Origin of the sequence: Pseudomonas sp. G5001 (assembly GCF_013385475.1) — a bacterium.
GTDB lineage: Bacteria > Pseudomonadota > Gammaproteobacteria > Pseudomonadales > Pseudomonadaceae > Aquipseudomonas.
Map to the genome: position 1 here is coordinate 1 of NZ_JACAPZ010000009.1, position 115087 is coordinate 115087.

At 61.2% G+C, this 115087-nt stretch carries 105 protein-coding genes (1 of these 105 cut by a window edge); 29 read left to right on the forward strand and 76 right to left on the reverse strand.

Annotated elements, in window-relative coordinates; genetic code table 11:
- Positions 1-132 precede the first annotated feature (132 nt).
- Genes sixA through HX805_RS08140 form a run of 3 tightly spaced genes read right to left on the reverse strand, consistent with a single transcriptional unit; the run spans position 133 to position 1962 of the window.
- Entirely contained in the window at positions 133-582 is a 450-nt protein-coding gene (gene sixA, locus HX805_RS08130) for a phosphohistidine phosphatase SixA (protein ID WP_177116747.1), read from the reverse strand.
- Entirely contained in the window at positions 579-926 is a 348-nt protein-coding gene (locus HX805_RS08135) for a DUF4389 domain-containing protein (protein WP_003210547.1), read from the reverse strand. The genes sixA and HX805_RS08135 overlap by 4 nt, the downstream gene beginning before the upstream one ends.
- Positions 927-936: 10 nt before the next feature.
- Positions 937-1962: an NAD(P)H-dependent glycerol-3-phosphate dehydrogenase gene (locus HX805_RS08140; RefSeq protein ID WP_003210548.1), complete on the reverse strand. Its 1026-nt coding sequence runs from the start codon at positions 1960-1962 to the stop codon at positions 937-939.
- A gap of 195 nt (positions 1963-2157) precedes the next feature.
- On the opposite strand from HX805_RS08140, the gene HX805_RS08145 reads away from it, so the two are divergent.
- From HX805_RS08145 to fabB, 5 genes are all read left to right on the forward strand, one after another.
- Entirely contained in the window at positions 2158-4290 is a 2133-nt protein-coding gene (locus HX805_RS08145) for a TonB-dependent siderophore receptor (RefSeq protein ID WP_085984626.1), read from the forward strand.
- Positions 4291-4310: 20 nt separating this feature from the next.
- Positions 4311-5222: an ABC transporter substrate-binding protein gene (locus tag HX805_RS08150; protein WP_052024261.1), complete on the forward strand. Its 912-nt coding sequence runs from the start codon at positions 4311-4313 to the stop codon at positions 5220-5222.
- Positions 5219-7120 carry an ATP-binding protein gene (locus tag HX805_RS08155; protein ID WP_008430252.1) on the forward strand — a complete coding sequence of 634 codons (1902 nt, stop codon included), beginning with the start codon at positions 5219-5221 and terminating at the stop codon, positions 7118-7120. The genes HX805_RS08150 and HX805_RS08155 overlap by 4 nt, the downstream gene beginning before the upstream one ends.
- A 248-nt stretch (positions 7121-7368) precedes the next feature.
- Positions 7369-7884, forward strand: coding sequence for a 3-hydroxyacyl-[acyl-carrier-protein] dehydratase FabA (gene fabA / locus HX805_RS08160; RefSeq protein ID WP_003210552.1), 516 nt, complete (start codon positions 7369-7371; stop codon positions 7882-7884).
- Positions 7885-7895: 11 nt separating this feature from the next.
- Entirely contained in the window at positions 7896-9116 is a 1221-nt protein-coding gene (gene fabB / locus HX805_RS08165; protein ID WP_003210553.1) for a beta-ketoacyl-ACP synthase I, read from the forward strand.
- Between the two features lie 506 nt (positions 9117-9622).
- Here the strand turns inward: fabB and HX805_RS08175 are convergent.
- Both HX805_RS08175 and HX805_RS08180 read right to left on the reverse strand, forming a co-directional pair.
- Positions 9623-11248, reverse strand: coding sequence for a methyl-accepting chemotaxis protein (locus HX805_RS08175; protein WP_003210555.1), 1626 nt, complete (start codon positions 11246-11248; stop codon positions 9623-9625).
- A gap of 148 nt (positions 11249-11396) precedes the next feature.
- Positions 11397-12401: an amidohydrolase family protein gene (locus HX805_RS08180; RefSeq protein ID WP_008434016.1), complete on the reverse strand. Its 1005-nt coding sequence runs from the start codon at positions 12399-12401 to the stop codon at positions 11397-11399.
- Between the two features lie 140 nt (positions 12402-12541).
- On the opposite strand from HX805_RS08180, the gene HX805_RS08185 reads away from it, so the two are divergent.
- Together HX805_RS08185 and HX805_RS08190 are read left to right on the forward strand one after the other, a co-directional pair.
- Positions 12542-12958, forward strand: coding sequence for an OsmC family protein (locus HX805_RS08185; protein ID WP_003210558.1), 417 nt, complete (start codon positions 12542-12544; stop codon positions 12956-12958).
- Positions 12959-13022: 64 nt separating this feature from the next.
- On the forward strand, positions 13023-13895 hold the full coding sequence (locus HX805_RS08190) for a pirin family protein (RefSeq protein WP_102369648.1): 873 nt from the start codon (positions 13023-13025) through the stop codon (positions 13893-13895).
- 135 nt (positions 13896-14030) lie between these two features.
- Here HX805_RS08190 and HX805_RS08195 read toward each other — a convergent pair whose 3' ends face one another.
- The 4 genes from HX805_RS08195 to HX805_RS08210 form a co-directional block, all read right to left on the reverse strand.
- Positions 14031-14759 carry a dienelactone hydrolase family protein gene (locus HX805_RS08195; protein WP_087694452.1) on the reverse strand — a complete coding sequence of 243 codons (729 nt, stop codon included), beginning with the start codon at positions 14757-14759 and terminating at the stop codon, positions 14031-14033.
- A 66-nt stretch (positions 14760-14825) separates the two neighbouring features.
- Complete coding sequence (htpG, locus tag HX805_RS08200; protein WP_003210561.1) at positions 14826-16730, reverse strand: molecular chaperone HtpG; 1905 nt, start codon at positions 16728-16730, stop codon at positions 14826-14828.
- A gap of 89 nt (positions 16731-16819) precedes the next feature.
- Positions 16820-17272 carry a PaaI family thioesterase gene (locus HX805_RS08205; protein ID WP_087694453.1) on the reverse strand — a complete coding sequence of 151 codons (453 nt, stop codon included), beginning with the start codon at positions 17270-17272 and terminating at the stop codon, positions 16820-16822.
- On the reverse strand, positions 17269-17745 hold the full coding sequence (locus tag HX805_RS08210; RefSeq protein ID WP_003210563.1) for a PaaI family thioesterase: 477 nt from the start codon (positions 17743-17745) through the stop codon (positions 17269-17271). The genes HX805_RS08205 and HX805_RS08210 overlap by 4 nt, the downstream gene beginning before the upstream one ends.
- A gap of 157 nt (positions 17746-17902) precedes the next feature.
- Here HX805_RS08210 and HX805_RS08215 point away from each other — a divergent pair, with 157 nt between their 5' ends.
- The gene (locus HX805_RS08215) at positions 17903-18145 is read left to right on the forward strand and encodes a hypothetical protein (RefSeq protein ID WP_003210564.1); all 243 of its coding nucleotides are present in this window, start codon (positions 17903-17905) and stop codon (positions 18143-18145) included.
- Between the two features lie 149 nt (positions 18146-18294).
- Here HX805_RS08215 and brnQ read toward each other — a convergent pair whose 3' ends face one another.
- The 10 genes from brnQ to sdhC all read right to left on the reverse strand — a co-directional run bounded on the left by brnQ (position 18295) and on the right by sdhC (position 31422).
- Positions 18295-19608, reverse strand: a complete 1314-nt coding sequence (gene brnQ, locus HX805_RS08220) for a branched-chain amino acid transport system II carrier protein (protein WP_177116748.1) — start codon at positions 19606-19608, stop codon at positions 18295-18297.
- 417 nt (positions 19609-20025) lie between these two features.
- Entirely contained in the window at positions 20026-20907 is an 882-nt protein-coding gene (gene sucD, locus HX805_RS08225; protein ID WP_003210566.1) for a succinate--CoA ligase subunit alpha, read from the reverse strand.
- Positions 20907-22073: an ADP-forming succinate--CoA ligase subunit beta gene (gene sucC, locus HX805_RS08230; RefSeq protein ID WP_003210567.1), complete on the reverse strand. Its 1167-nt coding sequence runs from the start codon at positions 22071-22073 to the stop codon at positions 20907-20909. The genes sucD and sucC overlap by 1 nt, the downstream gene beginning before the upstream one ends.
- A gap of 214 nt (positions 22074-22287) precedes the next feature.
- The gene (gene lpdA / locus HX805_RS08235) at positions 22288-23724 is read right to left on the reverse strand and encodes a dihydrolipoyl dehydrogenase (RefSeq protein ID WP_003210568.1); all 1437 of its coding nucleotides are present in this window, start codon (positions 23722-23724) and stop codon (positions 22288-22290) included.
- Positions 23725-23819: 95 nt separating this feature from the next.
- The gene (gene odhB / locus HX805_RS08240) at positions 23820-25052 is read right to left on the reverse strand and encodes a 2-oxoglutarate dehydrogenase complex dihydrolipoyllysine-residue succinyltransferase (RefSeq protein WP_008434003.1); all 1233 of its coding nucleotides are present in this window, start codon (positions 25050-25052) and stop codon (positions 23820-23822) included.
- A 44-nt stretch (positions 25053-25096) separates the two neighbouring features.
- Positions 25097-27928: a 2-oxoglutarate dehydrogenase E1 component gene (locus tag HX805_RS08245; protein ID WP_003210570.1), complete on the reverse strand. Its 2832-nt coding sequence runs from the start codon at positions 27926-27928 to the stop codon at positions 25097-25099.
- Between the two features lie 262 nt (positions 27929-28190).
- The gene (locus HX805_RS08250; RefSeq protein WP_003210571.1) at positions 28191-28895 is read right to left on the reverse strand and encodes a succinate dehydrogenase iron-sulfur subunit; all 705 of its coding nucleotides are present in this window, start codon (positions 28893-28895) and stop codon (positions 28191-28193) included.
- 11 nt (positions 28896-28906) lie between these two features.
- Positions 28907-30682, reverse strand: coding sequence for a succinate dehydrogenase flavoprotein subunit (sdhA, locus tag HX805_RS08255; protein WP_003210572.1), 1776 nt, complete (start codon positions 30680-30682; stop codon positions 28907-28909).
- Positions 30683-30685: 3 nt separating this feature from the next.
- Entirely contained in the window at positions 30686-31054 is a 369-nt protein-coding gene (gene sdhD / locus HX805_RS08260; protein WP_003210573.1) for a succinate dehydrogenase, hydrophobic membrane anchor protein, read from the reverse strand.
- Complete coding sequence (sdhC, locus tag HX805_RS08265) at positions 31048-31422, reverse strand: succinate dehydrogenase, cytochrome b556 subunit (RefSeq protein ID WP_008433998.1); 375 nt, start codon at positions 31420-31422, stop codon at positions 31048-31050. Before sdhC ends, sdhD begins: the two co-directional genes overlap by 7 nt.
- Positions 31423-31785: 363 nt before the next feature.
- Here sdhC and gltA point away from each other — a divergent pair, with 363 nt between their 5' ends.
- Positions 31786-33075 carry a citrate synthase gene (gene gltA, locus HX805_RS08270; RefSeq protein ID WP_003210575.1) on the forward strand — a complete coding sequence of 430 codons (1290 nt, stop codon included), beginning with the start codon at positions 31786-31788 and terminating at the stop codon, positions 33073-33075.
- 162 nt (positions 33076-33237) lie between these two features.
- Here the strand turns inward: gltA and HX805_RS08275 are convergent, their stop codons facing one another.
- The 3 genes from HX805_RS08275 to HX805_RS08285 all read right to left on the reverse strand — a co-directional run bounded on the left by HX805_RS08275 (position 33238) and on the right by HX805_RS08285 (position 36296).
- Complete coding sequence (locus tag HX805_RS08275; protein WP_003210576.1) at positions 33238-34896, reverse strand: cation acetate symporter; 1659 nt, start codon at positions 34894-34896, stop codon at positions 33238-33240.
- Entirely contained in the window at positions 34893-35204 is a 312-nt protein-coding gene (locus tag HX805_RS08280) for a DUF485 domain-containing protein (protein ID WP_003210577.1), read from the reverse strand. The genes HX805_RS08275 and HX805_RS08280 overlap by 4 nt, the downstream gene beginning before the upstream one ends.
- Positions 35205-35444: 240 nt before the next feature.
- Complete coding sequence (locus tag HX805_RS08285) at positions 35445-36296, reverse strand: glycine betaine ABC transporter substrate-binding protein (protein ID WP_008433997.1); 852 nt, start codon at positions 36294-36296, stop codon at positions 35445-35447.
- A gap of 330 nt (positions 36297-36626) precedes the next feature.
- On the opposite strand from HX805_RS08285, the gene HX805_RS08290 reads away from it, so the two are divergent.
- On the forward strand, positions 36627-38180 hold the full coding sequence (locus tag HX805_RS08290) for a glycosyl hydrolase family 17 protein (RefSeq protein WP_177116749.1): 1554 nt from the start codon (positions 36627-36629) through the stop codon (positions 38178-38180).
- Positions 38181-38278: 98 nt separating this feature from the next.
- Here HX805_RS08290 and HX805_RS08295 read toward each other — a convergent pair whose 3' ends face one another.
- Positions 38279-38647 (reverse strand): hypothetical protein, encoded by a 369-nt coding sequence (locus HX805_RS08295; protein WP_003210580.1) that lies wholly within the window; start codon positions 38645-38647, stop codon positions 38279-38281.
- 236 nt (positions 38648-38883) lie between these two features.
- Here HX805_RS08295 and HX805_RS08300 point away from each other — a divergent pair, with 236 nt between their 5' ends.
- Complete coding sequence (locus tag HX805_RS08300) at positions 38884-40182, forward strand: hypothetical protein (protein ID WP_003210581.1); 1299 nt, start codon at positions 38884-38886, stop codon at positions 40180-40182.
- Entirely contained in the window at positions 40175-40963 is a 789-nt protein-coding gene (locus tag HX805_RS08305) for a VacJ family lipoprotein (protein WP_003210582.1), read from the forward strand. Before HX805_RS08300 ends, HX805_RS08305 begins: the two co-directional genes overlap by 8 nt.
- Before the next feature lie 30 nt (positions 40964-40993).
- On the opposite strand, the gene HX805_RS08310 is transcribed toward HX805_RS08305, so the two are convergent.
- From HX805_RS08310 to HX805_RS08340, 7 genes are all read right to left on the reverse strand, one after another.
- Positions 40994-42985 carry an FUSC family protein gene (locus HX805_RS08310; RefSeq protein ID WP_177116750.1) on the reverse strand — a complete coding sequence of 664 codons (1992 nt, stop codon included), beginning with the start codon at positions 42983-42985 and terminating at the stop codon, positions 40994-40996.
- A gap of 71 nt (positions 42986-43056) precedes the next feature.
- Complete coding sequence (locus tag HX805_RS08315; protein WP_134327091.1) at positions 43057-44040, reverse strand: GlxA family transcriptional regulator; 984 nt, start codon at positions 44038-44040, stop codon at positions 43057-43059.
- 34 nt (positions 44041-44074) lie between these two features.
- Positions 44075-44980 carry a DUF808 domain-containing protein gene (locus HX805_RS08320; RefSeq protein WP_177008362.1) on the reverse strand — a complete coding sequence of 302 codons (906 nt, stop codon included), beginning with the start codon at positions 44978-44980 and terminating at the stop codon, positions 44075-44077.
- A gap of 67 nt (positions 44981-45047) precedes the next feature.
- Positions 45048-46469, reverse strand: a complete 1422-nt coding sequence (locus HX805_RS08325) for an efflux transporter outer membrane subunit (RefSeq protein WP_177116751.1) — start codon at positions 46467-46469, stop codon at positions 45048-45050.
- Positions 46466-49591: an efflux RND transporter permease subunit gene (locus HX805_RS08330; protein ID WP_177116829.1), complete on the reverse strand. Its 3126-nt coding sequence runs from the start codon at positions 49589-49591 to the stop codon at positions 46466-46468. The genes HX805_RS08325 and HX805_RS08330 overlap by 4 nt, the downstream gene beginning before the upstream one ends.
- 5 nt (positions 49592-49596) lie before the next feature.
- Positions 49597-52659, reverse strand: a complete 3063-nt coding sequence (locus HX805_RS08335; protein ID WP_003210588.1) for an efflux RND transporter permease subunit — start codon at positions 52657-52659, stop codon at positions 49597-49599.
- 13 nt (positions 52660-52672) lie between these two features.
- Positions 52673-53800 (reverse strand): efflux RND transporter periplasmic adaptor subunit, encoded by a 1128-nt coding sequence (locus HX805_RS08340; protein ID WP_102606152.1) that lies wholly within the window; start codon positions 53798-53800, stop codon positions 52673-52675.
- 241 nt (positions 53801-54041) lie between these two features.
- Between HX805_RS08340 and HX805_RS08345 the strand changes: the two genes are divergently transcribed.
- Both HX805_RS08345 and HX805_RS08350 read left to right on the forward strand, forming a co-directional pair.
- Complete coding sequence (locus HX805_RS08345; RefSeq protein ID WP_003210590.1) at positions 54042-54647, forward strand: TetR/AcrR family transcriptional regulator; 606 nt, start codon at positions 54042-54044, stop codon at positions 54645-54647.
- A 211-nt stretch (positions 54648-54858) separates the two neighbouring features.
- Positions 54859-55317, forward strand: a complete 459-nt coding sequence (locus HX805_RS08350) for a transposase (protein WP_177116752.1) — start codon at positions 54859-54861, stop codon at positions 55315-55317.
- A gap of 126 nt (positions 55318-55443) precedes the next feature.
- Here HX805_RS08350 and HX805_RS08355 read toward each other — a convergent pair whose 3' ends face one another.
- On the reverse strand, positions 55444-55884 hold the full coding sequence (locus HX805_RS08355; RefSeq protein WP_003210592.1) for a heme-binding protein: 441 nt from the start codon (positions 55882-55884) through the stop codon (positions 55444-55446).
- 267 nt (positions 55885-56151) lie between these two features.
- Here HX805_RS08355 and gcl point away from each other — a divergent pair, with 267 nt between their 5' ends.
- From gcl to HX805_RS08395, 8 genes are all read left to right on the forward strand, one after another.
- Positions 56152-57927 (forward strand): glyoxylate carboligase, encoded by a 1776-nt coding sequence (gene gcl, locus HX805_RS08360; protein ID WP_003210593.1) that lies wholly within the window; start codon positions 56152-56154, stop codon positions 57925-57927.
- A 10-nt stretch (positions 57928-57937) separates the two neighbouring features.
- On the forward strand, positions 57938-58720 hold the full coding sequence (gene hyi, locus HX805_RS08365) for a hydroxypyruvate isomerase (RefSeq protein WP_008432625.1): 783 nt from the start codon (positions 57938-57940) through the stop codon (positions 58718-58720).
- 176 nt (positions 58721-58896) lie between these two features.
- Positions 58897-59787: a 2-hydroxy-3-oxopropionate reductase gene (locus HX805_RS08370; RefSeq protein WP_003210595.1), complete on the forward strand. Its 891-nt coding sequence runs from the start codon at positions 58897-58899 to the stop codon at positions 59785-59787.
- A gap of 178 nt (positions 59788-59965) precedes the next feature.
- Positions 59966-61261: a glycerate kinase gene (locus HX805_RS08375; protein WP_177116753.1), complete on the forward strand. Its 1296-nt coding sequence runs from the start codon at positions 59966-59968 to the stop codon at positions 61259-61261.
- Complete coding sequence (gene pyk / locus HX805_RS08380; RefSeq protein ID WP_177116754.1) at positions 61251-62666, forward strand: pyruvate kinase; 1416 nt, start codon at positions 61251-61253, stop codon at positions 62664-62666. Before HX805_RS08375 ends, pyk begins: the two co-directional genes overlap by 11 nt.
- Before the next feature lie 129 nt (positions 62667-62795).
- Positions 62796-63671: an urea transporter gene (locus HX805_RS08385; protein WP_177116755.1), complete on the forward strand. Its 876-nt coding sequence runs from the start codon at positions 62796-62798 to the stop codon at positions 63669-63671.
- Between the two features lie 31 nt (positions 63672-63702).
- Positions 63703-64527 (forward strand): ion transporter, encoded by an 825-nt coding sequence (locus tag HX805_RS08390; RefSeq protein WP_177008368.1) that lies wholly within the window; start codon positions 63703-63705, stop codon positions 64525-64527.
- Between the two features lie 106 nt (positions 64528-64633).
- Entirely contained in the window at positions 64634-65638 is a 1005-nt protein-coding gene (locus HX805_RS08395; protein WP_177116756.1) for a sulfate ABC transporter substrate-binding protein, read from the forward strand.
- Positions 65639-65802: 164 nt separating this feature from the next.
- Here HX805_RS08395 and HX805_RS08400 read toward each other — a convergent pair whose 3' ends face one another.
- Positions 65803-66417, reverse strand: coding sequence for a DUF5666 domain-containing protein (locus tag HX805_RS08400; RefSeq protein WP_177116757.1), 615 nt, complete (start codon positions 66415-66417; stop codon positions 65803-65805).
- Between the two features lie 178 nt (positions 66418-66595).
- Between HX805_RS08400 and HX805_RS08405 the strand changes: the two genes are divergently transcribed.
- Positions 66596-67792: an MFS transporter gene (locus HX805_RS08405; RefSeq protein ID WP_032899318.1), complete on the forward strand. Its 1197-nt coding sequence runs from the start codon at positions 66596-66598 to the stop codon at positions 67790-67792.
- Positions 67793-67949: 157 nt separating this feature from the next.
- Here the strand turns inward: HX805_RS08405 and HX805_RS08410 are convergent, their stop codons facing one another.
- The 15 genes from HX805_RS08410 to phnC form a co-directional block, all read right to left on the reverse strand.
- On the reverse strand, positions 67950-69989 hold the full coding sequence (locus tag HX805_RS08410; RefSeq protein ID WP_177116758.1) for a M10 family metallopeptidase C-terminal domain-containing protein: 2040 nt from the start codon (positions 69987-69989) through the stop codon (positions 67950-67952).
- A 389-nt stretch (positions 69990-70378) separates the two neighbouring features.
- Positions 70379-71875, reverse strand: coding sequence for a M10 family metallopeptidase C-terminal domain-containing protein (locus HX805_RS08415; RefSeq protein WP_177008370.1), 1497 nt, complete (start codon positions 71873-71875; stop codon positions 70379-70381).
- A 348-nt stretch (positions 71876-72223) separates the two neighbouring features.
- Positions 72224-72973, reverse strand: a complete 750-nt coding sequence (gene phnP / locus HX805_RS08420; protein ID WP_177116759.1) for a phosphonate metabolism protein PhnP — start codon at positions 72971-72973, stop codon at positions 72224-72226.
- A complete protein-coding gene (gene phnN, locus HX805_RS08425; protein WP_003210611.1) occupies positions 72964-73527 on the reverse strand; it encodes a phosphonate metabolism protein/1,5-bisphosphokinase (PRPP-forming) PhnN in 564 nt (187 codons plus the stop codon). Before phnN ends, phnP begins: the two co-directional genes overlap by 10 nt.
- Positions 73527-74675: an alpha-D-ribose 1-methylphosphonate 5-triphosphate diphosphatase gene (locus HX805_RS08430; RefSeq protein WP_177116760.1), complete on the reverse strand. Its 1149-nt coding sequence runs from the start codon at positions 74673-74675 to the stop codon at positions 73527-73529. Before HX805_RS08430 ends, phnN begins: the two co-directional genes overlap by 1 nt.
- Positions 74665-75384, reverse strand: coding sequence for a phosphonate C-P lyase system protein PhnL (phnL, locus tag HX805_RS08435; RefSeq protein WP_177019620.1), 720 nt, complete (start codon positions 75382-75384; stop codon positions 74665-74667). The genes HX805_RS08430 and phnL overlap by 11 nt, the downstream gene beginning before the upstream one ends.
- On the reverse strand, positions 75384-76193 hold the full coding sequence (phnK, locus tag HX805_RS08440) for a phosphonate C-P lyase system protein PhnK (RefSeq protein WP_085984643.1): 810 nt from the start codon (positions 76191-76193) through the stop codon (positions 75384-75386). Before phnK ends, phnL begins: the two co-directional genes overlap by 1 nt.
- The gene (locus tag HX805_RS08445; RefSeq protein ID WP_008434764.1) at positions 76154-77020 is read right to left on the reverse strand and encodes an alpha-D-ribose 1-methylphosphonate 5-phosphate C-P-lyase PhnJ; all 867 of its coding nucleotides are present in this window, start codon (positions 77018-77020) and stop codon (positions 76154-76156) included. Before HX805_RS08445 ends, phnK begins: the two co-directional genes overlap by 40 nt.
- Positions 77013-78089, reverse strand: coding sequence for a carbon-phosphorus lyase complex subunit PhnI (locus HX805_RS08450; protein ID WP_134327103.1), 1077 nt, complete (start codon positions 78087-78089; stop codon positions 77013-77015). Before HX805_RS08450 ends, HX805_RS08445 begins: the two co-directional genes overlap by 8 nt.
- Positions 78089-78679: a phosphonate C-P lyase system protein PhnH gene (gene phnH / locus HX805_RS08455; RefSeq protein ID WP_063028147.1), complete on the reverse strand. Its 591-nt coding sequence runs from the start codon at positions 78677-78679 to the stop codon at positions 78089-78091. Before phnH ends, HX805_RS08450 begins: the two co-directional genes overlap by 1 nt.
- A complete protein-coding gene (gene phnG / locus HX805_RS08460; protein ID WP_003210619.1) occupies positions 78679-79116 on the reverse strand; it encodes a phosphonate C-P lyase system protein PhnG in 438 nt (145 codons plus the stop codon). The genes phnH and phnG overlap by 1 nt, the downstream gene beginning before the upstream one ends.
- 11 nt (positions 79117-79127) lie before the next feature.
- Complete coding sequence (gene phnF / locus HX805_RS08465; protein ID WP_023659262.1) at positions 79128-79832, reverse strand: phosphonate metabolism transcriptional regulator PhnF; 705 nt, start codon at positions 79830-79832, stop codon at positions 79128-79130.
- Between the two features lie 35 nt (positions 79833-79867).
- Positions 79868-80650, reverse strand: coding sequence for a phosphonate ABC transporter, permease protein PhnE (gene phnE, locus HX805_RS08470; protein ID WP_033897602.1), 783 nt, complete (start codon positions 80648-80650; stop codon positions 79868-79870).
- A gap of 148 nt (positions 80651-80798) precedes the next feature.
- Positions 80799-81800 (reverse strand): phosphonate ABC transporter substrate-binding protein, encoded by a 1002-nt coding sequence (phnD, locus tag HX805_RS08475; protein WP_003210622.1) that lies wholly within the window; start codon positions 81798-81800, stop codon positions 80799-80801.
- Between the two features lie 32 nt (positions 81801-81832).
- On the reverse strand, positions 81833-82666 hold the full coding sequence (gene phnC, locus HX805_RS08480; RefSeq protein ID WP_003210623.1) for a phosphonate ABC transporter ATP-binding protein: 834 nt from the start codon (positions 82664-82666) through the stop codon (positions 81833-81835).
- Between the two features lie 394 nt (positions 82667-83060).
- Between phnC and HX805_RS08485 the strand changes: the two genes are divergently transcribed.
- Together HX805_RS08485 and HX805_RS08490 are read left to right on the forward strand one after the other, a co-directional pair.
- Positions 83061-83483 (forward strand): NUDIX domain-containing protein, encoded by a 423-nt coding sequence (locus tag HX805_RS08485; RefSeq protein ID WP_177049318.1) that lies wholly within the window; start codon positions 83061-83063, stop codon positions 83481-83483.
- Positions 83484-83781: 298 nt separating this feature from the next.
- Positions 83782-84135 (forward strand): DUF6124 family protein, encoded by a 354-nt coding sequence (locus tag HX805_RS08490; protein ID WP_087694315.1) that lies wholly within the window; start codon positions 83782-83784, stop codon positions 84133-84135.
- A gap of 158 nt (positions 84136-84293) precedes the next feature.
- Here HX805_RS08490 and HX805_RS08495 read toward each other — a convergent pair whose 3' ends face one another.
- On the reverse strand, positions 84294-85190 hold the full coding sequence (locus tag HX805_RS08495; protein ID WP_177116761.1) for a LysR family transcriptional regulator: 897 nt from the start codon (positions 85188-85190) through the stop codon (positions 84294-84296).
- 135 nt (positions 85191-85325) lie between these two features.
- Here HX805_RS08495 and HX805_RS08500 point away from each other — a divergent pair, with 135 nt between their 5' ends.
- Positions 85326-86525 (forward strand): MFS transporter, encoded by a 1200-nt coding sequence (locus HX805_RS08500; protein ID WP_102370293.1) that lies wholly within the window; start codon positions 85326-85328, stop codon positions 86523-86525.
- A 185-nt stretch (positions 86526-86710) separates the two neighbouring features.
- Here HX805_RS08500 and HX805_RS08505 read toward each other — a convergent pair whose 3' ends face one another.
- The 10 genes from HX805_RS08505 to ccmA form a co-directional block, all read right to left on the reverse strand.
- Positions 86711-87115: a hypothetical protein gene (locus tag HX805_RS08505; RefSeq protein ID WP_003210627.1), complete on the reverse strand. Its 405-nt coding sequence runs from the start codon at positions 87113-87115 to the stop codon at positions 86711-86713.
- Positions 87116-87130: 15 nt separating this feature from the next.
- Positions 87131-88324: a c-type cytochrome biogenesis protein CcmI gene (ccmI, locus tag HX805_RS08510; protein WP_177116762.1), complete on the reverse strand. Its 1194-nt coding sequence runs from the start codon at positions 88322-88324 to the stop codon at positions 87131-87133.
- Positions 88317-88790 (reverse strand): cytochrome c-type biogenesis protein, encoded by a 474-nt coding sequence (locus HX805_RS08515; RefSeq protein ID WP_003210629.1) that lies wholly within the window; start codon positions 88788-88790, stop codon positions 88317-88319. Before HX805_RS08515 ends, ccmI begins: the two co-directional genes overlap by 8 nt.
- On the reverse strand, positions 88787-89323 hold the full coding sequence (locus tag HX805_RS08520) for a DsbE family thiol:disulfide interchange protein (protein ID WP_008434782.1): 537 nt from the start codon (positions 89321-89323) through the stop codon (positions 88787-88789). The genes HX805_RS08515 and HX805_RS08520 overlap by 4 nt, the downstream gene beginning before the upstream one ends.
- Positions 89320-91308, reverse strand: coding sequence for a heme lyase CcmF/NrfE family subunit (locus HX805_RS08525; protein ID WP_177116763.1), 1989 nt, complete (start codon positions 91306-91308; stop codon positions 89320-89322). Before HX805_RS08525 ends, HX805_RS08520 begins: the two co-directional genes overlap by 4 nt.
- 3 nt (positions 91309-91311) lie before the next feature.
- Positions 91312-91767: a cytochrome c maturation protein CcmE gene (gene ccmE / locus HX805_RS08530; protein ID WP_008434786.1), complete on the reverse strand. Its 456-nt coding sequence runs from the start codon at positions 91765-91767 to the stop codon at positions 91312-91314.
- A complete protein-coding gene (gene ccmD, locus HX805_RS08535; RefSeq protein ID WP_008434788.1) occupies positions 91764-91940 on the reverse strand; it encodes a heme exporter protein CcmD in 177 nt (58 codons plus the stop codon). Before ccmD ends, ccmE begins: the two co-directional genes overlap by 4 nt.
- Positions 91937-92692, reverse strand: a complete 756-nt coding sequence (locus HX805_RS08540; protein ID WP_003210634.1) for a heme ABC transporter permease — start codon at positions 92690-92692, stop codon at positions 91937-91939. Before HX805_RS08540 ends, ccmD begins: the two co-directional genes overlap by 4 nt.
- 85 nt (positions 92693-92777) lie before the next feature.
- Positions 92778-93446: a heme exporter protein CcmB gene (ccmB, locus tag HX805_RS08545; protein ID WP_003210635.1), complete on the reverse strand. Its 669-nt coding sequence runs from the start codon at positions 93444-93446 to the stop codon at positions 92778-92780.
- Positions 93443-94024 (reverse strand): cytochrome c biogenesis heme-transporting ATPase CcmA, encoded by a 582-nt coding sequence (ccmA, locus tag HX805_RS08550; RefSeq protein WP_003210636.1) that lies wholly within the window; start codon positions 94022-94024, stop codon positions 93443-93445. Before ccmA ends, ccmB begins: the two co-directional genes overlap by 4 nt.
- A gap of 252 nt (positions 94025-94276) precedes the next feature.
- Here ccmA and HX805_RS08555 point away from each other — a divergent pair, with 252 nt between their 5' ends.
- From HX805_RS08555 to HX805_RS08565, 3 genes are all read left to right on the forward strand, one after another.
- Positions 94277-95860 carry a flagellar hook-length control protein FliK gene (locus HX805_RS08555; protein WP_177116764.1) on the forward strand — a complete coding sequence of 528 codons (1584 nt, stop codon included), beginning with the start codon at positions 94277-94279 and terminating at the stop codon, positions 95858-95860.
- Entirely contained in the window at positions 95857-96186 is a 330-nt protein-coding gene (locus tag HX805_RS08560) for an EscU/YscU/HrcU family type III secretion system export apparatus switch protein (RefSeq protein ID WP_003210638.1), read from the forward strand. The genes HX805_RS08555 and HX805_RS08560 overlap by 4 nt, the downstream gene beginning before the upstream one ends.
- Before the next feature lie 227 nt (positions 96187-96413).
- A complete protein-coding gene (locus HX805_RS08565; RefSeq protein ID WP_102604690.1) occupies positions 96414-97577 on the forward strand; it encodes a hypothetical protein in 1164 nt (387 codons plus the stop codon).
- Between the two features lie 33 nt (positions 97578-97610).
- On the opposite strand, the gene HX805_RS08570 is transcribed toward HX805_RS08565, so the two are convergent.
- From HX805_RS08570 to fliP, 18 genes are all read right to left on the reverse strand, one after another.
- Positions 97611-98006, reverse strand: coding sequence for a DUF2802 domain-containing protein (locus HX805_RS08570; protein ID WP_008434800.1), 396 nt, complete (start codon positions 98004-98006; stop codon positions 97611-97613).
- Positions 98007-98492, reverse strand: a complete 486-nt coding sequence (locus tag HX805_RS08575) for a chemotaxis protein CheW (RefSeq protein ID WP_003210641.1) — start codon at positions 98490-98492, stop codon at positions 98007-98009.
- Positions 98493-98565: 73 nt separating this feature from the next.
- Positions 98566-99369, reverse strand: a complete 804-nt coding sequence (locus HX805_RS08580; protein ID WP_003210642.1) for a CheW domain-containing protein — start codon at positions 99367-99369, stop codon at positions 98566-98568.
- Positions 99370-99520: 151 nt separating this feature from the next.
- On the reverse strand, positions 99521-100309 hold the full coding sequence (locus tag HX805_RS08585; protein ID WP_003210643.1) for a ParA family protein: 789 nt from the start codon (positions 100307-100309) through the stop codon (positions 99521-99523).
- Between the two features lie 51 nt (positions 100310-100360).
- The gene (gene motD, locus HX805_RS08590) at positions 100361-101248 is read right to left on the reverse strand and encodes a flagellar motor protein MotD (RefSeq protein WP_003210644.1); all 888 of its coding nucleotides are present in this window, start codon (positions 101246-101248) and stop codon (positions 100361-100363) included.
- 15 nt (positions 101249-101263) lie between these two features.
- A complete protein-coding gene (locus HX805_RS08595) occupies positions 101264-102004 on the reverse strand; it encodes a flagellar motor protein (protein WP_003210645.1) in 741 nt (246 codons plus the stop codon).
- On the reverse strand, positions 102004-103125 hold the full coding sequence (locus HX805_RS08600) for a chemotaxis response regulator protein-glutamate methylesterase (RefSeq protein WP_008434810.1): 1122 nt from the start codon (positions 103123-103125) through the stop codon (positions 102004-102006). The genes HX805_RS08595 and HX805_RS08600 overlap by 1 nt, the downstream gene beginning before the upstream one ends.
- A gap of 49 nt (positions 103126-103174) precedes the next feature.
- Positions 103175-105385: a chemotaxis protein CheA gene (locus HX805_RS08605; protein WP_177116765.1), complete on the reverse strand. Its 2211-nt coding sequence runs from the start codon at positions 105383-105385 to the stop codon at positions 103175-103177.
- Positions 105386-105396: 11 nt separating this feature from the next.
- Positions 105397-106185, reverse strand: coding sequence for a protein phosphatase CheZ (locus tag HX805_RS08610; protein ID WP_003214538.1), 789 nt, complete (start codon positions 106183-106185; stop codon positions 105397-105399).
- A gap of 18 nt (positions 106186-106203) precedes the next feature.
- Entirely contained in the window at positions 106204-106578 is a 375-nt protein-coding gene (locus HX805_RS08615; RefSeq protein ID WP_005790040.1) for a chemotaxis response regulator CheY, read from the reverse strand.
- A 170-nt stretch (positions 106579-106748) separates the two neighbouring features.
- A complete protein-coding gene (fliA, locus tag HX805_RS08620) occupies positions 106749-107489 on the reverse strand; it encodes an RNA polymerase sigma factor FliA (RefSeq protein WP_008434817.1) in 741 nt (246 codons plus the stop codon).
- Positions 107486-108319, reverse strand: coding sequence for a flagellar synthesis regulator FleN (gene fleN / locus HX805_RS08625; RefSeq protein WP_003192912.1), 834 nt, complete (start codon positions 108317-108319; stop codon positions 107486-107488). Before fleN ends, fliA begins: the two co-directional genes overlap by 4 nt.
- Positions 108320-108439: 120 nt before the next feature.
- Positions 108440-109756, reverse strand: a complete 1317-nt coding sequence (flhF, locus tag HX805_RS08630; RefSeq protein WP_003214543.1) for a flagellar biosynthesis protein FlhF — start codon at positions 109754-109756, stop codon at positions 108440-108442.
- 11 nt (positions 109757-109767) lie between these two features.
- The gene (gene flhA / locus HX805_RS08635; RefSeq protein WP_023659255.1) at positions 109768-111882 is read right to left on the reverse strand and encodes a flagellar biosynthesis protein FlhA; all 2115 of its coding nucleotides are present in this window, start codon (positions 111880-111882) and stop codon (positions 109768-109770) included.
- Positions 111883-112372: 490 nt separating this feature from the next.
- Positions 112373-113509, reverse strand: a complete 1137-nt coding sequence (flhB, locus tag HX805_RS08640; protein WP_008430191.1) for a flagellar biosynthesis protein FlhB — start codon at positions 113507-113509, stop codon at positions 112373-112375.
- Between the two features lie 3 nt (positions 113510-113512).
- Positions 113513-114289, reverse strand: coding sequence for a flagellar biosynthetic protein FliR (gene fliR / locus HX805_RS08645; protein ID WP_003214551.1), 777 nt, complete (start codon positions 114287-114289; stop codon positions 113513-113515).
- Between the two features lie 13 nt (positions 114290-114302).
- Complete coding sequence (gene fliQ, locus HX805_RS08650) at positions 114303-114572, reverse strand: flagellar biosynthesis protein FliQ (RefSeq protein ID WP_003214552.1); 270 nt, start codon at positions 114570-114572, stop codon at positions 114303-114305.
- 3 nt (positions 114573-114575) lie between these two features.
- A protein-coding gene (gene fliP, locus HX805_RS08655) for a flagellar type III secretion system pore protein FliP (protein WP_003214554.1) crosses the window boundary here: on the reverse strand, positions 114576-115087 show its 3' portion. 232 nt of this gene lie beyond the right edge of the window; only the last 512 of its 744 coding nucleotides appear in the window; the start codon falls outside the window, past its right edge — the gene reads right to left on this strand; the stop codon is at positions 114576-114578.

A 115087-nucleotide genomic window follows, 5' to 3' on the forward strand; every position in this document is an offset into this window, starting at 1 on the left:
GCGAGGCACCGAGTGGTGGGGCAAAGCGTTTTTTGGTTACTTTTTTAGGCGTTTGTAAAAAAGTGACCCGCTGTAAGAGCGGAACCATAAGCAGCCGTTACCGCAGCAACGGATATGTACCCAAAACCAACATTAAGGATTCCGAACACTCAAAAGACTCATCAACCCCGCTAACGGAAAGTCCCCTTCCAACTCCGCCAGACCCGCCGTACTCATAGGCTGCGGCTGCCGAAAATGCCCATGCTGCAAATAACTGATCAGCCCCCCCACAAACGGCTGATGACTAACCAGCAACACATCATCGTCATTGTCGAGATGCTTGAGCACCTCCAACGGATTACTCTCCGGCGTCAACCAAGGCACAGTGCGGACATCCGGCTCAAACCCCAACGCCTCCCGCACCAACTGCGCCGTCTGCTGCGCCCGCACATACGGACTGGCAATGATCGCCCGAATCGGCTGCCCGATCAGATGCGCCGCACTGCGCAACACCTCATCGCGCCCATGGGCCGTCAAATTACGCTCGGCATCCGTACGCGCATGCCCCTCGGCCTCACCGTGACGCAACACCCACACCTTCATAGCTTGGGTTCCTCATCACGCGCCGGATGCGGTGCAGGCGGCACACTGTGGGCAGCCTCACCTTCCGGTGCACGGGGCGTCGGCCAATCTGCAAACGGCCAAGGCTTCTGATCACTGTGAAAACTGCCAAACCGCCCAATCTGCGCCAAAAACTGACTCAGGCTGTCACCAAAATTCATCAGCCCCAGGTTCGGCGCCCCATACACCAGGCGATAAACCAGTTGCACCACCACCAGCGCGCCCAGCAGAAACTGCGCCACTTGCCACACCAGGGCAAACACCAGCATCCACAGCACACGCAGGCCAATGGATTCGTACTTGGGAGCTGCTTTCGGATCGTTCATGACGCGTTCCTCAGTTGAAACCACTGGTGGAAATAAAGTCGACATCGGTTTTAGGCTCGGCGCGCATCAGCAACTCGATGACCTGGTTCAAGGTGCGCCCTTCAAACAGGATCGCGTGCAACCCGGCAACCAGCGGCATATACACCCCGACCTCCTGAGACTTGGCCTTCAGCACCTTCAGGGTGTTGACGCCTTCCGCCACTTCGCCCAAACGCGTCACGGCGTCTTCCAGGCTCAAGCCCTGGCCAAGGGCAAAACCGACCTGATAGTTGCGGCTTTTCGGTGACGAGCAGGTGACGATCAGGTCGCCCACACCCGCCAGGCCAAGGAAGGTCATCGGGTTGGCGCCCTGATTGACCGCAAACCGGGTCATCTCGGCCAGGGCGCGAGTGATCAGCATGCTCTTGGTGTTTTCACCCATGCCCAGCGCAACCGCCATGCCGGCGATGATCGCGTAGACGTTCTTCAACGCCCCGCCCAGCTCGACGCCGAAACGGTCGGCACTGGCGTACACGCGGAAGGTGCGACCGTGCAGCACCTCCTGCACCCGCTCGCAGAGTTCTTCGTCTTCACTGGCGATCACCGTGGCAGTCAGCGCGTGCTCAGCCACTTCCCGCGCCAGGTTCGGCCCGGACAACACGCCAATCCGCGCTTCGGGGGCGATTTCTTCAAGGATCTCGCTCATCAACTTGAAGGTGTGCGCCTCAATGCCCTTGGTCAGGCTCACCAGCAGCTTGCCCGCCAGCCGCTCGGCATGGGGTGCAAGCACCGAACGCAAAGCGCTGGAGGGCAGCGCGACGAAGCACAGGTCGCACTCGTCCAGCGTCGCCTGTAAATCAGTCACCGGCTCCACGGCCGGCAGAATCTTGATGCCTTTAAGGTAACGGGGGTTTTCCCGGTTGACCCGAATGGCTTCGGCTTGCTCGGGGTCACGCATCCATTGGCGCACCCGGTGACCATTTTCAGCCAGCAGATTAGCCACGGCGGTACCAAAACTTCCGCCTCCCAGGACCGCAATAGGGCGCTGTTCAGTCATATGCAATCCGTTAATCCATAGCAGTGGCGATGGCCGCATTATACGGAGCGACCCGCCTGCGGCCAGCCCCCGCGTCAATTCAAACGCTTGTCGGAAAATGCGACATTTGTGCGAAGTAATTACAGGGCCGACGACTGGCAAAAGGCCCCACCTCAGTTAACATGGGCGGCTATCCGTAATTATCAAGGCCGTGCCGTGTATTTGGGCCCTCCTCCTCGCTCATCCCTTCTGCTGACGTTGTTGTGCATGCCGTGGTGCAGTGTGCCGGTGCTGGCTGACGACCTGTTCCTCGACAGCCAGCCGCTGCCGCAGGTGCTGACCGCCACCCGGCTCAAGCAATCGGCCGCCGCCGTGCCCGGCAGCATGACGGTGATCGACAGCGAGCTGATCAAGGCCAGCGGCGCACGGGATATCCCCGAACTGCTGCGGCTGGTGCCCGGGATGATGGTCGGCTACACCACCGGCAACCAGGCCGCCGTGAATTACCACGGCACCCAGGCGGGCGATGCGCGGCGCATGCAGGTGTTGATCGATGGGCGCTCGGTGTACCGCGCGGGCCTGGCCACGGTGGACTGGAGCGATATTCCGGTAGCCCTGGAAGACATCGACCGCATCGAGGTCTTCCGCGGCCCCAATACCGTCAGCTACGGCGCCAACGCGCTGATGGCCGTCGTCAACATCCTCACCCGCTCGCCGGCCAACAGCCATGGCACGCGGATGAAACTCACCCAGGGCGGCCGAGGGATCAACGACTGGTACGCCAGCCAGGGCATGGGCTGGGACACCGGCGATTTGCGCCTGTCACTCTCCGGTCAACAGGACGATGGCTTTGACAGCGACCGCGTGGGCGCTGACCGCCGCGACGGGCGCCGCCTGAACCGCTTCAGCCTGGCCGTGAGCCAGACCCTGAATGCGCAACAAAGCATCGACTGGCAACTGGACGCCAAGGAAGGCACCAACCAGCGCCCTTACACCTACCAACCAGTGTTCGACGGGATTACCGAAGGCGGTAACAATTCCGACGTCAGCGCCAAGGACTATGCCGGTTCCCTGCGCTGGAACTTCGATTTCAACCCCGATCACAGCCTGTATATCCAGGGTTCGGCCCAGCAGTGGGATCGCCGGCAGATCTGGCGCGCGTGCGATGCCAAGGTCTCGTTCAGCCCGGAACTGACGCAGCTGTGGCAGCTCAACCCCAACTATGCCGAGCGACTGGCCCGGCACATGAACAACTTCAACCCAGGCAACCTCCCACCCGGCAGCGCCGCCGAGCAGGCACTGGCCCGCCAGGTGCTCCAGCAATGGGGAGACGGCGGCAAGGACCCGGTCTGCGGCAACATCGACCAAAGCACCAAGGAAAGCCGCTACGACCTGGAGCTGCAAGACACCCTCAGCCTGTCCGACAGCCTGCGCCTGGTCAGCGGCATGAACTACCGCTACGACCGCGCCGACTCCGACACCTACTTCAACGGCACCCTGGACGACACCACCTGGCGCCTGTTCGGCCACCTGGAATGGCGGGCCAGCGAACACTGGCTGCTGCAGGGCGGCGCGATGTACGAAGACACTCACCTGAGCGGCAACTCGCTGACGCCACGGGTGGCCGTCAACTACCTGATCAACCCGCGCCACGGCCTGCGCGCGGTGTACTCCGAAGCCATTCGCTCCCCGGACATGTTCGAGAACAACGTCAACTGGAGCTACCGCGTCACCAACCTCAGCTCGCCGGCCTACGGCCAGAACTCCGGCCAATACTTCGTGGTGACCCGCGGCCCGGGCAACCTCGACAAAGAGCTGATGCGCTCCCGGGAGCTGGGCTACAACGGCTTTTTTGCCGACATCGGGCTGAACGTCGACGTGAAGCTGTTCTACGACGAAATCAGCGAAATGGTCAGCGAGCCGCTGCGCAACAACCAGTACATCGCCAGCAACTCGAACAGCTCGCGCTTTACCGGCACCGAAACCCAGCTCGACTGGCACATGAGCACCGCCGACCGGCTGCGCGTCACCTATGCTTATGTGGATGCCAGCGCCACCAACCCCCTGGACAGGCAGCAGACCGCGCGCAACAGCGGCTCGGCCGGCTGGATGCGGGAATGGGGCCATGGCTGGTCCAGCGCGGTGTTCTACTATGGCGACGATGCGCTCAACCAGTATCGCTTCGAACGGGTCGACCTGCGGGTGGCCAAGCGCATTGCCTTGGGCAAAGCCAACGTGGAGCTGGCCGGCATGTTGCAACAACGCCTCGACAATCAGCCCACCACCTGGCCCGACAACAACTATGACCAACGCCACGTGCTCTACTTCAGTGCGGAGTTAGAGTTCTAGTGGACAGCGACTCGTCACGGATGACCCTGCCCTTTACCGCCCGGCTCTGGCGGTGCTGTGTGTTGCTTGGGGTTTTACTGTTCGGCGCACCGACATGGGCAGCGGATATCCTGCTGACCGCCGACGAAGACGGCCCGGGCGTACAAACATTCGTCCAGGCCCTGGCCCTGCAGCGTCCCGAAGACAGCGTGAAGTTCACCCCGCTCAAGGACCTGCCCGCCCCCGCAAACTTGCCGACCAGCACCCGCCTGATCCTGCTGGACCTGCCCAGCCTTGACTGGCGCCTGCAAGACGCCCAGGGCCCACCGACCCTGGTGCTGCGCATCAGCCGCCTGCAAGCGCGCCAGCGCCTGGGTGCCACGTTGCCTGCGAAGATCAGCCTGCTGTGGAGCGACCCACCGCTGGACCGACAACTGCGCCTGATCACCGGCATCCTGCCTCAGGCCCGGCGCATCGGCGTGCTCTATGGCATCGACAGCGAGTTCCTGCTGCGCGAGCTGCGCCAGTACGCCGCGCCCATGGGCCTGGAGATCGTGCCCCAGCTTTGGGAAAACATTAATGACAGTCGCCCGCTGCAAAGCCTGTTCAAGAACAGCGACGTCTTGCTGGGGCTGGATGATCCCCAGCTGTACAACCCGAAAACCGCGAAAAACCTGCTGCTCAGCAGCTACGCCAGGCAATTGCCACTGGTCGGGCCCAACGCCGGGTTCGTCAAGGCCGGCAGCCTGGCCAGCACCTACAGCGATCAGACCGACTGGCTGGATGTGCTCGACCGCCTGCTGGATCATGCGCCGGCCAGTTGGCCGCGCTCGCTGTACCCGGAACGTTTCAAAGTCGTAGGCAACCCGCAGGTTGCGCGCTCACTGGGGATCGAACAGGTGGACGAAACCAACGTCGCCGCCCGCCTGGCCGAAGGAGAAAAACGCCCATGACATTTCGTCGCCGTTGGGACATCAACACCCGGACCCAGCTCATTACCCTGGGCCCGGCACTCCTGCTGACGCTGCTGTTGATCAGCTTCTTCACCTTCGTGCGGATCCAGGACCTGCGCCAGGAACTGGACCACACCGGCCAGTTGATCGCCAACCAACTGGCGCCGGCCACCGAATACGGGGTGATTTCCGGCAACAACGACGTGCTTGAAAGCCTGTTGCGGGCCACCCTCGCCACGCCGCACGTGCGCTTCCTGGAGATTCAGGACAGCGCAGAAAATATCCTGGTGTATGTCGAGCAACCGTCGGAGAAGCACGATCGCTCGCTGTCGGTGAAAGTCTTCCAGGCGCCGATTCGCCTGCAACATATCCAGCTGGGCAATGACTTCTTCCAGGACAGTACTGCCGAGCCCAAGGCCCCGCGCGCGGACTACCTGGGGCGAGTGATTGTCGGCATGTCCAACGATGCGTTCAGCCAGCGCCAGCAGGAAATCCTGTTCAAGGCCGGGATTCTCGCGCTGTTCGCCCTGCTGTTTACGTTCCTGCTGGCCCGGCGCCTGGCGGCCAGCCTGTCGCAACCGATCAGCGCCATGGGCAATGCGGTCAAGGCGATCCAGCAGGGCGATTACCAGACGCCGCTGCCCATCGTGGATGACTCGGAGCTGGGCGACCTGTCGCGCCACATCAATAACCTCGCCGATGGCTTGAACCAGGCCAGTCGTGAACAGCACCAGGCCATGGCCCAGTTGATCCAGACCCGCGAAGAAGCCGAGCGGGCGAACAATGCCAAGTCGGACTTCCTGGCAATGATGAGCCATGAATTGCGCACGCCGATGAACGGGGTGCTGGGCATGCTGCAACTGCTGGAAACCACCGACATGACGGAGGAACAGACCGAATACGCGGCGCTGGCCTCGGAGTCCACCGAACACCTGCTGAAGGTGATCAACGACATCCTCGACTTCTCGCGCATCGAGCGCGCGGCCCTGGAGCTTGAGCACATTCCGTTCGACCTGGTGGAGCTGATCGGCAGTTGCGCCCAGGCCTTCCAGCACGCCGCCCAACAACGCGGGCTGGCGCTCGAAGTGCCGATCCCCCAGGGCCTGGGCTCGCTGCAGGTACAGGGCGACCCGACCCGCATCCGGCAGATTTTGGTGAACCTGATCGGCAATGCCCTGAAGTTCACCGAGCAGGGCACCGTCACCGTCGAACCCCACTGGCAGACCCTGGACCATGAATTGCTGTGGTTCACCTGCACCGTGCGCGATAGCGGGATTGGCATCTCCGCCGAGCGCCTGGAACTGATGTTCGATGCGTTCCAGCAAGCCGACAGTTCCATTTCAAGACGTTACGGCGGCACCGGACTGGGACTGCCTATCGCACGCACCCTGGCCGAACGCATGGGCGGCACCCTGCGCGCCCAGAGCGAAGAAGGCCACGGCTCGGTGTTCACCCTGGAAATCCCGCTGGCGATCTACCAGCAGAGCTTGCCGGTGCTCGCGCCGAATACCGAAGGCAATGGCCGTGCGGGCGAAGGGCGCAACGTGTTGCTGGTGGAAGACAACCCGGTCAATCGCACGGTGGTCGAAGCCATGCTGCGCAGCCTGGGGTTCGAGGTGAGCATCGCCACCGACGGCGCCGAAGCGATTCGCAGCGCCGAGAGCCTGATTTTTACCGCAATCCTGATGGACTGCCGACTGCCGGGCATCGATGGCTACGAGGCTACCCGGCAGATTCGCCAGTTGCCCGGTTGCGCCGAGCTGCCAATCATTGCCCTCACGGCCAATGCCTTGCAGGGCGATCGCGAAGCCTGCCTGGCAGCTGGAATGAACGATTACCTGGCAAAGCCGTTCAAACGCACGGATTTGCAGCAAATCCTGCAGAGATGGGTGCAGTAACACGGTGCCATCAGCCAACTGCGACTGGCGTGAAAGACGAAAGTGCGGCAGTCTTAGGCACCCGAACGGGCCCGTAAACCGGCCCGGTTTATAATTTCAGTGCACAAGTGTACATTCATGACCTTGACGCTGTGACTTTCACTACAACGCAATAGTCTATGTGTAGGCTGCCGATATGAGGCATGAACGCTTCAGTCGGCCGGGAAGATTTGCCCTGCCCTGCCGCATGGGATTATTGAGGAGCTCGCATGACCAAACAAAACGCCTTTACTCGGGAAGACCTGCTGCGCTGCAGTCGCGGTGAGCTGTTCGGCCCAGGTAACGCGCAACTGCCCGCCCCGAACATGCTGATGGTGGATCGCATCACCCATATCAGCGAAGAGGGTGGCAAGTACGGCAAAGGTGAATTGGTCGCCGAGCTGGATATCACCCCTGACCTGTGGTTTTTCGCCTGCCATTTCGAAGGCGATCCGGTGATGCCGGGCTGCCTGGGCCTTGACGCCATGTGGCAGTTGGTCGGTTTCTACCTGGGCTGGCAAGGCCTGCCGGGCCGCGGTCGCGCCCTGGGTTCGGGCGAAGTGAAGTTCTTTGGCCAGGTCTTGCCGACCGCCAAGAAAGTCACTTACAACATTCAAATCAAGCGCGTCCTCAAGGGCAAGCTGAACCTGGCCATTGCCGATGGTTCGGTGACTGTCGACGGTCGCGAGATTTATACTGCCGAAGGCCTTCGGGTCGGCGTATTCACTTCCACTGACAACTTTTAAGGGTTATCCGCATGCGCCGCGTCGTTATCACTGGTCTGGGCATTGTTTCGTGCCTGGGCAATGACAAAGAGACCGTCTCCGCTAACCTGCGTGCAAGTCGCCCTGGCATCCGCTTCAACCCGGAATATGCCGAAATGGGTCTGCGTAGCCAGGTTTCCGGCTCCATCGACCTGCCCCTCGAAGAGCTGATTGATCGCAAGATCTATCGCTTCGTCGGCCACGCAGCCGCTTACGCCTACCTGGCCATGAAGGACGCGATCACCGATTCCGGCCTGAGCGAAGACCAGGTGTCCAACGTACGCACCGGCCTGATCGCCGGTTCCGGTGGCGCGTCGACCTTGAACCAGATGGAAGCGCTGGACATCCTGCGCGAGAAAGGCGTCAAGCGCGTTGGCCCGTACCGCGTCACGCGGACCATGGGCAGCACCGTTTCCGCCTGCCTGGCCACGCCGTTCAAGATCAAGGGCGTGAACTACTCGATCTCCTCCGCTTGCGCCACCAGTGCTCACTGCATCGGTACCGCTGTAGAGCAGATCCAGTTGGGCAAGCAGGACATCGTGTTTGCCGGCGGCGGTGAAGAAGAACATTGGAGCCAGTCGTTCCTGTTCGACGCCATGGGCGCCCTGTCGACCCAGTACAACGAAACCCCGGACAAAGCCTCCCGCGCCTATGACAAGAACCGTGATGGCTTCGTCATTGCCGGCGGTGGCGGCATGGTGGTGGTCGAGGAGCTGGAACACGCCCTGGCCCGTGGTGCGAAGATCTACGCGGAAATCGTCGGCTACGGCGCGACGTCCGACGGCTACGACATGGTTGCGCCAAGCGGCGAAGGCGCCATCCGCTGCATGCAGATGGCCATGTCCACCGTTGATACCCCGATCGACTACCTGAACACCCACGGTACTTCGACTCCGGTCGGCGACTCCAAGGAAATGGAAGGCGTGCGTGCGGTATTCGGCGACAAGGCTCCGGCGATCAGCTCTACCAAGAGCCTGTCGGGTCACTCCCTGGGCGCCGCTGGCGTTCACGAAGCGATCTACTGCCTGCTGATGATGGAAGGCAACTTCATGGCAGGTTCTGCCAACATCGAGGAACTGGACCCGGACGTGGCTGACATGCCTATCCTGACCAAGACTCGTGAAGATGCGACCATCAATACAGTGATGAGCAACAGCTTCGGCTTCGGTGGCACTAACGCCACCCTGGTGCTGAAACGCTGGCAGGGTAAGTAAGCTCTCGCAGCTTGATCGCCTGAAAACGCCCCGACTGGTTCGGGGCGTTTTTTTACCCGTTTACCGCGCTTACAGTGGCTCACTTTTGAAAGCCGGAATGCGTGCCCAGTCAAAAGTAAGCAAAACGCTCTTGCCCGATCACTCGGCACCTCGCTCAGGCTTGAGTGTTTAGAAGCAAAATCAAAAGCTAAAACGGGCACGGTCCAATGTGGGAGCGGGCTTGCTCGCGAAGGTCGTTAACGATGACGCTGGCATCCTGATTCAACGCGGCGTTCTCAGGTTTTCGCCGGCAAGCCGGCTCCGACAGAAAAGCGGTTCTGCTTTTGCTTCTAACACTCAGGTCGGCTTCCAGGCCGCCGTGCTCTTGCTTTTGATCTTAGGCGCCCCGCCGACAGGCGGGGCAGAGCGCTTTGGTTACTTTGCCGCTTTTTTGCAAAGTGACTCGCTGTAAGAGCGAAACCATAAGCCGCCGTGACCGCAGCAACGGATATGCCCCCCCCAACAACCTAAACCGAAAACCGAGCCACCATCGTGTTGAGATCCACCGCCAACCGCGACAACTCCTGGCTCGCCGCACTGGTCTGGTTCGCCCCCGCCGACGTCTGCTGTGCCAAATCGCGAATATTCATCAAATTGCGATCCACCTCCCGCGCCACCGCCGCCTGTTCTTCCGAGGCACTGGCAATCACCAGGTTGCGCTCGTTGATCAGGGTAAACGCCGAAGCAATCTCCTCCAGCGCCGTCCCCGCAGACTTGGCGATATCCAACGTTGACCGCGCCCGAGTATTGCTCTGCTGCATGGAGCTGACAGCCTGATCAGTCCCCTGCTGAATCCCACTGATCATCTGCTCGATTTCCTGGGTCGACTGCTGCGTACGATGGGCCAAGGCCCGCACCTCATCCGCCACCACCGCAAACCCACGCCCGGCATCCCCGGCCCGCGCCGCTTCGATGGCGGCATTCAGCGCCAGCAAATTGGTCTGCTCGGCAATCGAACGAATCACATCCAGCACCTTGCTGATGCCATACACCTTCTGCGCCAGGTCCTCCACCTGAGTCGCATTGGCCGTCACATCATCCGCCAGGGACTCAATCGACAACACCGTCTGATGCACCTGCTCGCGCCCGTGCTGAGCGATACGATCCGACTCCCGCGATGCCTGGGACGTAGCCACCGCGTTGCTCGCCACCTCCTCCACCGCCGCCGTCATCTGGTTCACCGCAGTAGCCGCCTGCTCGATTTCCTGACTCTGCTGATGCAACCCACGGGTGGCATCTTCGGTCACGCAACTAAGCTCTTCGGAAGCCGACGCCAACTGGCTGGACGAATCGGAAATACGCCGAATGGTTTCCCGCAGGCTCTCCTGCATGCTTTTCAGCGCCTGCTGCAAACGCGCCGGCTCATCCTGGCCGCTGACAGTAATCACCCCGGTCAGATCGCCACTGGCCACACCCTGGGCGACTTTCAAAGACTGGGATAACGGCAGCACAATACTGCGGGTCAGCAACAATGCCAGGCCGATGGTGATCAGCGCCGTCACGGCAATCATGCCAACCACCCAACTGCGCGATTGCGTGAACACACTTTGCGCCAGGCTCGCCGCCTGATTGGCACTGACCTTGTTCAACGTCACCAGCTCACGCAGGGTACCGGCCAGTTCGTCGGCCAACTGGTTCATCTCGCCGTTGACCACCTTGATCGCGTCTTCCAACTGATTCGCCCGGGAAAACGCCATCACCTGTTCCTGGCGCTGCAGGTAACGCTCTTCCTCGGTTTTAAAGCGATCGAACAGCACCCGCTCTTCAGGCAGCACGATCAAACCTTCATAGAGGGACTGAGCCTTGTGCAGGCCGCTTTTCAGCTCGGTGATTTTCTGCTCATTCTGCGTGATCGCCTGCGGGTCGCGGTTAAGCAGCAGCCGCAACGTCAGGGCCCGCACCCGCAGCAGGTCCTGATTCATCTCGCCCACCGCCATCACGCTGGGCAGCCAGTTGTTTTCCACCTGGTCAGACTGCTGGCGCATATTGCCCATCTGCAACAAGGCGAACCCGCCCAGGGCAAACACCATCAGCGCCAGCAAACCAAACCCCAGGCCGGCGCGAGGGGCGATATTCAGACTTCTGATATTCATGCTCGGAATCCTTCCAAAAGCGCTGCATCCACCTGCAGCGGGCTCTTGAAAGGTATCGGCGAGTTGAGACGTTTGCCTAAGACGAAAACGCGATATCAAAACGCCTTATGATCGCCCCGCCCCGGCTGTAGCGATTCAGCTAAACCCATCACCTGGGCTTGGGCAGAATCGCCAGGAAATTGTCCCGCGCGACCTTTCTGGCCACATCCTCAGGCAACGCATCGAGGAACGGGTCAAAGCTGCGCATTTCCTTACCGAGCTTGTTGAAGCGTCCTACTACGTCTGAGCCAAGCATGAAGCGATCCGGGAAGCGCTCCACCAGCTTTACCCACTCAGGGCGTGCCTTTCCCGCCTCATCCAGCAAGTAAGGCGTGAGCACGCTCCAGGACAGGTCGACGTACAGGTTCGGGTAAGCCTCCAGCATGCGCGCCAGGGTCGGCAGCAAAAAATCCATCTGCGTCTGGTGCCGATGGATCTCCATGCTGCTGCCCGCATGGGCCCAGATAAACCGGGTGTGCGGGTGATTACGCAGCGGCTCTTCCATTTCCGCCAGGTACAACGGATTTTTCTCACGCTTGGAGGTGATGTTGGAATGCACCATCACCGGCAGATCATTCTCCGCGGCCAGGTGATAGATGCGGGTCATCGCCTCGTTGTTGGCCCTTGGGGTGTCGCCGGAGGTCAGCGCGGTCAGGTCGTCGTGACGGGTGAAGACTTCGCCGATGCCTTGCCAGAGCCCAGGATTGAGGTCGAGCATGCGCTGGATATGGGATGCGGCATTTTTATCGTTGGGATTGAAACCACTGAGGAACGGATGAAAGCGCTGACGTTGCTCCGGGCTCAATTTATTGACCGCATCGGCGACGAACACGTCGGTGGCGCTGTACCAATAGGCGTCGGCGTCGTCCCCGGCGTAATAGCGCGGCCGCTTGGGTTCGTCCTCATGCCATTTCTTGGCCACCGGTATGCCGGAAATCATCACATGCTCGATGCGATTATCGGCCATGGCCTTGAGTAATTTATCCATGCCCGCCGACTCCTGGAAGAAATCGACGTAATGCAGGTGTGCATCGCTGTAGGCATAGTCGCGAGCCTGCACCGCAAGGCTTGCGGCGGTCAGCAACAGGGCAATACTCAGGCGGGTCCGGCGCACGGGGGTATCTCAAACAAGGGCTAATGCCGGTAGACCTCGGACCGCGCCTGCGGGTTCAGCGGTAAACAACGGGGAACACCAACGTGCCAGCATGCTCTATAACTGCATGAGCTTCTTCCTGCCACCCTGTGAGGTTTGCCATGCCTGTTACCGTGAACACGCTGAACGCCGAAAACTTCCGCCACAGCGTCAATATCAATAACCACGAGCTGTTTACCGACCTGCCCAAGAGCCTGGGCGGTGACGATTCGGCGCCCTCCCCCCACGATTACTTCGACGCCGCACTGGCGTCCTGCAAGGCCCTGACCGTCAAGCTCTATGCGCAGAAAAAAGACATACCGCTGACCGGCGTGACCGTGGAAGTCACCCATGACAGCACCGAAGAGCAAAAGGGCAAATACAAGCTCAACGTCAAACTGACCCTCAAGGGCGTACTCACTGACGAGCAGCGCGACGAGCTGCACCGCGTGGCGGATCGCTGCCCGGTGCACAAGCTGATGACCACGGCCGAAGTTACCATTGAGACCCGGCTCTCCGAAGGCGCCTTCAGCCAGTAGCGGCAACCTCCCGTCGAGCGGGTTATGCTCAGTACCATCAGACCCGCTCAGACTGGGAAGCACCATGACCACCGTGACCGTGATTCGCCCGCGCGCCGAAGATGTGGAAGGCCAACCGATCCTGCGCCCACTGCCCTCCAGGCAATGCCGCAGCGTCGGGCCTTTCGTGTTTTTCGACCATATGCTGCAAACCCGTTATGCCCCGGGTACCGGCATGAACATTCGCCAACACCCGCACATCGGCCTGTCTACCCTGACCTACCTGTTTGAAGGCGAACTCCTGCACAAGGACAGCCTCGGCTCCGATCAGGTGGTCAAGGCCGGGGACGTCAGCTGGATGACAGCCGGCAGTGCCATTGCCCACGTTGAACGCAGCCCCGAGGCGTTGAAGGCCAGTGGTTTCAGCCTGCACGGGTTGCAAGTGTGGCTGGCCTCCCCCAAGGAACATGAACAAGGGCCTGGGCATTACAGCCATCATCCAGCCGCCAGCTTGCCGGTGAGCGATAACCTCGGCGTGCAGATTCGCCTGATTGCCGGCAATGGCTTTTGCCTCGAATCGCCGGTGCCGGTGTTGTCGCCCACCTTGTATGCCGAGGTGCGGATGCAGACGGCTACCACCCTGCTGATCCCGGATGAGCATGAAGAACGGGCGGTGTATGTGCTGGAGGGTGAGGCGCAGTTGGATGGCGAAGCGCTGGAGGTGCATAGCCTGGTGGTGTTGCCGGCAGGCGCAAGCATGGGGCTGTTTGCCGAGACTGATTGCCACCTGGTGGTGTTCGGCGGCGCGGCGCTGGATGGGCCACGGCGGATTAACTGGAATTTTGTCGCGAGTGATCCGGCGTTGATCGAGCAGGCTCGGCAGCGTTGGGCGGCTGGGGATTGGCCGACAGTGCCGGGGGAAAGTGAGCGGATCGAGTTGCCTCTAGGCAAGGCTTAAGCGCTTTATTGCCTGTGAAACAGCCTTCGCGAGCAAGCCCGCTCCCACATTTCGACCGCGTTCCTTCAGGATGTACACGGTTAAAATGTGGGAGCGGGCTTGCTCGCGAAGGGGCCAGCTCAGGCAACCGAACTATCAGCCCTTGAACACTTCATCCAGCAAGTTATGCATCGACTGAAAGGCCCGCGCAGCGGTCTTCGCGTCATACATCATCTTGCCCGGCACATTCGCGTGCGGGTCGGTAAACGAGTGCACCGCACCGCCGTAGCTCAGCAATTGCCAATCCACACCGGCGGCGTTCATTTCGTCTTCAAACGCCGGCAGTTGCTCCTTCGGCACCAACGGGTCGGAAGCACCGTGCAACACCAGCACGGAACCCTTGATGTTTTTTGCATCGGCCGGGTTCGGCGTGTCGAGGCTGCCGTGGAACGAAACGGCAGCTTTCAACGTTGCACCTGTACGTGCCAGCTCCAGGGAGCAGCAACCACCGAAGCAGAAACCAAAGGTCGCCAGCTTCGAGGTATCCACCGCCGCTTCAGTCTGGGTTTTCAGGTGATCAAGCGCGACCTGCATGCGCTTGTTCAACAGCGGCCGGTCATTCTTCAACGGCATCATCGCCGCACCCGCTTCATCGCCGTTCGAAGGGCGGACGGTTTGCCCGTACAGGTCGGCAAGCAGCACCACGTAGCCCTTGCTGGCCACGCTCTTGGCGATCTCTTCAGCGCCGGCACTGACACCCATCCAGTTCGGCGCCATCAACAACCCTGGCAGCGGGCCCTTATGACTGGCATCAAATGCCAGGCGGCTTTCATAAGACTGGCCATCAATCTGATAGACCACGGAACGCACGGTGATTTGGCTCATCATTTACTCCAGGTGAAAGGCTCCAGAACGAAAAAACCCGCCGAAGCGGGTTTTTCTACAACGGTGTTAAACCGACAGTTCAACCAACAGCTTGTTCAGTCGGCGCACATAAGCGGCCGGGTCTTTCAGGCTGTCGCCGGCAGCCAGGGCTGCCTGGTCGAAGAGGATGTGCGACAGGTCGCCAAACCGCTCTTCGCTCTGCTCGCCGTCGAGTTTCTCGATCAGCGGGTGAGCCGGGTTGAATTCGAAGATCGGCTTGGAATCCGGAACCTTCTGACCGCTGGCTTCCAGGATCTGACGCATCTGCATGCCCAGGTCCTGCTCGCCGATGGCCAGGATCGCCGGGGAATCGGTCAGACGGTGGGAAACCCGCACTTCGCTGACGGCATCGCCCAAGGCGGTCTTGATTCGCTCAACCAGACCCTCTTTGGACTTGGCCACTTCTTCAGCGGCTTTCTTGTCTTCTTCGGAATCCAGGTTGCCCAGGTCCAGGTCGCCGCGGGCGACGTCAACAAAGCTCTTGCCGTCGAAGTCGCTGAGGTAGCTCATCAGCCACTCGTCGATGCGGTCGGTCAGCAGCAGCACTTCGATGCCTTTCTTGCGGAAGACTTCCAGGTGCGGGCTGTTCTTGACCTGAGCGTAGGTTTCACCGGTCAGGTAGTAGATCTTGTCCTGACCTTCCTTGGCGCGAGCCAGGTATTCAGCCAGGGAAACGTTCTGCTCGCCGTCGTCACCGTTGGTCGATGCGAAACGCAGCAGGCCGGCGATTTTTTCCTTGTTGGCGAAATCTTCTGCCGGGCCTTCTTTCATGACCTGGCCGAAGTTTTTCCAGAAGCCCTTGTATTGCTCAGGCTCGTTTTTCGCCAGCTTTTCCAGCATGTCGAGGACACGCTTGGTCAGCGCCGACTTCATCGAGTCGATGATCGGGTCTTTCTGCAGGATTTCCCGCGACACGTTCAGCGACAGGTCGTTGGAGTCAACAACGCCCTTGATAAAGCGCAGGTACAACGGCAGGAACGATTCCGCCTGGTCCATCACGAACACGCGCTGCACGTACAGCTTCAGGCCTTTCGGTGCTTCACGCTGGTACAGGTCGAACGGAGCACGGGCCGGTACGTAGAGCAGCGAGCTGTATTCCAGCTTGCCTTCGACCTTGTTGTGGCTCCAGCTCAGCGGGTTTTCGTAATCGTGGGCAATGTGCTTGTAGAACTCCTGGTATTCCTCGTCCTTGACTTCGGTACGAGGACGGGTCCACAGGGCGCTCGCGCGGTTGACCACTTCCCATTCCTGGGCTGGGGCTTCTTCGCCTTCGGCTGCCGCTTGTTCTTTCGGCAACTCGATCGGCAACGCGATGTGGTCGGAGTACTTCTTGATGATATTGCGCAGACGCCAGCCATCGGCGAACTCGTCTTCACCGGACTTCAGGTGCAGGACGATGCGGGTACCACGGTCAGCCTTGTCGACAGTGGCGATTTCAAATTCGCCCTCGCCCTTGGAAGACCAATGCACGCCTTCGCTGGCGGCAAGGCCGGCACGGCGGCTGAATACTTCAACCTTGTCGGCAACGATGAAGGCCGAGTAGAAGCCCACGCCGAACTGGCCGATCAGGTGCGAATCTTTCTTCTGGTCGCCCGACAGGTTCTTCATGAAATCAGCGGTGCCGGATTTGGCGATGGTCCCCAGGTGGGTGATCGCATCGTCACGGCTCATGCCGATACCGTTGTCTTCGAGGGTGACGGTTTTCGCGTCCTTGTCGAAGCTCACACGGATTTTCAGTTCCGCGCCACCTTCCAGCAACTCAGGCTTGGACAGGGCTTCGAAACGTAATTTGTCGACAGCGTCAGAGGCGTTCGAGATCAATTCGCGAAGGAAAATTTCCTTGTTGGAATACAGCGAATGGATCATGAGGTGCAGCAGTTGCTTCACCTCGGTCTGGAAGCCCAGGGTTTCCTTTTGAGTTTCCACACTCATGGTCATCAAACTCCAATTGGATGGCAGTGGCCGCGCCCTTGAGGGTTGGCGGCGGGTTGTCATCAAAGTTGGGGGCTAAGACCAGGATTTCAAGGGCGAGCCGGTTCCTCAATCTTGAAATGCGCACGGGCGGTGGCAATCGGTTCGGCCTGGGTACTTTGCCATGCGGTGATCGCCACATTGGCCACCCGCCGGCCCTGGCGCCACACCTGGCATTTGGCGTAGGTGTCGCGAAACTGGCCGGCGCGCAGGTAATCCAGGGAGAAATCGATGATCTTGGGAACACCAGGCGCACCGGTGAAAACCAGCAAATGCAAGGCTGCGGACAGCTCCATGAAGCCCGCGATCACCCCGCCGTGGATCGCCGGCAATATCGGGTTACCAATGTTGTCCTTGTTGGCCGGCATGCGGAACAGCAATTCATCCCCCAGGCGCGTGCATTCGATACCGATCAGCCTGGCGTAGGGAATCAGGTTGAGCAGCGCCTCATAGTTGCCCCGTTCGTGGGCTTGCTGCAGACGGGTTTTGAACTGATGTTTCATGCCTGTTCTCCCTTGATTGCATTGCCCAGGCCCTGGCTGCCCTTGAGGCGCTTGCCCATGCGCATGAACGTGCCCACCACGTGGGCAATCGGTTGCTGCGGATCGTCCTGGTAGGCGAAGCCGCGGGTGAAGATCACGTCGGTGGTCACCCGGTAGCACTGGGCAAAGCCGAATACCGGTTTATGGGGCTCGGCCGGGTGCATGTAGTCGATGCGCAGGTCCAGGGTCGGGCAAACCTCGAACTCCGGCAGTACGCACAAGGTAGCCATGCCACAGGCGGTGTCCATCAAGGATGTGATGGCGCCGCCGTGGATCACGCCGGTCTGCGGGTCACCGACGATATGCGGAGCATAGGGCAGCACCAGCGTCATGCCGTCCTCACTGGCGGCGTGCACCTGGATGCCCAGCACCTGGCAGTGGCGCAAGGCTGAAACAAAGCGCGTGGCACGGGATAAAAGAGGATTTTCGGTCATTCGTTAAAGACTCTTATTAGTGTGGAGCCGGCGGAGTAGACAACCTTGCTGAAAGTTCCCTAGGGAAAAGCCTTATATATCTGTGAGATTTAAGGAACTAAGCGTTGGGCATAGGCTCGAAAGGCCAGTAGATATCTTCAATAAGGAGAAACACCCCATGCGCAAGACTTTAGCTATTTCCATGATGCTGGCTGCTGCCCTCGGCCTCGCTGCCTGCGACAAAAAATCCGAAGACAAAGCCCAAGACGCCGCAGCCCACTCTGAGCAAGCTCAAAAAGACATGGCGAAAGCACAGGATAAAGTGAACGACGCTGCGAAAGAAAACGCCGATGCTGCCAAAGCTCAGGCTGAATCGAACGAAGCTGCAGCGAAAGAAGCAACACCTGCAACCGGTTCTTGAGTCTGACGACTTGAACACTGTGACTTGAAAAGTCATGTTGCAAAAGAAAGCCCGCTTAATAGCGGGCTTTACTTTGTCCGGTGCTTTTAACCCGGCCGGGCAGCTCGAAACTTCGAACTAAACCTCGGCACAAGTTAGTGGCTAAACGTTTAAGCCATCGCTTCACTGCGTTTGCCCAGCAGGCGGTCAATCACCACCGCAACCACCAGCGTCATCACCGAAGGCACCAGCCACGCCAGGCCCTGCTCGCTCAGCGGCAGGTGAGCCAGTTGCGATGGCATCCAGTCAGCCAGGCCCGCGCCCTTCAGCGCGTCAATGCAACCGAAGATGAACGACACCAGCATCACCGGGCCAACGATCCGGCCCTGCTCCTGCCAGAAGTCCTTACAGAAGCTCAGGGCCACCAGCACGATGCACGGCGGGTAGATGGCGGTCAGCACCGGGATCGAGAACGCGATCAGCTTGGTCAGGCCCAGGTTGGACACAACCAGCGAGAATACCGCCAGGATCACCACCAGGGTCTTATAGGACAGCGGCAGTACGCGGCTGAAGTACTCGGCGCAGGCGCAGGTCAGGCCCACCGCGGTTACCAGGCACGCCAGGGAAATCAGCACGGCGAGGAAGCCGCTGCCCAGGGAGCCGAAGGTGTGCTGGACGTAGGCGTGCAGCACGGCGGCGCCGTTGGCGGCACCGGCCGCCACTTCGTGGCTGCCTGAACCGAGGCGGAACAGGCTGATGTACACCAGCGCCAGGCCCACACCGGCAATCAGCCCGGCGATGATCGCGTAGCGGGTGATCAGCTTCGGCGACTCGACGCCACGGGAGCGGATCGCGTTGACGATCACAATGCCGAATACCAGCGCGCCGAGGGTATCCATGGTCAGGTAACCATTGATAAAGCCCTGGGAGAACGGTGCGGCCACGTACTCAGGGGTGGCAACACCCACATCGCCGGCCGGCAAGGCAAAGGCAGCAATGCCCAAGACGGCCAGGGCGATGATCTTCAACGGTGCCAGGAAACGACCAACCGTATCCAGCAGACGGCCCGGGTACAGGGAGATGAAGAACACCAACAGGAAGTACACCGAGCTGTAGAGGAACAGCGCCAGCGGGCTTTCACCGGTCAGCGGCGCCAGGCCCACTTCAAAGGAAACGGTGGCGGTTCGCGGGGTGGCGAACAACGGGCCGACAGCCAGGTAGGCCGCCGCTGCCAGCAAGCCACCGGCAATCTTGCCGATCGGACTGCTCAACGCGTCCATGCCACCACCGACCTTGGCCAGGGCGATAACGGTGATCACCGGCAAACCGACCGCGGTGATCAGGAAGCCCAGCGCCGCCATCCAGACATGAGGCCCGGACTGTAAACCGACGATTGGCGGGAAGATGATGTTGCCGGCGCCCACGAACAGGGCAAAAGTCATAAAGCCCAACGCCAGGATGTCCTGGCTTTTCAACACTTTCATTTGAGGAAATACCACACTACTGAATCGGAATTTAGAGAGGGCTTCCCTATGGATGAGGGAAATACTGCCGGTCCGGATGGGGACCGACCGGTCTGGCGCGAGGCTTCCTTTTGGGATGCGTACGCATAAAGAGGCGGCTAGCCTAACGAATTTGCGGGTCAAACGCACTGTTGCGGGGCGAACTGTCCGATAAGCGACATTTTTATGTCGCGTTTTTATATCTAAATTTTGAAATGCGATCGAATGTGGGAGCGGGCTTGCTCGCGAAAGCGGTGTATCAGCCACTCATGAGCTGACTGACACACCGCTTTCGCGAGCAAGCCCGCTCCCACATGTTGATCTCCACCAACCTTCAGAATGCACAAAGGCCACCCGAAGGTGGCCTTTGTGGGGTGAAGCGTCAGTTAAGCGCGAGGCTTACTTGACAGCCCAACCGGTCAGCTCGGACAAAGCCTTGCCGATGTCTGCCAGCGAACGCACGGTTTTAACGCCTGCGTCTTCCAGGGCAGCAAACTTCTCGTCTGCAGTACCCTTGCCGCCAGAGATGATTGCGCCCGCATGGCCCATGCGCTTGCCAGCAGGGGCAGTCACACCAGCGATGTAGGAAACAACCGGCTTGGTCACGTGTGCCTTGATGTAGGCAGCCGCTTCTTCTTCAGCCGAACCGCCGATCTCACCGATCATTACGATCGCTTCGGTCTTCGGGTCTTCCTGGAACAGCTTCAGGATGTCGATGAAGTTCGAGCCTGGGATCGGGTCACCGCCGATGCCGACGCAAGTCGACTGACCGAAACCGGCGTCAGTAGTCTGCTTGACAGCTTCGTAGGTCAGGGTGCCGGAACGGGAAACGATACCGACTTTACCTGGCAAGTGAATGTGACCTGGCATGATGCCGATCTTGCATTCGCCTGGAGTGATCACGCCTGGGCAGTTAGGGCCGATCAGGACTACGCCCAGCTCGTCGCACTTAACTTTAGCGTCCAGCATGTCCAGGGTAGGAATGCCTTCGGTGATGCAAACGATCAGCTTGATGCCGCCGAATGCTGCTTCCAGGATGGAGTCCTTGCAGAAAGGAGCTGGAACGTAGATCACGCTGGCGGTGGCGCCAGTGGCAGCTACAGCATCTTTCACGGTGTTGAACACTGGCAGGCCCAGGTGCTCGGTGCCGCCTTTACCAGGAGTAACGCCACCCACCATCTTGGTGCCGTATTCGATGGCTTGCTGGGTGTGGAAACTACCTTGGGAACCGGTAATACCCTGGCAGATAACCTTGGTGTCTTTATTGATCAGGACGCTCATTATTTGCCCTCCGCAGCTTTGACAACTTGTTGAGCAGCGTCGGTCAGGCTGGTAGCAGCGATGATGTTCAAACCGCTTTCTGCCAGTACTTTAGCGCCCAGTTCAGCGTTGTTACCTTCAAGGCGCACAACAACCGGGATTTTAACGCCGACTTCTTTCACTGCACCGATGATGCCTTCGGCAATCATGTCGCAACGAACGATGCCGCCGAAGATGTTGACCAGTACTGCAGCGACGTTGGAGTCGGACAGGATGATCTTGAACGCTTCGGTAACGCGTTCTTTGGTGGCACCGCCGCCTACGTCGAGGAAGTTGGCTGGTTTGCCGCCATGCAGGTTGACGATGTCCATGGTACCCATGGCCAGGCCAGCACCGTTGACCATGCAACCGATGTTACCTTCCAGGGCTACGTAGTTCAGTTCGAACTTGGCAGCGTGCGCTTCGCGCGGATCGTCTTGCGACGGATCGTGGAAAGTCTTCAGCTTAGGCTGACGGTACATGGCGTTGGCGTCGATGTTGATCTTGGCATCGAGGCAATGCAGATCGCCGTCAGCCTTGATCACCAGCGGGTTCACTTCCAGCAGGGCCAGATCGTGATCCTGGAACAGTTTGGCCAGACCTACGAAGATCTTGGCGAACTGGGCAACTTGCTTGCCTTCCAGACCCAACTGGAATGCCAGCTCGCGACCCTGGAATGGCTGAGCGCCAACCAGTGGATCGATAGTGGCTTTCAGAATTTTTTCTGGGGTTTCTTCAGCGATCTTCTCAATGTCCACGCCACCTTCGGTGGAGGCCATGAACACGATGCGACGGCTCGAACGGTCAACGACAGCGCCCAGGTACAGCTCTTTAGCGATATCAGTGCACGATTCAACCAGGATCTTGGTGACTGGCTGGCCATTGGCATCAGTCTGGTAAGTCACCAGACGCTTGCCCAGCCACTGCTGAGCGAAGGCTTTGGCGTCTTCTTTGCTGCGAACCAGCTTAACGCCGCCCGCTTTACCGCGACCACCAGCGTGGACCTGGGCTTTGACAACCCACTCGGTGCCGCCGATTTTGTCGCAAGCTTCTGCTGCTGCTTCCGGGGTGTCTACTGCGTAACCCTTGGATACTGGCAGGCCGTATTCAGCGAACAGCTGCTTACCCTGATACTCGTGAAGATTCATGCTTATTACCGTCTTCGTTAGGTACTGCGCATTCGGCGCTGCGCTCTTTATTGAGTGCCGCGCCACCTGTGACTGCTGCTTGCACAGTCAAACCACCAAAGGCCTGAACCCTGGGTGGTGAAACTGCGCAAGACTGCGTCCAGCGGATATTCCGCGGTGAGTCTTGCGCACAAGGCTCACGACGGGCAACCGCCGTGGTTTCTTATTATCTCGCTTAGCGCTTCTTCTTGTTGGCGATGTGGATGGCATGGCCATTCACTGCCAACGCGGCTTCGTGCAGCGCTTCGGACAGGGTCGGATGGGAGAAAACCATCATGCCGATGTCTTCGGCGCTGGTGCCGAATTCCATACCGATTGCGCCTTGCTGAACCAGTTCTGCTGCGCCTGGGCCGATCACATGGACGCCCAATACGCGGTCAGTCTTGGCATCAGCGATGACTTTGACAAAACCACCGGTGTCGTTGGCTGCCATGGCACGGCCAGAAGCGGCAAACGGGAAGGTGCCGACGTTAACTTCAACGCCTTCAGCTTTCAACTGCTGTTCGTTCTTGCCGACCCATGCAATTTCCGGGTGGGTGTAGATAACAGACGGGATCAGGTCGTAGTTCATCTGGGTCTTGTGACCCTTGATGCGCTCGACAACCATGATGCCTTCTTCGGAAGCCTTGTGCGCCAGCATCATGCCGCGAACCACGTCGCCAATGGCGTAGACGCCCGGCACGGTGGTAGCGCAGTGATCGTCAACGTGGATGAAACCACGCTCGTCGATGTTCACGCCGCTGTCGGAAGCCAGCAGATCAGTGGTCACCGGACGGCGACCAACGGCTACGATCAGCTTGTCGAAAGTGATGGTCTGTTCGCCATCCTTGTCGGTGTAGGTCACGACAACTTCTTCGCCGTTAACCTTGGAACCGGTAACACGAGCGCCCAGCTTGATGTCCAGACCTTGTTTGGTCAGGGTTTTCAGCGCTTCTTTGGACACTGCGGTGTCGGCAGCCAGCAGGAACGTGTCCAGGGCTTCCAGCACGGTCACTTCGGAACCCAGGCGGGACCAGACCGAACCCAGTTCCAGGCCGATCACGCCAGCGCCGATCACGCCCAGACGTTTTGGAACCGCCTGGAATTCCAGGGCGCCGGTCGAATCAACGATCACGTTCTGGTCAACCGGAGCCGGTGGAATGTCGATTGGACGCGAACCTGGAGCCAGGATCACGTTCTCGGCTTCGATGATTTCGGTCGAACCGTCAGGCTTGGTGATTTCAACTTTCTTGCCGGCCAGCAGTTTGCCGTGGCCTTGCAGGGAAGTAACGCCGTTGGCCTTGAACAGGGTAGCAACGCCGGAAGTCAGGCCTTTAACGATGTTGGCCTTGCGGCCGACCATCGCTGGCACGTCCATGGTCACGCCAGCGTGGTTGATGCCGTGGATGGCAAAACCGTCTTGCGCTTCGTGGAATTTCCAGGAGCTGTCCAGCAGCGCCTTGGAAGGAATGCAGCCAACGTTCAGGCAAGTACCGCCCAGCGCCAGTTTGCCTTCCTTGTCGGTGTATTTTTCGATGCAAGCAGTCGAGAGGCCCAGTTGTGCGGCCTTGATGGCGGCAACGTAGCCGCCAGGGCCTGCGCCAATCACTACAACGTCAAATTTCTGCGACATGAAAAAAAATCCTCTTTAGCTAAAAGCTTCAAGCCGTGAGCCGCACTCCGGCCTGCCTCGCGGCAGACCGGGTGGTACGGCGCACCGCCGCTTTATCAGATATCCAGCAGCAGACGAGCCGGGTCTTCCAGCAGGTTCTTGATGGTCACCAGGAAAGTCACGGCTTCTTTACCATCGATCAGGCGGTGATCGTACGACAGCGCCAGGTACATCATCGGGCGGATAACCACTTGGCCGTTGATCGCCATAGGACGCTGCAGAATGTTGTGCATGCCCAGGATCGCAGCTTGTGGCGGGTTGACGATCGGAGTCGACATCATCGAACCGAAAGTACCACCGTTGGTGATGGTGAAGGTACCACCGGTCATCTCGTCGATGGTCAGTTTGCCGTCACGGGCCTTCTTGCCGAAGTTGGCGATGCCGCCTTCGATTTCAGCCAGGCTCATCAGCTCGGCGTTACGCAGAACCGGTACCACCAGGCCACGGTCGCTGGAGACGGCAACGCCGACGTCAGCATAACCGTGGTAAACGATGTCGCCGCCGTCGATGGAAGCGTTGACTGCCGGGAAGCGTTTCAGCGCTTCGGTGGCCGCTTTCACGAAGAACGACATGAAGCCCAGGCGTACGCCGTTGTGGGACTTCTCGAACAGGTCCTTGTACTTCGAACGCAGGGCCATGACTTCGGTCATGTCGACTTCGTTGAACGTGGTCAGCATCGCCATGTTCGACTGTGCTTCAACCAGGCGCTTGGCCACGGTGGCACGCACGCGGGTCATCGGTACGCGCTTCTCGGTGCGGTCGCCAGCGGCGAACACAGGAGCAGCGGCAGCCGGGGCGGCAGCCTTGGCAGGCGCAGCAGCTGGAGCGTTTTTCTTGGCTTCAACGGCGGCAACCACGTCTTCCTTGGTCACACGGCCATCTTTGCCGGTGCCCTTGATGGACGCCAGGTTGATACCGTTTTCGTCAGCCAGCTGACGCGCAGCCGGTGCAGCGATTGGATCTTCGCCACCCGCAGCCGGTGCAGCAGCTGGAGCTGCGGCAGCAGCCGGTGCAGCAGCGGCGGCAGGAGCAGGAGCAGCGGCAGCAGCACCGCCCTCTTCGATCGAGCCCAGTACCTGGTTCGACAGGACGGTAGCGCCTTCTTCGGCAACGATTGCGCCCAGCACGCCGTCAGCTTCAGCCAACACTTCGAGCACGACCTTGTCGGTTTCGATGTCGACGATCAGGTCGTCACGCTTGACGGCCTCGCCTGGTTTCTTGTGCCAGGTGGCAACGGTGCCATCGGCAACCGATTCCGGGAATGACGGGGCTTTGATTTCGATAGCCATTATCTGTGGGTCCTTAAAATTCGGTTTCAGTCAGCGCGAAGGCGTTAAACAGTGAAAGCATCTTGCAGCAGTTTTTCCTGCTGCTCGGCGTGCATCGACGCATAACCACACGCAGGTGCAGCAGAAGCATCACGACCGGCGTACTCCAGGCCCAGTGCCTGTTTGTGATTGCCGATGCTGCGACGCAGATGATGCTGGCTGCTGTACCACGCGCCCTGGTTCATCGGTTCTTCCTGACACCACACCACATTGGTGAGGTTGGTGTAAGGCGCGATGGCCTCCATCAGGTCGTCTTCCGGGAACGGGTAAAGCTGCTCGATCCGCACGATGGCGATGTCTTCGCGGCCTTCGGCACGGCGTTTTTCCAGCAAATCGTAGTAAACCTTGCCGCTGCACAGGATCAGGCGAGTTACCTTGGCCGCGTCCAGGGTGTCGATTTCTGAAATAACGGTCTGGAACGAACCATCCGCCAGATCTTCCAGGGTCGAGATGGCCAATTTATGACGCAGCAGCGATTTCGGCGTCAGCACTACCAGCGGCTTGCGCAGCGGGCGGATCACCTGGCGACGCAGCAAGTGGTAGATCTGGGCCGGGGTAGTCGGCACGCACACCTGGATGTTGTGCTCGGCGCACAATTGCAGGTAACGCTCCAGACGGGCCGAGGAGTGCTCCGGACCCTGACCTTCATAACCGTGTGGCAGCAGCATGGTCAGACCGCACAGACGGCCCCACTTGTGCTCGCCGCTGGTGATGAACTGGTCGATAACCACCTGGGCACCGTTGGCGAAGTCGCCGAACTGGGCTTCCCAGATCACCAGCGCCTGAGGCGTGGTGGTCGAGTAACCGTATTCGAACGCCAGTACGGCTTCTTCGGACAGGAACGAATCGTACAGGTCGAAACGTGGCTGGCCTTCGTACAGGTTCTGCAACGGGATGTAGGTGCCCGCGTCTTTCTGGTTGTGCAACACAGCGTGACGGTGCGAGAACGTACCGCGGCCGATGTCCTGGCCGGTCATGCGGATCGGGTGACCTTCGAACGCCAGGGTCGCGTACGCCATGGTTTCAGCGTAACCCCAGTTGATCGGCAGGCCGCCGGCTTGCATCTTCTGACGGTCTTCGTAGATCTTCGCAACCTGGCGCTGTACGACGAAACCGTCTGGGATTTCCAGCAGCTTGGCCGACAGTTCCTGCAGGGTCTTCAGATCGAACGAGGTGTCGTGACGCGCCGTCCAGGCGTGGCCCAGGTACGGACGCCAGTCAACGAACAGCTCTTTGTTCGGCTCCTTGACCAGGCTTTTCACGACATGCAGGCCGTTGTCCAGCGCGTTGCGGTATTCATCGATCTTCGCCTGAACACGTGCATCGTCCACCACGCCGGCCTTGATCAGGCTATCGGCATACAGCTCACGGGTGGTGCGCTGCTTGGTGATTTGCTGGTACATCAACGGTTGGGTGCCGCTAGGCTCATCCGCTTCGTTGTGACCGCGACGACGGTAGCAGACCAGGTCGATGACCACGTCACGCTTGAACTGCATGCGGTAATCGATGGCCAACTGGGTCACGAACAACACGGCTTCCGGATCATCACCATTCACATGGAGGATCGGCGCCTGGATCATCTTGGCAACGTCGGTCGCGTACTCGGTAGAGCGCGCGTCCAGCGGGTTGCTGATGGTGAAGCCCACCTGGTTGTTGATGACGATGTGAACCGTACCGCCAGTCTTGAAGCCGCGAGTCTGCGACATCTGGAAGGTTTCCAGGACCACGCCCTGACCGGCGAATGCCGCGTCACCGTGGATGGAAATCGGCAGGACCTTCTCACCGGTGGAATCGTTGCGACGATCCTGGCGCGCACGTACCGACCCCTCGACCACTGGAGAAACGATTTCCAGGTGGGATGGGTTGAACGCCATGGCCAGGTGAACTTCACCGCCGGTGGTCATTACGTTGGACGAGAAGCCCTGGTGATATTTAACGTCACCGGAACCCAGCTCGACCTTCTTCTTGCCTTCGAACTCGTCGAACAGCTCGCGCGGGTTCTTGCCGAAGGTGTTGACCAGCACGTTCAAACGACCACGGTGGGCCATGCCGATCACGATTTCCTTGGTGCCGTAGGAACCGGAACGCTGGATCAGCTCGTCGAGCATCGGGATCAGGCTTTCGCCGCCTTCCAGGCCGAAACGCTTGGTGCCCGGGTATTTGGTGCCCAGGTATTTTTCCAGGCCTTCCGCTGCAGTGACGCGCTCAAGCAAGTGGCTCTTGACGTCCGCAGACAGCACCGGGCGACCACGCACGCCTTCAAGGCGGTGCTGGAACCAGTGGCGCTGCTCGGAATCAGTGATGTGCGTAAATTCGGCACCGATGGTGCGGCAATATGTCTGCTGCAACGCTTCGTGAATTTCGCGTAGGCTCGCTTCCTCTTTGCCGATGAACAGGTCGCCGGCACGGAAGGTCGTATCAAGATCGGCATTGGTCAAGCCGTAATGATTGATCGACAGGTCTGCAGGTGCAGGACGCTGCCACAGCCCCAGCGGGTCAAGCTGGGCTGCCTGGTGGCCACGCATACGGTAGGCCTGGATCAGTCGCAGTACTTCAACTTGCTTCTTCTCGTGCTCACTGCTCACGCTTGCGGCAGAAACCGGCTGGGCGCGGCGCTGGTTCTTTGCCAGCAGCACGAACTGATCGCGAATTGTTGCGTGCGATACATCGGTGGCAGCGTTGCCGTCTGAAGACAACGTCTGAAATTTGGTGCGCCATTCTTCTGGCACAGCGTTAGGGTCGTGCAGGTAGAGCTCATAAAGCTCTTCCACATAGGCAGCGTTACCACCTGAAAGATAGCCGCTGTTCCACATGCGCTGCATCACGCTTTCTTGCATGCTTGGTCACCCTCGATTTGGGGACACCACCGGCGAAAACACCGAGTTTGCTTGCAAAAGGCCAAGTGCAGCGACCAAAACAAGCCACTTAGGATCACGCTGATAGTTCGGGTACCAACCCGAATGCCCCTGCTTGTCTCATTTCTTCAAAATAAGAGCCGCGTCTTTGTAAGTCGCTGCTCAAGTTAAAACTACGGCGCCGGTTGAAGCCTGCGCCGTAGCATCTACGGGCACAACGGTCCTGCTTTTACTACAACGTCGGTTACACGCCGCTTTGCAGCAGCATGCTACGTACGTGACCAATGGCCTTAGTCGGGTTCAGGCCTTTGGGACATACGTTGACGCAGTTCATGATCCCGCGGCAGCGGAATACGCTGAACGGGTCATCCAGCGAAGCCAGACGCTCGGCAGTCTTGGTGTCACGGCTGTCTGCCAGGAAGCGGTACGCTTGCAGCAGGGCAGCTGGGCCCAGGAACTTGTCGGGGTTCCACCAGAAGGACGGGCAGGAAGTCGAGCAGCAAGCGCACAGGATGCACTCGTACAGACCGTCCAGCTTCTCGCGTTCTTCCGGAGTCTGCAGACGCTCGATGGCCGGAGCCGGCGTGTCGTTCTGCAGGAATGGCTTAACCTTCTCGTATTGCTTGTAGAAGATGCTCATATCGACGACCAGGTCACGGATAACCGGCAAACCTGGCAGCGGACGAACAACCAACTTGTTGCCTTTCACCACGGAAGACAGCGGCGTGATGCACGCCAGGCCGTTCTTGCCGTTGATGTTCATGCCGTCGGAGCCGCAGACACCCTCACGGCAAGAGCGACGATAGGAGAAACCTTCGTCCTGCTCTTTAACCAGGGCCAGCACGTCCAGCACCATCAGGTCCTTACCACCGGTATCGACCTGGAATTCCTGCATGAACGGCGCAGCGTCCTGATCAGGGTTGTAGCGATAAACACTGACTTTCAACATGGCAGCCACCCTTAGTAAGTCCGAATCTTCGGTTCAAACGTCGGAACCGTCTTCGGCGAGAAGTTCACGGCACGCTTGGTTACGCGCTTGTCACCCGGGAAGTACAGGGTGTGGCACAACCAGTTTTCGTCGTCGCGGTCTTCATAGTCTTCACGAGCGTGAGCACCACGGGATTCTTTACGAACCTCGGCGGCGATCGCAGTCGCTTCAGCCACTTCCAGCAGGTTTTGCAGCTCAAGGGCTTCGATTCGAGCGGTGTTGAACGCCTGGCTCTTGTCGTTGATCTTGACGTTGGCGATGCGCGTACGCAGGTCAGCCAGCTGGGCGATACCTTTCTGCATGTATTCGCCGGTACGGAACACACCGAAGTAGTTCTGCATGCAGCTTTGCAGCTCTTTGCGCAGGGAGGCGACGTCTTCGCCATCGGTACGCGAGTTCAGGCCATCCAGACGTGCCAGGGCAGCGTCGATGTCGGACTGGCGTGGACGCGCGTAATCAACGCCTTCCTTCAGGGTCTGTTCCAGGAACAGGCCGGCGGCGCGACCGAATACCACCAGGTCGAGCAGCGAGTTGCCGCCCAGGCGGTTGGCACCGTGAACCGATACGCACGCCACTTCACCTACCGCGAACAGACCAGGGATGATCTGGTCAACGCCGTCGGCGTCCTGGGTGATCGCCTGGCCATGAATGTTGGTGGCAACGCCGCCCATCATATAGTGGCAAGTTGGAACAACCGGGATCGGCGCAACAGCCGGGTCTACGTGGGCAAAGGTCTTGGACAGCTCCATGATGCCTGGCAGACGGCTGTGCAGCACTTCTTCACCGAGGTGATCGAGCTTCAGCATCACGTGGTCGCCATCGGGACCACAGCCGTTACCGGCGATGATCTCTTTAACCATGGAACGGGCTACAACGTCACGACCGGCAAGGTCTTTGGCGTTCGGAGCATAACGCTCCATGAAGCGCTCGCCGTTCTTGTTGATCAGGTAACCACCTTCACCACGGCAACCTTCTGTAACCAGTACACCGGCGCCGGCGATGCCGGTCGGGTGGAACTGCCACATTTCGATGTCTTGTACCGGAACGCCTGCACGCAGGGCCATGCCGATACCGTCACCGGTGTTGATCAGGGCGTTGGTAGTCGAAGAGTAGATACGGCCTGCACCGCCGGTCGCCAATACGGTGGCGTTAGCCCGCACGTACGAGGTTTCGCCGGTTTCGATGCAGATAACGATCATGCCTACAAAGGCACCGTCTTCGTTCTTCACCAGGTCGACGCCGTAGTATTCGTTGAGGAATACGGTGCCGGCCTTCAGGTTGGCCTGGTACAGGGTGTGCAACAGCGCGTGACCGGTACGGTCGGCTGCGGCACAGGTACGAGCGGCCTGGCCACCCTTACCGAAGTCTTTCGACTGACCGCCGAACGGACGCTGGTAGATGCGACCCTGTTCGGTACGGGAGAACGGCAGACCCATGTGTTCCAGCTCGAAGACCGCTTCCGGGCCTACGGAGCACATGTATTCGATAGCGTCCTGGTCACCGATATAGTCGGAACCCTTGACGGTATCGTACATGTGCCAGCGCCAGTCATCGTTTGGATCGGCGGAGGCGATGGCGCACGTGATGCCACCCTGGGCCGAAACGGTGTGGGAACGGGTCGGGAACACCTTGGTGATCACGGCAGTCTTGTGACCGCCCTGGGCCAGTTGCAGCGCAGCGCGCATGCCGGCACCGCCGCCGCCAATGATGATGGCGTCGAATGAAAGCGTATTAACTGTGTTAGCCATGAATCAGATACCCCAAAGAATCTGCACACCCCAGACGAAGTAAGCGAACATCGCGACGCCGCATACTGCCTGGAAGAGAAACCGTACTGCTGTCGCGGACTTGCCCAGCGCCATCGGCGTCAGGTAGTCGGTCGCGATGGTCCACATGCCAACCCAGGCGTGAGCGCCCAGGGCTACAAGGGCCAGCAGACTGAAGATGCGCATCCCGTTGTGAGCGAACAGGCCGTGCCATTGGGCGTAGCCAATGCCAGGGTTCGCCGCGAGGTACCCGATCAGGAAGATGAAATAAGCCGCGAGAACAACCGCAGACACACGTTGCGCCATCCAGTCATAGAGGCCCGAACGCGACAGGTTCGTAACGCTGGTTACCATATCCAAACTCCCGCCAGAACGATCAGCACCACGGAAATGGCGATGACGATTTTCGAGCCCAGCTTGCCGCCTTCCAGCGTCTCACCGATACCCATGTCCATGATCAAGTGGCGAATACCGGCCACAAGGTGATAAAGCAGAGCGGACAGGAGGCCCCAGGCGACGAATTTGGCCAGCGGACTGGTCAAGCATGCCTTCACCTCGGCGTACCCTTCTTCCGAACCCAGGGATTTGCTCAATGCATAAAGCATGATGCCCAGGCCAAGAAACAGGATGATGCCGGATACACGGTGCAGGAACGACGTTACGCCGGTGATGGGGAGTTTGATGGTCCTTAGGTCTAGGTTTACAGGTCGTTGGCTATTCACGGCTTTTTTTCACACTGAAGAGCCCCTAACAATCAGGGCAAAGTTGTTGGGGAGTGCACTGGTCAGGTAACCACCACCCAGGGAGTGCGACCCCCATCAAAACGGGCCCAAAAGCCCCTGGCGGTCGGAGGCCGAGTATAGACAGTTAGGCAACTAATGACAACGCGCACTCCTCACCCTAATAGCGCATTGCGCTGGCGGCATAAAAGGCGTAAACGGCAGGTAATTTCGAGGAAAAAGTACGGTTAAAGCCTTCTGGAGCAAGACTTTAGGCAAATTGACATCTGAATTTATCTCACTATAGTGGTGCGGGCCCTGCGTGGGGGGTCTGTCTGATGATTTGAAGCATAAATAGGAGGCCACATGGCTGACAAAAAAGCGCAGTTGATCATCGAGGGCGCAGCCCCCGTCGAGCTGCCCATTTTAACCGGCACCGTTGGTCCCGATGTTATCGACGTACGGGGCCTGACGGCCACGGGCCGTTTTACATTCGACCCAGGCTTCATGTCGACCGCCTCATGCGAGTCGAAGATCACCTATATCGACGGTGATAACGGTATCTTGCTGCACCGCGGCTACCCGATCGAACAGCTTGCTGAACAGTCGGACTACCTGGAAACCTGCTACCTGCTGCTTAATGGCGAATTGCCAACAGCTGAGCAAAAGGCCCAGTTTGTCAGCACCGTGAAGAACCACACCATGGTTCACGAGCAGTTGAAGACCTTCTTCAACGGCTTCCGTCGCGACGCCCACCCGATGGCCGTCATGTGCGGCGTAGTCGGCGCCCTGTCGGCCTTCTATCACGACTCCCTGGACATCAATAACCCGCAGCATCGCGAAATCTCCGCGATCCGCCTGGTTGCCAAGATGCCGACCCTGGCCGCAATGGTTTACAAGTACTCCATGGGCCAACCCATGATGTACCCGCGCAACGACCTGACGTACGCGGAAAACTTCCTGCACATGATGTTCAACACCCCGTGCGAGATCAAACCGATCAGCCCGGTGCTGGCCGCCGCGATGGACAAGATCTTCATCCTCCACGCCGACCACGAACAGAACGCCTCGACGTCTACCGTGCGCCTGGCGGGCTCCTCGGGTGCCAACCCGTTCGCCTGTATCGCCGCCGGTATCGCCGCACTGTGGGGCCCTGCCCACGGCGGTGCGAACGAAGCCGTATTGACCATGCTCGATGAAATCGGCGATGTCTCGAACATCGACAAGTTCATCGCCAAGGCCAAGGACAAGAACGATCCGTTCAAGTTGATGGGCTTCGGTCACCGGGTCTACAAGAACCGCGACCCGCGCGCCACCGTAATGAAGAAGACCTGCGACGAAGTGTTGAAGGAACTGGGCATCAAGAACGATCCGCAACTCGAACTGGCCATGCGCCTGGAAGAGATCGCCCTGACCGACCCGTACTTCATCGAGCGCTCGCTGTACCCGAACGTCGACTTCTACTCGGGGATCATCCTCAAGGCGATCGGCATTCCAACCAGCATGTTCACCGTGATCTTCGCCCTGGCGCGGACCGTGGGCTGGATCTCCCACTGGAAAGAAATGCTCTCCAGCCCGTACAAGATTGGCCGTCCGCGCCAGCTGTACACCGGCTACGAGTCGCGTGACATCACCAAGCTGGAAGACCGCAAGTAAGCTGATCGCTACTTGGCTACACCGAAAACGGCCTCCCTTGATAGAGAGGCCGTTTTTATTTGTGCCGGATTTGAGAAACAGTTTTGTCGTATCTGTTACCAATAAAGGCAAAAAAAAGCCCCGATCTCACGACCGGGGCATTTTTTTGTAACTGTTACAGGCTTAGTGGCTAACCGCCCCACTCGCCCCCAGGCCAGTCTGCGAACGCACAAACTGCGGGAAGTACAGCGCACGTTCCTTCTCTGCCGCCGCCGACTTGTCGGTGATGGAGAAGAACCAGATGCCGATGAACGCAATGATCATCGAGAACAGCGCCGGGTACTCGTAAGGGAAGATCGCCTTCTCATGGTGCAGGATCGAGACCCAGATGGTCGGGCCGAGGATCATCAGGCCAACGGCACTGATCAAGCCCAGCCAGCCACCAATCATCGCACCGCGGGTAGTGAGGTTTTTCCAGTACATGGAAAGCAGCAGCACCGGGAAGTTACAGCTGGCCGCAATGGAGAACGCCAGGCCAACCATGAACGCGATGTTCTGGCTTTCAAACAGGATGCCCAAGCCAATCGCCAGCACTGCCAGGGCGATGGTGGTGATCTTCGATACGCGAATCTCATCCTTCTCGTTGGCCTTGCCTTTCTTGATCACGCTGGCGTACAGGTCATGGGACACCGCCGAAGCACCCGCGAGGGTCAAACCGGCAACCACTGCCAGGATGGTGGCAAACGCCACGGCCGAGATGAAGCCCAGGAAGATACTGCCGCCCACCGCGTTGGCCAGGTGCACCGCCGCCATGTTGTTACCGCCGAGCAAGGCACCTGCAGCATCCTTGAACGCCGGGTTGGTGCTGACCAGCAGGATCGCGCCGAAGCCGATGATGAAGGTCAGGATATAGAAGTAGCCGATGAAGCCAGTGGCATACAGCACGCTCTTGCGAGCTTCCTTCGCGTCACTCACGGTGAAGAAGCGCATCAGGATGTGCGGCAGGCCGGCGGTACCGAACATCAGTGCCAGGCCGAGGGAGAACGCCGAAATCGGGTCTTTCACCAGGCCGCCCGGGCTCATGATCGCTTCACCTTTAGGGTGAACCTTGATCGCCTCGGCAAACAGCATGTTGAAGTCGAAGTTGACGTGTTTCATCACCATCAGCGCCATGAACGAGGCACCGGACAGCAGCAGCACTGCCTTGATGATCTGTACCCAGGTGGTCGCCAGCATGCCGCCGAACAACACATAGAGGCACATCAGGATGCCCACCAGGATCACCGCAACGTGGTAATCCAGGCCGAACAGCAGCTGGATCAGCTTGCCCGCGCCTACCATCTGCGCGATCAGGTAGAACGCCACCACCACCAAAGAGCCACAGGCCGACAGGCTGCGGATCTGGGTTTGCCCCAGGCGATAGGACGCCACGTCGGCAAAGGTGTATTTGCCCAGGTTACGCAGGCGCTCGGCGATCAGGAACAGAATGATCGGCCAGCCCACCAGGAAGCCGATGGAGTAGATCAGGCCGTCGTAGCCGGAGGTGAACACCAGCGCGGAAATCCCCAGGAAGGAGGCTGCCGACATGTAGTCACCGGCAATCGCCAGACCGTTCTGGAACCCGGTGATCTTGCCGCCGGCCGCATAGTAGTCGGCCGCCGACTTGTTGCGCTTGGACGCCCAGTAGGTGATGCACAAGGTCGCGCCGACGAAGGCCACGAACATCAGGATCGCTGCGATATTCAGCGGTTGTTTATGCACTTCGCCGGTGAGTGCATCGGCCGCCCAAACGGCAGGTGCAAAGGCCGAAGCGCCGAGTACAGCCAATAGACGACGGATCATTGCGCAGCCTCCTTGAGAATCGCATTGTTCAAGTCGTCGAATTCGCCGTTGGCGCGTCGTACATAGATGCCGGTGAGGACGAAGGCCGACACAATCAGCCCGACCCCGATCGGGATCCCCCACGTAATGGACGAACCGGGGCTGATCTTGGCCCCCAGTATTTGCGGCCCATAGGCAATCAGAAGAATGAAAGCGGAGTAAAGCCCAAGCATGATTGCCGAGAGAATCCAGGCGAATCTTTCCCTTTTACTAACCAGCTCCTTGAAACGCGGGCTGTTTTGAATCGAGAGGTAAATGCTGTCGTTCATTGTTTTTATCCTCGCAGCACAGCTTTTTATTATTGGAACATATCCACTGTATGCGGCTGAGGAACAGGTTCCAGACGACCTTAGTAGTAGAAGGAGTGTAGCGAGGGTTTACGGGTGTGCAGAAACAATTGTAGGAGCGAGCTTGCTCGCGAAAAACGTCAACGGTAACGCGTTCATTCTGGATGATCGCGGTGCCCTTGCGTTCTTCGCGAGCAAGCTCGCTCCTACAGTTTTAACGCCTTATTTAGCGGTCCACTCGGCGACGCGCTCAGGGTGCTTGGCCACCCAGTCCTTGGCCGCCGCTTCAGGCTTGGCGCCCTCCTGGATCGCCAGCATGACTTCGCCGATTTCATCCTTGGAGGCCCACTGGAATTTCTTCAGGAACGCCACGACTTCCGGGGCTTTCTTTTCCAGGCCTTTGCTGCCGATGCTGTTGACGGTCTCAGCAGCACCATAAATTCCTTTTGGGTCGTCCAGGAAACGCAGTTTCCACTTGGCGAACATCCAGTGTGGCACCCAGCCGGTGACCGCAATGGATTCCTGTTTGTCTTCGGCACGGGTCAACTCGGCGATCATCGCCGCGCCCGAGCTGGCTTGCAGCTTGTAGTCCAGGCCATAGGCCTTGATTGCTTCGTCGGTCTTGAGCATCACACCTGAACCGGCGTCGATACCCACGATCTTGTTCTTGAAGGTGGTGTCGGTCTTGAGGTCTTCGATGGATTTGGCTTTCACGTACTCAGGCACGATCAGGCCGATCTTGGCGTCCTTGAAGTTGGGGCCGTAGTCGACCACCTTGTCCTTGTTCTTGGCCCAGTATTCACCGTGGGTCACCGGCAACCAGGCGGAGAGCATGGCGTCGAGTTTGCCGGTGGCCACGCCTTGCCACATGATCCCGGTGGCGACCGCTTGCAGTTTCACGTCATAACCGAGCTTTTGCTTGATCACTTCTGCCGCCACGTGGGTGGTGGCGACACTGTCCGACCAGCCATCCACATAGCCGATGCTCAGGGTTTTGCTGTCGGCGCTGGCCAGTGTGGAGCTCATCGCAACTACCAGAGTGGCAGCTGCGCCCAAGAGTCGTCGCATCTTCATAGTGCTTCCCCGAAAGTGCTGCGCCCGGCGGATGCCGAGCGACGTCAACCTGTTGTTATGTGGTGCACCGCGCCCCCTTCACGCGCATCGATCACGTGGGTGCCTCATCAGTGGAGGGCTGACACTTCGATCATCAACCTGCTGCCACAAGCGACCTGCTCTGACTGCGACCTCAGGTAAGCAAGAAACGACATCACATCGCCAGCAGGATGATTTGTAGGACATTCACCGACGATCCCGCCCGAACTTTGCATGTCAAAATTATGCGGCCCCACTGGGACGGCTCAAATCCGGGTAAGATGCGCGCCTTTGCCCCCAGACGGCCTGATCATGCCCGCGACTGCACGTTTCCCGCTCCTGCCCTATTTATTTGCCCTGATCCTCGGTGTGCTGGCCCTCGGCGGCTATTGGTACGGCCTTGGCCAACCGGTGGTGCTGCCGGACGTGGCCAGCGCCAGCCACAAGCTGCAATGTGCGTCCTACACGCCCTTCGACAAAGACCAGTCGCCGTTCGACCAGCCGTTCAAACTGCGCCCCGAGCGCATGGACGCCGACCTGGCGTTGCTGGCCACCCGTTTCGAATGCATTCGCACCTACTCCCAGACCGGCCTTGAAGACTTGCCGGCACTGGCGCGCAAACACGGCCTGAAGCTGATGAGCGGCGCATGGGTCAGCAGTGATCCGGTGGCCACCGCCAAGGAAGTCGAGGCACTGATCGCTTCGGCCAATGCCAACCCCGACGTCGTCACCTCGGTGATCGTCGGCAACGAAACCCTGCTGCGCAAGGAAGTTACTGCCGCGCAGTTGGTCAAGTTGATCCATCACGTCAAGGACCATATCAAGCAACCGGTCACCTACGCCGATGTGTGGGAGTTCTGGCTGCAACACCCGGAAATCGCCCCGGCCGTGGACTTCCTGACCATCCACCTGCTGCCGTACTGGGAAGATGACCCCTCGGGCATCGACCAGGCGCTCAAGCACGTGGGCGATGTGCGCCAGACCTTCGGCAACAAGTTCGCCCCCAAGGACGTGATGATCGGCGAGACCGGCTGGCCGAGCGAAGGCCGCCAGCGGGAAACGGCGGTGCCGAGCCGGGTCAACGAAGCGAAATTCATGCGCGGGTTCGTGGCCATGGCCGAAGCCAATGGCTGGCACTACAACCTGATCGAAGCCTTTGACCAGCCGTGGAAACGCGCCAGTGAAGGGGCGGTGGGGGGTTACTGGGGCCTGTTTGATGCGGATCGCCAGGACAAGGGCGTGCTCGCCGGCCCGGTGACCAATGTGCCGTACTGGCCGCTGTGGCTGGGGGTTGGCGGGATCATCCTGCTGGGCACGCTGCTGCTGGGTGGCCGCGTGCGCACGACCCGGGCTGCGTTGTTGTTGCCATTGCTGGGCGCCGTGGCGGCCTGCTCGATCGGCACCTGGGCCGAGTTGAACCGGGTCACCGCGCGCTTCACGGATGAGTGGGTGTGGGCTGGATTGCTGGTGGCCTTGAACCTTGCGGTACTGGCTCACGCCGCCCTGGCGTTGAGTGCGCGAGAAGGTTGGCGCGAACGCGCCTTCAACTGGCTGGAGCAGCGCGCTGGCTGGCTGGTGGCAATCGCCGGGTTTGCCGGTGCGGTCATGATGCTGGCGCTGGTATTTGACCCGCGTTACCGCAGCTTCCCGAGTGCCGCGCTGGTGCTGCCGGCGCTGGTGTACCTGGTGCGTCCGGTGAGCGGACTGCGGCGGGAGATTGCATTGCTGGCGTTCATCATCGGTGCCGGTATTGCGCCGCAGTTGTTCCGTGAAGGGTTGATGAACCAGCAGGCGTGGGGTTGGGCGGTGGTGAGCCTGCTCATGGTCCTAGCATTGTGGCGTTGCTTGCGGGTGCGCAAGGCTTAAGACCGCTTTCGCGAGCAAGCCCGCTCCCACACTCGACCGCATTCCAAGGGATGTACTCGGTCAAATGTGGGAGCGGGCTTGCTCGCGAAGAGGCCCTGTCAGGCAACGCGAGGCTTACGGACCAACCGCAACCCCGCAATCACCACCGCAAACACCGCAAAGGTCGTGTTGTACAACGCCAACGCCGGAAACCCGAACACCAGCGCCAACACCGCCAAACCCCACCCGGCCCGGCCCGGCACGAAAAACGCCAGCACCGCCGTGACCAGCGCCGCCCAGCCCAGCACCTTGAAGTGAATCATCAACCCCAGGTTGGAACGCACCTGGCATTCCCAGCGGCTGGCTTCGTCAGCGCAAATGCCCACCCAACGGCCATCCTCCATGAATCCGTAACGCGCGCCATAACTGGCGGCCAGCCAAAGCGGCAGGGCAATAAGCAACAGGATCAGCGGAAAACGGCGGGACATGGGGCACTCCGATAGGCGAAAACGGCGCCCAGCTTAATCCCCCGGTGGCCGTTGGCAAGTTTTGCAAACAGATAAGTGTTCATTAAGGCGTGCCAAAGTGTATCGTCTCGCTACTATTACCCCGATTCCGACGTTTTTTCCGACTTTTAGTGCCGAAGGCTGGCACTTCGGCAGCAACGCGGTGGTCATAGCCTGCGAACTCCACTTCAGCACGTTTTCCTCTTAGGGATTTAGTCATGCTCCGTTCCTTGCGCTGTGCGGCCCTGTTGGGCAGCCTTTTTCTGAGTGCGTCAGCACTGGCGGTCGATATCGACCAGGCCAGCTATGGCTACCCTTTGACCAACCCGTTTGAAGCGACCATCGCCACTACCCCGCCGAACCTGCGGCCGGAACTGCCATCGGACGATCAAATCAATCAGTCCGACTACACCCTGACGATGCGTCCCGAGCGCGAGTTCAGCCTGCCTGACAACTTCTGGGCGGTGAAGAAACTCACCTACCGCATCGCCAAGCAGGACCGTGCCGCACCGCTGATATTCCTGATCGCCGGCACCGGCGCACGCTTTGACAGCACCATCAACGAATACCTGAAAAAGCTCTACTACAAGGCCGGCTACCACGTCGTCCAGCTGTCGTCCCCCACCAGCTTCGACTTCATCGCCGCCGCCTCGCGCTTCGCCACTCCCGGCATCAGCCAGGAAGACGCCGAAGACATGTACCGCGTGATGCAGGCCGTACGCGCGCAAAACCCGACGCTGCCCGTGACCGACTTCTACCTCACCGGCTACAGCCTCGGCGCCCTCGACGCAGCCTTTGTCAGCAAGCTGGACGAAACCCGTCGCAGCTTCAACTTCAAGAAAGTCCTGCTGCTGAACCCGCCGGTCAACCTCTATACCTCGATCACCAACCTCGACAAGCTGGTGCAGACCGAGGTCAAGGGCATCAACAACAGCACCACCTTCTATGAGCTGGTGTTGAACAAACTGACCCGCTACTTCCAGCAAAAGGGCTACATCGACCTCAACGATGCCCTGCTGTACGACTTCCAGAACTCCAAGGAACACCTGACCAACGAACAAATGGCGATGCTGATCGGCACTTCGTTCCGCTTCTCGGCGGCCGACATTGCCTTCACCTCGGACCTGATCAACCGCCGCGGCCTGATCATCCCGCCCAAGTACCCGATCAGCGAAGGCACCAGCCTCACCCCATTCCTCAAGCGTGCGCTGCAGTGCGACTTCGACTGCTACCTCACCGAACAGGTGATCCCGATGTGGCGCGCCCGTTCCGACGGTGGCAGCCTGTTGCAACTGGTTGACCAGGTCAGCCTGTATGCCCTCAAGGACTACCTGCACGACAGCCCGAAAATCGCCGTCATGCACAACGCCGACGACGTGATCCTGGGCCCGGGCGACCTTGGCTTCCTGCGTAAAACCTTCGGCGATCGCTTGACCGTCTACCCCCTGGGCGGCCATTGCGGCAACCTCAATTACCGCGTCAACGCCGACGCCATGCTGGAGTTCTTCCGTGGCTAAATATCTTCTGCTGCTCGCTGCTCTGATGTGCGCGGGCGTGGCCAATGCCGACAACAGCAAGGCCCACACGCCAACCGTAGTGGACTCCGACGGCTTCAAGGAGCCCCTGAGCCACCTCAAGTTCAACCCTGGCCTGGACCAGCGTGAGTTCGAGCGCTCGTCGGTCAACGCGCTGAATGTCTACGACCCGCTGGAGTCGTGGAACCGCCGGGTCTACCACTTCAACTACCGCTTCGACCAGTGGGTGTTCCTGCCGGTGGTGGACGGTTACCGCTATGTCACCCCGAGCTTCCTGCGTACCGGCGTCAGCAACTTCTTCAACAACCTCGGGGATGTACCCAACCTGCTGAACAGCCTGCTGCAGCTCAAGGGCCATCGTTCCCTGGAAACCACCGGGCGCCTGCTGCTCAATACCACCATCGGCATCGCCGGCCTGTGGGACCCGGCTACCGCCATGGGCCTGCCGCGCCAGAGCGAAGACTTCGGCCAGACCCTGGGCTTCTACGGTGTACCGGGCGGCGCCTACCTGGTGCTGCCGCTGTTTGGTCCGTCGAACCTGCGGGATACCACCGGCCTGCTGGTGGACTACGGCGCCGAGACCGAGATCAACTTCCTGAACGTGTCCAAGGTCAGCGAAAACCACCCGGAAATCTGGGCCCTGCGCGCCGTCGACAAGCGCTACCAGACCAGCTTCCGCTACGGCCAGATGAACTCGCCGTTCGAGTATGAAAAGGTGCGCTACGTGTACACCGAGGCGCGCAAGTTGCAGATCGCCGAGTAATGCCCCGTGTAGGCGCTGGCTTGCCAGCGCCTACATCCCCCGCCGACACCACTTACGCCACGTAAACCGCAGTTGCAGCACGGCCGCCCTGGCCATTTCCCGATCCTGCTCCGCCAATCCCGAAGGCTGTTCAAGCGCTTCAAGCATCGCAACGCTGGCCGCATCCATCAGCAACTCATTCGCCACGCTCGGTCCACCCTCCTCCAACACCGACTCCAATGCCCGCAAATAGCGATCGCGCTCAATCGCCAACGCACCCCGGCTGTCCGCCAGGCAGGCGCGCAACTCCAGCAACTCATCCCCCAGGTCCAGCCCCAGCAATCCGTTATCCCAGTGGACACGGCGATCGGCAGGCAAGGTTTCGCTGTAGCGCGACAGGCGAATCAGCCGGTCCGCCATGCGCCCGCCAAACCAGCTTTCAGCCTGCTCCAGGGGGCGGGAAGTCAATTGCGCCAGGTCGAACAGCGACGCCTTGAACATCCGCCGATAGTGATGCTCGCCGGGATTGAGTTGGATCAGCCGAAACACCACCACGGCAATCCCGACACCCACCAACGTCGCGATGGCCTTGTTGAGGAACGCGGCGAAGTCATAGGTCATCACATTGCTGGGCCCGACGTTGTTGACGAAAAAGATGCAGAACGCCGAGGCCGTGGCCGCCAGCTTGAGGCGGCTCATGCACAATGAGGCGAAAAACAGCGGCACTCCCAACGCCAGGCATAACAAGGGAAAGCCATCGAAGCCGGGCAACAGCACGAAGCACACAAAACCGGCCACCGGGATCGACAGCGCTATGCCCTTGAGGAAGTTAAGGCTGGAAGCCGACGGGTTTTCCCGCGCTGCAAACAGGCTCAACACCACGCCACAAATCGATACCGCGCCCAAACCCGAAGGCCATGCCGTAAAGATCCAGAACGCCGCGACCGCCAGAAACGCCAACGCACTGCGCAGCCCGCCAAGCACCCCCTGCTCGATATCCCGGTGCCAGGACATCGCCCCCGGTGCGCCGGGCGGCACCCTGCCCTGCTCGACCGCCGACAGCGTCAATGCACCCAGCTCAATCAAGCGCAACACCTGCGCCAGTTGCACCAGGCAAAAGTGCGCCTCCTGGCCAAGATGCGGATCCTGCAACGCCAGGCCAAGCCGTTGTGACAACCCGGGCAGCTCATCAAGGCGCTCCTGCTGCAACGCCAAAGCCACCGCTTCAATCAGTGGCCCGACCGCCGCCGTTTCATCGAGCATCATCCGCTGGCGCGCCACGCCCCGCGCCGCCCGCAGCAGGCTAAGCAGATCACGGCTGAGCACCCGCAAGGCCTGGGAGCGGCGCCGGCCCTTGGGCCCTTCAAACCAGGCATGGTCGCGCTGGCTGTCCACCGCCACCAGGCGGCTCAATGCTTCGAGCAAGCCTTTACGCTGGTCGGTACCCAACAGCTCCGAAGCGGCAGCCCGCACCCCGGCCTGCCAGGCGGCGCGCGCCTGAACCGCCAGCACCTGCTCGACCCGGCGCGGCCACAGAATCGTACTGGCGATGGAGGCACAAAGAATCCCCAGGCTGATCTCCTGGCAGCGCGCCACCGCCTCATCGAACACTCCCAGCGGTGCCGCCGTAGCGGGCAGCGCAATAATCGCCGTGGTGTAACCCGCCAGCACAAACCCATAGGACGCATGATTGCGCAGCAAGGATGCCCCCGTGGTGCAGAACGCCAGCCACAGCGCCATGCACAGCAGGAACAGCAGCGGCGCCTGGCCAAATACACCGATCATCGCGATGGAAACCATGGCCCCGACAAACGTACCCACCAGCCGATAGGCGCCTTTGGCCAGGACCATGCCGCTGGTGGACTGGCCCACGATAAATACGGTGGTCAGGGCCCATTGCGGTTGCTGCAAGTCAAAACAGAAGGCCAGGTACAACGCGACCCCGCCGGCGATCATGTTGCGCAAGGCAAACAGCAGATCGCTACGGGACGGGGTCAACGTCGCCTGCCAGAAATCAGGGAGCTGGAAGGTGGAGGATTTCATTAAACCCACATATAGATAGCAAGCTAATGATTAGCATCGTATCTATATTTGTGGCGAATGCCAATCTCAGGCTATTTGACCAGGCGCTTTTCCTTGGATGGCCTGTAGCCAAAGTAGGCGCTGTAGCACTTGCTGAAATGGCTCGGCGAGACAAACCCGCAAGCCACCAGCACATCCACCTGGGACAGCTCGGTGTGTTGCAGCAGCCGACGGGCCTCGGTGATGCGCAGTTCCAGGTAATAACGCTGGGGCGTGGTGCCAAGCTGCTCCTTGAACAAACGCTCCAACTGGCGTCGGGAACGGCCCGCATAAACGGCCAGTTGCTCAAGCTCCAGAGGCTCTTCGAGGTTGGCGTCCATCAGGTTGACCACCTCGCGCAGGGGTGCGCTCAAGCACACGTTTTCCGTGGGTTTCACCCGCCGGTAGCGCGACTCCTCAAACGCCAGGATGTCCTCGATCCCCTCCACCAGCGCTTTGCCGTACAGCCCCTTGATCCAGTCCAGCGCCATATGAAACGCCCCGGACGGGCTCGATGCCGTCAGCCGGTCGCGATCAATCACATAGGGTTCGCTGCTGACCTGCGTCGCCTTGCAGAAATCAGCGAGGGCCGGGCGATGTTCCGGGTGCACGGCGCAGCGGTAGCCGCCCAGCAATCCCGCACGCCCCAGGAACCACGCACCATTCCACAAACCGGCCAGGCTCACACCCTGCTCCGAGGCGCTTTTCAGCAGGTGGATAAACTCCTCCGCAGCCTTCAGTTCAGTGCGATAGCCACCGCATATCACCAACAGGTCCAACTCTTTAAGCACCGAAGACTCAAGCCGCGCATCGGGCCGGATCACCAGCCCCAGGTCACTGATCACCTCGCCTTCCCGCAAGCCGAAGGTCGAGGTAGAAAAAGAAGCGGGCCGCAGCAGGTTGGCGGTGATCAGTGTATCCAGCGCCTGGGTAAACGCCGGCAGCGAAAAATGTTCGAGCAACACAAATCCCGCACGCACCGTCTGACGGGCCTCGCCGGGATTTTCATTCAGGTAGCGGAGGTTTTTGCCTTTCATGCCCCCGCTGAATTGCCGTCGCTCGATCAAATGCCTATGCCCTCACACGCTTCCAGAGGTTACCCACCACGCTGACCACCGCCAACACCACGGCCCCGGCAATGATCCCCGCCACGGCATTGAGCAACGTCGGCATCAACCACGCCAGGCCGCCAGTACTCTGGCTCACGGTCTCGATCCAGTGATGCACCACCGGCACACCATGGGTCAGGATGCCACCGCCGACCATGAACATCGCCGCCGTACCGATCACCGACAGGCTTTTCATCATGTACGGCGCCGCCCGCAGGATCGCCCCGCCAATGCTGCGCGCCGCCTGGCCGGGCTTCTGGGTGAGCCACAGGCCCAGGTCGTCGAGCTTGACGATACCCGCCACCAGGCCGTAGACACCGATGGTCATGACGATGGCGATACCCGACAACACGATCACTTGCTGCATCAGCGGTGCATCGGCCACGGTACCGAGGGTGATGGCGATGATTTCGGCGGAGAGGATGAAGTCGGTACGGATCGCGCCCTTGATCTTGTCCTTCTCGAAGGCCACCAGGTCCGTGGCCGGATCCGCCACGGCTTCCACCAGGTGCGCCTGCTCTTCGGTGCGTTTGTGGAAGAAGCTATGGGCGAGTTTTTCGAAACCTTCAAAACACAGGTAAGCGCCGCCCAGCATCAACAACGGCGTGACCGCCCACGGCGCAAATGCGCTGATCAGCAACGCAGCCGGCACCAAAATCAGCTTGTTGACGAACGAGCCCTTGGCCACCGCCCACACCACCGGAATTTCCCGCTCGGCGCGCACCCCGGAGACTTGCTGGGCATTCAGCGCCAGGTCGTCCCCCAGCACGCCGGCGGTTTTCTTCGCGGCCATCTTGGTCATCAACGCCACATCGTCGAGCACCGCAGCGATGTCGTCGATCAATACCAGCAAACTGCTTCCTGCCATGGCTCAGGCTTCCCGTGATTCAAAGTGCGCCGAGAATAACGCGGCGCACACCGGGTTAGCGAGCCGTTCAGTGCTGAGGGGTTTGCCAACCACCGCCCAGGCTCTGGATCAGCGCCACACTGCCCTGGCTGAGCTGGCCCTGGGTGTCGCGAAGATTCTGCTCGGCTTGCAGCAACACCAGTTGCTGGGTCAGCACGGCCTCCTGGCTCACGGTGCCGGCGCGCAACTGTGCTTCCTGGCTGCCGAACAGTTGCTGATTACGCTGGTACACCTGCTGGAACGCATCGGCCTGGGTTTGCAGGTGGTTGATTGCCGACAGGTTGTCTTCAACGTTCTGCAAGGCGCTGAGCACGGTGCCCTTGTAGGTCGCGGCGATCTGGTCATAGCTGGCCTCGGCCTGCTTGACCGCCGCTTCGCGGGCGCCGCCATCGAACAGGGTTTCCGCCAGCGCCGGGCCCAACGTCCAGATGCGATTGGGCAGGGAGAACAACCCGCCCAACGCACTGCCGCGGTAACCGGCCTCGGCAGTAAGATCCAGGGTTGGGAAGAATGCGGCTTCAGCCACGCCGATTTTCGCGTTGGCCGCCGCTGCCGAGCGCTCCGCCGCCACCACATCGGGACGCCGTTGCAGCAGGGTAGACGGCAAGGTCAACGGTGGCCGCGGGACCACGAAGCTGTAGTCATTGCGCACCGCCACGCTGAATTCACTCGGCGCCACGCCCACCAGCACAGCCAGCGCGTGTTCGTATTGCTCGCGGTCGCGCAGGGAGGTCTGCAAGTCGGCAATCGAGGTGGTCAACTGGTCCTGAGCCACCAGCAACTGGTCGTTGGTGGCGACGCCCTGGGTGAACTGCACCTGGATCATGTCCAGCAGTTGCTGGTTGATCTTCTGTTGTTGCTGCAACAGGCGCACGTCGATGTCCATCTGCCGCAGGGCGAGGTAGTTACTCGCCACGCTGGAACTGATGGACAGCCGCACCCCGGCCAGCAACGCATCCGATTGCTGGGCCGTCGCCTGGCTGGACTCTATCCCGCGCCGCACCAGGCCCCACAGGTCCGGCTCCCAACTGGCGGTCAAGGTTGCGCTGACGCTGTTCGCGACGCCGCCCGTCGTGGTGCCGGTAGTCGACGTACCGCTGCCGCTGCCCGCCGTTCCCCGCGAACCCGACAACCCCACGCCCACCGTCGGCCACAAACCGGCCCGGCTGGACGCCACCTGCGCCTGAGCCAAACGGTACGCGGCCTCCGCCGCGATGATCGACTGGTTGGCCTTGGCCGAGCGCGCCACCAAATCGTTCAGTACCGGATCCTGATAAGCCAGCCACCACTGACTGTCCATCGCCCCTTGGGGGTTAGCCGCCGCGCGCTGCCACTGCGCGCCTTCCTTGAACGACTGCGGCAGCTCCATGGCGGGCTTCTGGTAATCGGGCCCGACCATGCAGCCGCCGAGCAGCAGGCTGATGCAAAGCACGCTGTATTTCACGTTCATAACCTTGCTTCCTTACGCCGACCCAGGCGCTGTGACGCCCGGTCGAGCCACAGGTAGATCACCGGGGTGGTGTACAGCGTCAGCACCTGGCTGAACAGCAGGCCACCAATAATCGAAATCCCCAACGGCCGGCGCAACTCAGAGCCATAACCGGTGCCGAGCACCAGCGGCAGCGCGCCAAGGATCGCCGCCAGGGTCGTCATCATGATCGGCCGGAAACGGATCAGGCACGCTCGGCGAATCGCTTCCTTGGCCGTGAGGCCGAACTCCCGCCGCTCGGTGATCGCGAAGTCGATCATCATGATCGCGTTTTTCTTCACGATACCAATCAACAGAATCACCCCCACCAGCGCAATGATCGACAGCTCGGTGCCGGTCAGCAGCAAGGCGATCAACGCACCGACGCCGGCCGAGGGCAGGGTCGAAAGAATGGTCAGCGGGTGCGTCAGGTTTTCGTAGAGGATGCCCAGCACGATATACACGCACAGCAACGCAGCGACGATCAGCAGTGGCTCACTGGCCACCGACGACTGGAACACCTGGGCCGTACCGGCAAACTGGCCGACCACACTGGCGGGCATGCGCAGTTGCTTCACCGCATCGTCCACCATCGCCGTGGCCTGGCCGATGGACGTGCCGGGCGCTAGGTTGAACGAGACTGTCACCGCCGGGAACGTGCCCTGGTGACTGATGGAAATTGCGGTGCGCGCCACCGTGTTATCCGCCAGTGCCGAGAGTGGCACCAGGGTCTGCCCGGTGGTCAGGTTGGGCGCCGCCGTGGTGCCCTTGGTGGTCGTGGCCTGGGTGCCCGTCGGCACATAAATGCCCTTGAGCGCGGAAGGGTCGGTCCAGTATTCCGGCGCGATTTCCATCACCACGTGGTACTGGTTGGCCGCGCGATACAGGGTCGCGACCTGGCGCTGGCCAAAGGCGTCGTACAGCGTCTGGTCGACCGCCGAGACACTCACCCCGAGGCGCGCCGCCGTGTCCCGGTTGATTTGCACATTGGCCAGCAAGCTGTTGTCTTGCTGGTCGGTATTGAGGTCGGTGAGTTGCGGCAATTTGCGCAGCACCGCCACCACCTTGGGCACCCATTCGTCCAGCGACTCCTGGTCATCGGCGGTCAGGGTGTATTGGTATTGCGCGCCACTTTGCCGGCCACCCACGGTGATGTCCTGGGCCGACTGCAAATACAGCTTGGTGCCCGGCAAGTCGCCGAGGCTGCGGCGGATCTGGCCGATGATTTCGGTGGCGTTGTCCTTGCGCTCGCCCAGGGGCTTGAGCAATACAAACATCTGCGCGCTGTTGACCGCCCCGCCGCCCCCTCCGCCACCGCCGACAAACCCGGCGACGGTTTCGACGTTCGGGTTTTTCATCACCTTGCGGTTGATCTCGGTGAAGTCCTTCTGCATCGCCCCATAGGAAATGCTCTGGTTCGCCAGGATGCTGCCCTGCAAGCGCCCGGTGTCTTCCTGGGGGAAAAAACCCTTGGGCACCAGCACGTACAACACGCCGGCGAGCACGATCACCAACACCGTCACAAAACCCATCAGCACCGTATGGTCGATCACCCAACCGAGGGTGCGATCGTAGAAGCGGTGAAAGCGCGAGTCCGGGTGTTCATTGCCTTCATGAATCGCTTTCGGCGCGCGCAGCAGCACGCTGGCGAGCATCGGTGTAACCGTCAGCGAGATCAGCATCGAGATCACGATGGCCACCGACAACGATACCGAAAACTCGCGGAACAGCCGCCCGACAATCCCGCCCATCAGCAGCAGCGGAATAAACACCGCCACCAGCGACACGCTGATGGTCAGTACCGTGAAGCCGACTTCCTGGGCACCGGCCAGCGCCGCTTCCACCCGGGTCTTGCCGCGCTCCAGGTGGCGCATGATGTTTTCCACCACCACAATCGCATCGTCCACCACAAAGCCGGTGGAAATCGTCAGCGCCATGAGTGACAGGTTGTTCAGGCTGTAGCCGAGGAAGTACATCGCGCCGAAGGTGCCGAGCAGCGACAGCGGCACCACAATCGCCGGCACCAGGGTGCTGCGCCAGTCGCGGAAGAAGCCGAAGGTCACCAGGGTCACCAGCAGGATCGACACCAGCAACGTGATCTCGACGTCATGCAACGAGGCGCGAATGGTGGTGGTGCGGTCCATCAGCAGGTTGAGCTTGATCGTCGCCGGAATCGAGCTTTGCAGGAACGGCAGCGAGGCTTTCACCGCGTCCACCGTTTCGATCACGTTGGCGCCCGGCTGCTTGAACACCACCAGCAATACTGCCGGCTTACCGTTGGACAGGCCGAAGTTGCGCAGGTCCTGCACGTCTTCGCGCACGTAGCCCAGGTCGGCGATATGGATCAGGTCGCCGTTGTGGGCCTTGACCACCAGCGGCCCGTAGTCCTTTTCATCGAGCAACTGGTCATTCGCCGCAATGCCGTAGTTGCGATCACCGATGGCCACGTTGCCCTTGGGCAAGTTGACGTTGGAGGCGTTGATCACCTGGCGCACCTGCTCCAGGCTCACGCCGTACTGGTTGAGCCGGTCGGGGTTCAATTCCACCCGCACCGCCGGCAGCGCGCCGCCGCCCACCGTCACGTCACCGACCCCGGTAGTCTGCAACAACATCTGCTCCAGCAGGGTCGAGGCCACGTCATACATCTGCCCCGGCGTGGCGCTGTCGGAGGTCAGGCTGATGATCAGAATCGGCGAATCCGCCGGGTTGACCTTGCGGTACGTCGGGTTGCCGGACAGGTCGCTGGGCAGGTTGCTGCGGGCGGCATTGATCGCCGCCTGCACATCCCGCGCGGCGCCGTCGATGTCGCGATTCAGGTCGAACTGCAAAATGATCCGCGCCGAGCCCAAGCTGCTGGATGAGGTCATCTGCGTGACCCCGGCGATCTGCCCGAACTGGCGCTCCAGGGGCGTGGCCACTGAACTGGCGACGGTGGTCGGATCGGCGCCGGGCAACGAGGCGCTGACGCTGATGGTCGGGAAATCCACCTCCGGCAACGGCGCCACCGGCAACAGCATGAAGGCCAGCGCGCCAAACAGCGCGAGGCCGGCCGCCATCAAGGTGGTTGCAATCGGGCGGCGAACAAACGGCGCGCTGAGGTTCATTGCCATCAGACCGCTTCAGCCGGGCGGCGGCTGAAGCGCTGCCCCAGGCCGTGCATGGCGAGGAAGATCACCGGCGTAGAGAACAGCGTCAGCAACTGGCTCAACAAAAGACCGCCGATAATCGCGATGCCCAGCGGGTGACGCAGCTCCGAACCAATCCCCGTACCGAGCGCCAGCGGCACCGCGCCGAACAGCGACGCCATGCTGGTCATCAGGATCGGCCGGAACCGCAACTCTGCCGCCTGGCGGATCGCGGCCGTGGGGCTCAGGCCGCCCTCGCGTAATAACTCCAGGGCAAAGTCGACCATCATGATGCCGTTTTTCATCACGATGCCGATCAGCAACACAATGCCAATCAAACCGATAATGTCGAACTGCGTGCCGGTCACCAGCAGTGCCAGCAAGGCCCCGAGCGCTGCCGAGAGCAGCGTCGAAAGGATCGTCACCGGGTGCACGAAGCTCTCGTACAGAATCCCCAGCATCAGGTACACCACCACAATCGCCGCCACCACCAGGAATACCTGGTTGGACAGCGACTGTTCGAACGTCGCCGCCGCGCCTTCCAGGTTGGCCTGCACCGACAGCGGCAAGCCGACCTTGGCCTCGATGTCCTTGAGCCGCGTCACTGCCGTGCCAAGGGTCTGGCCCGGAGCAAGGTTGAACGACACGTCGGCATACGGAAACTGACCCAGGCGGTTGATGGTCACGGGCGTACGCACCACCTGCATGGTCGCCATGCTCGACAGCGGCGCCACACCGCCACCGGGAATGTCCACGTACAACCCGGTGAGCAGGTCCGGCAAGTTGCGCGGCGGATGGTCGGTGGCGATCACCACGTGGTACTGGTTGAGCTGGGTGTAGATCGTCGAGACCTGGCGCTGGCCGAAGGCGTCATACAGCACATCGTCGATCGCCTGGGGCGTGATACCAAGGCGCGAGGCGGTGGCGCGGTCAAAGGTCAGCTGGATCTGATTGCCGAATTGCATCGCCTGGCTTTGCACGTCGGTGAACATCGGGTCTTGCTTGATCGCCGCCAGCAGCTTGTTCGTCCACGTTTCCAGTTCGTCCGGATCGGTGGCTTGCAGGCCCAGGCGGTAGCTGGTGGTGGACACCGTGGCGTCGAGGGTCAGGTCCTGTACCGAGTGCAGGTACAGGCGGATCCCGGCGTCGTCGGCGTTGGCATCGGAGAGCCGGCGGATCACCTCGGTGGCACTGTCACGCTCGCCGCGCGGCTTGAGGTTGATCAGCAGGTTGCCCTGGTTGATGGTCGGGTTGGTCTGGTCGATACCCACAAAGGACGACAAGCTTTGCACCGCCGGGTCCTTGAGGATTCGCGCGGCCAGGCGCTGTTGCTCGGTCTGCATCTGCTGGAACGAAACCGTCGGCGCCGCCTGGGAAATACCCTGGATCAGCCCGGTGTCCTGGTCGGGGAAAAAGCCCTTCGGCATGATCACCAGAATCATCAGGGTCAGCGCGGCGGTGAGCGCTATCGAGATCAGGGTCAAGGTGCGGTGCGCCAACACCCAGTCAAGGCCACGCACGTAGTGGGTGTTGATGCGGTCGAAGAAATCCGCGCGGCGTTCCTGGTGCTTATTCTTGAGCATCCGCGCGCACATCATCGGCGTGAGGGTCAGGGAGATGAACGCCGAGATAACGATGGTCACGGCCACGGTCATGGCGAATTCGCGGAACAGCCGGCCGACCACATCGCCCATGAACAGCAGCGGGATCATCACTGCAATCAGCGCAATCGACAGCGAAATAATCGTGAAGCCGATTTGCTCCGAACCCTTGAGCGCCGCCTCCAGCGGCGAGTCGCCCGCCTCGATATAGCGTGTGATGTTTTCGATCATCACGATGGCGTCGTCCACCACGAACCCGATGGCGATAGTCAGCGCCATCAGTGTCAGGTTGTTCAGGGAGAAGCCCAGCGCATAGGCCACCGCCAGGGTGCCCACCAGCGTCAGCGGCACGGTGACTGCCGGAATAACCGTCGCCGCAACGTCGCGCAGGAAAATGAAAATCACGATCACCACCAGCAGCACCGCCACCGCCAGTTCGTACTGCACATCGGTGACCGAGGCGCGGATGGTTTGCGTGCGGTCGGTCAGCACATCGACCTTCAAGGTACCCGGCAAACTGGCCCGCAGCTTGGGCAGCAATTGCTGCACGCGGTCGACCACCTGGATCACGTTGGCGCCTGGCTGGCGCTGGATGTTCAGCACAATCGACGGCGTGCTGTTGGTCCACGCTGCCTGGCGCGGGTTCTCCGGGCCCTGGGTGGAACTGGCGATCTGTGACAGGCGAATCGGCGCGCCATTTTTATAGGCGATCACCAGGTCGCGGTATTCCTCGGCCGATTGCAGCTGGTCGTTGGCACCAATCGAATACGCCTGGAACTTGCCGTCGATATTGCCCTTGGCCTGGTTGACGTTGGCCGTGCCGAGGGAGGTGCGCAGGTCATCAATGGACAGGCCGAGGCTATTGAGCGCCGAGGTATTCGCCTCGACCCGCACCGCCGGGCGCTGACCGCCGCTGATGGTCACCAGGCCGACGCCAGTGATCTGCGAGATCTTCTGCGCCAGCCGTGTATCCGCCAGGTCCTCGACCTTGGTCAGCGGCAACACATCGGAGGTCAGGGACAGGGTCAGCACCGGCGCATCCGCCGGATTGACCTTGCTGTATACCGGTGGGTACGGCAGGTTGGCCGGCAGGAAGGTGCCGGCGGCGTTGATCGCGGCCTGCACTTCCTGCTCTGCCACATCCAGGGACAGCGACAGGTCGAATTGCAGGGTCACCACCGAAGCGCCGTCGGAGCTGGTGGAGTTCATCGACTTGAGGCCCGGCATCTCGCCGAGCTGGCGCTCCAGCGGCGCGGTGATCGAGGAGCTGACCACGTCCGGGCTGGCGCCGGGGTATTGGGTGAAGACCTGGATGGTCGGGTAGTCGACTTCAGGCAACGCCGACACCGACAACAGGTGATACCCCAACATGCCCAGCAACAGCACCGCGACCATCATCAAGGTGGTGGCGACGGGACGTTCGATAAAGGGCCGCGAAATGTTCATGCTCGGCAGCTCCTCACTGGGCGACGACCTTCACCGCCGAACCGTCATCCAGTTTGTCGGCGCCTTCGGTGATCACCTGCTCGCCTGGCTTGACCCCGTTTTCGAGCACCGCCGACACATCGCCCATCGATGGGCCGGTCTTGATGTTGCGCAGGCTGGCCTTGTCGCCATTCACCACGAACACAAAATCGCCCTTGCTGCCATGCTGGATCGCCCGGGTGGGCACCACGGCAACCTGGGCCAGGGTGTCGGCCTTCAGGCGCGCATTGACGAACTGGTTGGGGAACAGCGCACTGCCCGAATCATCGAACTGCGCCTTGACCTTGATGGTGCCGGTGGAGGTGTCTACCTGGTTGTCCAGGGCCAACAGGCTGCCGGTGGCCAGCAGGGCTTTCTTGTTGCGGTCGTAGGCCAGCACCGTCACGACGCCACGGCCCAGGGCCTGGTTGATAGCGCCCAAGTCGTCCTCGGGGACCGCGAACACCACGGTGGCCGGGTTCATCTGGGTAATCACCACGATGCCGGTGGTGCTGGTGGTGGTGACGTAATTGCCGGGGTCGACCAGGCGCAGGCCCACCACACCGTCGACCGGCGAAGTGATGGTGCAGTAGCCGACCTGCACTTCAAGGTTCTGCACATTGCCCTGGTCGGCGGCCACGGTGCCCAGTTGTTGCTGGACCAAGGACGCCTGGGTGTCGACGGTTTGCTGGCTGGTAGAACCGGCCTTGACCAGTTCGCGGTAGCGCACCAGATCGCGCTGGGCATTGCTCAACACAGCCTGGTCGTGGGCCAGGGTACCCTTGGCCACGGCCAGTTGGGCCTTGAGAGCACGGTCATCGATCCGCGCAATCACCTGGCCCTTGCTGACGTGCTGGCCTTCCTTGAATTCCACGCTGCTGAGGATGCCATCGACCTGGGTGACCACGGTCACACTGCGGGTGGGGGTGACGGTGCCGAGGGCATCGATATACACCGGCACGTCCTGCAACACCACCGGCACCACGGCCACCGGTTCGCCGGTGACGGCCGGCCGGCCTTTGTGCCCGCCTGCAAAGAAGTGCAAACCCAGGGCAATCAACAACGCTACCAGTAACAACGTGCCAACGGCCCAGGCGAACGTACGTCGTCTGCTTTTCTCCACGGGTTTCTCTCTCGAACGCCGAAAACAGGAAGCGGCGGCCAGGCTAAATGGCCGCTCGCTGCCTGAACTCTAGCAGCGCGCTCGAGCTGTGCCTGTACGACCGTGAATGCGTTCAGCATCAAGACAGACAAAGTCAGCTGGGCGCCCCGCCATGCAAGGGCTGCGGCGGGATTCTTGAGCCCTGCGCAAAGCCGGTGCTACCATGCCAGACCGCCTGTCTTGGCAAGGAACCTCCTGGTCTATGAGCACCATTCGCGAGCGCAACAAAGAACTGATCCTGCGGGCTGCCAGTGAGGAGTTTGCCGACAAGGGCTTCGCCGCGACCAAAACCAGCGACATCGCCGCCAAGGCCGGGCTGCCCAAGCCCAACGTCTACTACTACTTCAAGTCCAAGGACAACCTCTATCGCGAGGTGCTCGAAAGCATTATCGAGCCGATCCTGGCGGCCTCCACACCGTTCAATCCTGATGGCGACCCTTCGGCCGTGCTGAGCGGGTACATCCGCTCGAAGATCTGCATCTCCCGGGATTTGCCGTTTGCCTCGAAAGTGTTTGCCAGTGAGATCATGCACGGCGCCCCGCATTTAAGCCCCGAGCAGGTGGAACAGCTGAATGCCCAGGCCAAGCACAACATCGACTGCATCCAGAGCTGGGTGGACCGTGGGCTGATTGCGCCGATTGATCCGCATCACCTGATGTTCAGCATTTGGGCGGCGACGCAGACGTATGCGGATTTTGACTGGCAGATTTCGGCGGTGACCGGCAAGGCGAAGTTGGATGAAGCGGATTATGAGGCGGCGGCGCAGACGATTATTCGGTTGGTGTTGAAGGGGTGTGAGCGGGACTGATAGACCGCAGCGTCTTCAAGATTCGCGAGCAAGCCCGCTCCCACATTTGAATTTGTGCCAGACATAAATTGTTTAAACGCCGCAGATCCAATGTGGGAGCGGGCTTGCTCGCGAAAGCGCCCTCCCAGACACATCCTGCACAAAGCCAAACCATCATCTCCAGATTCCCCGATCTAGCCTCTCAGACCCCCACCTGAAGAGAGGCAAAGGAATGCCTGATCCAGCTGCTTCGCATCGCCTGCGCATCGGGCGATTCAGCGAGTCCAACCGCATCTACCTGATCACCACCAACACCCACGAACGCGCGCCGATATTCAGTGATTTTTATCTCGGCCGCCTGGTGGTCTGGCAATTCCGGCTCGCCCAGTATCAAGGGCTGGCGAACTCCCTGGCCTGGGTGGTCATGCCCGACCACTTTCACTGGTTGATTGAGCTGCAAAAAGGCTCATTGGGAGACCTGATGTGCCAGGTGAAGTCCAAAAGCACTCGAACCGTTAATGGCGCTACGGGCCGCAGAGGGCGGCTATGGCAAACCAGCTTTCATGATCGTGCGCTGCGCAAGGACGATGACTTGGTGAAGATGGCTCGGTATGTCGTGGCCACCCCATTAAGAGCAGGGTTGGTGGAGCGGATTGGCGACTATCCGCTGTGGGATGCGGTTTGGGTTTAGGTCCGGGACCGAGTCGCCCCTTTCGCGAGCAAGCCCGCTCCCACATTTGACCGAGTTCCAGCCTTGGAATGCAGTCAAATGTGGGAGCGGGCTTGCTCGCGAAGAGGCCCGACCAGTCACCTCACATCAAGCAGTAACCCCCGCATCCGCCAACAACCCCAACCCCTCGATCGCACTGATCGCACACTGCTCGTCAATATCCGACGTATCCCCGCTGATCCCGATCGCGCCCAGCACCACACCCGCCTGATCCCGGATCAACACCCCGCCCGGCGCCGGCACCACGCTGCCCTGCCCCAGGCTGTTCAGCGCGGCAATAAACGCCGGCCGTTGCTGTGCGTCCAGCGCCAGCAAGCGCGAGCCCTTGCCCAGGGCTATCGCACCCCAGGCCTTGCCAATCGCGATCTGCGGGCGCAGCAGGCTCGCGCCATCCTCGCGCTGCAACGTTATCAAATGCCCGCCGCTGTCGAGTACCGCAACGGTCAGCGGTGCCGCCGAAATGGTGCGGCCTGCCGCGATGGCGTGGCTGGCCAGGTTGACTGCGACTTTCAAGGTTAAAGCGCTCATGGGTGCCGTCCTTATCTTGTTATGGGAAAGCCGTGGGGCTCTGTCTGATCAGAAGCTCGATCAAACAAATAGAACACAATAGATTTATTTTTTGTATACAATATTTCAAAACATACGCACCACACGTCGAAATATTCCCGTCCATAAGCCTTCCGACGAACGTAAAGGCCACCCAAGAAAATGGATTGACCTGCCCCGCTCGCCGTGAATACACTTCGGACCAACACCACTTGTATACAATTACAAAACGCAAGAGGCACCAAAACCATGAGCAAAATGAGAGCAATCGAAGCCGCTGTCCTGGTGATGCGCCGCGAAGGGGTCGACACCGCCTTCGGTATCCCGGGCGCCGCGATCAACCCGCTGTATTCGGCCTTGCAGAAGGTCGGTGGCATCGATCACGTCCTTGCTCGCCACGTTGAAGGCGCCTCGCACATGGCCGAGGGCTACACCCGCACCAAGGCCGGCAATATCGGCGTGTGCATCGGCACCTCGGGCCCGGCGGGCACCGACATGGTCACCGGCCTGTACAGCGCCTCGGCGGACTCGATCCCGATCCTGTGCATCACCGGCCAGGCGCCACGGGCACGCATGCACAAGGAAGACTTCCAGGCTGTCGACATCACCAGCATCGTCAAGCCGGTGACCAAGTGGGCGACCACCGTCCTGGAACCCGGCCAGGTGCCGTATGCCTTCCAGAAGGCCTTCTATGAAATGCGCTCCGGCCGCCCGGGCCCGGTGCTGATCGACCTGCCATTCGACGTACAAATGGCCGAGATCGAATTTGACATCGACGCCTACCAACCACTGCCCCTGGCCAAGCCTTTGGCGACCCGCATCCAGGTGGAAAAAGCCCTGGCCCTGCTGGACCAGGCCGAGCGCCCATTGCTGGTGAGCGGTGGTGGCGTGATCAACGCCGACGCCAGCGAACTGCTGGTGGAATTCGCCGAGTTGACCGGCATCCCGGTGATCCCGACCCTCATGGGCTGGGGCACGATCCCGGACGATCACCCGCAGATGGTGGGCATGGTCGGCCTGCAAACGTCCCACCGTTATGGCAACGCCACGATGTTGAAATCGGACGTGGTGCTGGGCATCGGTAACCGCTGGGCCAACCGTCACACCGGTTCGGTGGAGGTGTACACCGAGGGCCGCAAATTCATTCACGTGGACATCGAGCCGACGCAAATCGGCCGCGTATTCACCCCGGACCTGGGCATCGTTTCCGACGCCGGCTCTGCATTGACCATGTTCATTGAAGTGGCCCGCGAGTGGAAAGCCGCCGGCAAGCTCAAGGACCGCAGCGCCTGGCTCCACGATTGCCAGCAGCGCAAGGCCACCCTCCACCGCAAGACCCACTTCGACAACGTGCCGGTCAAGCCGCAACGGGTGTACGAAGAGATGAACCAGGTGTTCGGCAAAGACACCTGCTACGTCAGCACCATCGGCCTGTCGCAGATTGCCGGCGCGCAGTTCCTGCACGTCTACAAGCCACGCCACTGGATCAACTGCGGCCAGGCCGGCCCGCTCGGCTGGACCATTCCGGCGGCACTGGGTGTGGTCAAGGCGGACCCGACCCGCAACGTCGTGGCACTGTCCGGTGACTATGACTTCCAGTTCATGATCGAAGAGCTGGCCGTGGGCGCACAGTTCAAGCTGCCGTACATCCACGTGGTGGTGAACAACTCCTACCTGGGGCTGATCCGCCAGGCCCAGCGCGGGTTTGAAATGGACTACTGCGTGCAGCTGTCCTTCGACAACCTCAACGCACCGGAACTCAACGGTTACGGCGTCGACCACGTGGCCGTCGCCGAAGGCCTGGGTTGCAAGGCCCTGCGGGTGTTCGAGCCGGGCCAGATCCAGCCGGCACTGCGCAAGGCTCAGGAAATGATCGAAGAATTCAAGGTTCCGGTGATCGTTGAGATTATTCTGGAGCGGGTGACCAATATTTCCATGGGCACCGAGATCAACGCCGTCAACGAATTCGAAGATCTGGCACTGGTGGGCAACGACGCGCCGACTGCCATTTCACTGCTCGATTAAGGAGAACCCCATGCCGCGTTTTGCCGCCAACCTGTCCATGCTGTTTACCGAACAGGACTTTCTTGCCCGTTTCAAAGCCGCCGCCGACGCGGGGTTCAGTGGTGTGGAATACCTGTTTCCCTATGAATTCAGCTCAGCTGAAATCAAGGCGCAACTCGATGCCCACGGCCTGACCCAAGTGCTGTTCAACCTGCCGGCCGGTGACTGGGCCAAGGGCGAACGCGGCCTGGCCTGCCACCCGGACCGGGTCGAGGAGTTCCGTGCCGGGGTCAACCTGGCCATCGCCTACGCCCAGGTACTGGGCAATACCCAGGTCAACTGCCTGGCGGGGATTCGTCCTGCCGGCGTGGATGACGCGACGCTTGAAAAAACCTTCGTCGCCAACCTCAAGTACGCCGCCGACAAGCTGCAGGCGGTGGGCATCCGGCTTGTGATGGAGATGATCAATACCCGCGACATCCCGGGCTTCTACCTGAACAACACGGCGCAGGCCCTGTCGATTCGCGAGCAGGTGGGCAGTGCCAACCTGTTCCTGCAATACGACATCTATCACATGCAAATCATGGAAGGCGACCTGGCCCGCACCATGGCTGCGCACCTGGGTGAGATCAACCACATCCAGCTGGCGGACAACCCGGGGCGCAACGAGCCGGGGACCGGTGAGATCAACTACCGCTTCCTGTTCGAACATTTGGACCGCATTGGTTATCAGGGTTGGGTCGGCTGTGAGTACAAGCCGTTGACCACCACCGAAGCGGGTTTGGGTTGGCTCAAAAGCCACAACGCGATCTAACTGAACAAACACAGCACCCAATGTGGGAGCGGGCTTGCTCGCGAAAGCGGTGGATCAGTCGACATCAATGCTGAATGTCGGCCCCCATTCGCGAGCAAGCCCGCTCCCACAGTGGATCTCCTGTGTTTAGCAGGCCGCGCCAGGCCTGCACACCTAACAATAAGAGGATTTTCGTCATGGCTAAAATCGGATTTATCGGCACCGGCATCATGGGCCAACCCATGGCTGCCAACCTGCAAAAGGCCGGTCACCAACTGTTTCTTTCCGAGCATCACGGCAAGGCGCCGGCTGAACTGATCAGCGCTGGTGCGGTGGCCCTGGCCAACCCGCAGCAAGTGGCCCAGGAAGCCGAATTCATCATCGTCATGGTGCCCGACACCCCGCAGGTCGACGATGTGCTGTTCCGCGCCGACGGCGTCGCCGCAGGCCTTGGGCCGAACAAAGTGGTGATCGACATGAGTTCGATCTCGCCCACCGCCACCAAGGCCTTCGCCGCGAAGATCAACGAGACCGGCGCACGTTACCTCGACGCCCCGGTGTCCGGTGGTGAAGTCGGTGCCAAGGCCGGCACCCTGAGCATCATGATCGGCGGCGACCCGCACACCTTCGAACGCGCCCTGCCGCTGTTCCAGGCCATGGGCAAGAACATCACCCTGGTGGGCGGCAATGGCGATGGCCAGACCGCCAAGGTGGCCAACCAGATCATCGTTGCGTTGAACATCCAGGCGGTGGCGGAAGCGCTGCTGTTCGCCTCGAAGAACGGCGCCGACCCGGCCAAGGTGCGTGAAGCACTGATGGGGGGTTTTGCTTCGTCGAAAATCCTCGAAGTGCATGGCGAGCGCATGATCAAGGGCACCTTCGATCCGGGCTTCCGCATCAACCTGCACCAGAAGGATCTGAACCTGGCCCTGGCCGGTGCCAAGGAGCTGGGGATCAACCTGCCGAACACCGCCGGCACGCAGCAGGTGTTCAGCACCTGCACCGCCATCGGTGGCGGCAACTGGGACCACTCGGCGCTGATCAAGGGCCTGGAACATATGGCGAATTTTTCGATTCGCGATAAATAACCCCCGTTGAAATGCGATCGAATGTGGGAGCGGGCTTGCTCGCGAAAGCGGTGTATCAGTCAGCATGGATGTCGAATGGTAGACCGCTTTCGCGAGCAAGCCCGCTCCCACATTTTTGACCGCATTTCACATCGAATTTGATGCACCCCTAATAACAAGAATCCCCGGGAGCCCGCTTATGTCGGTCGATCCGCAACACCTGCTTCGCGAGCTGTTTGCCACAGCCATCGACGCCGCCCACCCCCGGCAAGTCCTCGAACCCTATCTGCCCGCCGACCGCAGCGGCCGTGTCATCGTGATCGGTGCCGGCAAAGCCGCCGCCGCCATGGCGCTGGTGGTGGAAAACTGCTGGCAAGGCGAAGTCTCGGGCCTGGTGGTCACCCGCTACGGCCACGGCGCACCCTGCAAGAAAATCGAGGTGGTCGAAGCCGCGCACCCGGTGCCGGACGCCGCAGGCCAGGCCGTGGCCAAGCGTGTGGTGGAGCTGATCAGCAACCTGGGCGAAGACGACCGCGTGATCTTCCTGCTCTCCGGCGGCGGCTCTGCACTGCTCGCCCTTCCGGCCGCCGGCATCACCCTGGCGGACAAGCAAGCGATCAACAAGGCCCTGCTCAAATCCGGCGCCACCATTGGCGAGATGAACTGCGTGCGCAAGCACCTCTCGGCGATCAAGGGCGGGCGCCTGGCCAAGGCAAGCTGGCCTGCCACCGTCTACACCTACGCGATTTCCGATGTACCGGGCGACCAGGCCACGGTCATCGCTTCCGGCCCCACCGTTGGCGACCCCAGTACCTCGCAACAGGCGCTGGCGATTCTCAAGCGCTACCAGATTGAAATCCCGGCGTCGGTGCGCACCTGGCTGCAAAGCCCGGAGTCGGAAACCGTCAAGCCCGGGGACCCGGTGCTCGCCCGTAGCCATTTCCAACTGATCGCCCGTCCGCAGCAATCCCTCGAAGCGGTGGCAGTGAAAGTCCGCCAGGCCGGTTTCAGCCCGCTGATCCTCGGCGACCTGGAAGGCGAAGCGCGGGACGTGGCCAAGGTGCACGCCGGTATCGCCCGGCAAATCATCCAGCACGGCCAACCCCTGGCGGCGCCTTGCGTGATCCTCTCCGGCGGCGAAACCACCGTCACCGTACGCGGCAATGGCCGTGGCGGACGCAACGCCGAATTCCTGCTGAGCCTCACCGACAGCCTCAAGGGCCTGCCCGGCGTCTACGCCCTGGCGGGTGACACCGACGGCATCGACGGCTCGGAAGACAACGCCGGCGCGATCATGACGCCCACCAGCTACGCCCGCGCCGAAGCCCTGGGCTTGAGCGCCAGTGACGAGCTGGACAACAACAATGGCTACGGTTACTTCGCGGCCCTCGACGGCTTGATCATCACCGAGCCGACCCGCACCAACGTCAACGATTTCCGCGCCATTCTGATTCTTGAAAGCCCTGAAAGAGAGTCCCCTGAACATGACGCCTGACAAGAAGGTCAAGATCCTCGCCACGCTGGGCCCGGCCACCGACAGCATCGACGACATTCGCGAGCTGGTGGAAGCCGGGGTGAATATCTTTCGCCTGAACTTCAGCCATGGCGATCATGCCGACCACGCCCAACGCTACCAGTGGATTCGCCAGGTGGAACGCCAGCTCAATTATCCCCTCGGCATCCTCATGGACCTGCAAGGGCCGAAGCTGCGGGTGGGGCGTTTTGCCGAAGGAAAAGTGCAACTGATTCGCGGCCAGGCCCTGCGCCTGGACCTGGACCCGACACCCGGTGACCAGCGGCGGGTCAACCTGCCCCACCCGGAAATCATCGCGGCCCTGCAGCCCGGCATGGACCTGCTGCTGGACGACGGCAAGCTGCGCCTGCGGGTGATCACCAAGCACGCCGATGCCATCGACACCACCGTGCTCAATGGCGGTGAACTGTCGGACCGCAAAGGCGTGAACGTACCCCAGGCATTGCTGGAGCTCAGCCCGCTGACCGCCAAGGACCGCCGCGACCTGAGCTTCGGCCTGGAACTGGGGGTGGACTGGGTGGCGCTGTCGTTTGTGCAACGCCCGGAAGACATCCGCGAAGCCCGCGAGTTGATCGGCGACAAGGCGTTCCTGATGGCCAAGATCGAGAAGCCCTCGGCGGTGCAGCGCCTGCAGGAAATCGCCGAGCTGAGCGACGCGATCATGGTCGCCAGAGGCGACCTGGGGGTGGAAGTGCCGGCGGAAAGTGTGCCGCAAATCCAGAAGGACATCATTGGTGTGTGCCGCCAGTTGGGTAAACCGGTGGTGGTGGCCACGCAGATGCTTGAATCCATGCGCTTCTCCCCGGCGCCGACCCGTGCCGAGGTCACCGACGTGGCCAACGCAGTGGTGGAAGGGGCGGACGCGGTGATGCTGTCGGCGGAAACCGCTTCCGGTGAATACCCGTTGGAGGCCGTGCTGATGATGAGCAAGATCATTCGCCAGGTGGAAAATGGCCCGGATTACCAGACCCAGCTGGACGTCAGCCGGCCCAAGGCGGATGCCACGGTGTCGGACGCCATCAGCTGTGCGATCCGCCGTATCAGCAGCATCCTGCCGGTGGCAGTGCTGGTGAACTACAGCGAGTCGGGCACCTCCACTTTGCGGGCGGCGCGGGAACGGCCGGCGGTGCCGATTCTGAACCTGACACCGAACCTGTCGACGGCGCGACGCTTGAGCGTGGCGTGGGGCGTGCATTCGGTGGTGAACGATCGGCTGCGGCAGGTGGATGAGGTGTGTTCCACGGCGTTGGAGATTGCCCAGGCACAGGGTATGGCGGAGCGTGGGGATACGTTGGTGATTACTGCTGGGGTGCCATTCGGGCAGCCGGGGTCGACCAACTCGTTGCGGATCGAGACATTGATCTAATCCCCTGTGGCGAGGGAGCTTGCTCCCGCTGGACTGCGCAGCAGGCCCATCTTTTGGGGCCGCTGCGCGCCCCAGCGGGAGCAAGCTCCCTCGCCACAAGATTCGGCGCTTTCCTGCAGATTATTGATCATGCCCAACCAACCCTGCCCCGACTGGGCCGAAGCCCTGCTCAACGGCTTCAGCCAGATATTCCTGCAGCGCCACCCGCTGTGTGGCCTGCTCTGCCTGCTGGCGATCCTGGTCGGCGCCCCGGCCCTGCTCGGCGGCGCGCTGCTGGGCGGTGTCGCCGGCTTGCTGACCGCCCAACGCCGCGGCTATCCCAAGGCCGAACGCCAGGCCGGTCTCTATAGCTACAACGGCGTGCTGCTCGGCTTGCTGATCAGCCAGCACTTCAGCTGGTCGGCACTGCTGCCGCCGTTGATTCTCGCCTGCGGTGGCCTCAGCGCAATCCTCACTCGCCAGTGGCTCAAACGCGCCGCCAACCCCGATGACCTGCCCGCCTACACCGCACCGTTTGTGGTACTCGGCTGGCTGCTGCTGGGCACCACCGCGCCCGCCGCATTTGCCGCCAGCGAACCCCGCACCTGGGCGCTACTCTGCGCGCCGTTCACAGGTCTGGCCCAAGTCATCCTGATGGACCAACCCCTCGCCGGCCTGCTGATCGCCCTCGGTCTTGTAATAGCCAGCCGCCGCGCGGCCTTGTGGGCGCTGACCGGCGCGAGCCTCGGCGTGTTAATCGCCCTGTTGATGGACGAGCCCGCCAGCGCCCTGCTCGGCCTGCACAGCTATAACCCGGCATTGGCCGCCCTGGCCCTCAGCCAGCATCGTCGCCAACCCTGGCTGCCGCTGATCGGCATCCTGCTGGCGATCATCCTCACGCCCGGCTTCACCGGCCTGAACCTGCCCGCGCTGACCGCGCCGTTTATCCTCGCCACCTGGCTGGTGCGCGCCAGTCAGCGGGTGATGCAGAAAACCCGCATGGACAGCCCCTTCGAATCCCCCTAGGCTTCGCTGATCTTCGATTCAGGCGACTTCCATGGACAGCAACAAGCACTGGCGTGAGCGTCTCTACGTCATGGTTTTCCAAAGTGACACCCCGGCCGGCCGACGCTTCGACAGCACCCTGTTGCTGATCATCCTGGCCAGCCTGGTGATCGTGATCCTCGACAGCATCCAGGAGGTCCACGACAACTACGCCAACGTGCTGGCCTATATCGAGTGGGGCTTCACCATCATCTTCGCCATCGAGTATGGCCTGCGGCTGTATTGCTCGCCCAAGCCGTTGCGCTATGCCTTCAGCTTTTATGGGCTGGTGGATTTGCTGGCGATCGTGCCCGGGATCCTCGCGCTGTACTACAGCGACGCGCAGTACCTGCTGATTATCCGAATCATCCGGATGCTGCGGATTTTCCGCGTACTCAAGCTCGGCCCGTACCTCAAGCAGGCCAACTACCTGATGTCGGCGCTGCGGGGCAGCAAGCAGAAGATCGTGGTGTTCCTGGTCAGCGTCTGCACCCTGGTCACGGTGTTCGGCACCTTGATGTACGTGATCGAAGGCCCGGAGCACGGGTTTACCAGCATTCCCAAGGGCATCTATTGGGCAATCGTGACGCTGACCACCGTGGGCTTTGGCGATATCGTGCCGAAGACCCCGCTGGGCCAGGTGATTTCGTCGCTGGTGATGATCACCGGTTATTCGATCATCGCGGTGCCCACCGGGATCTTCACCGCCGAACTGGCCAACGCCATGCGCGGTGAGCAATTGCAAACGGATTGCCCGGTGTGCAAGAAAAACAGCCATGAGCCCAATGCAGCGTTTTGCTCACGGTGTGGCAGCGCGCTTTTCAAGAAACTGGAATAAGCAAAGTTCTTTTTAATCTTTAAGCGACTATGCGCCCCCCGTTATAGTCGCTGGCATATTGCCCCCATGCGTTTCAAAAACCTTCTCGAACAACAAGGAATGAGCAGTGAAAAAACTCGTTAGTGCCTCTCTCCTGGCCGCCGGCCTCGCACTGGCTGGCGTCGTCCAGGCCGCCCAGGTCACCCTGCTCAACGTCTCCTATGACGTGATGCGTGACTTCTACAAGGACTACAACGCCGCCTTCCAGAAGCACTGGGCCGCCGAGCATCCAAACGACAAGCTGACCCTGCAGATGTCCTTCGGTGGTTCGAGCAAACAAGCGCGCTCGGTGATCGACGGCCTGCCGGCTGACGTGATCACCATGAACATGGCCACCGACATCAACGCCCTGGCGGACAACGGCAAACTGGTGCCGGACAACTGGGTTACCCGCCTGCCGAACAACAGTGCGCCGTTCACTTCGGCCACGGTGTTCATCGTGCGCAAAGGCAACCCGAAAGCCCTGAAAGACTGGCCGGACCTGCTCAAGGATGGCGTGCAAGTCATCGTGCCGAACCCGAAGACCTCCGGTAACGGCCGCTACACCTACCTCTCGGCCTGGGGTTATGTGCTGAAAAACGGTGGCGACGAAGAGAAGGCCAAGAAGTTTGTCGGTGACCTGTTCAAGCACGCGCCCGTGCTGGACACCGGTGGCCGTGCCGCTACCACCACGTTCATGACCAACCAGATCGGCGACGTGCTGGTGACCTTTGAGAACGAAGCAGAAATGATCGCCCGTGAATTCGGCCGTGATCAGTTCGAAGTGATCTACCCGAGCGTTTCCGCAGAAGCTGAGCCGCCGGTTTCGATCGTCGACAAAGTGGTCGAGAAGAAAGGCACCAAAGTGGCTGCCGAAGAATACCTGAAGTACCTGTGGTCGCCGGAAGGCCAGGAAATTGCCGCCAACAACTACCTGCGTCCACGTGACCCGAAAGTGCTGGCCAAGTACACCGACCGTTTCCCGAAAGTCGACTTCCTGTCGGTAGAGAAGACCTTTGGCGACTGGCGCACCGTGCAGAAGACCCACTTCAATGATGGCGGGGTTTTTGACCAGATCTACTCCGGGCAGTAATCCGCACCCTGATCGCTGATCGTTCCCACGCTCCGCGTGGGAATGCATCGTAGGACGCTCCGCGTCCAGGTCGCGCCGCAAGACCTGGACCGTGCGCAATGGTGACGCAGAGCGTCACTGGATGTATTCCCACGCGGAGCGTGGGAACGATCTATCTACAGCCGTTACATCGGCGGTGTCACGCCATCCTTACCCGCAGAAATCGCCTGGGCCGTCACGCTCCCGTCCGCGCCCTTCGCCGCAAACATCACCACCTTCACCCCAGGCTTCAGCAAGCTGAGATCACCCGGCTCCAGGTTGACGATCGGCACATCATCCGGCACCACGATCTTCTGCTCGCCGCCCTTGTACTTGACGGTCAACGTGCGGCCATCGCTCACCACCAGGTCACCCACGGTACCGTTGGTCATGCTGCTGCCTTCCTTCAGGTCGAACGCACGGTGCCCATCGCCTGTACCGGCCATCGCCGGTGGGAATACATGCACTTCCAGCGCCGTCAGGGTGCCATCCGCGTTGGGCATGGCCGCCGAACCGATGTAACTGCCGGGCTTGATGTCTTCGATTTTTGCCAGGGTGACCGCACGCACCTGCGTGTCCTTGGTCAGGTGCACGGTGACGTCTTCACCGCTGTTGACCTTGACGTGCATCGCGTCGCCGTCCATCGCGGTAATCGCACCCCGCACGCCGACACGTGGGGCATCTGCGGCCTGGGCAACGCCCACGGTCATCAGCGCAGCCAGGCTGGAGGCCAGGAGCATCTTGTTGAATGTCGTCTTCATGGCAGTCGATTTCCTGTTTATGCAGTTGTGACTGAATGTATCATCGACCTTCAGCGCGAAAGTTAACGTTTCAGTCATTAATTCCCGGCATGAGTGTTATCACCACAGACAGGCTACTCCCGCCCGGGGCCAGTCTTTATCCTCGCTCGCCACAATCCTTCGCTTTTATGAGAACGCCATGAACGCCACGCCCCCCGCTACAAGCACGATGACCCGAGGCATGGTGATGCTGTTTGCGTTCTGTTGCGGCGCCATCGTCGCCAACATCTACTACGCGCAACCGATCATCGAGCTGATCGCCCCGGACATCGGCCTCACGCCGGCCATGGCCAGCCTGATCGTGTCCCTGACCCAGATCGGCTATGCCCTGGGCCTGTTCTTCCTGGTGCCGTTGGGCGACCTGCTGGAAAACCGCCGGCTGATGATCATCACCACCGTGGTGGCCATCGCCAGCCTGCTGGGTGCGGCGTTCACCGAACAGCCGAACCTGTTCCTGCTGGTGTCGCTGCTGATCGGCTTCAGTTCGGTGTCGGTACAGATCCTGATTCCGCTGGCGGCGCACCTGGCGCCGGCTGAATCCCGTGGCCGGGTGGTCGGCAGCATCATGGGCGGCTTGCTGCTGGGTATCCTGCTGGCGCGACCGGTGTCCAGCGTGGTGGCCGACCACTTCGGCTGGCGCGCCATGTTCATGGCCGCCGCGGCACTGATGGCGTTTATCAGCGTGGTGCTGATGCTGACCATCCCCAAGCGCCAACCGGATCACGCGGCCAGCTATGGCCAGTTGCTCGCCTCGCTGGGCACCTTGCTGCGCCGCCAGCCGGTGCTGCGCCAGCGCGCGTTTTACCAGGGCTGCATGTTCGCCACCTTCAGCCTGTTCTGGACCGCCGCCCCGCTGGAACTGTCCCGCAACCACGGCCTGAGCCAAAGCCAGATCGCCCTGTTTGCCCTGGTCGGCGCCCTGGGCGCCATCGCTGCACCCATCGCCGGGCGCCTGGCGGATGCCGGCCACACCCACCGCGCTTCGCTGTTGGCGATGCTGTTTGCCGCACTGAGCTTCCTGCCGGCCTTCGTGCACCCGCTGTACAGCGTGATCGGCCTGGCGGTGACCGGCGTGGTCCTGGACTTCTGCGTGCAGATGAACATGGTCCTTGGCCAGCGCGCCATCTACGCCCTCGACGCCAACAGCCGTAGCCGACTGAACGCGCTGTACATGACCAGCATCTTCATCGGCGGCGCCTTCGGCTCGGCGATTGCCAGCAGCGTGTACGAACACGGCGGCTGGCTGGGGGTGATGCTGGTGGGCAGCGCATTCCCGCTGGTGGCGTTGCTGCGCTTCTTGAGCGCCTCGCGGCAAGGGGCGGTGGCGACTGCCTGACCCACCTTACAACCGCATCAACGGCTCCAACGCCGCATCCGCCAGAAATGACGAGTGACGAGGTCAAGGGCTTGCTGACTGATTGGGAATTACCGCCCAGGGATTTATGGGCGGTATCCCCTCCAGGAGGATGGCGAGCGCCCTGGCGCGTTGCTTTTCAGCGCAGGTGAGTAGACAGACCGATCACGTCCTCTGGCCGGATCAAGCGTGTGCTTTTAAGCAGGAAGTTTGTCTGACGCCGTCCCAGTAAGTCGATGCCCACAAAGTAACGCCCGCTCTGCTGGTTGTATTTGACGACGGTATCTCCAATACGGCCCGTGTAGCTATCCACCAGCCGCAAGGGCGTTCCGACTTCTGTCATTAAACCCGTCAGATCAATTGTGTCTTGGCCACTGGTGAAATCCATGATCAGGTCAGCGTCGTCATAGGCCGAGTCGCTGGCCTTCTCATACCTGAACGTGTTTCTACCGCCCACACCCCAGAGCGTATCTCCACCTGCCCCGCCGGTGAGAACGTTATCCACCGTATTGCCTATGAGCGTGTCACGGCCTGAGCCGCCAATCGCATTCTCCACGGTGACACCTTTGGCTATACCAACGTTATTGCGCAAGCCGCCTACGCTGGAGGCTGCGCCCTCGCGCAAGTCGATGGTCTGGTTCTGCCGGAAGCCCGAAAAGTCCAGGGTGTCATCGCCACCTTTGTCCCTCACCAGGAACCTGGGAGCGCCACTCTGGGAATGCAGGCTAAGGAAGGGATCACCGGTGTTGGAGTTGAAGCCATAGACAGTATCGTGCGGAGCAGGAAAAGGGTCCGGATTCGGGTCCGGTTGAGGTTCTGGCTTGGGCTCTGGTTGGGGCTCCGGCTTGGAAACTCCAGGTTCGTATGCCCCGCCAGTGACTATGTCACTGGCCTGAATGCCACCCACGCTCTTAATCAGAAAATCCGCTTTGCCCCTGCCAGTGGTGTCAAGACCCAGACTACCGTTTCCGCTGCGCGGGTCATGGCTCAGGACAATCTCGCCAGCACGCCCCGTAAACCGCTCAACAATGTTGAAATGCTTGATTGAGGTATTTTTCAATAAGCCCGAAAGGTCGATCTTGTCTGTGCCGCTGGTGAAATCCAGGATTTCGTCAGGCCTGGTGAGTGTCGAGTCACTCGCTCTATCGTAAGCAAACACGTCCGCGCCTGCGCCGCCTGTCAACCTGTCTGAACCCGCTCCACCCTTGAGCCGGTTGCCGGACTCATTCCCTATGAGCTCATCGTCACCTGAGCCACCTGTGGCATTTTCAATGACAACGCCCTTGGCGATAGACACATTACCCTTCAAGCCACCCACATTGGAAAACGACTCCGCATTCAGGTTGATCTTCTGGTTCTGGGAAAATAGCGAAAAGTTCAGCGTGTCATTCCCGCCCCCGTCCCATACCGAAAATATCGGGGCGTCCTTCGAGGACTCAAGGCTGAAGTGGTCACGGTCAGTATTGGATTCAAAGCCATAAGTAGTATCGGTATTCCGAATATTGAGATTGGCCCCGTAGAGTTTCTGTACGGCAGCAATATCATCTTTCATTGGCGTTGAAGGTTCGCGCGATTTGAAGTCATGGCCCGTATGATTGGTTTCTCGCCAGTAACTCATCACGCTGTGGGCTCTGGTGTCCTGCGTGTATAGGGCATCTGCATAAGAGTGCACACTTTCACCATAGTCCCCAGGGTGGCCAAGCCCCAGGGCATGTCCCAACTCATGTATGGCCGTTGATAAAAAAACATCGCCATGCCGTGGGGCATCAGAAGCGCCTTTCGTTCCAACCGTAGTGCTCATATCACCGTACCAGCGATTAGGCAGCCCAGACACCCCGCCATTGTCATCGGGATTGGCCTTGATGGTTATTGAACCATCCGGACCTGTCGCCCCCTCCTTGAAGACAATATTTGTCACGTCCTGCCAAGACGTCAGGGCTTTGCGCAAGGACGCTTTCTGTTGCACAGAGAATTGATCGTCAAGGGTGAAGGAAAGCTCGATTTTGTTATCGCCATTACGATCGTAATGCCTCGAACCCTCTCGCAGGATCTGCTTTGCAGCATCATCCGTGGTGAAGGTTTTTTTTGAGGTTGCGCCATCACTGGTAGTGGCCGCATTCAACGTAGATAGCTCATGACTTGATACAGGCGGATTAACAAAAGAAGCAGTGACTCTCATAAAAACAACATCCTTTTAGTTGAGACTTTGATTCATCAGGAAACAGACTTTCAACGCGACTGTTTCACTTAACAGCCGCCTTAAAATCTCACATGAAAAAACCGAATGTCACCCCTATGAACGTTTCAATTTAAATATCCAAACAGCCAGAAACACATCGCCAATTTTTTAAGCGCACTATATTTATATTCAGAAGTTTCAGATCAGGCCAGCTCTGCATTCAATATGCGACACGAAGAAAACCGGAGACATATAAACCTACAATTACCCATCGCCCTAACCAGGGCATGAAAACAATCTGCTACACATCCGGCTGCTGCACCACGTGGTGCTGATGGCTGAGAGCCAGGCACTGGAAACAGGGCCAGACTCTGCCTTCACTCTGGCGGTTACCCAGGGGCGCCCGGCTGTTGAAGCAGACCTTTCAATAGCTGCAGCAACGTCGACAATGTCTTGGCGATCATCTCGTTCAACACTGCAAGCGTGGTCGTTTTCGAATCAGGCGCAGGGGGCGGCGCCGGGGACGGCACTACATTTGGCATGGGTAATGGCACCGGCTTGAACCCAGGCGTCGCCCCCGCCCACTGCACATCCGTCGACTTGATCTGGCCAACACTGTTGATCAACAACTCGGCTTTGCCACTGCCGTTCAGGTCAACTTCAAGGCTTGACCGGCCCGTGGCGGCGTCGTACTTGAGCAAGGCCTCGCCAGCGCGCCCCGTGAATCGGTCCGTGAACACCAGGGTGCCCACGCCGGCTTCTTTCAATGCGCCCGACAGGTCGATCTTGTCGGTACCGCTGGTAAAGTCCTCGATCAAGTCAGGATCCTGGGGCGTGGAATCACTGGCCTTGTCGTAGATAAACATGTCCGCTCCGCCGCCACCGCGCAACGTATCAGCCCCTGCTCCACCTTTGAGTCGATTGCCCGCCTCGTTACCGATCAGGGTGTCGCGACCGGCCCCACCTGTTGCGTTTTCAATTGTGCACCCCTTGGCAATCGAGACATTGCCCTTCAAGCCGCCCACGTCAGAGAACGACTCGGCATTGAGGTTGATCTTCTGGTTCTGTGAGAACCCTGAAAAGTCCAACGTATCGTCACCGCCGCCGTCCCATACGCAAAAAACGGGTTTGTCCGTGGCGCTCTTGAGCGTCATCGCCTCCCGCTCGGTGTTGGAGTTGAAACCATACGTGGTGTCGGTATTGCGGGTTTGGTGATTGGCCCCATACAACCGCTGCGCTGCCGCGATGTCGTCCATCATTGGAGCGGATGGATTCGAAGACTGAAAGTCGTGGCCGGCCTGGTTTTTCTCCGACCAGTAGCTCATGACGCTGCGCGCCTTGGTATCCCCGGCATAGACCGCGCCACTGTTGTAGGTAGAGCCGCCACCATTGTAGTTGCCTGGATGCTGCAGGCCGATGGCGTGCCCGATTTCATGTACCGCGGTCACCGAAAAGTGGCTGCCCAGGCCAGGTCTGCTCCCTGCTTTCAGCGTGCCTATCGTCGCGGTCGTGCTGGTGTTGGAGCGTGTAGGTGATGTGGCAACACCACGGTCACCGCGAGGGTTGTTTTTAATGTTTACCGTGCCGTCTGCCCCATCTGCCTGCTCCTTGAGGTTAATGTTGGCAACATCCTGCCAGGACTGCACCGCTTGACGAACGCGTTGTTGCTGCTGCGCGGTGAAACTGGGGTCGACGGTGTAGGACAGATCAACTTTCTTGTCGCCGTTACGATCGTGAAACCGCAGGTTGTCCCGCGAGATCTGCTTGCCGGCCTGATCCGTGGTGTAGGTCGGCTTGGCTTTCGCGCCGAAGCCAGTCGGACCGGGGTCAGACTCCGGCAAGTTTTGAAGCATGGGCCTGATGGAGATCGCGTCAAAAACGTTCATGAGAAAGAGCACTCTCTTTTAATTAATAGACGAGCCGGAACAATCGGCATCAGCCATTAAGCTCCCATGCATGGAAAGCACGGGACAGCGCTTATTTAGTTCTCACCGAAACATTTAAAAGCGATGAAACACCCGCTAAGAAACTCAATAAATAACTTGTAATTTAAACAACTGAACACACACCAGCCGTTGCGGCAGCGCCTTGGTTTATCAGAAAAAAAACAAAAACCTACACAATGCCGCCAATATGAATACTCCAAACCGGCATCAACAAAGATACATCCACTCAAACTTTTCATCCAAATCCACCAGCGATCAGGACTTCACCGCTTGACGTAACTTCCCACGTTAAATCACCCGCCCATCCCAGCCCACCGTCACATGCCGCGGCAGCTCCCGCCGATGCTGCAACAACCACGCATCCAGCGTATGCCCCACATGGGTCAGCACCCCCAACTGCGCACCCACCTCTTCAATACATTGCAACGCCAGCGTCAGGTCATTGTGATTGCGCGGTGCCTGCGGTTGCGGCGGCATGGAGCAATCGAGTACCAGCACATCCAGCGGCTCGTGTTGCAGCCAATCGCGGGTGGCGGGTGGCAGGCCGACGGTGTCGGTAAGGTAGGCAATGCGCCGCCCTTCACCTTCCAGCAGATACCCCAGGGTGGGCTTGGAATGCAGCAGCGGTAACGCAGTGACGCTCAGTTCACCCAACCGGCGGGTTTCAAACTCGGCAAACGGCTGGCTGAAATCGAGGATGCCGGGGTGCTTGTACAGGTCGGACAACCCTTCCGGATCCACCGGACCATGCACCGGAATCACCAGCCCTTGCCCCCAACGCAAATGCAGCAGGCCTTGGGCGTGATCGGCGTGGTAGTGGGTCTGGAGAATCCCGTTGAAGCTGCGCGGCGGGAAGCGCTCGGTGAGGTCGGGCAACCCGCTGTCGATCAACCAGCGCTGGTCGCCACACTCGATCAATGCGCTGCATGGGCGGCGGCGCAGGCTCTGGTCATGGCGGGCCAGGCCACAGGCGGCGCACTCACAGCCATACACCGGGACTTGCCGCGCATCGCCGGTGCCCAGCAGTGTCAGGCGCATGCAGGTTGCCCGTCTAGGCAGCCCAGCAAGCGCTCGACCGTGTGTTCCAGGTGGCCGGAATTGTCGAGCAGGAACACGTCTGCAGCAGCGCTCAATCCCTCGGCGAATCGCGCATTGCGCGCCAGGCGCAGATCAATATCCGCCAGGGATTCGCGACCCCGCGCCAGCAAGCGCTGGCGCAACACCCCTTGGTCTACCGTCAGCAGCACCACCAGCAGGTTCGGGTAACGCAGCCGGGTTTGCGCCAGGTGGCCGCGGGAGCCGTTGACCAGCACATCGTGCCCCGCCGCCAGCCACTCATCGATTTCCCGCGGGATGCCATAGGACAACCCGTTGGCGTGCCAGCTGAGGGCAAATGCGCCCTCGGCCTCCATTGCGGCAAACTGCGCCGGGCTCACCCCCTGCGCCGCTTCGCCCACTGCTTCCGCCGAGCGGGTGATGACCCGCCGCACAATGCGGCAGCCACGCTCGGCCAGACGCGGTCGTGCGGCATCCAGCAGGCTGTCCTTGCCCGAACCCGATGGTCCGATGAGATAGATCAACCTGCCTGCCATCAAAACACCCTCTTCGCTTGTCGCCACACTTGTTGGACCACGGGCAGTCCGTCGCGGCTTTTTTTGGCTTGCACCAGGTCGGCCCGCAGACCGATAGCGATTTCGCCGCGATCACTCAGGCCCGCCGCGTGTGCGGGCGCCAGGCTGATCATCCTGATCGCCCGCGACAGATCGCCGCCATCCTGTTGATCGGCCAGCACAAACGCCGCCTGCAACAGGCTGGCCGGGTAGTAGTCACTGGAAAGTATATCCAGCAATCCTTCGGCGGCCAGGCCGGCGGCGGCCACATTACCCGAGTGGGACCCGCCACGCACCACGTTCGGCGCGCCCATCAGAACTTTCATGTTCAGTTGCCGGCAGCCACGCGCCGCTTCCAGGGTGGTGGGGAATTCGGCGATGGTCATGCCATAGCGCGCCGACTCCTCCACATGCGCCAACGTCGCATCGTCATGGCTGGCCACCGACAGGCCGCGTTCCAGGCAATGCTCGACGATCGCGGCGCGGTAGCGGTCGCTGTACTCCCTGGAGTTGGCCATTTGCAGCTTGATGAACGCGTCCATGGTCTCGTCGTTCAGGTGGTACTTGCCCATGTAGTACTCACGGTACTTGGATTCAAGCACGAACTGGCGCTGGCCCGGCGAGTGGTCCATCACTGACACCAACTGCACCAACGGGTTTTCCACCAGGTCGCGGAACACGCTCAGGGTGTCGGGGTGGCACAGCTCGCAGCGCAGGTGCAGGTGGTGTTCGGCGCGGGTCAGGCCGGCGCTTTCTGCAGCCGCGATGGCGTTGAGCATCGCCGGCAGTTTCTGCATGCGGTTGCCCTTGGGGTTTACGTCGCCGATGGACACCGCGTCGAACACCGTGGTGATGCCGGCCGCGATGATCTGCGCATCATGGCTGAGCACCGCCGAGGTCGACGGCCAGTCCACGCCGGGGCGCGGGGTCATGTGTCTTTCCAGGTTGTCGGTGTGCAGTTCCACCAGGCCCGGCAACAGGAAATCCCCTTCAAGGTCCTGGGCCTGGGGCAGTTGGCTGCGGCCTTCGGCGATGTCGACGATCAGCCCGTCACGCAGCACGATGCTGCCAAGGAACATGCGATCAGCCGTCACCAGCCGGGCATTACTGAGGATCTGTTCAGCGGGCATGGGCGTATTCCTCTTGGGCAACAGGCGCGGGGGTCATGTCGAAATGGCGGTCGGCGACCGCTTCACGGGCGGCACGGTCGTGGAAGATGCCGATCAAGGCCGCGCCGGCAGCCTTGGCTTCGTTCATCAGTTCCAGCACCACCTGGCGGTTGCTGTCGTCGAGGGACGCGGTGGGTTCGTCCAGCAGCATCACCGGCCAATCCACCATGAAGCCGCGGGCGATGTTGACCCGCTGTTGCTCGCCGCCGGAGAACGTACCGGGTGCCAGCTGCCACAGGCGTTGTGGGATATTCAGGCGGGTCAGCAGATGCTCGGCGCGCGACTGTGCATTGGCCTTCGACCAGCCACGGGCCAGGGCAGGCTCCATCACCACATCCAGGCAGGCCACCCGCGGGATCACCCGCAGAAACTGGCTGACGTAGCCGAGGGTCTGCTGGCGCACCTGCAACACCTCCCGCGGTTCGGCACCGACCAGCTCCAGCCATTCGCCGAGGTGCTGTACCCGGATGCTGCCGCCCGCCGGCAGATAGTTACCGTACAGGGTGCGCAGCAACGTGCTTTTACCGGCGCCGGACTGGCCATGCAGCACCAGGCACTCACCGCCTTTCACACTGAACCCCACCCCGCGCAGCACGTTCAGCACCACGCCGTTCTGCTGGTGCAAGGTGAAGGTTTTCGAGAGGTCACGGACCTCGATCAAGGCATTCATCATGGCTGCAATACCGAAGACACCAGCAGTTGAGAGTAAGGGTGCTGTGGATCGTCGAGGATCTGGTCCGTCAGCCCGGTTTCCACCACGCGGGAACGGCGCATCACCATCAGGCGGTCGGCCAGCAGGCGCGCCACGGCGAGGTCGTGGGTGACGATCACCACCGCCAGATCCAGCTCGCGAACGAGGCCGCGCAACAGGTCGAGCAAGCGCGCCTGTACCGACACGTCCAGGCCGCCGGTGGGTTCGTCCATAAACACAAGGCGTGGACTGGAGACCAGGTTGCGGGCGATTTGCAGGCGTTGTTGCATGCCGCCGGAGAAGGTCCGGGGCAAGTCGTCGATACGCTGCGGGTCGATTTCCACCTGGCCCAGCCAGTCGAGGCCGGCGCCACGCAGTTGCTCATAGTTGCGCACGCCCTGGGCCATCAGGCGCTCGCCGATGTTGGCGCCGGCAGACACGCCCATGCGCAAACCGTCCCGTGGGTTTTGCTCGACAAAGCCCCATTCGGTGCGCAGCAATGTGCGGCGTTCGGCTTCGCTGGCGCTGTACAGATCCAGCCATTCACCGTCCTTGCCGCGATAGCCGATGTGGCCGGCCTGCGGTGGCAGACGCCCGCTGAGCAGCGAGAGCAAGGTGGACTTGCCTGAGCCCGACTCACCAACAATCCCCAACACTTCACCGGGGTACAAATCGAAGCTGACGTCCTGGCAGCCCTTCTCTTCCCCGTACAACAACGACAGGTCACGCACTTGCAAAAGAGGCTGGCTCACTGGTTGTTCTCCTTGACCCGTTGGGCGCAATACCAGGTGTCGGAACACACAAAACTCTGGGTACCGGCGTCGTCGAGAATCAGCTCATCGAGGAACGATTCATGGCTGCCGCAGATCGCGCAGGTGTGTTCCCACTTCTGCACTTCGAACGGATGGTCTTCAAAGTCGAGGCTGGTGACCTGGGTGTACGGCGGCACCGCGTACAGGCGCTTTTCGCGACCGGCACCGAACAGCATCAGCGCCGGGCTCATGTCGAGTTTCGGGTTGTCGAATTTCGGGATTGGCGAGGGGTCCATCACGTAGCGCTCATCCACCATCACCGGGTAGGCGTAGCTGGTGGCGATATGGCCGAAGGTGGCGATGTCCTCGTAGAGCTTTACGTGCATCACCCCGTAGTCATTCAGGGCGTGCATGGTGCGGGTCTCGGTTTCCGACGGTTCGATAAAACGCAGCGGCTCCGGGATCGGCACCTGGTAGACCATGATCTGATCGGCCTGCAACGGGGTTTCCGGGATGCGGTGGCGGGTCTGGATCACCGTCGCGTCCGGGGTGCTTTCGGTGGTGGCGACGCCCGCCGTACGGGCGAAGAAGCGGCGGATCGACACGGCGTTGGTGGTGTCGTCGGCGCCCTGGTCGATCACCTTGAGCACGTCGTCAGCCCCCAGGATCGCGGCGGTCAGTTGCATGCCGCCGGTGCCCCAACCGTAAGGCAGCGGCATCTCGCGGCCACCGAACGGCACCTGGTAACCGGGGATCGCCACGGCCTTGAGCAAGGCGCGGCGGATCATGCGTTTGGTCTGCTCGTCGAGGTAGGCGAAGTTGTACGCCGGGTCACGCGCAGGCGCTTGAGTCAGGTCATTCATGGCGGGTGCCCTCGGCCGGTTGGCGCAGTTTGCGGATCAGTTCCAGCTCGGACTGGAAGTCCACGTAGTGAGGCAATTTGAGGTGGGAAACGAAGCCCGCCGCCTCGACGTTGTCGCAGTGGGACAGCACGAATTCTTCCTGCTGGGCCGGCGAGACGATCTCTTCGTTGAACTCATTGGCCCGCAGCGAGCGGTCCACCAGGGCCATGCCCATCGCCTTGCGTTCGGCATGCCCGAATGCCAGGCCGTAGCCCCGGGTGAACTGCGCCAGCTCGGTGGCCGAGCCGACGAACTGGTTGACCATCTCGCACTCGGTGACTTCGATGCTGCCCAGGCAAATCGGGAAACCCAGCTCCTCCGGGTCGATCCACACCTCGACGTCGCCGATGCGAATCTCGCCGGCAAACGGGTGGTTGCGACCGTAACCACGTTGGGTCGAGTAACCCAGTGCCAGCAGGAAACCTTCGTCGCCACGGGCCAGGGCTTGCAGGCGCTGGGCGCGGTTGGCCGGGTATTCCAGCGGGTCGCGGGTGATGTCGGCGACGCTGCCGGTGTCGTCGGATTCGTTCTTGATCAGCCCTTCCTTGGCCAGCAGGCCGAGTACCCGAGGGCACGCTTCCAGAGTCGCATCCGGCGTGGTTTGCGGGCCCGGGTATTCACCTTCGGCCAGCAGCGCAAAGTCCAGCAGGCGGTGGGTGTAATCGAAGGTCGGGCCCAGCAGTTGCCCGCCCGGCACGTCCTTGAAAGTCGCCGACAAACGCCGGCTCAGTGACATCTGCACGGTATCGATCGGCAGGCTCGGGCTGAAGCGCGGCAACGTGGTGCGGTAGGCCCGCAGCAGGAAGATCGCTTCCACCAGATCCCCCGCCGCTTGCTTGATCGCCAGTGCGGCCAACTCCGTGTCGTACAGCGAGCCTTCGCTCATCACTCGCGCGACCGCCAGCGGCAGTTGCTCGCGGATCTGCTCCACGCTCAGTTCCGCAATGGAAGTATCGCCCCGGCGCTTTTTCGCCAGCAGGCGGTGGGCATTGTCGATGGCCTGTTCGCCACCCTTGACGGCTACGTACATCAGGCATGCTCCTGTGCAATTCGGGTGCTGCGTGGCAGGCCGATCAGGTGATGGCCGGCGGCGAACAACACGTCCAGGCCACGGGGAAACGTCTCGCGGCGTTGACGTTCCAGCCAGAATGCTTGAGGCACCGGCAGGTTGACCTGACGCTGGGTCTTGATCCCCGGACCGCGCCAGTTCAAGGCGCGACCGGCTTCCAGGTCGGTCAACTGGACCAGCAAGGTGCAGGACTGATCCGGGTAGCGGTCATTGCCGTGGTCGAAGCCGCTGAGGTCGAGCAAGTCCTGTTCACCGAGCAAGGCGAACGCGGCCTCTTCCCGGTTGGCGGTCAGCGGGCAGCCGCAGTGAAAGGCCAGGTTGGCGCGGATCAGCGGCGTGTCGAAGCACGGCGCCAGCCAGAGCGGTGTGTCCATATCCAGCAGCGCCAGGCACAGCGCATAGGTAGCCGGCGCCAGGCCTTCAAGGCTGGGGGCCGCGGGCAAGGACTGGATCAGGCCGGGCTCGGCGAGGGCCTTGAGGGCCCCGCGAAAACCGCGCTGGGCATCCAGCACCGGGTCTACAAAGGCCGGTTGCAAGCGTTGGGCATTCATCAGTTTTCTCCTCGAACCAGGGTGAAGAACTCGACCTTGGTGGCGGCGGTGTCGGCCTCTTTTTGCGCCCGGCGCTCGGCCTGGGCGTTGGCCAGTGCGCCGATCAGGTCGCTGAGCCAGGGGCTCGGGTGTGCGCCCTGCAAATGCGCATCCGCCAGGGCCGCCAGTTCGGCGTGGACCTTGTCGCGCCCGGCCAAATAGCTGTAGCCGGTACGCCCGTCAGCCAGGCGCACCACGCAGCGGGTCACGCTCATTTCGCCGAGGTTGAACGGCGCGCCATTGCCGCCCATGCGGCCACGCACCAGGGTCATGCCGATTTCCGGGGCGCGGATCAGTTGGTAATCCACGTCGCGCAGGGCGTCTTCATGGGGCAGCAATTCACTGCGAAAGGCGCGGGCGAGCACGCCGATCCAGTGTTGACGCGGGGACAGGTTCATCGGGGTCTCCATCAGGTCACCACTTGGTACTGGAAGCGATCCGAACGGCTGGTGGACTGCGCCAGCTCCACCGGGCGGCCGTCGCGATCGCGGGAAAGGGTGAATACGGTGAGCGCCGGCAAGTGCCGGGGCATCATCAGCAGTGCGGCTTCGTCGCGGTTGGGCAAACGCGCGCCGATCAGGCTTTGGGTACGGGTCAACGGCATGTCGCGCTCACGCAGGTAGTGGCGCAGCGAGCCGCCGTTGTAGTCCGCCAGCAGCGGCGCATGGCTGGCGCAGTAACGGTGGCGGATCAGGCTGACCGGCTGGTGGTCGAGCTTGCGCAGGGTTTGCAGCTCGATCATCGGCGCCATCTCGGCGATGCCCAGTTGCTGGGCCTCTTCGCGGCTGGCAAAGCAGTAGCGGCGCTTGAGCAGCATCGCTTCCACGCCCACGCCTTGGGCCGACAAGGACTGGCTGTAGGAGGTCTCGGCGCCCATCGGGTAAATCAGCGGGCGGTCCAGCACCTGGGTGCCCTTGCCCTGGCGGCGCAACAGGCTGCCTTCGAACACCAGCTCGTCGATGGCGCGGCGCAGGGTGTGGCGGTTGACGCCGAAGCGTTCAGCCAGTTGCACCTCGCCCGGCAGGAATTCACCGGCCTGGTAGCTGCTCAGTTCGCGGCGCAGGATGTCGGCGAGTTCGCGGTACACCGGCTCATCTTGTCTAGACAACTGCATGCTTAAAAAAAGCGCCCTTGGGCACCCCTCCGACGTCAGATGAACTGCTTGCGCAGGCGTTGGGACAGCACGTCGATACAGCTCACCACCACGATGATCACCAGCAGCACCGCGCAGGTCTGCACGAACTGGAACGCGCGGATGTTCTCCCAGAGGATCACGCCGATCCCGCCGGCACCGACCATCCCCACCACCGTCGCCGAACGCACGTTGGCCTCGAAGCGGTAGAGCGCGTAGGACACCCACAGCGGCATCACTTGCGGGATCACGCCGTAGATCACTTCCTGCAAGGCACTGGCGCCGGTGGCTCGCACACCTTCAACGGGGCCCGGGTCGATGGCTTCGACGGCTTCGGCAAACAGCTTGGCGAGGACCCCGGTGGTGCTGATCCACAAGGCCAGGACACCGGCAAAAGGACCGAGGCCGACGGCGACCACGAACAACATCGCGAACACCATTTCGTTGATCGAACGGAAGGCATCCATCACCCGGCGCAGCGGCTGGTGAATCCACCATGGGGTGATGTTGTCGGCGCACAGGATGCCCAGGGGCACCGAGCAGACGATCGCCAGCACCGTGCCCCAGAGGGCGATTTGCACGGTGACGATCATCTCCTTGAGGTAGGAGCGCCATTCGTGGAAGTCCGGCGGGAAGAAGTCGGCGGCGAAGGTCGCCATGTTTCCGGAGTCGCGGTACAGCGCCAGCGGGTTCATCTCGGCGCCGTGCCAGGCCCAGGCCAGCAGGACCAGGAACAGGCCCCAGCCCAGGTATTGCGGCCAAGTCCTTTTGCCCACTGCTTCAGCATGCAAGGTAGTCATGGGTCACTCTCGGTGTAGGGTTGGAACTGGGCTTAATGTGGGAGCGGGCTTGCTCGCGAATGCGGTGACTCAGTCGCCGGATGCGTTGAATGACACACCGTATTCGCGAGCAAGCCCGCTCCCACATGAACCCGATTCCTACAGGGGGTTAGCCGTTGGCTGCGGTCTTCTTGTCCAGTTCGGTGATGCGCTCTTGCAGCTTGGCCAGGTCGGCGTCGATGTCGGCGAGCTTCCTGGCCTTGTCAGCCGCTTCCAGCTTGTCGTCGGCGCTGATGGTGGTGCGCTGCTTGAACAGTTCCAGTTGGCGGATCGGCAACAACTGGTCGTCGCTGGACTTGAGGAACTTGCCCAGTTGCATGTTCTTCAGCACGGCCTTCTCTTCGTCGGTGTCACCGTAGTTGGCGAAGAAGTCGCGGATCTTGGTCTTCTCGCTGTCGCTCAGGGCCTTGCTCCACACCATCGGGTCGGCCGGGATCAGCGGCGACTTCCAGATCACCTTGAGCATGGCGGCCTTGTCCGGCTGGGTGACTTCCAGGCGGTCCCAGCTTTCGGTGTTGAAGGTGGCGACGTCCAACTGCCCCTTGGCCACGCTCAATGCGTTGACTTCATGGCTGGAGTTGAGGGTGCGCTTGAAGGCGGTGGCAGCGTCGACGTGGTTCTTGGCGAACACGTAGTAGCCGGGTACCAGGTAGCCCGAAGTGGAGTTCGGGTCACCGTTGCCGAAGGTCAGGTTCTTGGCGTTCTTGAGCATGTCATCGACGTTGTTGATCGGGCTGTCCTTGCGCACGATCAGCACGCTCCAGTAACCGGCAGCCCCGTTGGCGGCGGCGGTCTGGGCGAAGATTTCGCCGTTGGAACGGTCCACCGCTTCCATCGCGGCCTTGTTGCCCAGCCAGGCCACGTCGACCTTGTTGAAGCGCATGCCCTGGATCAGGCCGGCGTAGTCGGAAGCGAAGGTGGCGTTGATGGTGAGGCCGGTCTTCTTGTGCATGTCATCCAGGAAGGGCTGCCAGATGCTCTTGAGGTTCTGCGAAGACTCGGTGGACATGATGCCGAAATTGATCGCCTTGTCGGCGGCCTGGGCAGTGCCCATGGCCACGCTGGCAAGCAGCACGGCAGACAGAAACACATGACCGATACGGTTCAACATGGAGAGGATTCCTGTGGGTCGTTAGTAAGGTTTCAAGCGCGGGCCAGGGCCAACCGTGCGGGGACGACGGGTGTGCGGGTCTGGTCGGAAAACATCAGGCTGGTGTCGACATCGGCACCGTACAAATCGTTGAGGAACTGGCTGCTCAGCTCGCTGGCCTGGCCATCGAAGTGAATCCGCCCGCCCTTGAGCGCCACGGCTCGCGGGCAATAACGCATGGCGTAATCGACCTGGTGCAGGGTGACCACCACGGTCTTGCCGTCGCGGCCGTTGATGTCGGCGAGGATCTCCATGACCTTGCGCGCCGACTCCGGGTCCAGGGAGGCGATGGGTTCATCCGCCAGGATCACTTCGGCGCGTTGCGTCAAAGCGCGGGCGATTGCCACGCGTTGCTGCTGGCCGCCGGACAAGGTGGAGGCGCGCTGGCTGGCCAGGTCTGCCAGGCCGACGCGGGCCAGGGATTCCATGGCGAACTGTTTTTCCTCGGCATTGAACAAACCGAGGTTGCCGCGCCAGCGCGGCATGCGGCCCAGGCAACCGAGCAGTACGTTGTCGAGCACGCTCAGGCGGTTGACCAGGTTGAACTGCTGGAAGATGTAGCCGATGTCGGCGCGCAGGCGCCGCACCTTGCCATTCAACCGCCCGCTGGCCTGCACTTCCCGGCCCAGCACCTTGACGCTGCCGCCGTTGCTCTTGTCGCAACAGGCCAGGCCCGCGAGGTGGCGCAGCAAGGTGGACTTGCCGGAGCCGGAAGCGCCAATCAGCGCGACCATCTCACCGGTGGCAACGGTGAGTTCGAGGTCGACCAGCGCGGATTTCTTCGCAAAGGTCTTGTTCAGATGATCGACATGGATAGCTGGAGTCATGGGCTTCTCTGTCTGGTTGAACAGCCATCCGTGGCTGCGTTTGAGTTCAAACGACAGTAGGCGCGGGCTGTGTCAGCCCTATGACTTGCACATGACTGGAGTAAAACCGTTTGATGAAGGTTTGATGAAAGGTTGGAAGTAGCTGTAGGACGTTGATCGTTCCCAAGGCTCTGCGTGGGAATGCCGCCTCGGACGCTCTGCGTCCATTGAAGTCTTGCGCAGTGGTGACGCGGAGCGTCACGGGATGCATTCCCACGCAGAGCGTGGGAACGATCCATACCTAACCTGTGGCGAGGGAGCTTGCTCCCTCGCCACAAGGTCTTCGCCCGGCATTGGAAATGTGCCGGACTGTGGTGCAATAGCTGGCCGCCAATATGTGCAAAAGGACAACGTGATGGGAAAAGACAAGGCATGTCCGGTCATCCTGCGAACCCGCCAATCCCTGGAAATCCTCGCCTTCAAACACCCACTGGCAGGTCTTCAACTGGTCAAGGGCAGCGTGGAGCCTGGCGAAAGTACCGAGGTTGCGGCAGTTAGAGAGTTGCTTGAAGAGGCCGGGATAACCGGCAAGGTGATACGTGACCTGGGCACTTGGCACTCAGCGTCCACGGGGCATACATGGGCCTTTCATCAATGCCTGATCCCTGAAGACCTGCCAGATACCTGGACCCATTTTGCAGAGGATGATGGCGGCCACGAGTTCCAGTTCTTCTGGCACCCGCTGGCGAGCGAACCGTCAGAAGAGTGGCATCAGGTGTTTAAAGATGCCCTGGAGTTTCTAAAGCCGCGCCTTGCCGAAGTATCGCTTCAGGAATAATCAAGATCCCGGTAAATCGGTGATTTTTCCTACGATCTCTATGGCTTGCAGCAGCCTTAACTCGCCGCTAGCCTCTCCAAGTCGCTGCTCATCAGCGATCGGGTTTGGTCGCCCGGGTTAGAATGGCGCACAGTGCCGCGCAAGCGGCATTATCGTGTTCGCTTTATGGCGAGCTGTGCGTGGGAGGGCCCTGGCCCTGCCGGGTTTCCATTCCCTGGTCGACCAACCTGCGTACAGCTCGCCACCCACCTGCTTGGTCGCAGATGTGGTGAGCTCCCACTGAATGGAGAGTCATTGCATGTACAAGGTCACGCCCAATCCGCCAGAAACGTCTGGCTCCAAGTCTGAAAAAAACAAGCTTCAGGACGCCGCCCAGCGGGCCATCGATCACTACCTGAAACCCGCCGAAACCAAAGCGTCCACCAATGAAAAAAACCACTTCAGTCTGTTCACCGTATCAGCCAACGTTGAAACGGAAGCACTGCTGAGCAACGCCTACGAAACACTCCAGTCTGCCAATGCAATGGCGTTGGACCTTTCCGAAAACATTGATGGCAAAGACCGCAGCCTGGTATTGGCGATGCAACAACTGCTGGAGTTGGGATTGTTGTTGGTGGATAGAGCGCTGGATCGAGAGTGCCCGGTGGCCTGATCAAAACCGAAATCCAACTGGCAACATAAATCCAATGTGGGAGCGGGCTTGCTCGCGAATGCAGAGGGTCAGTCAATACATCGGGTGACTGATCCACCGCTTTCGCGAGCAAGCCCGCTCCCACATTTTGATTTTCATCAGGTTCAAACTGCCCGGTGTTATTGAGCGATGCGGGCGCGCAATCGCGGCATCACAAAATCCATAAACGCCCTTAACTTCAGCGGCAACGGTGACTGGCCTTTATGCACCAAACTGATGGGCAGCGGCGCCGACTCGAACGCCTCAAGCACCACCGCCAACGCCTCCTCCCGCAGCGCATCCGCCACCTGATACGACAGCACCCGAATCACCCCCACTCCTAACGTCGCCGCTGCAATCGCTGCTTCTGCGGTGTTCACCGACAACCGCGAATGCACCGGTACCGAGAGCCCGGTTTTACCTGCGCCAAATCCCCACGCCCCTTGGGACGCCAGCACTTCGAAGGTGATGCAGTCATGCCCCGCCAAGTCCTGGGGCTCAGCGGGTATGCCGCGAGCGGCCAGGTATGACGGGCTGGCGCACACCACCCGCCGCACCGTGCCCACCTGCATGGCCTTGAGCGAGCTGTCGGGCAACTCGCCAATGCGCACCGCGACGTCGCAGTGTTCTTCCATCAGGTGCACGACGCGGTCGGTGAGGATCAGGTTGATGTCGATCTCCGGGTACTGCGCGAGGAATTCCGCCACCACCGGCACGATGTGCAGCCGCCCGAAGACCACTGGCGCGGTAACGACCAGTTCGCCCCGGGGCTGGGAATATTCGCCAGTGGCCGCGCGCTCGGCCTCGCTGATGTCTTCAAGAATGCGCCGGCACGCGTCGAGGTAAGAGGCGCCGGCATCGGTCAACGACAGCTGGCGCGTGGTGCGGTGCAGCAGGCGGGTTTTCAGGTGCGTCTCAAGCTCGGCCATCTTGCGGCTGACGCTGGCCAGCGGCATGTCGAGGCGCCGCGCGGCAGCGGTCAGGCTGCCTGCATCAACCACGGCAACGAAGATGGACATGGATTCAAGACGGTTCATGGCAACCTATCAAATTCTGGAAGGATGATTCCAAATCCTAGGGGATTATCCTGCCAAGCGCGAGTGCGTAACGTTGGCCACTCATCTCCTTCCCGGAGATCTGCATTGAAGGAGAGCGCCGTGAGTGGCCTGCCGATGACATCCCAACCTTCCACAGCGCCTGCGGTCGCGCCGCGCGGCAAGATCATCATGATGGCGGTGATCGCCGGCGCGGTGATTACCAATATTTACTGCACCCAGCCGATCCTGCCGCTGATCGCTTCGGACATGGGCGTGGACGTGACCACCGTGGATCTGGTGGCCGGTTCCGCCCTGCTGGGTTTTGCTACCGGGCTGGCGTTGCTGCTGCCGATGGGCGACCGTTTTGACCGCCGCAAGCTGGTGCTGGGGCAGATTGCCCTGGCGTTCTGTTTCGCCCTGGCGGCAGCGTTTTCACCGGGCATCTGGGCGCTGATCGGGGCGTCTTTCGGCTTGGGGATTGTGAGCTGTGTACCGCAGCAACTGGTGCCGTTCGCGGCGGTGATGTCGCAGCCCCACGAACGCGGGCGCAATGTGGGCACGGTGGTCAGCGGGATCATGGTCGGCATCCTGCTCGGGCGCACGATCGCCGGCGTGGTCGGTGAGGCTTATGGCTGGCGGGCGGTGTACGCGATGGAGGCGGCCTTCATGATCCCGGTGTGGATCGGTGCCGCCAGGCTGCTGCCACAAGGCGTGCCGAGCACCAACCTGTCCTACCCTCGCCTGCTGGCTTCGCTGTGGCCGCTGATGCGCGACAACAGCCCGATTCGCCAATCAATGATGGTGCAGGCGTTGTTGTGGGCTTGCTTCAATGCGTTTTGGGTGAATCTGGCAGCACTGTTGGCTCATGGGCCATGGCAATTGGGCAGCGCCTGGGCCGGTGGCTTCGGGATTATCGGTGCGGCGGGTGCGTTGGCGGCGTCGCTCGGTGGGCGGGCTTCCGACAGGCTGGGTTCGCGCAAGGTGATTGGGGCGAGTATCGGGATTGTGACCTTGGCGTTCCTGCTGCTGGCGGGTGCCGAGACTTCGATTATCTTGCTGGTGCTGGGGGTGATCGTGCTGGATATCGGCGTGCAGTCGGGCCTGGTTTCCAACCAGACCCGGGCGTTTGCAGTGGACCCGAAAGCCCAGGGCCGCATCAATAGTTTGTACATGACGGCGACGTTTTTTGGCGGTGCGGTGGGGGCGACAGTCAGCGGCTGGTTGATGTCGCGGTTGGGCTGGATGGGGATTGTGGAGTTTGGGGTGATGCTGGGGGTGATTGCCGGGGTGGTCCACTGGACAAGCGCGCCCAGGCAGACTGAGGAGCTGGCGTAATTTCAAATCAAACGAGATTCAAAATGTGGGAGCGGGCTTGCTCGCGAATACGGTATATCAGTGCCCGATTTGTTGGCTGACACGCCGTATTCGCGAGCAAGCCCGCTCCCACATTTGAGCTTTGTTGTTGGGTGGACTGTATTCCAAACCAGCCATGAAAAAGGCGACCCGAAGGTCGCCTTTTTTCATTGCGCGTACTGCTTGCTCAACCCCGGCGGTACGCCATGGACATCGGTCTCTTCCCAAGGCCCGTTCGGGCTGATGGACCGGCTCCAGCCGTTGCTCCAGCGGTAGTAGGTGCGCTGGCGGTAGAACGTATCCGGCTGTTCGTCCAGCACGTACACCTGCATCTTTCCGTCCCAGTGGCTGGCCGCACCCGGTGGCGGTGCGAAGGTCGGCGAGGAGCTCGGCACCGGCTTCGACGGTTTGATCACTGGGCCCGAGGGCTGGGTGCCTGGCTGTGTGCTCGGCTGGGTCGACGGCCCTGTCGGTGGAATAGTCGGCCCGGTAGGCGACGGAGGCCGATGGACCGCACAAGCACTCAACCCCAGTACCAGGCTGAGCAGGGTGATACGTGCGATAGCGGTCATGGGCATTTCCTCGAATTATTGGTCCGGACTGTCGATGGTCAGCTGCTGCAGCGCAGTGGTGCTGCTGGCCAGGGGTTGGCTGCGGCCGATCCACTCGCCAGCTGTGGGAACACCTGCCCGGGATATGCGCGCAACCAGTTGGACTTCGGGAAAGTTGGACAGTTTCAACTGCGACATCATCGCGTCGCTGTCGCCCAGCTCGACGGTGATCGGCAGGTCGGCCACGGTCACGCGCTTGGCCGCCAATGGCGCAGGCGGGCCTTTGACGGCACGGGCGAAGATGAACACGCTGTCGGTCGGCAGGGCCTTGGCCTTCACATCGGCGGCCAGGTCCACCCGCACTTGCATCTGTTTTTCTGCCTTCACGGGCGCCACGCTACCACCGCTCTCCTTGAGCTTCTCGGCGGCCCGGTCGATCCCGCCTTGCAGCGCGGCACGGGAATTGTCGTCCGGTGGCAGTTGCGCCAGCAGGCGGTTCCAGTAGTCGATCGCTTCCTGGTAACGCTGGCCTTCAAAGGCGGCGATGCCCAGCAGGCCGAGGCTGGTGACTTCTTTCGGATCGAGTTTCAGTGCTTCGTCGGTCAGGGCCTGGACCTTGGGCGACCACTGTTTGTTGTCGGCAAAGTACTGGGCCTGGGCCCACTGGCCGAGCAACTCGGGCTGGCGACCGGCCAGGGCCACGGTGCGCTCGAAGATTTTCGCCGCATCGGCGGAACGGTCCTGGGCCATGTAGGCACGACCGAGGAAGTACAGGCCTTCCGGCGAGTCCGGCTGGGCCGCTGCGGCGCGCTCCAGGCGGCGGGTCATGTCTTCCATGGACACCGGCGGCTGGGAGAATTCGCGGGTCAGTTCGACCTTGTCGCTGGCACCGTAATGCAGGTACAGCGCCACGCCCAGCACCGGCACCAGAAACGCCGCGAGCAACGGCAACGGTTTGCCGAGGCGCGATTCCCGGGGCTTTTCCACACCCTCGGTATCCGCCAGCAACTCACGGGCCGCTTCAGCGCGACCGCTGTCCAGTTGGGCCGCATCCAGCACGCCTTCGGACTGCTGGGTTTGCAGTTCCGCCACACGTTCTTGATACAGCGCCACGTTCAGCGCGGTGCGATCCTCTTCAAGCTGGGCACGGCGGCCGCGTAACACCGGGATCAGCAGGAAACTCAAGGCAATCAGAAGCAGCAGACCTGCTGCGAGCCAGAAATCAATCATCAGTTTTTTTGTCCAGCAGTTGGTCGAGGCGTTGACGCTCGTCGACGGAAAGCGAGTCCGAGCCATCGGCCGGGGCGACACGACGGCGGCGCACAATCACCGCCATAACGACTAAGCCTGTGAGCAACAACCCGGCGGGGCCGAACCACAGCAGCGCAGTCTTGCCGGTGAGCGCCGGCTTGTAGCGCACGAAGTCACCGTAGCGGTCGACCATGAAGTCGATGATCTGCTGATTGTCCTTGCCCTCGCCGAGCATGCGGAAAATCTCTTTGCGCAGGTCGGCGGCGATCGGTGCATTGGAATCGGCGATGTCCTGGTTCTGGCACTTGGGGCAGCGCAGCTCCTTGGTCAGCTCGCGAAAACGCTCGCGGTCTCCGTCCTTGGCAAATTCGTAGGTGTCGATGGCGGCGTGGGCCACGCCGACCATGCTCAAGCCCAATACCGCGGCGGCTAACCAACGCTTCATGGCTTGGCCTCGTCCACCAGCGCCTGGTACTTGGCGGCCAGTTGCTCGCGCCACACCACTTCGTCGATCACGCCCACGTACTTGTCGCGGATCACGCCCTTGGCGTCGATGAAGAAGGTTTCCGGAGCGCCGTACACACCAAGGTTCAGCCCGAGGTTGCCGTCTTCGTCGCGGATATCCAGCTGGTACGGGTTGTGGAATTCCGCCAGCCACTTCAGGGCGGCAGCATTGTCGTCCTTGTAGTTGATGCCGTAGATCACCACGCCCTTCTCCGCCAGCTTGTTCAGCACCGGATGCTCCACGCGGCAGGAAATGCACCAGGTGCCCCACACGTTGACCAGTGCCGGTTTGCCCAGCAAATCAGCCTGGGTCAGGGTCTTGTCGCCCTGCACCGTCGGCAGCGAGAACGCCGGGAATGGCTTGCCGATCATGGCCGACGGCAGCTCGGCCGGGTCCAGGTACAGCCCGCGATACAGGAACACCGCCACCACCAGGAACGCCGCCAGCGGTAACACCATCAACCAACGCTTCATACTGGCGCTCCTTGCAGGCCGAGGGCTTCACGCACCCGGCTCTTGACCTTGACCCGGTAGCGCCGGTCCATCGCTGCCAGCAAACCACCGAAGCCGGTGAGCAGGCCGCCGAACCAGATCCAGCGCACAAACGGTTTGACGTGGACCCGCACGGCCCACGCGCCATCGCCCAGCGGTTCACCCAGGGCGACGTAGAGGTCGCGGGTGAAACCGGCGTCGATCCCGGCTTCGGTCATCATCGAGCTTTGCACGGTGTACAGGCGTTTTTCCGGGTGCAGCACCGCCACTTCCTTGCCATTGCGCACCACACGTACGGTGCCTTTGTCGGAGGTGAAGTTCGGGCCTTCGAAGTGCTTGGCGCCTTCGAAAATGAAGTGGTAACCGGCCAGGTCCATGGACTCGCCCGGTGCCAGGCGCAGGTCGCGCTCGGCACTGTTCTGGCTGGACAACACGACGCCCAGGGCGCACACGGCGATGCCGATGTGGGCGACCTGCATGCCCCAGTAACTGCGGGTCATGGTCGGCAAGCCTTTGATCAAACCTTTGTGGCGGGTCTTGTCGATCAGGTCGCGTACACCGGCCAGCAATACCCAGGCCGCGAGCATGAAGGTGGCAAGCACGGCCCAGTTGAAGTCGCCGTAGGCAATACCGGCGATCACGGCCAGCGCGGCGCTGCCGAGCAGTACCGGGGTGAGCATGCCCACCAGCCATTTCACCGGGGTGTCTTTCCAGCGCACCAGTACGCCGACCGCCATCACCACCATCAGCAGCGCCATCAACGGGATGAACAGCGCGTTGAAGTACGGCGGGCCGACGGACATCTTGGCGCCGCTCAGGGCATCCAGCACCAGCGGGTACAGGGTACCGAGCAGAATCATCGAGGCCGCCACCACCAGCACCAGGTTATTACCCAGCAGCAGGGTTTCCCTGGACCAGAGGTTGAAGCCCACGTGGCTCTTGACCACTGGCGCACGCAGGGCGAACAGCGTCAGGGAGCCGCCGACCACGAACAGCAGGAAGATCAGAATGAACACGCCGCGCTCCGGGTCGGAGGCAAACGCGTGCACCGAGGTCAGCACGCCGGAACGCACCAGGAACGTACCCAGCAGGCTCAGGGAAAACGCGGCGATGGCCAGCAACACGGTCCAGCTTTTGAACACGCCGCGTTTTTCCGTGACTGCCAGCGAGTGAATCAGCGCGGTGCCCACCAGCCAGGGCATGAAGGAGGCGTTTTCCACCGGGTCCCAGAACCACCAGCCGCCCCAGCCGAGTTCGTAGTAGGCCCACCACGAGCCCAGGGTGATGCCGATGCCGAGGAATGCCCAGGCGACGATGGTCCACGGCCGCGACCAGCGCGCCCAGGCGGCATCGAGACGCCCGCCGAGCAAGGCGGCGATGGCGAAGGCGAAGGCGACCGAGAAACCGACGTAGCCCATGTAGAGCATCGGCGGGTGCACGATAAGGCCGATGTCCTGCAGCAGCGGGTTGAGGTCGTGCCCGTCGACCGGGATCTGCGGCAGGATGCGGGTGAACGGGTTGGAGGTCATGATCAGGAACAGCAGGAAGCCGATGCTGATCATGCCCATCACCGCCAGCACCCGGGCCAGCATCACCTGCGGCAGTTGGCGGGAGAAGATCGAGACGGCAAAGGTCCAGCCGCCGAGGATCAATGCCCACAGCAGCAACGAACCTTCGTGGGCGCCCCACACGGCGCTGAACTTGTAGTACCAGGGCAAGGCGCTGTTGGAGTTATTGGCGACGTAGGCGACAGAAAAGTCGTCGGTCATGAAGGCGTAGGTCAGGCAACCGAAGGCGAACACCAGAAAGGCGAACTGGCCCCAGGCAGCCGGCTGGGCCAGGCTCATCCACAGGCGGTCACCGCGCCAGGCGCCCAGCAACGGGACCACGGCCTGGACGATGGCAAAGCACAGGGCGAGGATCATCGCCAGTTGGCCCAACTCCGGAATAAACAGTGCGGACGTCATGACTTAGCCCTCCTTGGCAGGGGTCGGGGCGGATTGGCCGCTGTCTTTGAGGGCCTTGGTGACTTCCGGCGGCATGTATTTTTCATCGTGCTTGGCCAGCACTTCGTCGGCCACTACCACGCCGTCGGCGTTGAGCTTGCCGAGGGCGACGATGCCCTGCCCTTCGCGGAACAGGTCCGGGAGGATGCCGCGGTAGGTGATGGTCACGGACTTGTTGAAGTCGGTGACGATGAACTTGACGTCCAGGGAGTCGCCGGAGCGTTGCAACGAGCCTTTCTCGACCATGCCACCGGCACGGATTCGGGTATCCAGCGGCGCTTCGCCGTTGGCGATCTGGGTCGGGGTGTAGAACAGGTTGATGTTCTCCCGCAGGGCGCTCAGGGCCAGGGTCACGGCAATGCCGACACCGGCCATGATGGCCAGGATGATCAACAGACGCTTTCTACGCAGCGGATTCACTTTTCGGTCTCCCGGCGCAAACGACGCGCCTCTTGTTGCAGGTAACGCTTGCGGGCCAGGATCGGCGCGGCGACGTTGAGGGCCAGCACCGCCAGGCAAATGCCATAGGCCGTCCAGACGTACAGGGCGTGATGGCCCATGGCGAGAAAATCACTGAAAGAGTTGAAGCTCATCCACGGGCTCCCAGGCTGTTTTGCACTTCGGCCTTGACCCAACTGGTGCGGGCTTCACGCTTGAGCACTTCGAGGCGCATGCGCAGCAGCAGCACGGCGCCGAAGAAGCAGTAGAACCCCAGCACCATCAGCAGCAGCGGCGCCCACATTTCCACGGGCATTGCCGGCTTTTCGGTGAGGGTGAAGGTGGCGCCCTGGTGCAGGGTGTTCCACCACTCCACGGAGTATTTGATGATCGGGATGTTGATCACGCCGACAATCGCCAGCACCGCGCAGGCCTTGGCGGCGCTGTCACGGTTGCTGATGGCGTTGCCCAGGGCAATCAGGCCGAAGTACAGGAACAGCAGGATCAGCATCGAGGTGAGTCGCGCATCCCATACCCACCACGAACCCCAGGTCGGCTTGCCCCAGATCGCGCCGGTGACCAGCGCCACGGCGGTCATCCAGGCACCGATGGGCGCGGCGCATTGCAGGGCCACATCCGCCAGTTTCATCTTCCACACCAGGCCGACGATGCCGCACACCGCCAGCATCACGTAGCAGGACTGGGCCAGCATCGCGGCAGGCACGTGGATGTAGATGATGCGAAAGCTGTTGCCTTGCTGATAGTCCGGCGGCGCGAAGGCCAGGCCCCAGACCAGGCCGATGCCGATCAGCAATACCGCGGCGATGCTCAACCACGGCAGCAGTTTGCCACTGATGCCGTAAAACCATTTGGGCGAGCCGAGCTTGTGAAACCAGGTCCAGTTCATGCTGTTTCCATCACGGTTGCTTCTCGTCGTTGCGAGAAGCTTAGGGTCTTTACTGGTTAAGGTTCTATCGCTTAACCAGACCTCATTATTCGCCGACGCTGATCTTCAGGCCAGCCGCTATAGCAAAGGGTGTCAGGGTTACCGCCAGGGCGGCCAGGCTGCCAAGCCACAGGAGGTAACCGGTCGCCGGCATGCCCTGGAGCGCGGCTTGCAACGCGCCGCTGCCCAGGATCAACACCGGGATATACAAAGGCAAGATCAGCAGCGCCAACAACAGGCCACCGCGTTTCAAACCGACGGTCAGTGCCGCACCTACGGCGCCCAGTAGACTGAGAACCGGCGTGCCAAGCAACAAGGAAAGGAGCAACACCGGCAGGCATTCGGTGGGCAACCCCAGCATCATCGCCAGCAGCGGCGCGAGCAGTACCAGCGCCAGGCCGGAAAACGCCCAGTGTGCCAGTACCTTGGCCAATACCAGAAGTGGCAGGGGGTGCGACGAAAGGACCCACTGTTCGAGGGAACCGTCTTCAAAATCACTGCGAAACAGCCCGTCCAGCGAGAGCAGGACTGACAAAAGTGCCGCCACCCAGACCAGTCCCGGAGACAAGGTTTGCAACAGTTTAGTCTCGGGGCCCACCGCCAACGGGAACAGCGCGATCACAATCGCGAAGAACACCAGCGGGTTGGCCAATTCGGCCGGACGGCGACAGAGTAACCGCGCTTCGCGGGCGACCAACAGGGCAAATACGCTCATACCGCCCACCGGCCCAGGTCGAGGTCGCGGTAACCGGCGGGCATGCGCGTCAAGGTGTGGTGAGTGGTCAGGACAACCATGCCGCCCTGCTCGCAGTGCGCGGCAAGGTGTTCTTCCAACTGGGCGACGCCTTGTTTGTCGAGGGCGGTGAAGGGTTCGTCGAGAATCCATAGCGGCGGGCCGTCGAGATACAAACGGGCCAGGGCCACGCGGCGCTGCTGGCCGGCGGACAGGGTGTGGCAGGGAACGTCTTCGAAACCCTTGAGGCCAACCGCGGCCAGTGCCTGCCAGATCGCCTCGCGGCTGGCGGGATGATGCAGGGCGCTGAGCCAACTGAGGTTTTCTTCAGCGGTAAGCACATCCTTGATTCCGGCGGCGTGGCCGATCCAGATCAGGTTGCGCGCCAGCTCGGTGCGCTGCTCGTGCAACGGTTTGCCGTTGAGCCGCACTTCGCCCGCCGTCGGCTGCATCAGACCGGCCAGCAGGCGTAACAGGCTGGTCTTGCCGCTGCCGTTGGGGCCGCTGACCTGCACCATGTCGCCGCCCGCCAGACGCAGTTCGAGGTGTTCGAACAGCATCCGCAGGTCACGTTCACAGGCGAGCGCTACGGCTTCTAGAAGAGGGCTGGTCAAGAGATCGCGGGCCTTTACGGTTCAAGTCGGCGGTGGAACGGCCGTTAAAGAGATGCACATTAACTGCTTTGGCGACCGTTTTTAGAGAGCTGGATCAATCAGTTGTGTTGTTTTTAACGCTCTCTTTGAAGACGGGCGGCATTATACATGTGATGCCCTACTCTAAAGAGGGCAATTTCCCCTGAGACGGCGCGCACGATGACCGGTGAGATCAATCTTCCCACGCTCCCCCCGACGCTTCCGGCCGGGCCTGCGCCCGCGCCTGCAGCGGGCGAGTTGCTGAAACTGCTGGAGCCGCAGACCGGCCTGATCGACCCCGGAAAAACCGTAAATGCCGAGGTGCTGGCACTGAAACAAGGCGGCGATGCGTTTCAGTTGCTGCTCAAGCTGACCCTGGAAGGCGGCCGGCAAACCCTGGTGCAGGCCAGCAGCAGCCAGCCGCTGCCGCTGGGTACCCAGGTGGAAGTCAGCCAGACGCCGTCGGGCAATTTGTCCATCAGCCTGCAGCAGGCCCTGAGTTCCAGCGTCGCTGCGCTGACGCGTATCGATACCAGCCAGTTACCGGTGGGCACCCTGCTGCAAGGCAAGGTGCTGACCACCCAGGCGCTGCCACAGGGCGCCAACCAGCCGGTGGTGTATCGCTCACTGGTGTCGGTGCTCAATAACGTCCTCAGCGGCGCGACCCTGACCGTCGAAAGCCCGCAGCCCTTGCGCGTCGGCAGCCTGCTCAGCGCCGTGGTGCAAAGTGCGCAGACCTTGAGCTTTGTACCGCTGAGCGGGCGCCAGGACCAATTGGCCGTGGCCCAGCAACTCTCCACCCAGCAAAGCCGCCAGGGCTCGCTGGACGTGGTATTCACCGCGCTGCAAAGCCTGCCGGCGACCAGCAGCGACGGCACCGGGGCCGACCTGCGCGCCGCCGCCGAGCGTTTGCTCGCCGGCCTGCCCGACCTGGCCCAGGCCAGCAACCCCAAGGTGCTGGCGCAACTGATCCAGAACAGCGGGACCTTCCTCGAAGCCAAGTTGCTGGCCGGGCAAAACCCGCAGATACCGCCGCTGGACATGAAAGGCGCGCTGCTGCGCTTCGTCGCCGACCTGCTGCCATCCCTGCCCGCCAGCACCAATCTGAATGCGATCCTCGCTGCCAACACCCTGGCGCAGTTGCTGCCCAGCTTCGTACGCAGCCCGCTGGGCACCCTCGGCCAGGTCGGCGCCAGGCAGGCGCCCGCAGGCTTTCCGTTGCCCGATCGGCTAATGCAACGCCTGGAAGGTGAAAGTGACCTGGAAAACCTGCTGCGCCTGGCCGCCGGGGCCATCTCCCGCCTGCAAAGCCATCAGCTGTCGAGCCTGGAGCAGACCGGTACCACCGCCGACGGCAAGCTCTTGACCACCTGGCAGCTGGAAATCCCCATGCGCACCTTGCAGGACATCGTGCCGTTGCAGGTCAAGTTCCAGCGGGAAGAATCGGCGCCCGACAAGGAACAGCCGGAACGCAAGGACAGCAAGGATCCCAAGCAAATGCTCTGGCGCGTGGAAATGGCGCTCGACATGGAGCCGCTCGGCCCGTTGCAGGTCCAGGCGCAACTGAGCCAGGGCAAACTGTCGAGCCAGTTGTGGGCGACCCGGCCCTTCACCGCCAGCCTGATCGAAAGCCACCTGGGCAGCCTGCGCGAGCGCCTGGTGTCGTCGGGACTCAACGTCGGCGACCTCGACTGCCACCTCGGTACCCCGCCACGGGGCCCGAAAACCGGGCTTGAACAACGCTGGGTGGATGAAACCGCATGAAAAACCCCAACCCGCCCCGCCAGGCCATCGCCCTCAAATACGACGGGCAACAAGCGCCGACCCTGACCGCCAAGGGCGACGATGCCCTGGCCGAAGCCATCCTCAAGCTGGCCCGGGAGAACGAAGTCCCGATTTACGAAAATGCCGAGCTGGTCAAATTACTGGCACGCATGGAGTTGGGCGACAGCATCCCGGAAGAGCTGTACCGCACCGTCGCCGAGATCATCGCGTTCGCCTGGACGCTGAAGGGCAAGTTCCCGGTGGGCTACGACCCGGACGCGGGGCCGGTGGAGCGGGATGTGACGGAAAGAGGCGACGATTATTAAGGTGGGAGCCGGCTGATCGTTCCCACGCTCTGCGTGGGAACGCCGCCTCGGACGCTCCGCGTCCAACCGGCGCTGCAACGTTCAAGTCTTGCGCAGGGGTGACGCGGAGCGTCACGGGATGCATTCCCACGCAGAGCGTGGGAATGATCAGTTGCGGTGGGTGGTGTATAGCAATTATATCTTTCGAGGTATAGATTATCCCGAACCCGATAGTTCAGGATAAACCCATGAGCCCTACCCGCCCGATTCTCAGTCGAAAGCTACTCGCCGAAGCGCTCGCCCGTGATCTGGCAGGCGAGTCATTTGCCGACTACAGCTCCGGCATGTTCCTCGCGGCTCCGCGCCGTACCGGCAAGAGTACGTTCCTGCGCAACGACCTTATCCCCGAGTGCAAGGCCCGGGGCTGGCTGCCGGTGTACGTGGACCTGTGGATGAACCGCGAAGTCGACCCCGCCGAACTGATCTCCGGCGCTATCGGCAAAGCCCTGGGCGAGTTCGAAAGCGCAGTGAGCAAGGCGGCCAAGAAAGCCGGTATCGATAAGATCAGCCTGCTGCGCACCTTGAGTTGGGATTTCACCAAACCGCAATTGCCCGCCGGCACTACGCTCAGCCACGCCCTGGACGTGCTGCACCAGGTCTCGGGGCAAATGATCGTGCTGATCGTGGACGAGGCCCAGCACGCCCTCAACAGCGAAGGCGGGGTGAACGCCATGTTCGCCCTCAAGGCGGCACGGGATCATCTCAACGGCAGCAGCACGGCCGACGGCCTGCGCCTGGTCTTCACCGGCTCCAGCCGGGACAAACTGGCCAACCTGGTACTCAAGAGCAAACAACCGTTCTTCGGCGCCCATATCACGCCGTTCCCGCTGCTGAGCCGGGATTTCGTCGAGTTCGTGACGGACCTCTGGAACCAGCGCCTGGCCGCGACCAACCAGTTCAACCTGGAGGACATGGACTATGCCTTCCAGCTCGTTGGCCGGCGCCCGGAAATGCTCAACACACTACTGACCGAAGTGAGCGTGGGTCTTGGCGAGGCCAGCAACCTTGGCGAGTTGCTGAGGACCGGGGCACTCAATCACCAGGCCGGCATCTGGAGCGATTACGAGAGCGCCTACAACGACCTCTCGCCGCTGCAACAGGCGGTACTTGAAGTGATGGGCGAACGAACCCTGGGCAAGCAGGCGTTCTCGCCTTTTGCGGAGAAAACCTTCCAGGATGTGAACCGCAAGCTGGAGCAGGCCCAGGTCGAGCCGAACGCCAGCACGCCAAACGTGCAGAAAGCACTGGAAGTGCTGCGGGAGAAGGAGTTGGTCTGGAAAGCCAACCGTGGTGAATACGCCCTGGAGGACTCGACCATGGCCGAATGGCTGAGCAACCGGCACCGGCTATAAGCTGCAAGCAATACCGCTTGCAGCTCGTAACCTTCAGTTGTCCTTGTGCAACCGGCTCATCAACTGCGCTTCAGCCTGGGTCAACCCGCAGGACTGCGTCAGCTCATCCACCGTGGCGCCCATGCCCACCAGCTTCGCCGCCTGGGCGAATGAGAGGCTCGACGGGTCACGCTGCTCGAGTGCCGACAGCTTGTCCGGCAACGGCGCCAGCACCGAACGCAGCTCGTGCACTTCATCACCCACACGCACCGCACTTTGCTGGAAGTGGTCGACCCGCTTGGCCAGCTCCAGGATCCGCCGGTCGCGCACAGCGTCGCGCTCGACTTGTCGAGTGGCCAATTCCCGTTGCTGGCGAACATAACGCAGCAGGAAGCCCAGGGTCCCGGCCCAAAGGATGGCCAGGACGATCACCGCTACCTCAAGAAACAATCAGATATTCTCCAGGTCCTGCCACTCTTCTTCGCTCATCATCTTGTCCAGCTCAACCAGAATCAGCAGTTCGCCGTTCTTGTTGCAGACACCCTGGATGAACTTGGCCGATTCTTCGTTGCCGACGTTCGGCGCAGTCTCGACTTCGGATTGGCGCAGGTAAACCACTTCAGCCACGCTGTCGACCATGATCCCGACCACTTGCTTGTCGGCTTCGATGATCACGATGCGGGTGTTGTCGTTGACTTCGGTCGGCACCAGGCCAAAACGCTGGCGGGTGTCGATCACGGTCACCACGTTGCCGCGCAGGTTGATGATGCCCAGCACATAGCTTGGGGCACCCGGAACCGGAGCGATTTCGGTGTAGCGCAGCACTTCCTGCACACGCATCACGTTGATGCCGTAGGACTCGTTGTCCAGCTTGAAGGTGACCCATTGCAGGATTGGATCATCCACCAGACCTTGTGCGGACACTGACTTGTTCATACTCCAGACCCCTTCAAATACCGTTGGTTACGGTGTGTGTTCTTGGGCAGCGCCGTAGCGCTGCTGCTTGTTATCAAGTGCGTTTGTTCAGCGGCATGGCTTTTACCGCGCCGCTGGCAATCAACTCCGCCAGTTCGGCCACATCCAGCAACGCGCACATGTGTTCGATCACAGTGCCCGCCAGCCATGGCCGCTGGCCGCGGTGGCTGCGCCATTTGATTTCGTTCGGGTCCAGGCGCAATGAGCGGCTGACCTGATGCACCGCCAGCCCCCACTCGTAGCCCTGGACCGAAATAACGTATTGCAGGCCCTGGCGGAAGTCATCGCGGTAGCGGTCGGGCATCACCCAACGCGCGGTGTCCAATACCTTCAAGTTGCCCTGCTGGCTCGGCAGGATCCCGAGGAACCAATCCGGCTGGCCGAACAACGGCGTCAACTCCTGGCCTTCCAGGGAGTAGATCGACCCCAGGCACACCAGCGGCACCGCCAGGGTCAGCCCGGCGACATCGAACAGCAAACATTCGAACGGCTCCGCAGCCCACACCGGGCGACCGTCGCCCTGTACCGGCGGCGGCGTGATGCTCGGCGGGAGGTGAACCTCAACCACCGGCTCCACCACTACAGGCGCAATCACCACAGGCTCGACGGGCACAGCAACCGGTACAGGAACTGCTACGGGAACCACCAACGCATCACGGGCCTGCTCTTCCAGGACCGCCAGCTGAAACTCGTCCAGGGCAGCAGGTTCAGGCTCGATGACTTCATCGAGGATCAGAATCGGTTCCGGCATGTCCTCGGTGGCGTCCTGGAGCAAGGCGTCCAGGTAGGACTCCAGCGCCAGTTGCGGCCGGGTCTTGAAATCAACGGGACGGTTCATCTGTATGCCCACGCGCAAGCCCCATCAACCCTGTATTCAGAGGTTATCGGCCTGTGAGTGTCCGGACTTGAATCGAGAGCCGGTTTTGTCGCGAAAACTGCGGCGTCTGCATCGCTGGCAAGCCAGGCTCCTACAGGGCTGTTTATGACCATCACGCCACCTGCGCCACAAGTTGCTGGGACAACAGGTGCTTGAGCAACGCCCGATACGCCAGCACCCCACGGCTCTTGCCGTCGAACTGCGACGGCGTCAGCCCTGCCCGGCTCGCATCCCGCAGGCGCGTGTCCACCGGGATGTAGCCTTGCCAGATAGTGTCCGGATAAGCATCGCGCAATACCCGCAAGGTGCCGAGGGACGCCTGGGTACGGCGGTCAAACAGGGTCGGCACGATGCTGAACGGCAGCGCTTGCTTGCGCGAGCGGTTGATCATCGCCAGGGTACTGACCATCCGCTCCAGGCCCTTGACGGCCAGGTGCTCGGTCTGCACCGGGATCACCAGCTGTTGGCTGGCGGCCAGGGCGTTGACCATCAGCACGCCGAGCAACGGCGGGCTGTCGATGATCGCGTAGTCGAAGTCCTGCCACAGCTGCGCCAGGGTCTTGGCGATCACCAGGCCCAGGCCGCTCTGCCCCGGCGACTGGCGCTCAAGGGTGGCCAGGGCGGTGCTGGACGGCAACAGCGAGATCTTTTCATTGCTGGTAGGCAGCAACAGTTGCCCCGGCAAGTCGGCCGGCACGCTGCCCTTGTGCAGGAACAGGTCGTAGCAACTGTGTTCCAGGGCATCCGGGTCATAGCCGAAATAGCTGGTCATGGAGCCGTGGGGGTCCAGGTCGACCACGACCACACGCTTGCCGGCCTCGGCCAGCAAGCCGGCCAAGGCGATGGACGTGGTGGTTTTACCGACACCACCCTTTTGATTGGCAACTGCCCAGACTCTCATTCGGATTGTTCCTCCCGGCAGGCATAGGCTCGACCGAGAAATTGCATGGGGTTATAGAGCCGGTGACGGAGAATTGACGGCACTCCCGCGAACCGGCGCCTTTACGGGCGCTGGTGCAGTTTGTGTGCCAGCCCGCTTCAAGGCGGCATCCGGTGTTGCATTGGCAGTGCCGGTACCGGTCAGGCTGCGGCGCACGTCCAGGTTGCGCGACACCACCAGCACCACCCGTCGGTTGCGCGCACGGCCTTCCGCCGTGGCGTTATTGGCCACCGGCTGGAACTCGCCGTAACCCACCGACGCCAGGCGCCCGGGGTTCACACCCTGCATCGCGAGCATTCGTACAATACTCGCCGCCCGGGCCGAAGACAGCTCCCAGTTGGTCGGGTACTGCGCGGTACTGATCGGCAGGTTATCGGTAAAGCCTTCAACGTGGACCGGGTTTTCAAACGGCTTCAGGATCGCCGCCACCTTGTCGATGATGGTAAACGCCTGGTCGCTGGGCATTGCATCGGCACTGGCGAACAGCAGGCTGGAATTGAGTTCGATCTCGACCCACAACTCATTGCCGCGCACGGTCATCTGGTTGGAGCTGATCAGGTCGCCAAAGGCCGCGCTGATGTTATCGGCGATGCTTTTCAGCGGGTCGCTGGTGCCACCGATGCCGGCGGCGGTTTCATCGCTGTCGTTGACCAGCGGCTTGGCCGGGGTCACGGTCTTGGGGCGTTCTTCGCCAATGGGTATCGGCTTGAGGGCGCGGTCAGCGTCGTTGAACACGCCAATCAGCGCCTGGGAAATGACTTTGTACTTGCCTTCGTTGATCGAGGAAATGGAGTACATCACCACAAAAAACGCGAACAGCAACGTAATGAAGTCGGCGTAGGACACCAGCCAGCGTTCATGGTTGACGTGTTCTTCAGGCTCGCGGCGGCGACGGCTCACAACAAATACCTCCCATCAATCCATGAAGCCCTGGAGCTTCAATTCGATGGAGCGCGGGTTTTCACCCTCGGCAATCGAGAGGATGCCTTCGAGCAACATCTCGCGATAACGCGACTGGCGCAGGGCGATCGACTTGAGCTTGCTGGCCACCGGCAACAACACCAGGTTGGCACTGGCCACGCCGTAGATGGTGGCGACGAACGCCACGGCAATCCCGCTGCCCAGTTGCGACGGATCGGCCAGGTTGCCCATCACGTGGATCAAGCCCATCACCGCACCGATGATGCCGATGGTCGGCGCGTAGCCGCCCATGCTTTCAAAGACTTTGGCAGCGTTGATGTCGCGGCTTTCCTGGGTGTAGAAGTCCACTTCGAGGATGCTGCGAATCGCTTCCGGCTCGGCGCCGTCCACCAGCAGTTGCAGGCCTTTGCGCGCGTAGCTGTCGGGCTCGGCATCGGCCACGCCTTCCAGCCCGAGCAGGCCTTCCTTGCGCGCCGTGAGGCTCCAGTTGACCACGCGGTCGATGCCGCCCGGCAAGTCGACACGCGGCGGGAAAATAATCCAGATGAGGATCTGCATCGCGCGCTTGAACGAACTCATGGGCGACTGCAACAACGCCGCGCCCACGGTGCCGCCGATCACGATCAACGCCGCCGGGCCGTTGGCCAGGGCGCCCAGGTGGCCGCCTTCGAGGTAGTTGCCGCCGATAATCGCGACAAACGCCATGATGATGCCGATCAGGCTCAATACATCCATCAGAGGCAAGCCTCCACCAGGTGCTTGCCGATGTCGTCGAGGCTGTAGACGGCGTCGGCCAGGTCGGCCTTGACGATGGCCATGGGCATGCCATAGATCACGCAGCTGGCTTCATCCTGGGCCCAGATCGCGCTGCCGCCCTGCTTGAGCAGGCGCGCGCCTTCACGGCCGTCGGCGCCCATGCCGGTCAACACCACCGCCAAAACTTTGTCGCCGTAGGATTTGGCCGCAGACCCGAAGGTGATATCCACACACGGCTTGTAGTTCAGGCGTTCGTCACCCGGCAGGATTTTGATCGCACCACGGCCATCGACCATCATCTGCTTGCCACCAGGGGCCAGCAGCGCCAGACCCGGACGCAGGATGTCGCCATCCTCGGCTTCCTTGACGCTGATGCGGCACAGCTTGTCCAGGCGCTCGGCGAACGCCTTGGTGAACGCGGCCGGCATGTGCTGGATCAACACGATCGGCGCCGGGAAGTTCGCCGGCAATTGGGTCAACACCCGCTGCAAGGCCACCGGGCCGCCGGTGGACGTACCGATGGCCACCAGCTTGTAGGCCTTGCGCTTGGGCGCAGGTGAATGTGCGGCGGGCGCAGCCGTACGCACCGGGGCGGCGGCCGGGCGCGCAACCGGTGCCGGCGCCGGGCGACCAAAGGTGCTCGGGGCGGCCGGTGGCGGCGTAACGGGTGCGGGCGCCGGCGCACTGAACAGGCTGCGACGGTTACTGCGGGAGATGCTGTGCACCTTCTCGCAGAGCATCTGCTTGACCTTCTCGGGGTTGCGCGAGATGTCTTCGAAATTCTTCGGCAGGAAGTCCACCGCGCCGGCATCCAGCGCATCCAGGGTGACCCGGGCGCCTTCGTGGGTCAGCGAGGAGAACATCAACACCGGCGTCGGGCAGCGCTGCATGATGTGCCGCACCGCCGTGATGCCGTCCATCATCGGCATCTCGTAGTCCATGGTGATCACGTCCGGCTTGAGCGCCAGGGCCTGATCGATCGCCTCTTTGCCGTTGGTGGCCGTGCCGACCACCTGGATATTGGAATCCGATGAAAGAATTTCCGAGACGCGGCGGCGGAAGAAACCCGAATCGTCCACCACCAGGACCTTGACTACCATAAACACTCCGTTAGGCCGGGCGAGGGACAACCGCCCTGCCCGGGCCGAATCAAATACGCCGTGCGGCGTAACGCTTGAGCATGCTCGGAACATCCAGAATCAGCGCGATCCGACCGTCACCGGTAATGGTCGCACCCGACATGCCCGGGGTTCCCTGCAGCATTTTGCCCAAAGGCTTGATGACCACTTCTTCCTGGCCCACCAGTTGATCGACCACGAAGCCGATACGCTGGGTGCCCACGGAAAGAATCACCACATGGCCTTCGCGCTGCTCTTCATGCTTGGCCGAAGCCACCAGCCAGCGCTTGAGGTAGAACAGCGGCAACGCCTTGTCGCGCACGATCACCACTTCCTGGCCGTCCACCACGTTGGTGCGCGACAGGTCGAGGTGGAAGATTTCGTTGACGTTGACCAGCGGGAAGGCGAACGCCTGGTTGCCCAGCATCACCATCAGGGTCGGCATGATCGCCAGGGTCAACGGCACCTTGATGACGATCTTCGAGCCCTGGCCCTTGGTCGAGTAGATGTTGATCGAGCCGTTGAGCTGGCTGATCTTGGTCTTCACCACGTCCATGCCCACGCCACGGCCCGACACGTCGGAAATCTCGGTCTTGGTGGAGAAGCCCGGGGCGAAGATCAGGTTGTAGCACTCGGTGTCGGTGAGGCGGTCGGCGGCGTCCTTGTCCATCACCCCACGCTTGACTGCAATGTTGCGCAGTACCGTGGGGTCCATGCCTTTGCCGTCATCAGTGATCGACAGCAGGATATGGTCGCCTTCCTGTTCGGCCGCCAGGATCACTTTGCCCTGGCGGTTCTTGCCCAAGGCTTCGCGCTCTTCCGGCGTCTCGACACCGTGGTCGACCGCGTTGCGCACCAAGTGGACCAGCGGGTCGGCCAGGGCCTCGACAAGGTTTTTGTCGAGGTCGGTTTCTTCACCCACCAGTTCCAGGTTGATCTCTTTCTTGAGCTGGCGTGCCAGGTCGCGAACCAGGCGCGGGAAACGGCCGAAGACTTTCTTGATCGGCTGCATCCGGGTCTTCATGACGGCGGTCTGCAAGTCTGCGGTGACCACGTCGAGGTTCGACACGGCCTTTTGCATGGCCTCGTCGCCACTGTTCAGGCCCAGGCGCACCAGGCGGTTACGCACCAGCACCAGTTCGCCGACCATGTTCATGATGTCGTCCAGGCGCGCGGTATCAACCCGCACGGTGGTTTCGGCTTCACTGGCCGGTTGCTTGTCCGGGGCCGGGGCAGCCGCGGCAGCCCGGGCCGGTGCTGGAGTCGGAGCCGGAGCCGCTTTCGCTGCGACAGGCGTGGCAGCCTTGGCGGCAGGAGCCGGTGTTGCGACAGCCGCGGCAGCAGCCGGTGCAGCAGCGCCGACCACTTCGGTGAACTTGCCCTTACCGTGCAGTTCATCCAGCAGGGCTTCGAATTCGTGATCGGAGATCAGTCCATCGGCGGCCGGCGCAGCAGCGGGTGCCGCAGGCGCGGCGGCCGTTGCAGCGACTTCCGGCAGAGCCTCGGCGGCAAACGAGCCTTTGCCGTGCAACTGGTCCAGCAGCGCTTCAAATTCGTCGTCGGTGATTTCATTGCTGACGGGCGCCGCGGCTTCCGTTGGCGCTGGCGCTGCGGCCACCGCGTCCGGGGCAAACTGGCCCTTGCCGTGCAACTGGTCGAGCAACGACTCGAACTCGGCGTCGGTAATGTCTTCGGTGGTCGGCACCATGGCCGGCGCACTGGCTGCCGGCGCTTCGGCTTCGGCCTTGACAGCGTTCAGCGAGTCCAGCAGTTGTTCAAATTCGCTGTCGGTCACGTCGCCCGCAGGCTCGGCAACCGGCTCAGCCACCGCTTCCACCACGGGAGCGTTGGCCGCAGGTTCCGCCAGGCGCGCCAGGGCGGCCAGCAGTTCCGGCGTGGCGGCAGTGATCGGTGCGCGCTCGCGCACTTCACTGAACATGCCGTTGACCGCGTCCAGTGCTTCCAGGATCACGTCCATCAGTTCCGAGTCGACGTGCCGCTCACCCTTGCGCAGGATGTCGAACACGTTCTCGGCGATGTGACAGCACTCCACCAGCTCGTGGAGCTGGAGGAAGCCGGCGCCCCCTTTTACAGTATGAAAACCGCGAAAAATTGCATTGAGCAGGTTCGCATCATCCGGTCGGCTTTCCAGCTCGACCAGTTGTTCGGACAGTTGCTCTAAAATTTCGCCGGCCTCTACAAGGAAATCCTGAAGGATTTCTTCATCGGCGCCGAAGCTCATGGGTGTGCTCCTTAGAAGCCTAAACTGGACAGCAAATCGTCTACGTCGTCTTGCCCGGATACAACGTCTTCACGTTTATCGGCATGAATCTGCGGACCTTCACCCTTGGCGAGGTGTTTTTGTGGATCTTTTTCAGAAAGGATCGCTGCGCGGTCATGTTCGATGCCGGCAAACCGGTCGACCTGGCCCGCCATCAACACCAGTTTGAGCAGGTTGCTTTCCACTTCGGTGACCAGTTGGGTCACACGCTTGATCACCTGACCGGTGAGGTCCTGGTAATCCTGGGCCAGCAGAATGTCATTGAGGTTGCTGGAAACCGTGCGGTTTTCCTGCTCGCTGCGGGACAAAAAGCCCTCGACCCGACGCGCCAGCTCACGAAACTCCTCAGCGCCCACTTCCCGACGCATGAACCGGCCCCAGTCAGTGCTCAGGGCCTTGGCTTCACTGGCCATACCGTTGACCAGAGGCGTGGCGTTTTCCACCAGGTCCATGGTGCGGTTGGCCGCCGCCTCAGTCAGCCTGACCACGTAGGACAGGCGTTCGGTGGCATCCGTGATCTGCGAGATTTCCTCGGCCTGGGGCATGTGCGGGTCAATCTGAAAATTGACTATCGCACTGTGCAACTCACGGGTGAGCTTGCCCACTTCCTGGTACAGGCCGCGGTCACGGGTCTGGTTGAGCTCATGGATCAACTGCACCGCGTCGCCGAACTGGCCTCTTTCAAGGCTTTCGACGAGTTGATGAGCATGTTTTTTCAGGGTCGACTCAAAGTCGGCCTGCGATGATTCTTTATGCTCCATAGCTCCCCCGTGGCAGCATCAATGACCGATGCGTTCGAAGATCTTTTCGATCTTCTCTTTCAAGGCCAGTGCAGTGAATGGCTTGACCACGTAGCCGTTGACCCCGGCTTGGGCGGCTTCGATGATCTGTTCACGCTTGGCTTCAGCGGTCACCATCAGCACAGGCAGGCTGCGCAGTTTTTCATCGGCGCGCACGTGGCGCAGCAGATCGATACCGGTCATGCCCGGCATGTTCCAGTCCGTTACCAGAAAGTCGATGCTCCCGCTGTTGAGGATCGGAATCGCCGTAATACCGTCATCCGCCTCGACCGTGTTAGTGAACCCAAGGTCACGCAACAGGTTTTTTATGATCCGCCGCATCGTTGAGAAGTCATCAACGATGAGGATTTTCATGTTCTTGTCCAATTCGACCTCCAAGCAGTCTTAAACGCGCCCAGCACCTGGGCGCGCCATATCAATCAACAGGCGTTACACAAAAAGGACTACCGGGGGCGCACCACGGGCCAAGCCCGTCCGGGCGCAGGGCCTGGACGGTATCGTTCGCAGTGTCCCCACACTGCCTGTCAGCGCGCTCGCCACTCTCCCAAACGCCCCCGCAAGCGGGCCGCGCACTGGCTGTGTAACTGGCTGACCCGCGATTCGCTGACTCCCAGGACCTCACCGATTTCCTTGAGGTTCAGCTCTTCGTCGTAGTACAGCGCCAACACCAGTCGCTCACGCTCCGGCAAATTGGCTATCGCGTCCGCCAGCGCGCTCTGGAAGCGTTCATCTTCCAGGTCCCGTGACGGTTCGAGATGGGCACTCGCGCCGTCCTCGTGCAGCCCTTCATGTTCGCCGTCCTGTAAAAGGTCGTCGAAACTGAACAGCCGGCTGCCCAAGGTATCGTTCAAAATCCCGTAGTAATCGTCGAGACTCAATTGGAGTTCGGCCGCAACTTCATGATCTTTAGCGTCGCGACCGGTTTTTGCTTCAATTGAGCGAATTGCGTCACTCACCATCCGCGTATTGCGGTGCACTGATCGCGGCGCCCAATCACCTTTACGCACTTCATCGAGCATGGCCCCACGGATACGGATACCCGCGTATGTCTCGAAACTCGCGCCCTTGCTCGCGTCGTACTTGGTCGACACTTCAAGCAGGCCGATCATCCCGGCCTGGATCAAGTCCTCGACCTGCACGCTGGCAGGCAAGCGCGCCAGCAGGTGATAGGCAATGCGCTTGACCAGGGGCGCATAGCGCTCGATCAATTCGACTTGACTGTCACGTGCCGACTTCTTGTAAAGGTTGTAGCCGCTGGCTGTCATAGCACCGGTCCTGCGCTCGTCTGATGCACCAATCGCTCGACGAAAAACTCCAGATGCCCCCGGGGATTGGCGGGCAACGGCCAGGTATCGACCTTCTGGGCAATAGCCTTGAACGCCAATGCGCACTTCGAACGAGGGAACGCTTCATAGACCGCACGCTGCTTTTGCACGGCCTTGCGCACACACTCGTCGTAAGGAACTGCGCCAACGTATTGTAAGGCGACATCGAGGAAGCGATCCGTGACCTTGGTCAACTTGGCGAACAGATTCCGCCCTTCCTGCGGGCTTTGGGCCATGTTGGCCAGCACGCGGAAGCGGTTCATGCCGTAGTCGCGGTTGAGCAGTTTGATCAGGGCGTAGGCGTCGGTGATCGAGGTGGGTTCGTCGCACACCACCAGCAACACTTCCTGGGCTGCGCGCACGAAACTGACCACCGACTCGCCGATCCCGGCGGCGGTGTCGATCACCAGTACGTCGAGGTTGTCGCCAATGTCGCTGAACGCCTGAATCAGGCCGGCATGTTGCGCCGGACTCAGGTGCACCATGCTCTGGGTGCCGGAAGCCGCCGGCACGATGCGAATCCCGCCGGGGCCTTGCAACAGTACGTCGCGCAGCTCACAGCGGCCTTCGATGACATCGGCCAGGGTATGTTTGGGCGTCAGTCCCAGCAGAACGTCGACGTTCGCCAGCCCCAGGTCAGCATCCAGCAGCATGACGCGACGGCCAAGCTCTGCCAGGGCCAGGGACAAATTCACTGACACGTTAGTTTTCCCGACGCCACCTTTGCCGCCGGTCACCGCGATCACCTGTACGGGATGCATGCTGCCCATTTTATTTCTTTACCTTGTCTTGCTTAGACGCAGGCTACATAAGTTGGCCGCGCGAACTGCTGGCAGACCATCGATGTAGATACTTTTCACTGTCATTTTTAAATAGAAAGCCATGATGCCTCACCCAACTCGCTTGTTCGGGCTGTGGTAGAGGTCAGCAAACATGTCAGCCATAGCTTCCTCACTGGGTTCTTCCTGCATTTGCACGCTGACAGCCCGGCTGACCAACTGATGACGGCGCGGCAGATGCAGATCATCCGGGATCCGCGGCCCGTCGGTCAGGTAGGCGACCGGTAATTCATGACTGATTGCCAGGCTCAATACTTCGCCCAGGCTTGCCGTCTCATCCAGTTTAGTCAGGATGCAACCCGCCAGCCCGCAGCGCTTGTAGCTGTGGTAGGCGGCGGTCAATACCTGCTTCTGGCTGGTAGTGGCAAGCACCAAATAGTTTCTGGATTTGATCCCGCGCCCGGCCAGGCTTTCCAGCTGCATGCGCAGGGCCGGGTCGCTGGCTTGCAGGCCGGCGGTGTCGATCAGCACTACGCGCTTGCGCAGCAACGGGTCGAGGGCGTTGGCCAGGGACTGGCCCGGGTCGACGTGGGTCACCGGCACATTGAGGATGCGGCCCAGGGTCTTGAGTTGTTCCTGGGCGCCGATGCGGTAGCTGTCCATGCTCACCAGCGCGATGTTCTGGGCGCCGTACTTGAGCACGTAACGTGCGGCCAGCTTGGCCAGGGTGGTGGTCTTGCCCATGCCGGCCGGGCCGACCATGGCAATCACACCGCCTTCTTCCAGGGGTTCGATTTCCGGGGTGACGATCATCCGCGCCAGGTGGGCCAGGAGCATGCGCCAGGCCTGGCGAGGCTCTTCAATTTGCGTGGTCAGTTGCAGCAGGTCGCGGGACAACGGGCCGGACAGGCCAATGCGTTGCAGGCGACGCCACAGGTTGGCCTGTTGTGGCTGGCTGCCCTGCAACTGGTTCCAGGCCAGCGAACCCAGCTGCACTTCCAGCAGTTCACGCAGGCCGTTGAGTTCGAAGCGCATCGAGTCGAACACCCGCTGGTCTACCGCCGGCGCCGGGGCTGGCGCAGCAGGACGCGGTGGTTCAACAAAAGTCGGCTCTACCAGCGGCTCGGACGCGGTCAACGGCAGCCCGGCAAACAGCTGGCGATTGGTGGAGGCGTCGCTGTCGCCACGCATGCTCAGTTCAGCCTGGGCCGAAACAATGCGCGAAGCGGTCTTGCGCAGCTCGTCTTCCAGTTCCATGTTCGGCACGCGCGGCGCCAGGGCCGAGGGTTTGTAATCCAGGGCAGCCGTCAGCTCCACACCGCCGGCAATACGACGGTTACCGATAATCGCAGCGTCGGCGCCCAACTCATCACGTACCAGTTTCATGGCCTGACGCATATCGGCGGCGAAAAAACGCTTCACTTGCATATCCCACTACCTCAGCCGTTGGGCCCTACTGTCGCGACGATAGTCACTTGCTTATTGTCAGGAATTTCCTGGTAAGCCAATACGTGCAAATTCGGTATAGCCAGGCGTCCAAACCGCGACAACATCGCCCGGACGGGGCCAGCCACCAGCAGGATCACCGGATGGCCTTCCATTTCCTGGCGCTGCGCGGCCTCGATCAACGAACGCTGCAGCTTCTCTGCCATGCTTGGCTCCAGCAACACGCCCTCATCAGCGCCCTGCCCAGCCTTCTGAATACTATTGAGCAATATTTGTTCCAACCTTGGTTCCAAGGTGATAACAGGCAGCTCGGAGTCAAGCCCTACAATGCTTTGGACGATTGCACGCGACAATCCGACGCGCACTGCGGCCACCAGGGCGGCAGTATCTTGACTCTTGGCGGCATTGTTGGCGATAGCTTCGGCAATGCTGCGAATGTCCCGTACCGGCACCTGCTCGGCCAACAGCGCTTGCAGCACCTTGAGCAGTTGCGAGGTGGACAGCACACCCGGTACCAGCTCTTCGGCGAGTTTTGGCGAGGCCTTGGCCAGCAATTGCAAGAGTTGCTGGACTTCTTCGTGGCCAATCAGCTCGTGGGAGTGCTTGTACAGAATCTGGTTGAGGTGGGTGGCGACCACAGTGCTGGCGTCGACCACGGTGTAGCCCAGCGACTGCGCCTGGCTGCGCTGGCTGATTTCGATCCATACCGCTTCCAGGCCAAAAGCCGGATCTTTGGCGGTAATCCCGTTGAGGCTGCCAAACACCTGGCCCGGGTTGATCGCCAGTTCGCGGTCCGGGTAGATCTCGGCCTCGGCCAGAATCACCCCCATCAGGGTCAGGCGGTAGGCGCTCGGGGCCAGGTCGAGGTTGTCGCGAATGTGCACGGTGGGCATCAGGAAGCCCAGGTCCTGGGACAACTTCTTGCGCACACCCTTGATCCGCGCCAGCAATTGCCCGCCCTGGTTGCGATCCACCAGGGGAATCAGGCGGTAGCCGACTTCCAGGCCGATCATGTCGATCGGGGTCACGTCGTCCCAGCCCAGCTCCTTGGTTTCCAGGGCGCGGGCCGGCGATGGCAGCAGTTCCTGCTGGCGCGCCACTTCCTGCTGAGCAATCACCTTGATGTTGTTTTGTTTTTTCCAGAACAGGTAGGCACCGCCGGCGGCCATGGCGGCCATGCTCAGGAACGAGACATGGGGCATGCCCGGCACGATGCCCATGATCGCCATGATGCCTGCCGCCACCGCCAGCGCCTTGGGCGAGGCAAACATCTGCCGGCTGATCTGCTTGCCCATGTCTTCGGAGCCCGAAGCACGGGTCACCATGATCGCCGCAGCTGTAGATAACAACAGTGATGGCAATTGCGCCACTAAACCGTCACCGATGGTCAGCAGGGCGTAAACCTTGCCGGCGTCGCCGAAGGTCATGCCGTGCTGGAAGATGCCGACCGCCATGCCGCCGATCAGGTTGATAAACAGAATCAACAGGCCGGCGATGGCGTCGCCGCGCACGAATTTGCTGGCACCGTCCATGGAACCGTAGAACTCGGCTTCCTGGGCGACTTCAAGGCGACGGGCCTTGGCCTGGTTCTGGTCGATCAGGCCGGCGTTGAGGTCGGCGTCGATCGCCATCTGCTTGCCGGGCATCGCGTCGAGGGTAAAACGCGCGCTCACCTCGGAAATCCGCCCGGCGCCCTTGGTCACGACCACAAAGTTGATGATCATCAAGATCGCAAAAACCACGATACCGACCACGTAGTTACCGCCGATCACCACCTCGCCGAAGGCCTGGATCACCTTGCCCGCGGCGGCGTGGCCGTCCTGGCCGTGGAGCATCACCACCCGGGTGGAAGCCACGTTAAGCGCCAGCCGCAGCAGGGTGGCGATCAGCAGGATGGTCGGGAATACCGCGAAATCCAGCGGCCGCAGGGCGTATACGCACACCAGCAACACGACGACCGACAGCGCAATGTTGAAGGTGAAGAACACATCCAGCAGGAACGGCGGCATTGGCAACATCATCATTGCCAGCATCACCAGCAACAACAACGGCACACCCAGATTGCCTCGCGAGAGGTCAGTCAGGGTGCCACGGGCCGTGCTGAGCATTTGAGAGCGATCCACCGGTATTCCTCGTTTCCTTGAAGCAAACTTTTGACGCCGGGAAGCGTCCTGGAGGCGGTATTGCAAGAAGCCTTCCAACTTTTGCTTGAGGAAGCAGATCGTTCCGGCGGCCAGCAACGACATACCGCCGCGTGCACATCACCTGTGGCGAGGGAGCTTGCTCCCGCTGGGCTGCGCAGCAGCCCCGGAACGGCTTGCGCGCTTTGCCTGAATCACCGCGCTAGCTTTATTGGGGGCGCTTCGCACCCCAGCGGGAGCAAGCTCCCTCGCCACGCTGATTGAGGTAGCGCCCTCGCCCGCGACTTACACGGTGCGAGATGCAATTGCGGGAACGCTCAGGGGGATTTTTTGTTGTTTGGGCGGACGCCTTCGCGAGCAAGCCCGCTCCCACATTTGACCGCGTTTCTACAGGATATACACGGTCAAATGTGGGAGCGGGCTTGCTCGCGAAGAGGCCAGGAGGGACGCTACAAAATCAGGAATCCCGACGCAAATCCGGTGGAATCGGCAGGTCTTTGAGCGGATCTGGCCGCTTGCCCTTGCCCGCCCGGTACTGGCGGATCTGATACACGTACGCCAACACCTGAGCCACCGCCAGATACAACCCGGCCGGAATTTCCTGATCCAGGTCGGTGGAGTAGAAGATCGACCGCGCCAACTCCGGCGACTCCAGCAGCAGGATGTCATTGGCTACCGCAATCTCGCGGATTTTCAACGCCGTGAAATCACTGCCCTTGGCCAGCAACATCGGCGCCCCACCCTTCTCCGGGTCGTACTTGAGCGCCACGGCGTAGTGGGTCGGGTTGGTGATGACCACATCAGCATCGGGCACCGAGGCCATCATCTTGCGCTGGGACATCTCGCGCTGCAGCTGGCGAATCCGCTGCTTGACCTCGGGCCGGCCTTCCTGGTCCTTGTGCTCGTCGCGCACTTCCTGCTTGGTCATCAGCAGTTTCTTGTGGCTTTCCCACAGCTGGATCGGCGCATCCACCGCGGCAATGATGATCAGCCCGCAAGCCATCCACAGCGAGCTCCAGCCCACCACTTGCACACTGTGGATGATCGCCAGCTCGATCGGCTCATGGGCGATGCGCAGCAGGTCGTCGATGTCGGACGACAACACCGTCAACGCCACAAACAGGATCAGGATGAACTTGGCCAACGCCTTGAGCAGTTCCACCAGGGCCTTGGTGGAAAACATCCGCTTGAGCCCGGCCGCCGGGTTCATCCGGCTGAATTTGGGCGCCAAGCTGCCGGCGGCAAACAGCCAGCCGCCGAGGGAAATCGGGCCGATCAGGGCCGCCAGCAACAAGGTGATGAGGATCGGCTGCACCGCGAGGATCGCGATCTTGCCCGAGTGCAGCAGGTACAAACCCATGGCCCCCGGGCTCAGCAGCACGTCGCGGGGCAGGGAGAAATTCAGGCGCATCAACTCCATCAGGTCCAGGGCCAGGCCACCGCCGTAGATCAGTAGGCCGCCGGAACCGGCGAGCATGATCGCCAGGGTGTTGAGCTCTTTGGAGCGGGCAATCTCGCCCTTTTCCCGGGAGTCCTTTTTACGTTTCTCCGTGGGGTCTTCTGTCTTGTCCTGGCCACTCTCGCTCTCGGCCATGGCTTACCGCGCCCGCGCCAAGTCACGTAAAAACTGCAAGGCGTCGGTCGCCAGCGGTTGATACTGATTGAGAATGTCAGCCATGCCGACCCAGAAAATCCCCATGCCCAGCACCAGGGTCAACGGGAAACCGATGGAGAAGATGTTCAACTGCGGCGCCGCCCGGGTCATCACGCCAAAGGCGATGTTGACCACCAGCAGCGCAGTGATCGCCGGCAATACCAGCAGCAAGGATGCACCGAGCACCCAGCTCAAGCGCCCCACCAGCTCCCAGAAATGATTGACCACCAACCCGCTGCCCACCGGCAAGGTGGTGAAACTTTCGGTCATCACCTCGAACACCACCAGGTGGCCGTTCATGGCCAGGAACAGCAAGGTCACCAGCATCGTCAGGAATTGCCCGATCACCGCCACCGACACGCCGTTGGTAGGGTCGACCATGGACGCGAAGCCCATGCCCATCTGGATCGAGATGATCTGCCCGGCGATCACGAAGGCCTGGAAGAACAGCGTCAGGGAGAAGCCCAGCAAGGCGCCGATGATGATTTGCTCGGCGATCAGCATCATTGCACTGAGGTCCAGGGCATTCACCGGTGGCATCGGCGGCAAGCCCGGCACGATGACCACGGTGATCGCCACCGCGAAATACAGGCGGATGCGCCGTGGTACCAGGGTGGTGCCGAACACCGGCATGGTCATCAGCACGGCCGTGACCCGGAACAACGGCAGGATGAACGAGGCCACCCAGGTGCTGATCTGGGTGTCGGTCAAGGCCAGCATCGAATTCACGGGGTCAGCCGATCAACTGCGGAATACTGCCGTACAGCTGCAGGATGTATTCCATGAAGGTTTGCACCAGCCACGGGCCGGCGACGATCAGGGTGATCAGCATCACCAGCAGGCGCGGCAAAAAGCTCAGGGTCTGTTCGTTGATCTGGGTCGCGGCCTGGAACATCGCCACCAACAGGCCCACCAACAGGCTCGGCACCACCAGCACGGCGACCATCATGGTGGTCAGCCACAGGGCTTCGCGGAACAGGTCGACTGCTACTTCTGGCGTCATGGCCTACACCCCACCGAAACTGCCGGCCAGGGTGCCGATAATCAGCGCCCACCCGTCCACCAACACAAACAGCATGATCTTGAACGGCAGCGAAATGATCAGCGGCGACAGCATCATCATACCCATGGCCATCAGCACACTCGCCACGACGAGGTCGATGATCAGGAACGGAATGAAGATCATGAAGCCGATCTGGAACGCGGTCTTCAACTCCGAGGTCACGAACGCCGGCACCAGGATGGTCAGCGGTGCCATGTCGGGGCTGGCGATGTCGGTACGCTTGGACAACCGCACAAACAACTCGAGGTCGCTGGAACGGGTCTGCGACAGCATGAAATCCTTGATCGGGCCCTGGGCCTTGTCGATCGCATCCTGGGCGGTCATTTTCTCCGCCAGGTACGGTTGCAGGGCTTGCTGGTTCACCTTGTCGAACACCGGCGCCATGATGAACAGCGTCAGGAACAGCGCCATGCCGGTGAGGATCTGGTTCGACGGCGTCTGTTGCAGGCCGAGGG

Excerpts from the sequence above, each read along its gene's own strand:
- phnP (WP_177116759.1), bottom strand. The coding sequence starts at position 72,973 with ATGCGCCTGACACTGCTGGGCACCGGCGATGCGCGGCAAGTCCCGGTG.
- sdhA (WP_003210572.1), bottom strand. The coding sequence starts at position 30,682 with ATGGCTAACACAGTTAATACGCTTTCATTCGACGCCATCATCATTGGC.
- phnL (WP_177019620.1), bottom strand. The coding sequence starts at position 75,384 with ATGAATGCCTTGATCGAGGTCCGTGACCTCTCGAAAACCTTCACCTTG.
- HX805_RS08205 (WP_087694453.1), bottom strand. The coding sequence starts at position 17,272 with ATGAAACATCAGTTCAAAACCCGTCTGCAGCAAGCCCACGAACGGGGC.
- ccmI (WP_177116762.1), bottom strand. The coding sequence starts at position 88,324 with ATGATTGATTTCTGGCTCGCAGCAGGTCTGCTGCTTCTGATTGCCTTG.
- HX805_RS08245 (WP_003210570.1), bottom strand. The coding sequence starts at position 27,928 with ATGCAAGAAAGCGTGATGCAGCGCATGTGGAACAGCGGCTATCTTTCA.
- HX805_RS08330 (WP_177116829.1), bottom strand. The coding sequence starts at position 49,591 with ATGAACCTCAGCGCGCCGTTTGTTCGCCGCCCGATTGCAACCACCTTG.
- fleN (WP_003192912.1), bottom strand. The coding sequence starts at position 108,319 with ATGGGCAGCATGCATCCCGTACAGGTGATCGCGGTGACCGGCGGCAAA.
- phnG (WP_003210619.1), bottom strand. The coding sequence starts at position 79,116 with ATGAACCTGTCCCCGCGTCAACACTGGATCGGCGTGCTCGCCCGCGCC.
- HX805_RS08490 (WP_087694315.1), top strand. The coding sequence starts at position 83,782 with ATGTACAAGGTCACGCCCAATCCGCCAGAAACGTCTGGCTCCAAGTCT.
- HX805_RS08575 (WP_003210641.1), bottom strand. The coding sequence starts at position 98,492 with ATGAACAAGTCAGTGTCCGCACAAGGTCTGGTGGATGATCCAATCCTG.
- HX805_RS08500 (WP_102370293.1), top strand. The coding sequence starts at position 85,326 with ATGACATCCCAACCTTCCACAGCGCCTGCGGTCGCGCCGCGCGGCAAG.
- HX805_RS08430 (WP_177116760.1), bottom strand. The coding sequence starts at position 74,675 with ATGCCCGCTGAACAGATCCTCAGTAATGCCCGGCTGGTGACGGCTGAT.
- HX805_RS08275 (WP_003210576.1), bottom strand. The coding sequence starts at position 34,896 with ATGATCCGTCGTCTATTGGCTGTACTCGGCGCTTCGGCCTTTGCACCT.
- ccmA (WP_003210636.1), bottom strand. The coding sequence starts at position 94,024 with ATGCTGTTCGAACACCTCGAACTGCGTCTGGCGGGCGGCGACATGGTG.
- HX805_RS08310 (WP_177116750.1), bottom strand. The coding sequence starts at position 42,985 with ATGAAATCCTCCACCTTCCAGCTCCCTGATTTCTGGCAGGCGACGTTG.
- HX805_RS08190 (WP_102369648.1), top strand. The coding sequence starts at position 13,023 with ATGACCACCGTGACCGTGATTCGCCCGCGCGCCGAAGATGTGGAAGGC.
- sucC (WP_003210567.1), bottom strand. The coding sequence starts at position 22,073 with ATGAATCTTCACGAGTATCAGGGTAAGCAGCTGTTCGCTGAATACGGC.
- HX805_RS08135 (WP_003210547.1), bottom strand. The coding sequence starts at position 926 with ATGAACGATCCGAAAGCAGCTCCCAAGTACGAATCCATTGGCCTGCGT.
- HX805_RS08400 (WP_177116757.1), bottom strand. The coding sequence starts at position 66,417 with ATGAAGACGACATTCAACAAGATGCTCCTGGCCTCCAGCCTGGCTGCG.
- lpdA (WP_003210568.1), bottom strand. The coding sequence starts at position 23,724 with ATGTCGCAGAAATTTGACGTTGTAGTGATTGGCGCAGGCCCTGGCGGC.
- gcl (WP_003210593.1), top strand. The coding sequence starts at position 56,152 with ATGAGCAAAATGAGAGCAATCGAAGCCGCTGTCCTGGTGATGCGCCGC.
- HX805_RS08195 (WP_087694452.1), bottom strand. The coding sequence starts at position 14,759 with ATGAGCCAAATCACCGTGCGTTCCGTGGTCTATCAGATTGATGGCCAG.
- fliA (WP_008434817.1), bottom strand. The coding sequence starts at position 107,489 with ATGACAGCCAGCGGCTACAACCTTTACAAGAAGTCGGCACGTGACAGT.
- HX805_RS08285 (WP_008433997.1), bottom strand. The coding sequence starts at position 36,296 with ATGAAGATGCGACGACTCTTGGGCGCAGCTGCCACTCTGGTAGTTGCG.
- HX805_RS08565 (WP_102604690.1), top strand. The coding sequence starts at position 96,414 with ATGAGCCCTACCCGCCCGATTCTCAGTCGAAAGCTACTCGCCGAAGCG.
- phnN (WP_003210611.1), bottom strand. The coding sequence starts at position 73,527 with ATGGCAGGCAGGTTGATCTATCTCATCGGACCATCGGGTTCGGGCAAG.
- flhF (WP_003214543.1), bottom strand. The coding sequence starts at position 109,756 with ATGCAAGTGAAGCGTTTTTTCGCCGCCGATATGCGTCAGGCCATGAAA.
- phnH (WP_063028147.1), bottom strand. The coding sequence starts at position 78,679 with ATGAATGCCCAACGCTTGCAACCGGCCTTTGTAGACCCGGTGCTGGAT.
- HX805_RS08410 (WP_177116758.1), bottom strand. The coding sequence starts at position 69,989 with ATGAGAGTCACTGCTTCTTTTGTTAATCCGCCTGTATCAAGTCATGAG.
- HX805_RS08540 (WP_003210634.1), bottom strand. The coding sequence starts at position 92,692 with ATGAACTGGACCTGGTTTCACAAGCTCGGCTCGCCCAAATGGTTTTAC.
- HX805_RS08355 (WP_003210592.1), bottom strand. The coding sequence starts at position 55,884 with ATGAGCGCTTTAACCTTGAAAGTCGCAGTCAACCTGGCCAGCCACGCC.
- HX805_RS08405 (WP_032899318.1), top strand. The coding sequence starts at position 66,596 with ATGAACGCCACGCCCCCCGCTACAAGCACGATGACCCGAGGCATGGTG.
- HX805_RS08185 (WP_003210558.1), top strand. The coding sequence starts at position 12,542 with ATGCCTGTTACCGTGAACACGCTGAACGCCGAAAACTTCCGCCACAGC.
- HX805_RS08605 (WP_177116765.1), bottom strand. The coding sequence starts at position 105,385 with ATGAGCTTCGGCGCCGATGAAGAAATCCTTCAGGATTTCCTTGTAGAG.
- HX805_RS08515 (WP_003210629.1), bottom strand. The coding sequence starts at position 88,790 with ATGAAGCGTTGGTTAGCCGCCGCGGTATTGGGCTTGAGCATGGTCGGC.
- HX805_RS08250 (WP_003210571.1), bottom strand. The coding sequence starts at position 28,895 with ATGTTGAAAGTCAGTGTTTATCGCTACAACCCTGATCAGGACGCTGCG.
- fliQ (WP_003214552.1), bottom strand. The coding sequence starts at position 114,572 with ATGACGCCAGAAGTAGCAGTCGACCTGTTCCGCGAAGCCCTGTGGCTG.
- ccmB (WP_003210635.1), bottom strand. The coding sequence starts at position 93,446 with ATGAGCGTATTTGCCCTGTTGGTCGCCCGCGAAGCGCGGTTACTCTGT.
- HX805_RS08585 (WP_003210643.1), bottom strand. The coding sequence starts at position 100,309 with ATGAGAGTCTGGGCAGTTGCCAATCAAAAGGGTGGTGTCGGTAAAACC.
- flhB (WP_008430191.1), bottom strand. The coding sequence starts at position 113,509 with ATGGCCGAGAGCGAGAGTGGCCAGGACAAGACAGAAGACCCCACGGAG.
- fabB (WP_003210553.1), top strand. The coding sequence starts at position 7,896 with ATGCGCCGCGTCGTTATCACTGGTCTGGGCATTGTTTCGTGCCTGGGC.
- HX805_RS08350 (WP_177116752.1), top strand. The coding sequence starts at position 54,859 with ATGCCTGATCCAGCTGCTTCGCATCGCCTGCGCATCGGGCGATTCAGC.
- gltA (WP_003210575.1), top strand. The coding sequence starts at position 31,786 with ATGGCTGACAAAAAAGCGCAGTTGATCATCGAGGGCGCAGCCCCCGTC.
- odhB (WP_008434003.1), bottom strand. The coding sequence starts at position 25,052 with ATGGCTATCGAAATCAAAGCCCCGTCATTCCCGGAATCGGTTGCCGAT.
- sdhD (WP_003210573.1), bottom strand. The coding sequence starts at position 31,054 with ATGGTAACCAGCGTTACGAACCTGTCGCGTTCGGGCCTCTATGACTGG.
- HX805_RS08210 (WP_003210563.1), bottom strand. The coding sequence starts at position 17,745 with ATGACCGAAAATCCTCTTTTATCCCGTGCCACGCGCTTTGTTTCAGCC.
- HX805_RS08385 (WP_177116755.1), top strand. The coding sequence starts at position 62,796 with ATGCCCAACCAACCCTGCCCCGACTGGGCCGAAGCCCTGCTCAACGGC.
- HX805_RS08280 (WP_003210577.1), bottom strand. The coding sequence starts at position 35,204 with ATGAACGACAGCATTTACCTCTCGATTCAAAACAGCCCGCGTTTCAAG.
- HX805_RS08610 (WP_003214538.1), bottom strand. The coding sequence starts at position 106,185 with ATGGAGCATAAAGAATCATCGCAGGCCGACTTTGAGTCGACCCTGAAA.
- HX805_RS08295 (WP_003210580.1), bottom strand. The coding sequence starts at position 38,647 with ATGTCCCGCCGTTTTCCGCTGATCCTGTTGCTTATTGCCCTGCCGCTT.
- HX805_RS08445 (WP_008434764.1), bottom strand. The coding sequence starts at position 77,020 with ATGAATGACCTGACTCAAGCGCCTGCGCGTGACCCGGCGTACAACTTC.
- HX805_RS08450 (WP_134327103.1), bottom strand. The coding sequence starts at position 78,089 with ATGTACGTAGCCGTCAAGGGTGGCGAACAGGCCATCGACAATGCCCAC.
- fliR (WP_003214551.1), bottom strand. The coding sequence starts at position 114,289 with ATGCTGGCCTTGACCGACACCCAGATCAGCACCTGGGTGGCCTCGTTC.
- HX805_RS08555 (WP_177116764.1), top strand. The coding sequence starts at position 94,277 with ATGACCGGTGAGATCAATCTTCCCACGCTCCCCCCGACGCTTCCGGCC.
- HX805_RS08345 (WP_003210590.1), top strand. The coding sequence starts at position 54,042 with ATGAGCACCATTCGCGAGCGCAACAAAGAACTGATCCTGCGGGCTGCC.
- HX805_RS08485 (WP_177049318.1), top strand. The coding sequence starts at position 83,061 with ATGGGAAAAGACAAGGCATGTCCGGTCATCCTGCGAACCCGCCAATCC.
- HX805_RS08595 (WP_003210645.1), bottom strand. The coding sequence starts at position 102,004 with ATGGATGTATTGAGCCTGATCGGCATCATCATGGCGTTTGTCGCGATT.
- hyi (WP_008432625.1), top strand. The coding sequence starts at position 57,938 with ATGCCGCGTTTTGCCGCCAACCTGTCCATGCTGTTTACCGAACAGGAC.
- HX805_RS08520 (WP_008434782.1), bottom strand. The coding sequence starts at position 89,323 with ATGAAGCGTTGGTTGATGGTGTTACCGCTGGCGGCGTTCCTGGTGGTG.
- HX805_RS08320 (WP_177008362.1), bottom strand. The coding sequence starts at position 44,980 with ATGGCAGGAAGCAGTTTGCTGGTATTGATCGACGACATCGCTGCGGTG.
- phnC (WP_003210623.1), bottom strand. The coding sequence starts at position 82,666 with ATGACTCCAGCTATCCATGTCGATCATCTGAACAAGACCTTTGCGAAG.
- phnF (WP_023659262.1), bottom strand. The coding sequence starts at position 79,832 with ATGCAGTTGTCTAGACAAGATGAGCCGGTGTACCGCGAACTCGCCGAC.
- HX805_RS08390 (WP_177008368.1), top strand. The coding sequence starts at position 63,703 with ATGGACAGCAACAAGCACTGGCGTGAGCGTCTCTACGTCATGGTTTTC.
- htpG (WP_003210561.1), bottom strand. The coding sequence starts at position 16,730 with ATGAGTGTGGAAACTCAAAAGGAAACCCTGGGCTTCCAGACCGAGGTG.
- HX805_RS08315 (WP_134327091.1), bottom strand. The coding sequence starts at position 44,040 with ATGAAAGGCAAAAACCTCCGCTACCTGAATGAAAATCCCGGCGAGGCC.
- HX805_RS08415 (WP_177008370.1), bottom strand. The coding sequence starts at position 71,875 with ATGAACGTTTTTGACGCGATCTCCATCAGGCCCATGCTTCAAAACTTG.
- flhA (WP_023659255.1), bottom strand. The coding sequence starts at position 111,882 with ATGCTCAGCACGGCCCGTGGCACCCTGACTGACCTCTCGCGAGGCAAT.
- HX805_RS08495 (WP_177116761.1), bottom strand. The coding sequence starts at position 85,190 with ATGAACCGTCTTGAATCCATGTCCATCTTCGTTGCCGTGGTTGATGCA.
- pyk (WP_177116754.1), top strand. The coding sequence starts at position 61,251 with ATGACGCCTGACAAGAAGGTCAAGATCCTCGCCACGCTGGGCCCGGCC.
- HX805_RS08215 (WP_003210564.1), top strand. The coding sequence starts at position 17,903 with ATGCGCAAGACTTTAGCTATTTCCATGATGCTGGCTGCTGCCCTCGGC.
- HX805_RS08370 (WP_003210595.1), top strand. The coding sequence starts at position 58,897 with ATGGCTAAAATCGGATTTATCGGCACCGGCATCATGGGCCAACCCATG.
- HX805_RS08155 (WP_008430252.1), top strand. The coding sequence starts at position 5,219 with ATGACATTTCGTCGCCGTTGGGACATCAACACCCGGACCCAGCTCATT.
- HX805_RS08140 (WP_003210548.1), bottom strand. The coding sequence starts at position 1,962 with ATGACTGAACAGCGCCCTATTGCGGTCCTGGGAGGCGGAAGTTTTGGT.
- HX805_RS08525 (WP_177116763.1), bottom strand. The coding sequence starts at position 91,308 with ATGACGTCCGCACTGTTTATTCCGGAGTTGGGCCAACTGGCGATGATC.
- HX805_RS08505 (WP_003210627.1), bottom strand. The coding sequence starts at position 87,115 with ATGACCGCTATCGCACGTATCACCCTGCTCAGCCTGGTACTGGGGTTG.
- HX805_RS08290 (WP_177116749.1), top strand. The coding sequence starts at position 36,627 with ATGCCCGCGACTGCACGTTTCCCGCTCCTGCCCTATTTATTTGCCCTG.
- HX805_RS08175 (WP_003210555.1), bottom strand. The coding sequence starts at position 11,248 with ATGAATATCAGAAGTCTGAATATCGCCCCTCGCGCCGGCCTGGGGTTT.
- fabA (WP_003210552.1), top strand. The coding sequence starts at position 7,369 with ATGACCAAACAAAACGCCTTTACTCGGGAAGACCTGCTGCGCTGCAGT.
- HX805_RS08375 (WP_177116753.1), top strand. The coding sequence starts at position 59,966 with ATGTCGGTCGATCCGCAACACCTGCTTCGCGAGCTGTTTGCCACAGCC.
- HX805_RS08580 (WP_003210642.1), bottom strand. The coding sequence starts at position 99,369 with ATGAACCGTCCCGTTGATTTCAAGACCCGGCCGCAACTGGCGCTGGAG.
- HX805_RS08325 (WP_177116751.1), bottom strand. The coding sequence starts at position 46,469 with ATGAACGTGAAATACAGCGTGCTTTGCATCAGCCTGCTGCTCGGCGGC.
- ccmD (WP_008434788.1), bottom strand. The coding sequence starts at position 91,940 with ATGAGCTTCAACTCTTTCAGTGATTTTCTCGCCATGGGCCATCACGCC.
- HX805_RS08560 (WP_003210638.1), top strand. The coding sequence starts at position 95,857 with ATGAAAAACCCCAACCCGCCCCGCCAGGCCATCGCCCTCAAATACGAC.
- sucD (WP_003210566.1), bottom strand. The coding sequence starts at position 20,907 with ATGAGCGTCCTGATCAATAAAGACACCAAGGTTATCTGCCAGGGTATT.
- HX805_RS08335 (WP_003210588.1), bottom strand. The coding sequence starts at position 52,659 with ATGAACATTTCGCGGCCCTTTATCGAACGTCCCGTCGCCACCACCTTG.
- phnD (WP_003210622.1), bottom strand. The coding sequence starts at position 81,800 with ATGTTGAACCGTATCGGTCATGTGTTTCTGTCTGCCGTGCTGCTTGCC.
- sixA (WP_177116747.1), bottom strand. The coding sequence starts at position 582 with ATGAAGGTGTGGGTGTTGCGTCACGGTGAGGCCGAGGGGCATGCGCGT.
- HX805_RS08300 (WP_003210581.1), top strand. The coding sequence starts at position 38,884 with ATGCTCCGTTCCTTGCGCTGTGCGGCCCTGTTGGGCAGCCTTTTTCTG.
- phnE (WP_033897602.1), bottom strand. The coding sequence starts at position 80,650 with ATGACTACCTTGCATGCTGAAGCAGTGGGCAAAAGGACTTGGCCGCAA.
- brnQ (WP_177116748.1), bottom strand. The coding sequence starts at position 19,608 with ATGAAAGTGTTGAAAAGCCAGGACATCCTGGCGTTGGGCTTTATGACT.
- HX805_RS08600 (WP_008434810.1), bottom strand. The coding sequence starts at position 103,125 with ATGGTAGTCAAGGTCCTGGTGGTGGACGATTCGGGTTTCTTCCGCCGC.
- HX805_RS08150 (WP_052024261.1), top strand. The coding sequence starts at position 4,311 with ATGACCCTGCCCTTTACCGCCCGGCTCTGGCGGTGCTGTGTGTTGCTT.
- HX805_RS08615 (WP_005790040.1), bottom strand. The coding sequence starts at position 106,578 with ATGAAAATCCTCATCGTTGATGACTTCTCAACGATGCGGCGGATCATA.